The 89892-nt window shown below is 62.6% G+C and carries 84 protein-coding genes, 5 tRNA genes and 2 pseudogenes; 30 read left to right on the top strand and 61 right to left on the bottom strand.

Going from position 1 to position 89892, the window contains the following annotated elements:
- The 3 genes from rpsB to ABD928_RS00445 all read right to left on the bottom strand — a co-directional run.
- Nucleotides 1–694: 30S ribosomal protein S2 (gene rpsB / locus ABD928_RS00455; RefSeq protein WP_345165026.1), on the bottom strand; the 694-nt coding region annotated here is incomplete at its 3' end.
- 408 nt (nucleotides 695–1102) lie between these two features.
- Nucleotides 1103–1873, bottom strand: a complete 771-nt coding sequence (locus ABD928_RS00450) for a CDP-alcohol phosphatidyltransferase family protein (protein ID WP_345170112.1) — start codon at nucleotides 1871–1873, stop codon at nucleotides 1103–1105.
- 47 nt (nucleotides 1874–1920) lie between these two features.
- Entirely contained in the window at nucleotides 1921–2664 is a 744-nt protein-coding gene (locus tag ABD928_RS00445) for a phosphatidylserine decarboxylase (protein WP_345165023.1), read from the bottom strand.
- A 101-nt stretch (nucleotides 2665–2765) separates the two neighbouring features.
- Here ABD928_RS00445 and ABD928_RS00440 point away from each other — a divergent pair, with 101 nt between their 5' ends.
- Complete coding sequence (locus ABD928_RS00440) at nucleotides 2766–4019, top strand: NADP-dependent isocitrate dehydrogenase (protein WP_187714015.1); 1254 nt, start codon at nucleotides 2766–2768, stop codon at nucleotides 4017–4019.
- Here the strand turns inward: ABD928_RS00440 and ABD928_RS00435 are convergent.
- Both ABD928_RS00435 and ABD928_RS00430 read right to left on the bottom strand, forming a co-directional pair.
- Nucleotides 3949–5187 carry an FAD-dependent oxidoreductase gene (locus tag ABD928_RS00435; RefSeq protein ID WP_345165018.1) on the bottom strand — a complete coding sequence of 413 codons (1239 nt, stop codon included), beginning with the start codon at nucleotides 5185–5187 and terminating at the stop codon, nucleotides 3949–3951. The two genes, ABD928_RS00440 and ABD928_RS00435, sit on opposite strands and share 71 nt — an antisense overlap.
- 31 nt (nucleotides 5188–5218) lie before the next feature.
- Nucleotides 5219–5425 (bottom strand): hypervirulence associated TUDOR domain-containing protein, encoded by a 207-nt coding sequence (locus ABD928_RS00430; protein WP_187714014.1) that lies wholly within the window; start codon nucleotides 5423–5425, stop codon nucleotides 5219–5221.
- Between the two features lie 83 nt (nucleotides 5426–5508).
- On the opposite strand from ABD928_RS00430, the gene ABD928_RS00425 reads away from it, so the two are divergent.
- On the top strand, nucleotides 5509–7299 hold the full coding sequence (locus ABD928_RS00425) for a cation:proton antiporter domain-containing protein (RefSeq protein WP_345165014.1): 1791 nt from the start codon (nucleotides 5509–5511) through the stop codon (nucleotides 7297–7299).
- On the opposite strand, the gene ABD928_RS00420 is transcribed toward ABD928_RS00425, so the two are convergent.
- Complete coding sequence (locus ABD928_RS00420; RefSeq protein ID WP_223276154.1) at nucleotides 7257–7700, bottom strand: GFA family protein; 444 nt, start codon at nucleotides 7698–7700, stop codon at nucleotides 7257–7259. The genes ABD928_RS00425 and ABD928_RS00420 overlap by 43 nt on opposite strands.
- Nucleotides 7697–10354, bottom strand: a complete 2658-nt coding sequence (alaS, locus tag ABD928_RS00415; RefSeq protein WP_187715873.1) for an alanine--tRNA ligase — start codon at nucleotides 10352–10354, stop codon at nucleotides 7697–7699. The genes ABD928_RS00420 and alaS overlap by 4 nt, the downstream gene beginning before the upstream one ends.
- A gap of 94 nt (nucleotides 10355–10448) precedes the next feature.
- On the opposite strand from alaS, the gene ABD928_RS00410 reads away from it, so the two are divergent.
- The 3 genes and pseudogenes from ABD928_RS00410 to ABD928_RS00400 all read left to right on the top strand — a co-directional run bounded on the left by ABD928_RS00410 (nucleotide 10449) and on the right by ABD928_RS00400 (nucleotide 13787).
- Nucleotides 10449–12011: a hypothetical protein gene (locus tag ABD928_RS00410; RefSeq protein ID WP_187714013.1), complete on the top strand. Its 1563-nt coding sequence runs from the start codon at nucleotides 10449–10451 to the stop codon at nucleotides 12009–12011.
- 9 nt (nucleotides 12012–12020) lie between these two features.
- Nucleotides 12021–12755 (top strand): annotated as a pseudogene (gene mtgA, locus ABD928_RS00405) (monofunctional biosynthetic peptidoglycan transglycosylase); the annotation flags it as partial.
- Nucleotides 12756–13112: 357 nt separating this feature from the next.
- Nucleotides 13113–13787, top strand: a complete 675-nt coding sequence (locus ABD928_RS00400) for a hemerythrin domain-containing protein (protein ID WP_187714011.1) — start codon at nucleotides 13113–13115, stop codon at nucleotides 13785–13787.
- 3 nt (nucleotides 13788–13790) lie between these two features.
- Here the strand turns inward: ABD928_RS00400 and dnaE are convergent, their stop codons facing one another.
- The 5 genes from dnaE to proS form a co-directional block, all read right to left on the bottom strand.
- Entirely contained in the window at nucleotides 13791–17228 is a 3438-nt protein-coding gene (dnaE, locus tag ABD928_RS00395; RefSeq protein WP_345165005.1) for a DNA polymerase III subunit alpha, read from the bottom strand.
- A 91-nt stretch (nucleotides 17229–17319) separates the two neighbouring features.
- Nucleotides 17320–18216, bottom strand: a complete 897-nt coding sequence (locus ABD928_RS00390; RefSeq protein WP_187714010.1) for a lysozyme inhibitor LprI family protein — start codon at nucleotides 18214–18216, stop codon at nucleotides 17320–17322.
- Nucleotides 18216–18890, bottom strand: coding sequence for an ABC transporter ATP-binding protein (locus tag ABD928_RS00385; protein ID WP_345165001.1), 675 nt, complete (start codon nucleotides 18888–18890; stop codon nucleotides 18216–18218). The genes ABD928_RS00390 and ABD928_RS00385 overlap by 1 nt, the downstream gene beginning before the upstream one ends.
- Nucleotides 18883–20133, bottom strand: coding sequence for a lipoprotein-releasing ABC transporter permease subunit (locus ABD928_RS00380; protein ID WP_187714009.1), 1251 nt, complete (start codon nucleotides 20131–20133; stop codon nucleotides 18883–18885). The genes ABD928_RS00385 and ABD928_RS00380 overlap by 8 nt, the downstream gene beginning before the upstream one ends.
- The gene (proS, locus tag ABD928_RS00375) at nucleotides 20130–21452 is read right to left on the bottom strand and encodes a proline--tRNA ligase (protein WP_345164996.1); all 1323 of its coding nucleotides are present in this window, start codon (nucleotides 21450–21452) and stop codon (nucleotides 20130–20132) included. The genes ABD928_RS00380 and proS overlap by 4 nt, the downstream gene beginning before the upstream one ends.
- A gap of 408 nt (nucleotides 21453–21860) precedes the next feature.
- Here proS and ABD928_RS00370 point away from each other — a divergent pair, with 408 nt between their 5' ends.
- Both ABD928_RS00370 and ABD928_RS00365 read left to right on the top strand, forming a co-directional pair.
- Nucleotides 21861–22094, top strand: a complete 234-nt coding sequence (locus tag ABD928_RS00370; protein ID WP_187714008.1) for a hypothetical protein — start codon at nucleotides 21861–21863, stop codon at nucleotides 22092–22094.
- A 22-nt stretch (nucleotides 22095–22116) separates the two neighbouring features.
- Nucleotides 22117–22410: a WGxxGxxG family protein gene (locus tag ABD928_RS00365; RefSeq protein ID WP_187714007.1), complete on the top strand. Its 294-nt coding sequence runs from the start codon at nucleotides 22117–22119 to the stop codon at nucleotides 22408–22410.
- 13 nt (nucleotides 22411–22423) lie between these two features.
- On the opposite strand, the gene ABD928_RS00360 is transcribed toward ABD928_RS00365, so the two are convergent.
- Nucleotides 22424–22500 (bottom strand) — tRNA-Met (locus ABD928_RS00360).
- A 135-nt stretch (nucleotides 22501–22635) separates the two neighbouring features.
- On the opposite strand from ABD928_RS00360, the gene ABD928_RS00355 reads away from it, so the two are divergent.
- A complete protein-coding gene (locus ABD928_RS00355; protein WP_187714006.1) occupies nucleotides 22636–23061 on the top strand; it encodes a DUF3775 domain-containing protein in 426 nt (141 codons plus the stop codon).
- Here ABD928_RS00355 and ABD928_RS00350 read toward each other — a convergent pair.
- Genes ABD928_RS00350 through ABD928_RS00340 form a run of 3 tightly spaced genes read right to left on the bottom strand, consistent with a single transcriptional unit; the run spans nucleotide 23058 to nucleotide 26078 of the window.
- Complete coding sequence (locus tag ABD928_RS00350) at nucleotides 23058–23561, bottom strand: 2'-5' RNA ligase family protein (RefSeq protein ID WP_345164989.1); 504 nt, start codon at nucleotides 23559–23561, stop codon at nucleotides 23058–23060. The two genes, ABD928_RS00355 and ABD928_RS00350, sit on opposite strands and share 4 nt — an antisense overlap.
- Nucleotides 23546–24103, bottom strand: coding sequence for a PRC-barrel domain-containing protein (locus ABD928_RS00345; RefSeq protein WP_187714005.1), 558 nt, complete (start codon nucleotides 24101–24103; stop codon nucleotides 23546–23548). The genes ABD928_RS00350 and ABD928_RS00345 overlap by 16 nt, the downstream gene beginning before the upstream one ends.
- A 31-nt stretch (nucleotides 24104–24134) precedes the next feature.
- The gene (locus ABD928_RS00340) at nucleotides 24135–26078 is read right to left on the bottom strand and encodes a potassium transporter Kup (protein WP_345164984.1); all 1944 of its coding nucleotides are present in this window, start codon (nucleotides 26076–26078) and stop codon (nucleotides 24135–24137) included.
- Nucleotides 26079–26266: 188 nt separating this feature from the next.
- Between ABD928_RS00340 and ald the strand changes: the two genes are divergently transcribed.
- A complete protein-coding gene (gene ald / locus ABD928_RS00335) occupies nucleotides 26267–27373 on the top strand; it encodes an alanine dehydrogenase (RefSeq protein WP_345164981.1) in 1107 nt (368 codons plus the stop codon).
- Here the strand turns inward: ald and ABD928_RS00330 are convergent.
- From ABD928_RS00330 to ABD928_RS00290, 9 genes are all read right to left on the bottom strand, one after another.
- On the bottom strand, nucleotides 27352–27984 hold the full coding sequence (locus ABD928_RS00330) for a tetratricopeptide repeat protein (protein WP_187714004.1): 633 nt from the start codon (nucleotides 27982–27984) through the stop codon (nucleotides 27352–27354). The two genes, ald and ABD928_RS00330, sit on opposite strands and share 22 nt — an antisense overlap.
- Nucleotides 27981–28388 carry a cytochrome c-type biogenesis protein gene (locus tag ABD928_RS00325; RefSeq protein WP_187714003.1) on the bottom strand — a complete coding sequence of 136 codons (408 nt, stop codon included), beginning with the start codon at nucleotides 28386–28388 and terminating at the stop codon, nucleotides 27981–27983. The genes ABD928_RS00330 and ABD928_RS00325 overlap by 4 nt, the downstream gene beginning before the upstream one ends.
- The gene (locus ABD928_RS00320) at nucleotides 28385–28912 is read right to left on the bottom strand and encodes a DsbE family thiol:disulfide interchange protein (RefSeq protein ID WP_187714002.1); all 528 of its coding nucleotides are present in this window, start codon (nucleotides 28910–28912) and stop codon (nucleotides 28385–28387) included. Before ABD928_RS00320 ends, ABD928_RS00325 begins: the two co-directional genes overlap by 4 nt.
- On the bottom strand, nucleotides 28909–30816 hold the full coding sequence (locus ABD928_RS00315; RefSeq protein ID WP_345164975.1) for a heme lyase CcmF/NrfE family subunit: 1908 nt from the start codon (nucleotides 30814–30816) through the stop codon (nucleotides 28909–28911). Before ABD928_RS00315 ends, ABD928_RS00320 begins: the two co-directional genes overlap by 4 nt.
- Nucleotides 30813–31262: a cytochrome c maturation protein CcmE gene (ccmE, locus tag ABD928_RS00310; RefSeq protein WP_187714001.1), complete on the bottom strand. Its 450-nt coding sequence runs from the start codon at nucleotides 31260–31262 to the stop codon at nucleotides 30813–30815. The genes ABD928_RS00315 and ccmE overlap by 4 nt, the downstream gene beginning before the upstream one ends.
- Nucleotides 31259–31390, bottom strand: coding sequence for a hypothetical protein (locus tag ABD928_RS00305; protein WP_262984779.1), 132 nt, complete (start codon nucleotides 31388–31390; stop codon nucleotides 31259–31261). Before ABD928_RS00305 ends, ccmE begins: the two co-directional genes overlap by 4 nt.
- Nucleotides 31387–32103: a heme ABC transporter permease CcmC gene (gene ccmC / locus ABD928_RS00300; RefSeq protein ID WP_345164968.1), complete on the bottom strand. Its 717-nt coding sequence runs from the start codon at nucleotides 32101–32103 to the stop codon at nucleotides 31387–31389. Before ccmC ends, ABD928_RS00305 begins: the two co-directional genes overlap by 4 nt.
- A gap of 9 nt (nucleotides 32104–32112) precedes the next feature.
- Nucleotides 32113–33162, bottom strand: a complete 1050-nt coding sequence (locus tag ABD928_RS00295) for a Glu/Leu/Phe/Val family dehydrogenase (RefSeq protein WP_345164965.1) — start codon at nucleotides 33160–33162, stop codon at nucleotides 32113–32115.
- A gap of 32 nt (nucleotides 33163–33194) precedes the next feature.
- Nucleotides 33195–33271 (bottom strand) — tRNA-His (locus tag ABD928_RS00290).
- A gap of 199 nt (nucleotides 33272–33470) precedes the next feature.
- Between ABD928_RS00290 and ABD928_RS00285 the strand changes: the two genes are divergently transcribed.
- The gene (locus ABD928_RS00285; protein WP_345164962.1) at nucleotides 33471–34190 is read left to right on the top strand and encodes a Crp/Fnr family transcriptional regulator; all 720 of its coding nucleotides are present in this window, start codon (nucleotides 33471–33473) and stop codon (nucleotides 34188–34190) included.
- A gap of 17 nt (nucleotides 34191–34207) precedes the next feature.
- Here ABD928_RS00285 and ABD928_RS00280 read toward each other — a convergent pair.
- The 3 genes from ABD928_RS00280 to lon all read right to left on the bottom strand — a co-directional run bounded on the left by ABD928_RS00280 (nucleotide 34208) and on the right by lon (nucleotide 37088).
- Nucleotides 34208–34282 (bottom strand) — tRNA-Val (locus ABD928_RS00280).
- A gap of 50 nt (nucleotides 34283–34332) precedes the next feature.
- The gene (locus ABD928_RS00275; protein WP_345164959.1) at nucleotides 34333–34605 is read right to left on the bottom strand and encodes an HU family DNA-binding protein; all 273 of its coding nucleotides are present in this window, start codon (nucleotides 34603–34605) and stop codon (nucleotides 34333–34335) included.
- An 83-nt stretch (nucleotides 34606–34688) separates the two neighbouring features.
- A complete protein-coding gene (gene lon / locus ABD928_RS00270; protein WP_345164956.1) occupies nucleotides 34689–37088 on the bottom strand; it encodes an endopeptidase La in 2400 nt (799 codons plus the stop codon).
- A 101-nt stretch (nucleotides 37089–37189) separates the two neighbouring features.
- Between lon and ABD928_RS00265 the strand changes: the two genes are divergently transcribed.
- A complete protein-coding gene (locus ABD928_RS00265; RefSeq protein WP_187715951.1) occupies nucleotides 37190–37396 on the top strand; it encodes a hypothetical protein in 207 nt (68 codons plus the stop codon).
- On the opposite strand, the gene ABD928_RS00260 is transcribed toward ABD928_RS00265, so the two are convergent.
- From ABD928_RS00260 to clpX, 3 genes are all read right to left on the bottom strand, one after another.
- Complete coding sequence (locus tag ABD928_RS00260) at nucleotides 37397–37828, bottom strand: CPBP family glutamic-type intramembrane protease (RefSeq protein ID WP_187713999.1); 432 nt, start codon at nucleotides 37826–37828, stop codon at nucleotides 37397–37399.
- Between the two features lie 85 nt (nucleotides 37829–37913).
- The gene (locus tag ABD928_RS00255; protein WP_345164950.1) at nucleotides 37914–38339 is read right to left on the bottom strand and encodes a hypothetical protein; all 426 of its coding nucleotides are present in this window, start codon (nucleotides 38337–38339) and stop codon (nucleotides 37914–37916) included.
- A gap of 194 nt (nucleotides 38340–38533) precedes the next feature.
- Nucleotides 38534–39799, bottom strand: a complete 1266-nt coding sequence (gene clpX, locus ABD928_RS00250) for an ATP-dependent Clp protease ATP-binding subunit ClpX (RefSeq protein ID WP_187713998.1) — start codon at nucleotides 39797–39799, stop codon at nucleotides 38534–38536.
- 262 nt (nucleotides 39800–40061) lie between these two features.
- On the opposite strand from clpX, the gene ABD928_RS00245 reads away from it, so the two are divergent.
- Entirely contained in the window at nucleotides 40062–43328 is a 3267-nt protein-coding gene (locus ABD928_RS00245) for a DUF3857 domain-containing protein (RefSeq protein ID WP_345164947.1), read from the top strand.
- Here the strand turns inward: ABD928_RS00245 and ABD928_RS00240 are convergent.
- The 13 genes from ABD928_RS00240 to gatC form a co-directional block, all read right to left on the bottom strand.
- Complete coding sequence (locus ABD928_RS00240; protein ID WP_187713994.1) at nucleotides 43325–44602, bottom strand: Xaa-Pro dipeptidase; 1278 nt, start codon at nucleotides 44600–44602, stop codon at nucleotides 43325–43327. The genes ABD928_RS00245 and ABD928_RS00240 overlap by 4 nt on opposite strands.
- Nucleotides 44603–44621: 19 nt before the next feature.
- Complete coding sequence (clpP, locus tag ABD928_RS00235) at nucleotides 44622–45275, bottom strand: ATP-dependent Clp endopeptidase proteolytic subunit ClpP (protein ID WP_345164944.1); 654 nt, start codon at nucleotides 45273–45275, stop codon at nucleotides 44622–44624.
- 137 nt (nucleotides 45276–45412) lie between these two features.
- Complete coding sequence (locus tag ABD928_RS00230; RefSeq protein WP_187713993.1) at nucleotides 45413–48406, bottom strand: TonB-dependent receptor domain-containing protein; 2994 nt, start codon at nucleotides 48404–48406, stop codon at nucleotides 45413–45415.
- 124 nt (nucleotides 48407–48530) lie between these two features.
- Nucleotides 48531–49475: a glycosyltransferase gene (locus ABD928_RS00225; RefSeq protein WP_345164939.1), complete on the bottom strand. Its 945-nt coding sequence runs from the start codon at nucleotides 49473–49475 to the stop codon at nucleotides 48531–48533.
- 103 nt (nucleotides 49476–49578) lie between these two features.
- Entirely contained in the window at nucleotides 49579–51165 is a 1587-nt protein-coding gene (gene tig, locus ABD928_RS00220; RefSeq protein WP_345170110.1) for a trigger factor, read from the bottom strand.
- Nucleotides 51166–51261: 96 nt separating this feature from the next.
- Nucleotides 51262–51346: transfer RNA gene (locus tag ABD928_RS00215), tRNA-Leu, on the bottom strand.
- A gap of 288 nt (nucleotides 51347–51634) precedes the next feature.
- Nucleotides 51635–52267, bottom strand: coding sequence for a hypothetical protein (locus tag ABD928_RS00210; protein ID WP_345164937.1), 633 nt, complete (start codon nucleotides 52265–52267; stop codon nucleotides 51635–51637).
- 5 nt (nucleotides 52268–52272) lie between these two features.
- Nucleotides 52273–53496, bottom strand: coding sequence for a M48 family metallopeptidase (locus ABD928_RS00205; protein WP_187713991.1), 1224 nt, complete (start codon nucleotides 53494–53496; stop codon nucleotides 52273–52275).
- Nucleotides 53496–54275, bottom strand: coding sequence for a hypothetical protein (locus tag ABD928_RS00200; protein ID WP_345164932.1), 780 nt, complete (start codon nucleotides 54273–54275; stop codon nucleotides 53496–53498). The genes ABD928_RS00205 and ABD928_RS00200 overlap by 1 nt, the downstream gene beginning before the upstream one ends.
- A 105-nt stretch (nucleotides 54276–54380) precedes the next feature.
- On the bottom strand, nucleotides 54381–56009 hold the full coding sequence (locus ABD928_RS00195) for an alkaline phosphatase family protein (protein ID WP_345164929.1): 1629 nt from the start codon (nucleotides 56007–56009) through the stop codon (nucleotides 54381–54383).
- Between the two features lie 23 nt (nucleotides 56010–56032).
- Nucleotides 56033–57511, bottom strand: a complete 1479-nt coding sequence (gatB, locus tag ABD928_RS00190; RefSeq protein WP_187713989.1) for an Asp-tRNA(Asn)/Glu-tRNA(Gln) amidotransferase subunit GatB — start codon at nucleotides 57509–57511, stop codon at nucleotides 56033–56035.
- Entirely contained in the window at nucleotides 57511–58989 is a 1479-nt protein-coding gene (gene gatA, locus ABD928_RS00185) for an Asp-tRNA(Asn)/Glu-tRNA(Gln) amidotransferase subunit GatA (RefSeq protein WP_345164924.1), read from the bottom strand. Before gatA ends, gatB begins: the two co-directional genes overlap by 1 nt.
- Nucleotides 58986–59273, bottom strand: a complete 288-nt coding sequence (gene gatC / locus ABD928_RS00180) for an Asp-tRNA(Asn)/Glu-tRNA(Gln) amidotransferase subunit GatC (RefSeq protein WP_187713988.1) — start codon at nucleotides 59271–59273, stop codon at nucleotides 58986–58988. The genes gatA and gatC overlap by 4 nt, the downstream gene beginning before the upstream one ends.
- 128 nt (nucleotides 59274–59401) lie before the next feature.
- Between gatC and ABD928_RS00175 the strand changes: the two genes are divergently transcribed.
- Nucleotides 59402–60010, top strand: coding sequence for a DUF6445 family protein (locus ABD928_RS00175; RefSeq protein WP_187713987.1), 609 nt, complete (start codon nucleotides 59402–59404; stop codon nucleotides 60008–60010).
- A gap of 4 nt (nucleotides 60011–60014) precedes the next feature.
- Here ABD928_RS00175 and ABD928_RS00170 read toward each other — a convergent pair whose 3' ends face one another.
- From ABD928_RS00170 to ABD928_RS00150, 5 genes are all read right to left on the bottom strand, one after another.
- A complete protein-coding gene (locus tag ABD928_RS00170) occupies nucleotides 60015–61097 on the bottom strand; it encodes an endonuclease/exonuclease/phosphatase family protein (RefSeq protein WP_345164919.1) in 1083 nt (360 codons plus the stop codon).
- Nucleotides 61098–61235: 138 nt separating this feature from the next.
- Complete coding sequence (locus ABD928_RS00165) at nucleotides 61236–61913, bottom strand: glutathione S-transferase family protein (protein ID WP_187713986.1); 678 nt, start codon at nucleotides 61911–61913, stop codon at nucleotides 61236–61238.
- Nucleotides 61914–62028: 115 nt separating this feature from the next.
- The gene (locus ABD928_RS00160; protein ID WP_345164914.1) at nucleotides 62029–62361 is read right to left on the bottom strand and encodes a hypothetical protein; all 333 of its coding nucleotides are present in this window, start codon (nucleotides 62359–62361) and stop codon (nucleotides 62029–62031) included.
- Between the two features lie 83 nt (nucleotides 62362–62444).
- Nucleotides 62445–62972: a DUF2939 domain-containing protein gene (locus tag ABD928_RS00155; protein ID WP_187713984.1), complete on the bottom strand. Its 528-nt coding sequence runs from the start codon at nucleotides 62970–62972 to the stop codon at nucleotides 62445–62447.
- A 136-nt stretch (nucleotides 62973–63108) separates the two neighbouring features.
- Nucleotides 63109–63573, bottom strand: a complete 465-nt coding sequence (locus tag ABD928_RS00150; RefSeq protein WP_187713983.1) for a hypothetical protein — start codon at nucleotides 63571–63573, stop codon at nucleotides 63109–63111.
- 532 nt (nucleotides 63574–64105) lie between these two features.
- Between ABD928_RS00150 and ABD928_RS00145 the strand changes: the two genes are divergently transcribed.
- Genes ABD928_RS00145 through ABD928_RS00135 form a run of 3 tightly spaced genes read left to right on the top strand, consistent with a single transcriptional unit; the run spans nucleotide 64106 to nucleotide 66582 of the window.
- Nucleotides 64106–65212, top strand: coding sequence for a DUF3089 domain-containing protein (locus tag ABD928_RS00145; protein ID WP_187713982.1), 1107 nt, complete (start codon nucleotides 64106–64108; stop codon nucleotides 65210–65212).
- On the top strand, nucleotides 65209–65679 hold the full coding sequence (ruvX, locus tag ABD928_RS00140) for a Holliday junction resolvase RuvX (protein WP_345170109.1): 471 nt from the start codon (nucleotides 65209–65211) through the stop codon (nucleotides 65677–65679). Before ABD928_RS00145 ends, ruvX begins: the two co-directional genes overlap by 4 nt.
- Nucleotides 65680–65691: 12 nt before the next feature.
- Nucleotides 65692–66582, top strand: a complete 891-nt coding sequence (locus tag ABD928_RS00135; RefSeq protein ID WP_187713980.1) for an aspartate carbamoyltransferase catalytic subunit — start codon at nucleotides 65692–65694, stop codon at nucleotides 66580–66582.
- Here ABD928_RS00135 and ABD928_RS00130 read toward each other — a convergent pair whose 3' ends face one another.
- From ABD928_RS00130 to ABD928_RS00120, 3 genes are read right to left on the bottom strand one after another with little or no spacing between them, the layout of a single operon-like run.
- Complete coding sequence (locus ABD928_RS00130) at nucleotides 66583–67902, bottom strand: SPOR domain-containing protein (RefSeq protein ID WP_345164905.1); 1320 nt, start codon at nucleotides 67900–67902, stop codon at nucleotides 66583–66585.
- Nucleotides 67903–67941: 39 nt separating this feature from the next.
- Nucleotides 67942–68592 (bottom strand): hypothetical protein, encoded by a 651-nt coding sequence (locus ABD928_RS00125; RefSeq protein WP_187713978.1) that lies wholly within the window; start codon nucleotides 68590–68592, stop codon nucleotides 67942–67944.
- Nucleotides 68593–68608: 16 nt separating this feature from the next.
- Nucleotides 68609–69328, bottom strand: coding sequence for an AAA family ATPase (locus tag ABD928_RS00120; RefSeq protein WP_345164900.1), 720 nt, complete (start codon nucleotides 69326–69328; stop codon nucleotides 68609–68611).
- Between the two features lie 137 nt (nucleotides 69329–69465).
- Here ABD928_RS00120 and ABD928_RS00115 point away from each other — a divergent pair, with 137 nt between their 5' ends.
- Nucleotides 69466–70356, top strand: a complete 891-nt coding sequence (locus tag ABD928_RS00115; RefSeq protein ID WP_187713977.1) for an SPOR domain-containing protein — start codon at nucleotides 69466–69468, stop codon at nucleotides 70354–70356.
- A gap of 4 nt (nucleotides 70357–70360) precedes the next feature.
- On the opposite strand, the gene serB is transcribed toward ABD928_RS00115, so the two are convergent.
- Entirely contained in the window at nucleotides 70361–71239 is an 879-nt protein-coding gene (gene serB, locus ABD928_RS00110) for a phosphoserine phosphatase SerB (protein ID WP_187713976.1), read from the bottom strand.
- On the opposite strand from serB, the gene miaA reads away from it, so the two are divergent.
- Both miaA and ilvC read left to right on the top strand, forming a co-directional pair.
- Complete coding sequence (miaA, locus tag ABD928_RS00105; protein WP_425569642.1) at nucleotides 71232–72167, top strand: tRNA (adenosine(37)-N6)-dimethylallyltransferase MiaA; 936 nt, start codon at nucleotides 71232–71234, stop codon at nucleotides 72165–72167. The genes serB and miaA overlap by 8 nt on opposite strands.
- A gap of 11 nt (nucleotides 72168–72178) precedes the next feature.
- Nucleotides 72179–73156: a ketol-acid reductoisomerase gene (ilvC, locus tag ABD928_RS00100; protein ID WP_187713975.1), complete on the top strand. Its 978-nt coding sequence runs from the start codon at nucleotides 72179–72181 to the stop codon at nucleotides 73154–73156.
- Here the strand turns inward: ilvC and ABD928_RS00095 are convergent.
- Together ABD928_RS00095 and mutL are read right to left on the bottom strand one after the other, a co-directional pair.
- On the bottom strand, nucleotides 73153–73341 hold the full coding sequence (locus ABD928_RS00095) for a hypothetical protein (RefSeq protein WP_187713974.1): 189 nt from the start codon (nucleotides 73339–73341) through the stop codon (nucleotides 73153–73155). The two genes, ilvC and ABD928_RS00095, sit on opposite strands and share 4 nt — an antisense overlap.
- Before the next feature lie 70 nt (nucleotides 73342–73411).
- On the bottom strand, nucleotides 73412–75169 hold the full coding sequence (mutL, locus tag ABD928_RS00090) for a DNA mismatch repair endonuclease MutL (protein ID WP_345164892.1): 1758 nt from the start codon (nucleotides 75167–75169) through the stop codon (nucleotides 73412–73414).
- Between the two features lie 154 nt (nucleotides 75170–75323).
- Here mutL and ABD928_RS00085 point away from each other — a divergent pair, with 154 nt between their 5' ends.
- The 6 genes from ABD928_RS00085 (at nucleotide 75324) to ABD928_RS00060 (ending at nucleotide 80948) form a co-directional block, all read left to right on the top strand.
- Nucleotides 75324–76367, top strand: a complete 1044-nt coding sequence (locus ABD928_RS00085) for a rod shape-determining protein (protein WP_345164889.1) — start codon at nucleotides 75324–75326, stop codon at nucleotides 76365–76367.
- Between the two features lie 152 nt (nucleotides 76368–76519).
- The gene (locus tag ABD928_RS00080) at nucleotides 76520–77257 is read left to right on the top strand and encodes a rod shape-determining protein MreC (protein ID WP_345164886.1); all 738 of its coding nucleotides are present in this window, start codon (nucleotides 76520–76522) and stop codon (nucleotides 77255–77257) included.
- Complete coding sequence (mreD, locus tag ABD928_RS00075) at nucleotides 77257–77778, top strand: rod shape-determining protein MreD (RefSeq protein WP_345164883.1); 522 nt, start codon at nucleotides 77257–77259, stop codon at nucleotides 77776–77778. The genes ABD928_RS00080 and mreD overlap by 1 nt, the downstream gene beginning before the upstream one ends.
- 2 nt (nucleotides 77779–77780) lie before the next feature.
- The gene (gene mrdA, locus ABD928_RS00070) at nucleotides 77781–79664 is read left to right on the top strand and encodes a penicillin-binding protein 2 (RefSeq protein ID WP_345164880.1); all 1884 of its coding nucleotides are present in this window, start codon (nucleotides 77781–77783) and stop codon (nucleotides 79662–79664) included.
- Nucleotides 79661–80776, top strand: coding sequence for a rod shape-determining protein RodA (gene rodA / locus ABD928_RS00065; protein ID WP_345164878.1), 1116 nt, complete (start codon nucleotides 79661–79663; stop codon nucleotides 80774–80776). The genes mrdA and rodA overlap by 4 nt, the downstream gene beginning before the upstream one ends.
- A gap of 96 nt (nucleotides 80777–80872) precedes the next feature.
- A tRNA-Lys gene (locus ABD928_RS00060) sits at nucleotides 80873–80948 on the top strand.
- 12 nt (nucleotides 80949–80960) lie between these two features.
- Here ABD928_RS00060 and ABD928_RS00055 read toward each other — a convergent pair.
- Entirely contained in the window at nucleotides 80961–81728 is a 768-nt protein-coding gene (locus ABD928_RS00055) for an enoyl-CoA hydratase/isomerase family protein (protein ID WP_345164875.1), read from the bottom strand.
- Between the two features lie 59 nt (nucleotides 81729–81787).
- Here ABD928_RS00055 and ABD928_RS00050 point away from each other — a divergent pair, with 59 nt between their 5' ends.
- Nucleotides 81788–82327 (top strand): nuclear transport factor 2 family protein, encoded by a 540-nt coding sequence (locus tag ABD928_RS00050; RefSeq protein WP_187715870.1) that lies wholly within the window; start codon nucleotides 81788–81790, stop codon nucleotides 82325–82327.
- Nucleotides 82327–82785, top strand: coding sequence for a MaoC/PaaZ C-terminal domain-containing protein (locus tag ABD928_RS00045; RefSeq protein ID WP_187713970.1), 459 nt, complete (start codon nucleotides 82327–82329; stop codon nucleotides 82783–82785). The genes ABD928_RS00050 and ABD928_RS00045 overlap by 1 nt, the downstream gene beginning before the upstream one ends.
- Here the strand turns inward: ABD928_RS00045 and ABD928_RS00040 are convergent.
- Genes ABD928_RS00040 through ABD928_RS00030 form a run of 3 tightly spaced genes read right to left on the bottom strand, consistent with a single transcriptional unit; the run spans nucleotide 82751 to nucleotide 84868 of the window.
- Nucleotides 82751–83395 (bottom strand): FMN-dependent NADH-azoreductase, encoded by a 645-nt coding sequence (locus ABD928_RS00040; RefSeq protein WP_345164865.1) that lies wholly within the window; start codon nucleotides 83393–83395, stop codon nucleotides 82751–82753. The genes ABD928_RS00045 and ABD928_RS00040 overlap by 35 nt on opposite strands.
- Before the next feature lie 2 nt (nucleotides 83396–83397).
- Complete coding sequence (locus ABD928_RS00035; RefSeq protein ID WP_187713967.1) at nucleotides 83398–83706, bottom strand: Rieske (2Fe-2S) protein; 309 nt, start codon at nucleotides 83704–83706, stop codon at nucleotides 83398–83400.
- Between the two features lies 1 nt (nucleotide 83707).
- Entirely contained in the window at nucleotides 83708–84868 is a 1161-nt protein-coding gene (locus ABD928_RS00030; RefSeq protein WP_345164860.1) for an acyl-CoA dehydrogenase family protein, read from the bottom strand.
- A 125-nt stretch (nucleotides 84869–84993) separates the two neighbouring features.
- Here ABD928_RS00030 and ABD928_RS00025 point away from each other — a divergent pair, with 125 nt between their 5' ends.
- The 3 genes from ABD928_RS00025 to ABD928_RS00015 are packed head-to-tail and all read left to right on the top strand — an operon-like array spanning nucleotide 84994 to nucleotide 87687.
- Nucleotides 84994–86211, top strand: coding sequence for an aromatic ring-hydroxylating oxygenase subunit alpha (locus tag ABD928_RS00025; protein ID WP_345164857.1), 1218 nt, complete (start codon nucleotides 84994–84996; stop codon nucleotides 86209–86211).
- The gene (locus ABD928_RS00020) at nucleotides 86208–87113 is read left to right on the top strand and encodes an SDR family oxidoreductase (RefSeq protein WP_345164854.1); all 906 of its coding nucleotides are present in this window, start codon (nucleotides 86208–86210) and stop codon (nucleotides 87111–87113) included. Before ABD928_RS00025 ends, ABD928_RS00020 begins: the two co-directional genes overlap by 4 nt.
- A gap of 13 nt (nucleotides 87114–87126) precedes the next feature.
- The gene (locus ABD928_RS00015; protein ID WP_187713966.1) at nucleotides 87127–87687 is read left to right on the top strand and encodes a carboxymuconolactone decarboxylase family protein; all 561 of its coding nucleotides are present in this window, start codon (nucleotides 87127–87129) and stop codon (nucleotides 87685–87687) included.
- Here ABD928_RS00015 and ABD928_RS00010 read toward each other — a convergent pair.
- Both ABD928_RS00010 and ABD928_RS00005 read right to left on the bottom strand, forming a co-directional pair.
- Nucleotides 87684–89579, bottom strand: a complete 1896-nt coding sequence (locus ABD928_RS00010; RefSeq protein ID WP_345164840.1) for an outer membrane protein assembly factor BamB family protein — start codon at nucleotides 89577–89579, stop codon at nucleotides 87684–87686. The two genes, ABD928_RS00015 and ABD928_RS00010, sit on opposite strands and share 4 nt — an antisense overlap.
- A gap of 34 nt (nucleotides 89580–89613) precedes the next feature.
- Nucleotides 89614–89892 (bottom strand): annotated as a pseudogene (locus ABD928_RS00005) (hypothetical protein); the annotation flags it as partial.

The raw sequence follows: 89892 nt of genomic DNA, 5'->3' as shown, positions 1-89892 counted from the left end.
CAGCAGCATTGCCGGTGCGGCCGTTGCTGACGGCTTCGGCAACCGCGTCCGTGTAGAGGCGGATCGCGCGGCTGGCGTCGTCATTGCCCGGGACCGGGAATGCGATGCCGCTCGGGTCGCTGTTCGAATCAAGGATCGCGACGACGGGAATGCCAAGGACGTTGGCTTCCTTGATCGCCAGCTCTTCCTTGTTGGTGTCGACGACGAACATGATGTCCGGCAGGCCGCCCATGTCGCGGATGCCGCCCAGCGACTTCTCAAGCTTGTCGCGCTCGCGGGTCAGCTGAAGGACTTCCTTCTTGGTGAGGCCGGCGGTGTCGCCCGACAGCTGCTCTTCAAGCGTCTTGAGGCGCTTGATCGAGTTGGAGATCGTCTTCCAATTGGTCAGCATGCCGCCGAGCCAACGATGGTTGACGAAGTGCTGGCCCGAAACGCGAGCAGCTTCAGCGACCGCGTCCTGAGCCTGGCGCTTGGTGCCGACGAACAGGACCTTGCCGCCGCGCTGGACGGTCTGGGTGACGAAGTCGAGCGCGCGCGAGAAAAGCGGCACGGTCTGCGACAGGTCGATGATGTGAACGCCGTTGCGGTCGCCGAAAATGTACGGCTTCATCCGCGGGTTCCAACGGTGGGTCTGGTGGCCGAAGTGCGCTCCGGCTTCGAGCAATTGCTGCATGGTGACGACGTTGGTCGCCATAGGTAGTCTCCTTCCGGTTTTGCCTCAGCGGAGCCGTGTCACCAATCTTTCGACTGGCACCGGTATGTAAGCTCCGCCTGTGGGATGGCGCGCCAATTAGCGGAAGGTGCCAGTAGTTTCAAGGGCAGTGGAGCTTCAAACTTTGCCACTTGACGAATAAGAACAAATTAGGAACATTGGTCCGTCCCAGCAGCTTCGGCGCAGACCAAGGCGGAACAAAGCAAGTCCGTTACGGTTGTGCCGTCAAACAAAGGGACGTCGTCATGATCGCACCGATCGTTACCCTGGTCTTCCTGTCGGTCCTGTGGGCCGCAACCGTCGTCTTCACCGAGATTTTCGCACGCTCCGGGCCGCGCATTGCCGCGGCCCTGCGTGGCGAAGTGCCCGCAACAACCGGCGTTTCTCTGGTTATTCGGTTCCGGCCGTCTCGCGCACGGATGGCGCGACGTCAGCCCCTGCGGGCCAAGCCCCAGTTGCGCGCCGCTGCTTGACCTTTTGATAGGACGCGAAGGCGAACGGCAGCATTAGGAGGTAAAGCAGCGCCACCGCCAAGAGTGTAATCCACGGCGCCCGGATCAGTGACGCTCCAAGAAGCGCCACGCCGGCCAAGGCGAAGAGGCGCATTCCACTTCGGATGCGAATTGAGGACCAGCTGAAGGTTGGAAGGCTCGAGATCATCAGCGCGGCGATGAACAACGTCCACGCCATCACCAGTTCCCACCGCCTAAAAACGTCTTCGCCGGTAATCAGCCACAGGAAGATCGGCACGAAGGCGAGCCCCGCCCCCGCAGGTGCGGGAACACCGGTGTTGAAGCCGGCCGACTTGTGGGGCTGATCGTCGGCATCGATGCGCGCGTTGAAGCGAGCGAGTCGAAGAGCGCAGCAAACAGCGAGCGCTAGCGCTGCGATCCATCCGAACCGCGGCGCGGTTTGGAGCGACCACAGGAAAAGGATCAGGGCCGGAGCAGTCCCGAACGCGATATTGTCGCTGAGAGAGTCGAGTTCTGCCCCGAATCTGCTCTGCGCGCGCAACAAGCGAGCGATCCGTCCGTCGAAGCCGTCCAGCACGCCTGCGAACACGACTGCAGCCAATGCCTTTTCCCATTCGGCGCCGATGGCCAGGCTCACGCCAGTCAGGCCAAAGCACAGCGCGAGAAGAGTGATCGCATTCGGGACCATCGCCCGGAACGGAATTCCATGCCGCCCGCGAAGGTCGTGCTCTTCGGTCACTGGCTGATCCCGACCAGCTCCGGCTGCACCCCAAGTTCGGCGATTACCGTCTCGCCGGCGATCGCGCGTTGGCCAAGAAGGACGCGAGGTCCGGTCCCTGCCGGCAGATAGACGTCGACGCGGCTCCCGAAGCGGATGAGGCCGACGCGTTCGCCCGCCTCCACAATATCGCCTTCCTGCACGAACGTCAGGATTCGGCGCGCGACGAGGCCCGCGATCTGCGTGAAGCCGATCCGGACGCCCGCGCCTGTCTCGACGACGATGTGTTGCCGCTCATTGTCCTCACTCGCTTTGTCGAGATCGGCGTTCAGGAATTTGCCTGGCATGTAGGCCACCTTCCGCACACGCCCGGTCACAGGCGACCGATTGATGTGGACGTCGAACACGCTCATGAAAATCGAAACGCGTGTGTACTCAGTCGCATCCAGCCCTTCCGCTCCGGCCAGTTCAGGCGGCGGAGCGACTTTCGAAATCATCGTGATCAGCCCGTCTGCCGGGGCAATGATCAGATTGTCGCCGCGCGGTGTGGTTCGGATCGGGTCGCGAAAGAACGCGAAGATCCAGATCGTCAGTCCGACCAGGATCCAGCCGACGAACTGCCAGCCAAGAAGGAACGCGAACAATGTGACGGCGGCAGAACCGGCTGCGAACTTGCGGCCTTCCGGGTGGGTTGAGGGGAAACGCCATTTGACGGTGGTGGTCGGGGCGAGCGCGCCGCCGGGCTTGTCCAGTGAGGGCATGGGCGCCTCCTTAAAGAGGCTGTCGGCAGCGCACAACGCTGCGGTTGCCTGAAGCGGGTCCGCGTCCTAATGCCCCGCCAAATCCGAAAAGCAGGAAGTCTATGTCCAAGATCAAGGTGAAAAACCCGGTCGTCGAGCTCGACGGCGACGAAATGACCCGCATCATCTGGCAGTGGATCCGAGAGCGCCTGATCCTGCCATTCCTCGATGTGGACCTGCTTTACTACGACCTCGGCATCGAGAAGCGCGACGAGACCGAGGACAGGATTACGGTCGAGGCCGCCGAAGCGATCAAGAAGCACGGCGTAGGCGTGAAGTGCGCAACGATCACGCCTGACGAAGCCCGAGTTGAAGAATTTAGCCTTAAGAAGATGTGGAAATCGCCCAACGGCACCATCCGCAACATTCTTGGCGGCGTCGTGTTTCGCGAGCCCATCGTCATCGCCAACGTGCCGAGGATCATCCCTGGCTGGACGGATCCGATCGTGATCGGTCGTCACGCGTTCGGCGACCAGTACAAGGCGACCGATTTCAAGGTCCCCGGTCCCGGCAAGCTGACAATTAAGTTCGTCGGAGAGGACGGCCAGGAGATCGAGCATGAAGTGTTCGATTTCCCGAGCGCCGGCGTCGCCATGGGGATGTACAACCTGGACGAGTCTATTCGCGACTTTGCCCGCGCCAGCTTCAACTACGGAATCAACCGCAAGTGGCCGGTCTACCTGTCGACGAAGAATACGATCCTCAAGGCTTACGATGGTCGCTTCAAGGATATCTTCCAGGAAACCTTCGACAACGAATTCAAGGCGAAGTTCGACGAACTGGGTATCGAATATCAGCATCGCCTGATCGACGACATGGTCGCCAGCGCTCTCAAATGGAGCGGCAAGTTCATCTGGGCCTGCAAGAACTACGACGGAGACGTTCAGTCGGACCAGGTTGCTCAAGGCTTTGGTTCGTTGGGCCTGATGACCTCGATCCTGATGACCCCGGACGGCAAGACGGTCGAAGCGGAGGCTGCTCACGGCACCGTCACCCGCCACTACCGTATGCACCAGCAGGGCAAGGCGACCTCGACCAATCCAATCGCGTCCATCTTCGCGTGGACCGGCGGCCTGAAGTTCCGCGGCAAGATCGACGAGACGCCCGACGTCGTCCGATTTGCGGAAACGCTCGAGCAGGTTTGCATCGACACGGTCGAGGCCGGTCACATGACGAAGGACCTCGCAATCCTCGTCGGCCCGGATCAGCCCTGGATGACCACCGAGCAGTTCTTCGACACGATCGTCAAGAACCTCGAAACGACGATGAAATCCTGGGAAGAGGCGCCAGCGGAGAGCGAACCCGCTCGCGCCTGACGCCGAGCCCGACAAGGCGTCCTGGAATCCTGCGCAGAAGCGGGAAGCGATCGAACAGGCGCACGATGAACGGCGCCCGCCGGATTGGCTCCCGAGACTGAATGACGCGACCGATGACGCGTTCCTGCGCGGCCTTTTGTGCGCCTTGGATCACGCGTGTCGGGAACAGGCGGCGCTCCTCGACCTTGCGGAGGTACGGATCGACATCCTCGCCTCGTGCCAGCGGCGCCGCGAGAATGTTGGCCGCGGCAACTGCATCTTGAACCGCGAGGTTGATGCCAATGCCTCCGATTGGTGACATTGCATGAGCTGCGTCACCAATCGCCAGCAAGCCGTTCTGGTGCCAGGTCGTGAGCCGGTCGAGCTTCACGCTCAAAAGGTGCAAATCCGTAATCTCGTCGAGCTCGGTTAGGTTCAGCCCTTCAGGTGCCGCCGCCGCCACTTCCTCGCGGATCGCTTCGATCCCCCGCTGCTGGTAGGCTTCAGCGGCTCCTTTCGGGATGACGAACGCACATTGCCAGTAATCGCCGCGATCGATCATTACCAGAATGCGGCCGCTCTCGACATTACCCCGCAGCCCGCCGACCTCCTTCTCCGGCTTGGCGAGGCGAAACCAGAAGACGTCGATCGGCGCGCCGAGGTCCTCAACGGGCAAGGTTTGCCGAACGATCGATGCTCGGCCGTCAGCGGCGATTGTGAGCGGTGCTCGAACATCGCGACCATTCTTCAGTCGGACGCCAACCACCCTGCCCTGCTCCTCAGCAAAGCTTTCGACCGGCGTCTCCATCTCGAGGTGAAAGCCGGGGAAGGCTTTGGCCTCGACGCGAAGGAAATCGAGAAATTCCCACTGCGGCATCATCGCAATGAATGGCGCGGGCGTGTGAAGGTGTGACAAGTCGCCGATCGTCCATTCACGCCCGGCCAGCCGTAGTTCCGCCTTATCGACCTTGTTATGCGGGCGCTGGAGGAAGCGCTCCAGCATCCCGAGCTGATCGAGGATCTCCATCGTTGAGGGATGAACCGTGTCGCCGCGGAAATCGCGGAAGAAATCAGCATGCTTCTCGAAGATGCGAACTTCGCAGCCGGCGCGCGCGAAAAGCAGGCCGGCCATGACGCCCGCCGGCCCTCCGCCAACGACGATGAGGTCTGCGTCTTGCTCTGACGTCATGCCGTCGGCTTACAGCCGTTACGGCCGGAAGTCAGCGCCTAGTGAGCGCCTCCGCTTTGTGGGCTGCTTGCTTCCCGTCATCCGTCTCCACGAGGTATTCGGGATTATCCTTCGACGCGGCGACCTTGTGACCCTTGATGTGGGTTGGCTCCGTGAGCTTTTTCACGACCTTTCCTTCGGCCGTACCGCCATGCGATTTCCAACTAACGCTGTCGCCAGCCTTCAACTGCTTGCTCATGATCATTTTCTCCAGACGCTGGAGGAAACGTTCGAGCAAGCCGCGAGGGTGACAGATTTTCGGGCACCTGCTCTAAAGCCGGTATGCACGGCGAATTCGGAACATCTGGCTTCAGCGATGCCCTGGTGATCCTCGGGGCAGCAGGGATCGTCATCCCGGCCTTTGCCCGCCTGCGCATCTCGCCGGTGATCGGCTTTATCCTGGTCGGGATGATCGTCGGTCCTTCCGGCCTCGGTGGCCTGACACATGAGTTCTCGTGGCTGAACTACCTGACCATTTCCAACCGTGAGGCGATCGACCCATTCGCCGAGTTCGGCATTATCCTTCTCCTCTTTGCGATCGGGCTCGAACTAAGTTTTCGACGCCTCGTCGCGATGCGGAAGATGGTATTCGGGATTGGGGCAGCTGAGCTCATTTTGAGCGCGGCTCTGATCGGCGGTGCGCTGGCGCTTTTTGGTCACACGGCTTCGAGCGCTGCGGTCCTCGGTTTCGCCCTTGCAATGTCGTCCACTGCACTGGTGCTGCCGATCGCCGGTACGACGAGCCCCGTCGGAAAGGCGGCGCTTGCCATGCTGCTGTTCGAGGACCTTGCACTCGTGCCGCTGCTCTTCGTTTTCGGCACCGCCGCCGCAGCTGCCGCGTCCGGCCTCATTGAGGTGGCGTGGAAAGGGGCGATCGTCATCGGCGGACTGTTGCTCATCGGCAGGCTTTTCCTTCCCGCGCTGTTTGCCCAGGCGGCGCGGACCAAGAGCCCAGAGATTTTCTTGGCCGTCAGCCTGCTGGTGGTGATCCTTGCAAGCATTGCCACCGGCGCGGTTGGACTATCACCGATCCTGGGAGCGCTGATCGCTGGCGTCCTGATCGCCGAGACCGAATATCATAGCGAAGTCGAAGTGGTGACGGCGCCGTTCCGCGGCCTCGCACTCGGAATTTTCCTGATCACGATCGGCATGCGAATTGATTTCCGGTTGCTGACCAGCATCTGGCCGCAGCTGCTCCTGGCATTGGTGGGCATTCTCGTCGTCAAAGCATTCGTAACGGGTGGGCTGTTGCGGTTGAGCGGCTCGCGTGTCGGCGTAGCCGCCGAAACCGGTCTGCTGATGGCCTCGCCCTCGGAGACGACTTTGATCCTACTTGGCGCTGCTGCGGCAACGGGTGCAATCGCGCAAAGCACCGCGACTTTCTGGCAGGCAGCGACGGCGATCGGCCTCACCATTACGCCCCTGCTGGCAATGCTCGGCCGGCTGGCTGCAAGGCGTGTCGACCCGCACGCCCTCGAAGCCGCGGAAGGCGGTGCCGAAGGACGTACAATTGTGTTCGGCTTCGGCCGGGTCGGGCGGATGGTTGCCGACATGCTCGAGGAACACGGCCGCCCCTATCTCGCCGTCGACAGCGACATCGACAACGTTATGTCTGCGCGAGAGGCCGGTTACAGCATTCTGTTCGGAGATGTCGCGCGCACCGAACTGATCGAGAAATTGAACTTGGGAAGCTCCTCCGCCCTGGTCCTGACGATGGACGATCCCGTGCTCGTCGCGCGCCTGACAAGACGGCTGCGGAGCAGTTTTCCGGAGCTCGCCATCATCGCCCGAGCTCGTGACACCGACCATGCGGCCAAGCTTTACGAAGCCGGCGTGACCGACGCCGTGCCGGAGACGCTCGAAGCATCCCTTCAGCTGTCCGAAGCTGTCCTGGTCGACATTGGCGTGGCGATGGGACCCGTCATCGCCAGCATCCACGAGAAGAGGTCGGAACTGCGATCAGAGATCATGGCGCAGGCGGAAATGGAGGCTGAGCCGCGACTTGGACGGCGCAGAGCAAGGGACTCGCGTCAGTCGGTTGCGGGTTCGAACCGAAGCACGCCCGCGGCGTAAGTCTTGTGCTCCGCATTATCCGCCGGGTGACGGTCGCCGTCGAAGACGACGATTTCTCTGAAGTCGAACGGTGAGAGGCCCTCGAGACAGGCAACATTGACGCCGAGCTGATCGGGGTTCGACCGGCGCTTGTGGTGAGTGTAGATGCCGCAGACGGTGCAGAAGTGATGCTCGGCCGACCTCGTATTGAAGCGATAGGTTCCGAGCTGCTCCTCGCCTTGAAGCAGATGGAATCCCTGAGGCGTCGACGTGACCGCCACCGCACCACGCATCCGGCAGATGCTGCAGGTACAGCGCCGCGCGGACGAAAGGCCGAGTGGCAGCTCGGCCGTAAACCTGACCGCACCGCAATGGCATGAGCCGTTCAGTGTAACTGGCTCAGTGCCAGCCGTATCGATCACGCAGCGACCTTTTCCAGCGCGTCCTTGACCGCCGCAAGCGCTTCCTCCGCCTTGGACCCGTCAGGTCCGCCGCCTTGCGCCATATCGGGCCGTCCTCCGCCGCCCTGCCCGCCGAGCGCGCTGACCGCCGCCTTGAGAAGGTCGACGGCATTGACCTGTCCCGTCAGATCGTCGGTTACGCCGACGGCGACGCTCGCGCGCCCATCGTTGACCGCGATGAGCGCTGCAATTCCCGAACCGACGCGCTGCTTCATGGTGTCAACGGTGGACCGCAAGTCTTTGGGATTCAAGCCTTCTACGACCTGACCGAGGAAGCTGTGACCGCCGACCTGCTCTGGCGCCGTCGCATCCGCCTTCGCCGAGCCTCCGCCCATGGCCAACGCCTTCTTTGCGTCGGCGAGCTCGCGCTCCAAGCGCCGCCGCTCTTCGACCAGCGATGCGATCCGCGCGGGCACTTCATCCGGCGATGACTTGAGTGTCGCGGCCGCCTCCCGCAGCTTGGTGTCGCGATCGCCGAGCCATTTGCGAGCGGCCTCGCCAGTAAACGCCTCGATCCTGCGCACTCCGGAAGACACCGCACTTTCGCCGATGATCTTCAGCAGCTGGATATCCCCCAGCGCCCGAACGTGAGTCCCGCCGCACAGCTCGACGGAATAGTCCGCCTCCGAGGTTCGTCCCATCGAGAGAACGCGAACTTCATCGCCATATTTCTCGCCGAACAGGGCCATGGCTCCGGCGGCGATCGCTTCGTCGGGCGTCATTAACCGGGTCTGCACGGTCTCATTGCCCCGAATCTGCGCGTTCACATCCGCTTCGACCTGATCGATCTCCTCGCGCGTCAGCGCCTTGGGATGCGAGAAATCGAAACGGAAGTAGTCGGGAGCAACCAGGCTCCCTTTCTGGGTGACGTGCGTACCCAAACGATGGCGAAGGGCCGCATGCAGCAGGTGGGTTGCGCTATGGTTGGCGCGGACGCGGTCCCTGCGCTCGGCATCGACGGCTTGGTGGACGGTCTCGCCGACCGTCAGCTCGCCCGCGACGACCTTGGTGCGGAGGACGTGCAGCCGCCCAAGCGGCTTCATCGTGTCCTGGACATCGCCCTGGAAGCCTTTGAGCGTAGTCAATTTTCCTGTGTCGCCGATCTGGCCGCCACTTTCGCCGTAGAAAGGCGTCTGGTTGGGCACGATGTCGACGATCTCGCCAATCTCAGCCCGCTCGACACGCTTCCCATCCTTGACGATCGCAAGGGCGACGCCCTCCCCTTCATCCCCAGAATATCCAGTGAATTCGGTGCTCCCGAACTCCTCGGCGATGTCGAACCACAGTTCGTCGGAGGCGCGCTCGCCCGAACCTTTCCAGGCAGCCCGCGCCGCCGCCCTCTGCTGCGCCATTGCGGCATCGAAGCCTTCGCGATCGACACCAAGCCCGCGAACGCGCAGCGCATCTTCGGTCAGGTCGTAAGGAAAGCCGAACGTGTCGTAGAGCTTGAAGGCCGTTTCGCCGGGTAAAGTACCGCCGGCCGCTAGAGAGACAGTCGCTTCGTCGAGTAGCTTGAGGCCGTTCGCCAGCGTCTGGCGGAAGCGCACCTCTTCTTGTTGCAATGTAGCCTCGATCAGCGGCTGCGCTCGTACCAGCTCGGGGAAAGCCGCGCCCATCTCCGCGACCAGCGCCGGCACAAGGCGGTACATCAAGGGCTCCTTGGCGCCGAGCAGATGGGCGTGCCGCATCGCGCGCCGCATGATCCGGCGGAGGACATAGCCCCTGCCCTCGTTCGCCGGCAGGACGCCATCCGCCACAAGGAAGCCCGATGCGCGCAGGTGGTCGGCGATCACGCGATGGCTTGCCTGCTTGTCGCCTTCCGCCTTGGTCTTGGTCAGCGCTTCGCTGGCTTCGATCAACGCACGAAACATGTCCGTGTCGTAATTGTCGTGCACGCCCTGCAGGACCGCCGAGAGGCGCTCGAGGCCCATGCCCGTATCGATGCTCTTCTTCGGCAATTCGGAGACGATCTCACCGGCCGCCTGCTCGTATTGCATGAAGACCAGGTTCCAGATCTCGACGAAGCGATCGCCGTCTTCGTCAGGCGAGCCCGGAGGACCGCCCGGAATATGATCGCCATGGTCGTAGAAAATCTCGGAACACGGACCGCATGGGCCGTCGTCGCCCATCGCCCAGAAATTGTCCTTGGTCGGGATGCGGATGATCCGGCTGTCGGGAAGCCCGGAGATCTTCTTCCAAAGATCGAATGCCTCGTCGTCAGTATGATAAACGGTGGCGGTCAGCCGGTCTGGACTGATCCCCCATTCCTTCGTAATGAGGTTCCACGCAAGTTCGATCGCTCGATCCTTGAAGTAATCGCCGAACGAGAAATTCCCGAGCATTTCGAAGAAGGTATGGTGCCGCGCGGTATAGCCGACGTTGTCGAGATCGTTGTGCTTGCCGCCGGCGCGGACGCATTTCTGGGAGCTGGTCGCGGTCGAGTAAGGCTTGCTCTCGAGTCCCGTGAACACGTTCTTGAACGGCACCATGCCCGCGTTCACGAACATCAGGGTCGGATCGTTCTGCGGCACCAAGGGTGCGGATTGGACGCGCGCATGCCCGTTCGTCTCGAAGTAATCGAGGAAGGAGCGGCGGATATCGTTCGTCGAGGTCATCGCAGGCGGCATGTAAATGCGCTGCTGCACTGCGGCAAGGAGCGCCGTTGACGGCCAGTGTTCGAATGCTAGCGTCTTCGCCAGGGGGGATAGCATGAAACGCATCGCTTTTGCCTTGCTGGCCTGCGCTGCAGCGCCGGTCATGGCCCAGTCCAGCGAACACCAAGGCCACCTGATGAAGGAGGCCACCCCACCGAAGGCCCTCATCCTTGACGGCTATGGTAACGGCGGGTTCACGATCACGACTGCCAATCCGAAGGCGCAGGCCTTCTTCAACAACGGGATGCAGCTCGCTCATGCCTTCGCCCACAAGGCCGCAGTCGAAGCGATGGAGGAGTCCGTCCGGCTCGATCCCCAATGTGCGATGTGCCTATGGGGACAGGCCTGGGCCGATGGCCCGACGATCAACTACGGCAAGAGCGAGGACGAGGTCGCGAAGCTTGCCGAACTGGCGGACAAAGCCGCGGACCTTGCCAAGGCCAAAGGCTCCGAGCGCGAACGCCAGCTCATTCATGCTCTTCAGTTGCGCTACAAGGACGGTGGCGGAGGCAAGGACGGCGATTTGAAATTCGCGAAGGCGATGGCCGCTCTCGCTTCGAGATATCCTGACGATGACGAGATCGCCGTCATGGCCGCGGACGCATGGCTGATGACGAAGGCCGATACCGCAGAGGACTGGAAGTTGAATGCCGAGCTGTCGATCCCGCTGCTCGAGCGCGTACTTCGGCGCAATCCGAACGATACACCGGCAATCCATTTCTACATCCACGCAACGGAGATCGCCGAGCGACCGGCGCTCGCGGAGCCCTACGCGGACCGGCTTGGGACGCTGGCTCCAAGGGCGAGCCATCTCGTCCACATGCCAAGCCACACCTATTACTGGGTCGGCCGCTATGAGGATGCGGCAAAGGCGAACATGCGGGCCGTCGAAATCGGTATCGACAACGCGAAGAAGCTGGGCCTTCCCGCACCGAACGGCGTGTGGGGACTGCCGTATCACGCGCACAACGTAACCTTCGGACTTGGGGGCGCGCTTCAGGCAGGCGATGCCGACATCGCACTCCGGCTCGGCCGTCCGCTTGTCGAGATGTCGCAATCGGACGGCAAGGCCGGACCCTATCGGCAGATGATTGCCGCGAACGGCTATTACGCCATGGCCCTATTCTCGGACCCAAAGGACGTGCTGGCTCTTCCGCAACCGAAATTGCCGTTCCTCGAGGCCGCATGGCATTACGCGCGCGGCGAAGCCTTTGCGAAGCTTGGGAATGAGGAAGCGGTCCGCAAGGAAGCAGCCGCGATTCATGGCGTCACCGGCGAACTCAGCAAGGACGACGGCTCGCTGCAGGCCCAGACCATGACTTACATCGCGCGCAACGTGCTTGTGGGCCGCGCTGACATGATGGCGCATCGGCCGAAGGAGGCTGCCCAGGCCTTCGCGGAAGCCGCGGAGCACGAGGAGAGCGACGACTTCCGGTCCGTCTCGGATCCTCCCGCATGGCACTATCCGGTGCGCCGTGACCTCGCCCTCGCGTTGGAGGCGCAGGGTGATTTGGCGGGAGCACGCCGAGAGGCGGCCGCCGCTCTGGCGTTCCGCAAGAATGATCCCGGCACGCTGGCGTTGATGGCCAAGCTCGACGGCGCGTCGGCCGCTCGCTAGTCGAATTGCATGGCGAAGCGACCCAAGTCCACCATTCCCCAGTACAAGCGCCGTAGGCCGAACAAGCGCGGTCCGATCGTCCGACTGATCGTGTTTTTGATGAAGCTGGCGCTCATTTTCCTGGTCGGCTCATTCCTGTGGGTGCTGGCTTATCGCTTCGTAAACCCGCCGATCACAGCGACCATGCTTGGAGACATCGTCGCCGGACGCGGTGCGACGAAGGACTGGATGAGCATCGAGGACATCGATCGCGACATGGTCCGCGCCGCGATCGGCGCCGAAGACAGCAAGTTCTGTTCCCATAGTGGCTTCGATGTGGAAGCCATTGAAGATGCAATGAAACGCAACGCTTCCGGAGGTCGAATCCGCGGCGGATCAACGATCAGTCAGCAGACCGCCAAGAACGTCTTCCTGTGGCAGGGAGGCGGCTATTTCCGTAAGGGCCTGGAAGCCTGGTTCACGTTCCTTATCGAGCATGTCTGGGGCAAGCGCCGGATCATGGAGGTCTATCTCAACGTCGCTGAAACCGGGATCGGCACATATGGCGTCAACGCGGGATCGCAGCGCTATTTCGATCACGACGCGAGCGCGATGAGTCCGACGGAAGCTGCGCGTATCGCCGCGGTCCTCCCTCTTCCAAAGAAGCGCGGAGCGGTCACACCGAAGGGGTTCACGCGCCGCTATGGCAATTCAATCAGCTCGAGGATCGGCATCGTTGCCCGCGACGGTCTCGACGCCTGCGTCTACCGCGACGTCGTTCCTCCGAAGAACAAGGATGCGCCGAAGACCGCAAGGCCATCCACGGGTCTCCCAGGTGAAGAATATGAAAGCGCGAAACCCCTGCCTCCGCTAAATGAGGCCGTCGAAGAGCTGCCGCCTGAGTCGCCGGAGCCGGTTGTCATCAACGCCCCCGCGCCGGCTCCTCAGCAGCAACCCGCGACGAATGAGGCGAGCCCTCCCGTCAGATCAGAGGAAAGTCCGCCGCCTCCGCCGGTCGGTCAGTAGCTAAACCGTTCATCGCCCGGCCTTTTTGCGTTCGGTTGAGGAACGACGGGTGCTTGCCCGCCGTTCAGGCCGCAAACCCAAAATGGAGGACAAGTGATGGCTACACGTACTCAGAGTCGATCCTCATCCAGCAGCCGCTCGAACAATCGCGGCTCGTCACGATCAGGTAACGGCAACAGCGACCGCAGCCAGACCCGAAGCGGTGGTGACCGGAGCGCCTTTACCTGGGGCGAGAACGCCGGGCCGCTTCTCGGAGCAGCGCTGGCCGGCGCAGCAATCGGCTTTGCGGCGAACTACGGCCGCAAATTCCTGATGCAGGGAATGGAATCCCTAGCGGGCGACTGGGATGACATCCTCGCCGCTGAGCACGAGCTGGCCTTGGGCATCTTCGACAAGATGCTGGCAACCGACGAGACGCAGACCTGGAAGCGCAGCATGCTGCTGATGAAGCTGACCCATGCGCTCGACAAGCATGCGCACCAGGAGGAAATGGTCGTTTATCCCGCACTTCGCGAAGCCAACATGGCCGTCAACGCCGACGAGCTCGAAGGCGAGCACGGTTACGTCAAGACCTACCTCTACGAACTCAAGAACATGGGCCCGGAGGCCCCGAACTGGCTCGAGAAAGTCCGGGAGTTCCGCTCTTTGGTGTCGAAGCACGCGCACATGGAAGAGGAAGAAGTCTTCCCCGCCTTCAAGCGCGATCTTAGCGACGAACAGAATGCCAAGATCACGGGCCTTGTGAACGCAGACGGCTTCTGGATGGCTTAGCCGCTAGCTGACGAGGGCGAGTCTCGGCGGTTCCTGCACGGAAAGGTCGACACTCCCCTCGCCGGCAATCCGCTCGATGCGAGCCTGGAGCTCTGCATCGAGCGCGAAGTCGCGACCCGCCACGACAATTGCTTCGCCGCCGGTCGACAAGGGGAGGAACAGGCGCACAAGCCCGCCGCCACCGCCAACGTTGGACAGCTCTCGGGCAATTGCTGGCACAAGCGTCGCGGATGGCACGCGTACTTCCATCTGCAGCCTTGTCCGCTTCGCCAACGTCTCCAGCGGTTGGAAACGTTTGATCGCCACGCGCGGAAGTTCGTCGCCCGGACGCTTGTCGAGTTCGACGGTCAGCAGGCCGCAAGTCTGAGCCTTCGCGGCAGCTTCCACAGCCGCACTGGCGTCATCGTCGAAAATGCTGGCTTGGAATTGCCCGGAGGAATCGCTGAGCGTCGCCATCAGATAGCGGCGCCCCTTGGCCGACGTTCTCCAGCGCACATCTTCCACCAGCGCCGCCATCACGGCACCCGCCCTGCCCTCTGCGGGCATCGGCAAATCGGCAAGCTGCGCAAAGGTCTTTGCCTTGTTCGCTTCCAGGATGTGCCGGTGGGAATCCACCGGATGGGCGGAGAAATAGAAGCCGAACGAGTCACGCTCGGCCGCCATCCGCTGAGCGAGCGACCATGCCTCGGCCTTGGTCAGCCGGATTGGAGCCATCGCAGAGCTGCCGCCGCCGAACAGCCCACCCTGCCCGCTGTTGCGCTGATCGGCCGCGCTGGCCGCGTGGGCAAGGATGGTTTCGGCCGACGCATGGACTGCTGCCCGGTCGGGAGCGATCGCGTCGAAAGCGCCCGAAGCGGCGAGGCTCTCGATCTGGCGCCGGTTGAGCAGGCGCGGGTCGATCCGCTCGGCGAAGTCATCGAGGGACTTGAACGGGCCGTTCATCTCACGTTCCGTAACGAGCGCTTCCATCGCCTTCTCGCCAACCCCTTTGAGGGCGCCAAGGGCATAACGGACCTTGCCGTTTTCAACGGAGAAGGCCGCCTCGCTCGCGTTGATGCAGGGCGGCAGGCATTCGATCTCGCCGCGCCGCATGTCCTCCACGAACAAGGCCAGCTTGTCGGTCAGCGCGATGTCGAAGCTCATCGACGCGGCATAGAATTCGGGGCGGTGATGCGCCTTCAGCCAACCCGTGTGATAAGCGACCAGCGCGTAAGCGGCTGCGTGCGACTTGTTGAAGCCGTACCCGGCGAACTTGTCGATCAAATCGAACAACTCTGACGCCTTGGCCGGAGTGATATTATGCGCCTTGCAGCCCTCGACGAAGCGCGCCCGCTGCGCATCCATCTCCGACTTGATCTTCTTGCCCATGGCACGGCGGAGAAGGTCGGCTTCGCCCAGTGAATAGCCAGCGAGCACCTGCGCCGCCTGCATCACCTGCTCCTGGTAGACGAAGATCCCGTAAGTCTCCTTGAGCACTTCCTCCAGCATCGGATGCGGATAAGCGAGTTCGGCGCGTCCGTTCTTGCGGTCGCCGAACATCGGAATGTTGTCCATCGGACCCGGCCGGTACAGCGAGACGAGCGCGATGATGTCGCCGAAGTTGGTCGGGCGGACGGCCGCAAGTGTTCGCCGCATACCCTCGGATTCCAGCTGGAACACGCCGACCGTGTCGCCGCGCTGGAGAAGTTCGTAGACGTCCGGATCGTCCCAGGTCAGGGTCGAGAACTCGACTTCGATGCCCTGCTCGGCCAGCAGCCGCTCGGCTTCCTTGAGCACCGAGAGTGTCTTCAGGCCGAGAAAGTCGAATTTCACCAGACCCGCGGCCTCGACATATTTCATGTCGAACTGAGTGACCGGCATGTCGGATCGCGGATCGCGATACAGCGGCACCAGGTCGTCAAGGCTGCGGTCGCCGATGACAACGCCCGCAGCGTGAGTCGACGCGTGGCGAGGAAGCCCCTCGAGCTTCATCGCCAGGTCGAACAGCCGGCGAACCTCGGAATCGCCTTTGTACTCGGCCGCTAGCTCCGACACGCCATTCAGCGAGCGCTCGAGAGTCCACGGATCGGTCGGATGGTTGGGGATCAGCTTGGCGAGGCGGTCGACCTGCCCATAGCTCATCTGCAGGACGCGCCCGGTGTCCTTCAGCACCGCGCGCGCCTTCAGGCGCCCGAAGGTAATGATTTGCGCAACGCGATCGCGCCCGTACTTCTGCTGGACGTAGGAAATGACCTCGTCGCGACGGGTTTCGCAGAAGTCGATGTCGAAGTCGGGCATCGACACACGTTCCGGGTTCAAGAAGCGCTCGAAGAGCAGATTGAGGGCAAGCGGATCGAGGTCGGTGATCGTCAGTGCCCAGGCGACGACGGATCCTGCCCCGGAGCCGCGACCCGGCCCGACCGGAATATCGTGCGCTTTCGCCCATTTGATGAAGTCGGCGACGATCAGGAAGTAGCCGGCAAACCCCATGCGGGTAATGACGTCAATCTCGAACTCGAGCCGCTCTCGATAGGCGGCCTTTTCCTCCTCGTTGCGGCCCACGAGACGCGCATCCAGGCCGGCGAAGGCATCGGTGCGTAGCTGCTCATCTTCATGGTCGGAAAGCCTTGGAAGGATGGGCCGACGGCTCGGCGCCCCGACGGCGCAGCGCATGGCGATGACGCCTGTATTGGCCAATGCTTCCGGAAGATCGATGAACAGTTCCGCCATCGCCGCCGAGTCCTTCAGCCATGCTTCGGGCGAAGACGTCTTCCGGTCGGAGCTTTCGACGTAAGCGGATTGCGCGATGCAAAGCATGGCATCGTGCGCGGCATGGAAGCTTGGATCGGAGTAGGCTGCCGGATTGGTCGCCACGAGCGGAAGATCGCGTTCGTATGCAAGTTCGATCAGCCGGTCTTCCGACGCTTCTTCAACGGGATCTCCGCGGCGGATAATTTCGACGTACAGGCGGTCCGGGAACGCGGCCTGCAGGTGGTCCAGATAGGCCTTAGATTTGTCCAGCTGCCCTTCTGACACGAGACGGGCGAGCGCCCCCTCTGAGCCGGCTGTCAGAGCGATGAGGCCCTCGCTCTTCGCCTCAAGGGCGCTGAATTCCACGTGAGGATCGAACTCGACCGGACGGTCGAGGTGCGCAGAGGAGACGAGGTGGCACAGGTTCGAATAGCCCTGCTCGTCTTTAGCGAGCAGGACGATCCAATCGACTCCAATGCCCAGCTCTGGAGGTCGCGCAACAGCGAGCATAGCCCCAACGATTGGCTGAACGCCCTTTGCGGAGCACCCATCCGTGAAAGCCATCGCGGCGTAGAGTCCATTGCGGTCGGTCAGGGCGACGGCCGGGAAACCGAGCTTGGCCGCGCGCTCCGCAATCGCTTTCGGCTCCATCGCCCCTTCTAGCATCGTGAAGGAAGAGAAGACGCGAAGCGAAACGTAGGGCTGAGTCACTCGCCGAATATGGCGCCGTAAGCGACAAAACGCATCTGCACGCCCGCGCTTTTCCACATGTTTTTGAGGTGCCGCCCGAACGCTATGGCAACTATCTTTGGGGGTGCCAGTCGCCAGTCATGATGTCGCGAATTTCGCGCATGCGTCCACGGTACGTGTCGGCGATGCAGGCATTTTCCGTACACTGATCGCGATAGCCGAGGAATTCGTTGCGGGTACGGATGAGGAGCTCGCGCTGTTCCGGGCTCGCTTGGGCCAATGCGCCGGCGAATTGCGCGGACATCCTGCGGTCGAGGGCGGCGAGATTTGGGTCGTCGCAGACCGCAGCTTCTCCCGCCGTGCGTGCATTTGCGCAGTTGAAGCTTGGCCCGCCCGCAGCTTCCGGCTGGGGAGCCAGCGGATCGGGCGGTGTTATGACGTCAACTCCATTGATCGTTGTGTTCGACAACGGATCCGTATTGTCCGGCGCTGTCGTCGCAATTGACGAGAGTGGCCCGACGATCGCCGAGGCATCCGTCAACGTGACCGTCCGCGCATCCGATCCCGCACCCTGTTGGACGGTATAGAGAACATCGGCACTGAGCGAGCTCTTACCACCGGCAGCAACGCCGGGAGGAAGGTCGAGCGTCAAGGTCCCGTTGCAAGTGACACTGCCATCCGTGCCTTCATCGCGAAGCACCGCGGCTTCCATGCGGACGGAGGCGGCCGAGGCGATCTTGGCGAGAGCCGCCTGATCGCTACCGCGAAGCTCCGCTGCCTGCTGGAAGATCGCGGTCCGAATGGCCGCGGAGGTCGCTTCTCCTGAACAGAGTGACGACGGATCGCCCGCTGACGCGCTAACCTCGTCACCGGTCAGGCGATCGTTCTCGCTGGAGCGGCTGCCCCACAGCATCATACCGACCAGGATCAGGATAAGGACGCCAAGCGCGACGGAAGCAATCACGGTCGCATTGATGCGCTGACCGCCGCCTTCGCCTTGCGGGTCCACTACTGCAGCTGACCTTCGTGGAGACGCACCACGCGGTCCATCTTCGCCGCAAGCCGTTCGTTGTGAGTGGCGACAAGGGCCGCACTCCCCTCCCCGCGTACCAGCGAGAGGAACTCGGCCAGCACCGTATCGGCGGTTGCTTCGTCAAGATTGCCGGTCGGCTCATCCGCGAGGACCAGCGGCGGCTTGTTGGCAAGGGCCCGCGCGACCGCAACGCGCTGCTGCTCGCCGCCGGAAAGTTTCGAAGGACGGTGATCGAGCCGCGATCCGAGCCCAAGCGCCCCGAGAAGCTGCTCCGCACGCCCTCGCGCGGCATCGGTCTCCGCGCCATGGATCAGCTGCGGAAGCACTACATTTTCGCGCGCGTTGAATTCCGGAAGGAGGTGGTGAAACTGGTAAACGAACCCGAGCGCATTGCGGCGCAGGTCGGTCCTCCCGTTGTCGTCGAGCGTGGATGCCTCGCGGCCCGCAATCCGGATCGACCCTTCGAACCCGCCTTCGAGCAGGCCAACCGCTTGAAGCAATGTGGATTTGCCCGATCCCGAAGGACCGAGCAACGCAACGATCTCGCCGGGCATGACATCCAGGTCCACACCTCGGAGGACATGAATTGTGACGTCGCCCTGCGTGAAGCTCCGCTTGAGGCCACGCGTCGAAAGGACTGCGTCACTCATAGCGAAGGACCTGGACCGGATCGGTGCTCGCGGCCTTCCACGCCGGGTACAGTGTCGCGAGGAAGGACAGGATCAGGGCGATCAGGATAATCGCGGTGACTTCGACCGGATCGGATTTGGACGGCAGCTCCGAAAGGAAGCGCACCGATGGATCCCACAGGTTCTGGCCCGTCACGAACTGAATCCCGTCCACTACCGACTGCCGGAAGAAGAGGAAGATCGCGCCAAGAATGATGCCCAATACGATCCCGAGCGATCCGATGGTCACACCAACCGTCACGAAGACCTTCATCATGCTCCGCCGGCTGGCGCCCATGGTCCGCAGGATCGCGATGTCGCGGGTCTTCGCCCGGACGAGCATGATCAGCGACGACAGGATGTTGAACACCGCGACCAGCACGATCAGCGACAGGACGACGAACATTGCGACGCGCTCGATCTCCAGCGCCTCGAACAGCGCCGAGTTCATCTGCTGCCAGTCGACGAGAATCCCCTTGCCCTGAACCGTTGGAGCGAGGGGTTCGAGGATCTGACGAGCCTTGTCCGGATTGCTGGTCTGGATTTCGACCATCCCCACCTGGTCGCCCATCATCAATAAGGTCTGGGCGTCCTGCATCGGCATGACGACAAACGACTTGTCGTAATCGTAGACGCCGACCTCGAAGATGGCTCCCACCTGGTAGGAGACGATCCGTGGAACCGTCCCGACCGGGGTGGAGCGGCCGTCCGGACTGATCAGGCTGATTTCGCTCCCGACGTAGGCGCCAAGCGTCTCCGCGAGCCGCGACCCAATTGCGACCCGCCCGCTGCCCGGTGTGATCGAATTGATGTTTCCGGACAGGACGTTGCTTGTGATCACTTTGTTGCCGCGGATGTCTTCCAGGCGGAGGCCGCGGACGATCACGCCTTCGACGCGGCCATTGGCCGAGGCCATCAGTGGCTGCTCGATCAGCGGAGTCGCCGACGTGACGCCGGGAAGCTTGCGCGCGGTGTCGGCAATGTTTTGCCAGTCGGCCAGGCGCCCCTCATAACCCTGAACGATCGCGTGCCCGTTGAGTCCGACAATCTTGTCGAACAGCTCGGCGCGAAAGCCGTTCATTACGCTCATCACGATGATCAGCGCGGCAACCCCAAGAGCAACCGCAAACAGGCTGATCGAGGCGACGAGGAAGATGAATCCCTCACCCTTGCCGGGAAGAAGATAGCGTCGAGCGACCGCGCGCTCGTACCTGTTCAGGATCATTCGGACAGCCTCGCGAGAGCGGATTCCACGCTCAGCTCATGGCGCTCACCAGATGAACGGCGCTTGAGTTCCACCGTTCCTGCCGCGATCCCGCGCGGTCCGACCACGACCTGCCAAGGCAGTCCGATCAAATCCATCGTCGCCAGCTTCGCCCCGCCGCGCTCGTCGCGATCGTCGTAGGCGACTTCAATGCCGGCAAGCTGCAGATTGCCGTACAGCTCCTCGGCTGCCGCCACGCTCGGCTCGTCGTCCTGCCGCATGGTAACGATGCCAACCTTCCAAGGCGCCACGCTCTCGGGCCAGATGATGCCGGCGTCGTCATGGCTCGCCTCGATGATTGCGCCCACCAGCCGGGAAACACCGACGCCGTAGCTTCCCATCATCGGAGTGACCGGCTTCCCGTCCGAGCCCGAGACCTTGAGACCCATGGCCGCGGAATATTTGTCGCCGAAGTAGAAGATGTGACCGACTTCGATCCCTCGACCGGTCCGCTTGCGGTCTTCGGAAAGCGTTGCCCAGCGGGCCTCGTCGTGCGTCTCGTCGGTCGCGGAGTAGGTAGAACTCACCCGCTCAAACAGCGCCTTCAGGCCCTCGGCGTCGCCATACTGGAGATCTGACTGTTGCCAGTCGAATTCCTCGAATGCTGCGTCATAGAACACCTCGCTCTCGCCGGTGGGCGCGAGGACGATGAATTCGTGACTGAGGTCGCCGCCGATCGGGCCAGACGCAGCCTTCATCGGCACTGCCTGAATTCCGAGGCGCTGAAACGTTCGCAGATAAGCCAGCAACTGCGTGTAATAGCTCTGCCGCGCACCCTCTTCGTCGAGATCGAAGCTGTAGGCGTCCTTCATCAGGAATTCGCGCCCGCGCATCACGCCGAAGCGAGGGCGCACTTCGTCGCGGAACTTCCATTGGATGTGGTAGAGCGTACGCGGAAGTTCGCGATAGCTCTTCAGCTCGTCGCGAACGATCGCGGTGAGCATTTCCTCATTCGTCGGACCGTAGAGCATCTCGCGATCATGCCGGTCCCGGATGCGCAGCATTTCCGGGCCGTACGCGTCGTATCGTCCGCTCTCGCGCCACAGGTCGGCCGACTGGATCGTCGGCATCAGCATCTCGATCGCTCCAGCGCGATCCTGTTCCTCGCGAACGATCTGCTCGATCTTCTGCAGGACTCGGAAGCCTATTGGCAGCCAGGAGTAGATTCCCGCAGCGGTCTGACGAACGAGCCCGGCCCGCAGCATCAGCTTGTGGCTGACGATCTGGGCGTCCGTCGGGCTTTCCTTAAGGACTGGCAGAAAATAGCGGGAAACGCGCAATTTCAATTGCCTCCAAGCGTGGCGAGAGCCGGTGCCCTAAGGCGCTATTCCAACAAGCGCAATGCGACGAGCCACGTCTGCCGATGTGGCAGACTCGACACAGGCGATGCGCAAAAACCCGGGCAGGTTCGATATGCAAGTGACAAGCCGGGGAGATGCGGCCTAGCTTGAGGCTCTTCCGTCGGGCTGCCCCTTGGGGCCGATGTCGGAAGCCTGCAGCGACGCGCTAAAGGCGGGACGCAGCAGGACACCAAGGGGGCTGACGAGCAATCGTCACGCAGGACGCCCGGGTCGCTCAGCGGTCCGGGCGTTTGCTTTTTGGCGGAAATCCAAGCCCTCTTCCAACCGTTGCGCATAAGGTGGTATGCGACTCCTGCGCAACGACTGGCGCAAATACAGGAGGGCACCATGCGAACTCGATGGATGCTCGGCATGCTCGTGGCGGCCGCACTGGCCGCCCCCGCTGCGCAAGCGCAGGACACCAACGAAAGCGGTATCCGGACCGAAACGCAGGAACGCCTGCGGAGCGGCCCGCCCAAGATCGACTGGCTGAACCTGCTCGGCGCTTTGGGACTGCTAGGCCTGCTGGGTCTGAAAAAGGAACACGGCGAGGACAGCTATCACCCCGCCTCCGTCGAATAGCGACGGCGCAAGGAGACCAGAAATGCGCAAAGTGATTGTGTTTGCTTTGGCGGCCGCAATTTCCGCGGCGCCGGCAGCTGCTCAAAACGATACGAACGCGGCGGTCGATGCGAATGCCGCAATGACCGCGGCTCCCGCCGATAATGTGGTTGCGCCGACAGACCTCAACGCGGCTCCTGCCGAAACGATGACAACGGAAGTCACCGAACCTGCTCCGGCGCCGACTCACGAGCGGAAGTCGGGTGGCGGATTTCCGTGGGGCATCGTCGGGCTGGTAGGGCTCGTCGGGCTGCTGGGACGCAAGCGCCGCGACTGATCTGCTTGCGGGGTGGTAGCGGAGGAGGGACTTGAACCCCCGACACGCGGATTATGATTCCGCTGCTCTAACCAGCTGAGCTACTCCGCCCCGATAAGGCATGATATTCGCATTCCCGCCGGGCGGGTAGCGCCGCGGCCATATAGGTGTGCACATTGTGTCGGTCAACGCGAGGAACCGCTTACGGCTGCTCTCGTTCAACCGGCATAATCGAAAGGCACGTTGATGGACCCTTTGACCCCGCTCGAGACCCTTTGCCGGATCATCCTTCGGGCGCGTGAATATGAGGCCCAGACGCCGACCGACTATGACGGTGGCGAGGCTGCGGACAATGTCGACGATGAGGAAGAAGGCACCCTCTCGGTCCTCGACGACTCGATCAATGACAGTGTCGAGGAAGAGTTGAAGGCAGTTTTCGAAGACCTTGGAGAGGATCAGCTGGCCGAAGTCGTCGCGTTCTGCTGGGTCGGACAAGGCACCTATGACGTTGGCGACTGGGACGAGGCCGTCGAGGAAGCGAGCGACCTCACTCGCGGCGGAAGCGATGCTGCGATCGCGGAGCTGATGGACATGCCAATGCTGGCGTCTGTGCTGGAAGCCGGGATGGCGGCCTTCGATCTGAGTTGCGACGGGATCGGCGACCTCAGCTAACCCCTGAAGGAATACGTCCTTAGCGTTTCCCAAGGCCCGCCCATGTAGCGATGGAGTCCTAGACCGGAGATCGAGACCGGGCGCCGGTCGTACGTCTCACCTAGCGCTTCGATCAGTGCCCGTGCAACCTTCGGGGCGACTTTGTTCTGGATGGTTACGTGGGCGGACCATCCTGCCGAGTCCTGAGCGGTCAGGAGCCCGTGAAGGCGCGTCGCGATCTCCGACCGCATGGCGTCGAGTTCATCCGAAGCAATCCGCAGCGCCACTCCGCCACCAAGGTTCATGACACCCGCGATCCAAGCTCGTGGAGCGGCGTATTCAGCAAGCCGCCGCAGGATTCCGCGAACCTCATCCTCCGCCGACGGAGGGATCGCATGGAACATGGTGAGATGAGCCGGAAGTTGGTTCCGCTCTGGCGGAAAGTGCTGGCACCGCAGCCCGTTCAGCCATGCAAAATCAGGCTCCGCAAGCTCTGCCGTCACGATCAGCGGGCCGGCCATCGATCCTTCTCGATCTGCTGAAAGTCGTCCATCGCCCCCATTTCGACGACGAGACGATCCGAATCCACTCGCGCATTTCTCCAAGGAATTTTGCGGAGTGTTTCACCGACACCGGCCACGCCGCCTTCGGAGGCAACGACATAGCGAAGACGTCCACTTTGGCAGCCCGCCATCGCGTCTACAGACGTTCCGATGGAGCCATCTCCAGCCTCGATCGGCGCTTTCAGGAGGAGCGAGACAGGAAAGAGGCTTTCCTCCGGCTCTTGCGCACTCGCGGAGGCCGCGACGGAAGCGCCCTTCTCGATCCCTGCCTGCCGGCCTAGCCACCGCCAGATGCCGAAGATGTTCAGGACCGTCAGAACGACGTTGGTCCAGGTCAAAGCCGGCTGGTTCGTCATCAGGCCCGCGGCAAGCCATGACAGGGACCCGACGAGGAAGACACAGAACCCGTATCCCGTAACTCGCGATCCGAGGTTTGCTGCCGTCATCGAGGCGGCGATGATTGTCGCGACTGTCGCGATCCAGGAAATGGTATCAGCCATTGCGCGGAAATGCGCGGGGCGGGCCGATGGTTCAGATCTCGACCTGGCTGCCCAGCTCGACGACGCGATTGGTCGGCAGCTTGAAGAATTCCATCGCGCTTTCTGCATTGCGCAACATCCAGGCGAACAGCTTTTCACGCCAGATTGCCATTCCCGGGCGTGAAGACGCGATCAAGGTCTGGCGTGCGAGGAAGAAGCTGGTGTCCATCATCTTGCACGCGGGACCGGTGCCCCTGAGCTTGGTCAGCGCCGCAGGAACGTTCACTTCTTCCATGAAGCCGTAGTTTAGGATCACGCGGTAGAAACCGGCGGTATAATCGACGGTCTCCGACCTTTTTTCCTCCGGTACGTAAGGCACGTCCTGGATCTTCACGGTAAGCAGGATCACGCGCTCATGAAGCACCTTGTTGTGCTTCAGGTTGTGAAGCAGCGCATGCGGCACGCCAGCGGCGGAGCTGGTCATGAACACGGCCGTGCCAGGCACACGCGCCGCACTGGTCGCCGCCGACTTGATAAAGATCTCCATCGGCAGGCTGGCTTCGTCCATGCGGGCAATAAGCAGCTGGCGGCCCTTCGCCCAAGTCGTAAGCAGAGTGAAGGCGATGGCTCCGATCAGCAGCGGGAACCACCCACCCGCGGGGATCTTCAGCAGGTTGGCGCCAAGATAGAGACCGTCGACCGTAAAGAAGAGCGCAAGCAGGCCGATCGCCAGGAAGCGATTCCAGTTCCACAGCTGCAGCAACACGACCGAGATCAGAACCGCGTCGATCAGCATCGCGCCGGTCACCGCGATACCGTAAGCCGCGGCCAGGTTCGAAGAGCTGCCGAACATGATCACGAGCAGGATCACCATGATCATCAGCGCCCAATTCACGACCGGAATGTAGATCTGGCCGGCAGCGCTTTCGCTGGTGTGCGCGATGCGGAGGCGCGGGACGAAGCCCAGCTGGATCGCCTGCTGCGTGACCGAGAAGGCTCCTGAAATCACGGCTTGGCTCGCGATGATCGTCGCCATGGTGGCGAGCAGGACCAGCGGCAGACGCAGCGCATCCGGCGCGAGATAGAAGAACGGATTCTTGACCGTTTCGAGAGCCTGGGCTTCCTCCATCGAGAGAAGCATCGCCCCCTGTCCCATGTAATTCAGGAGCAGGGCAGGCATAACGAAATAGATCCACGACACGCGGATCGGCCTTCGTCCGAAATGCCCCATGTCCGCGTAGAGCGCTTCTGCGCCGGTCACGGCGAGAACGACGGAGCCAAGCGCGATGAACGCGCGCGTCGGCTCTTGCACGAAGAAGTGGACCGCGTGCCAGGGATTGAGGGTGTTCAGGATGACCTGCGGGCGATCCATGATGTGGATCACGCCGAGCACCGCGATGGTCACGAAATAGAACAGCATCACTGGCCCGAACAGCGCCCCGACCCGAGCCGTGCCGTGCGACTGGATGGCGAAAAGCCCGACAAGAATGGCGACCGCAATCGGGATGACATAGGGCTCGAGCCCGACGTTGACCGTCGTTAAGCCCTCCACTGCCGAGAGGACCGAGATGGCGGGCGTGATCATCGAGTCGCCGTAGAAGAGCGCCGTCGCAAACACGCCGAGGAGGACGATCCCGGTGGTCCATCGTTTCTTGCCGCCGATCTGGCGATTGATCAGGGCCAAAAGCGCCAGGCTCCCGCCCTCGCCCTTGTTATCGGCCCTCATGATGATCGTGACGTACTTTAGGGTCACGATAATGAGCATGGACCAGAAGATCAGGCTCAGCACGCCATGCACGTGAAGCTGATCGACCGTCAGTGTGTGGTGGCCGGCGAAGGTCTCGCGAAATGCGTAGATCGGCGACGTGCCGATATCCCCAAAGACAATCCCAATCGCGCCGACGGCGAGCTTGGCCAATGATCCGCCGTGGCCGTGCCCGGACGAATGATCCTGTGGGGTTTCGGCTTCGGCACCCCCGCTTGCTGTGACGTTCATGAAAGAAGAAACTGCCTGGACCGACCGCGAACCCGCATTCCTGGTGCCCCCGCACCGCCACCCGACCGGCGGCGCGCCGCACTAGCACTCGCGGGGTACAGCCGCAATTCCTGCCGCAATGTGGGAGGACAACCGCAATTCACGCGTCTATAGGCCCGCCCAACCAACATCAGTGGAGCGAACGAACAATGCGCGTCGGTGTGCCCAAGGAAATCAAGGTCCATGAATATCGCGTGGGTCTCACGCCGGCGTCGGTCGCCGAATTGGTCGCTGCGGGACATGAAGTCGTTGTTCAGGCCGGTGCCGGCGACGGCATCGATTGCCCCGACGCAGCTTACAAGAAGGCTGGCGCCGAGATCCTCCCGGATGCGGAGTCGGTGTTCAAGGCCGCGGACATGATCGTGAAGGTAAAGGAGCCGCAGCAGCAGGAAATCGCGCTGCTGGAGCCGCGCCATATCCTCTTCACTTACCTCCACCTCGCCGCGGACAAGCCGCAGGCGGAGGGCCTGATGAAATCGGGCGCAACCTGCATCGCTTATGAGACCGTCACCTCGCGCACAGGTGCACTGCCCCTCTTAAAGCCGATGAGCGAAGTCGCGGGTCGCATGTCGGTTCAGGTCGGCGCTCACTATCTTGAAAAAGAACAAGGCGGGCGAGGCGTGCTCCTCGGGGGCGTTCCAGGCGTAGCTCCGGCGAAGGTCGCGATCCTCGGTGGCGGCGTTTCGGGCGTGAACGCAGCGCAAATGGCTACCGGCATGCGGGCAGACGTTACCATCTACGACATCAATAACGACCGTCTGGCCGAACTGGACATGTTCTTCTCCAGCCAGATCAAGACGGCTTATGCGTCGAAGAGGGCGATCGAGAATGCGGTCGCGGAGTCGGAACTCGTGATCGGCGCCGTGCTTGTCCCGGGTGCCGCTGCACCAAAGCTTGTCACCCGCGAGATGCTCAAGACGATGAAGCGGGGTTCGGTTCTGGTCGACATTGCGATTGATCAGGGCGGCTGCTTCGAGACCTCGCATGCGACCACGCACGCCGATCCTGTCTACGAGGTCGACGGAATCATTCACTATTGCGTTGCAAACATGCCGGGCGCAGTCGCGCGGACCAGCGCCTTCGCGCTCAACAATGCCACCCTGCCCTTCGCGCTAAAGATCGCGAACCTCGGTGCTGAGGAAGCGATGCGGCAGGATCCGCACCTTGCGGCGGGCCTGAACGTGTCCGGCGGGAAGATTCGGCACGAGGCGGTCGCCGAAGCTCTTGACCTGCCTTACGAGCCCGTCGCGTCCTGAGGCTTCTGCTGCGGCCGATCGAGCGCGGCCACAGCATCTTCGACGAAGGGGCGCCAGCTGGCATTGGCTGGCGCTTCTGCAAGGATTTCTCGCCAGATCGCCACTGCATCCTTGGAATCGCCCGATCGCGCCAGCGCGAGACCGTAGAAGAACCGCGGTGCAGGGTATCCTGGAGCCAGTTCATTCGCGCGCCGGAACGCGAGCTCGCTTGCAGGTGTGATCGTATTGGCGTGATCGGCCAGAGCATTCCCCAACCCGACCCACAGCGCGGGGTCACCGGGATGCTCCCGCACCGCGGACTGCAGAACGCCCGCCGCCTCCTCCGTCTTGCCGCGGCGCGCGAGGGACTCTGAAATCAACAACCAATGCTCTGTGGGCCCGAAGTTCCCGTAGAAGGCGTGGCGGAGGTTGGTGAGCGGGATCGGCGGGGTCCGCTGTTCCGCGCTCCTGGGAGACGACGGCACCTGCGGACTTCCGAGCGCGGCATAGCCGGCGGCTCCAAACAGCAAGGCTGTGCCGGCGAGCTGAAGCATGGAACCGCGAACCCGAAACGCCCACAGCAGTCCGAGGCAGGCAAGGATGAGCAGAAGAAGACCCAGCCAGCCGTTCATCGCGCTTTCCTCTTCAGCCGGCCCGCGACCACCGCTCCTCCGAAAATCAGGAGGATGATGGGCGCTGCCCAGAGCGGCCATGCGATCGGCTTGGCAGTCGGTCGATAGCTGATCCAGTCACCATAGCGGTCGATCAGCCAAGCCCGGATCGCGTCCGGCTTTTCGCCGGCCGCAATCCGCCGCCTGACCAGGTCACGCATGTCGCCGGCAAGGTCTGCGTCGGAATCCGCAATCGACTGACCCTGGCAGACGAGACAGCGAAGCTCCTCCATCAAGGCCTGCGCCTGTGCTTCCTGCTCAGGATCGGGCAACTGACGGTAAGCCCAGTAGGACGGCGGCAAGTTGGAATCGGCCAACAACGGCGACGCCAGAACCAGGGCAAGCGAGAAGATGATCCCTCTCATTTCGCTGCCCGGAGCTGTTTGAGGATCGTCGGCGTGTCGGCCGAACCGATCGGTCCGATGAACTGGTAACGGATCACGCCCTTGCCATCGATGACGAACGTTTCCGGAACGCCGGAAGAGCCGAGCGCGAGTTGTACGCCGCTGTTCGGGTCGAGGCCGACGCGTTCGTACGGATTGCCGTTGCGCTCCAGAAAGGCCCCTACAGCGCCTGGCGTGTCCCTCACGGCGATGCCGTCGATCTTGACCCCCTGCGCCTTGAGCCGCTCGAGGATCGGCGCTTCCGCTACGCAAGGCACGCACCAGCTCGCGAAGAAGTTGAGGAGGCGCGGCTCGCCGGTCGCGAGCTCTGCCGAATCGAGGCCCGCCCGCTCGGGGGTCGCGGCCTTCAGTGCAAATTCCGGCACTTCACGATTGACCAGCTGCGATCTGACAGCAGTGTCGCTCGGCTGGATCAGCCGCCAGGCGAAGGTGATCAAGATCCATACGACCAGGATAATTGGGATGAGGCGGAACGCGCGGCTCACCGAAAAGCCCTCCGGCGCCAGGAACGGCGTGCATGGCCAAGCAATGCGAGCAATCCGCCCAGTGCAATTAGGAACCCGCCGAACCAGATCAGGGTCACGAGCGGCTTCCACCACAGTCTTAACTGATAGCGGCCCTCGGCATCGGACTTGCCCAGCACGGTGTAGAGTTGCCCGCTGAGAAGCGTTTGGATCGCGGCCTCGTTGGTCTCCGTCGGCGGATCGGTGAAGTAGCGTGATTGGGGCTTCAACACGTGCACCCCGCCGCCTCGGGAAGCACGCAGTTCCGCTTCAACGGCGGTCCAGTTGGGACCGGCAACCGGCGATACGCTCTCGAACTTCACTAGCCAGGGACCGACATCGACCGTGTCGCCTGGGGCGGCCGCAGTGAGTTTCTCCGTCGTGAAGGCGGTGTCGGCAGCCATCCCTCCGATGGATACGGCCGCTCCGAGGTGCGCAATGGCCATACCCCAAATGGTGAGTGGCGTCCGCAGTGGATTGCGGCCGATAAGTGGAATGATCGTCGCGGGAAGCAATCCCGCCGCCAACGCTAGGCCGGCCTTCGCGAGCAAACTCGCCTGCGGCATGGCAAGCAAGGCTATTACGAGCGCCGTGGCAGCGAACAGGGATGGGATCGCCAGCTTGCGGGCAATGGGCCGACGTTCCTGTCGCCAGCTCAGTAGCGGCCCCACAGCAAGAAGGACGCCCAGCAGGATCGCGAGTGGACCGGCGACCGAATTGAAATAGGGCGCTCCGACCGACATCTTCTCACCTGTCAGCGCCTCGGCGCTCAGCGGATAGAGCGTGCCGATGAAGACGATCCCGAGGATGACCGTCAGGAGCAGGTTGTTGACGACGATGCCCGCTTCCCTGCTGACCGGCTCGAACGGCGCTCCCTCGCGAAGATTGGCCGCGCGCACGGCAAAGATACCGAACGCTGCGGTCACATAGATACCCAGCAGCGCCAGAATAAATGCGCCGCGGGTCGGATCGACGGCAAAGGCGTGGACGGAGGTCAGGATGCCCGATCGGACCAGGAAAGTCCCGACCATCGACATCGAGAAAGCGATGACGGCCAGCATCATCGTCCAGGCCTTGAGCGCGTTGCGCGCACCGAGGACAGCAACGGAGTGCAACAACGCCGTCGCCGCGAGCCACGGCATCAGCGATGCGTTTTCGACAGGGTCCCAGAACCACCATCCGCCCCAGCCGAGCTCGTAGTAAGCCCAGTAGCTGCCGGCGGTGATGCCCAGCGTCAGGAAGATCCAGGCGCCGAGCACCCAGGGGCGCATCGCTCGCGCCAATTGCCTGTCGACGTCACCTGCGAGCATTGCTCCAACCGCTAGGCTGAAGGCGACCGAAAGTCCGACATAGCCGAGGTAGAGGGTCGGCGGATGGAACGCCAGGCCGGGGTCTTGGAGAAGCGGGTTAAGCCCCCTGCCCTCAATCGGCGCGGGATCGAGTCGGGCAAAAGGATTGGATGCAAACAGCAGGAAAGCGTGAAATCCGAGCGCCAGCGCAGCCTGCGCCCCCAGTGCCGCGATCAACGTCCGGCTTGGAAGTTGGCGTGAGAAGGTCGCCAGAGCCGCGCCGGACAAGCCAAGCACGGTCACCCACAAGAGCATCGAGCCCTCGTGATTTCCCCAGGCTCCGGCGACCTTGTAGATGAACGGCTTGGCGCTGTGACTGTTTTCGGCGACCAGCGCGACCGAAAGATCGGTTCTCGCGAAGACGATCAGCAGTATCACGAACGCGAAGAGACACAGCAGCCCCTGCACGACCGCAAGTCCGCGCACAGGCCGGTCGGCGTCGATCGTTCCCCGCACATGCAACGCACTGAGAAACAGGCCCAGGACGGACAATGAGGCCGCCAGCCACAGCGCCGCGAGGCCGGCCTCTGGGATCATCGCTTGAGCGTCTGGCTGGCCTTATGTTCGGCCGTCTGGCTGCCGAGCTCGGGCGGCATGTACCGCTCGTCATGCTTGGCGAGGATATTGTCGGCAACGAAAGTCCCGCCGGCCACAAGCTGGCCCTCAGCGACTACGCCGCTACCTTCGCGGAACAAGTCGGGAAGGATGCCGCGGTAGGTCACAGGCACGCGCGCTTCTCCGTCCTCCACGACGAAGCGAGTGGTAACCCCATCGGCGTCGCGCTTCACCGATCCGCGCTCCACCATTCCGCCAAGGCGGACTGCCCTGCCCGTGCTGGCTTTCCCGGCGGCAACATCGGCCGGCGTGTAGAAATAGGCTGCCCGGTCGCGAAGGCCCCACATGGCGAGCAGGACGGCGGCGAGCACCGCAATGAGCGCAAGAACAACAAGAACCAGTCGCTGATGCTTCGGACGCGCGATCATTCGGCCCGCTTCAACCCGGCCGCTGCAGCCTCGGCCTTACGCATCGTCAGGTAAGCCCACGAAAGGAGGCCGGCCGTGGCGACGAGCACCACGGCATAGGCGGCGGTGACGAATGCCCAGTGACTCATTCGGACGCCGCCCGGCGCATCCGCGCCTCGACCTTCGCCTCGGCAAGTTCGGCCCGCATTCGCATCAGCACGGCTGCTCCGAACAGTGCCGTGAAGCCGAGTGCCGACAGCGGCAGCGGCCAAAGGATGGATGCATCGATCGACGAGCCCTGAACGCCAATGCTTTGTCCCTGATGCAACGTCCGCCACCACAGGACGGAATAATGAATGATCGGAAGATTGATTGCTCCGACCAGCCCGAACAACGCTGCCAGGCGTCCCTCTCCGCCGCGCTCCTTCTCCGCACCGGCCAACGCGATGTAGCCAAGGTACAGGAAAAACAGGATCAGCATGGACGTTAGTCGCCCATCCCATTCCCACCAGGTTCCCCAGGTCGGACGGCCCCAGATCGAACCCGTCAGCAGGCAGACGGCCGCGAACGTCGCTCCGGCGGGCGCAAGCGCTCGGCCGGCTACCGCCGCGAGCGGATGTCGCCAGACGAGCTGGGCAATCGACGCGGCAGCGATTCCCGCCCAGCCTGCCATACCGAGCCAGGCCGCCGGAACGTGGACGTACATGATGCGGACGGTTTCACCCTGCAGATAATCAGGCGGGGTGAAGGCGAGTCCGCCGACAACGCCGATCATCGCCAAGATCAGACCAACGCCAAGCAGCCAAGCCGTCGCGGGCCGCGCGACCTTCAGGAACCTTGCCGGATTGGCAAAGCGGTGCACGGCCGTTCCTTATGCCCTGCCGATCAGCCGCTGCGCCATCGCATCCGCGACCGAAGCCGGGTCGCGGCCAGTCTCGGCGCTTTCGGCCCAGATCTGCTCCAGGCGATCGGGAATGCCCTCGATTTTCTGCCGGACGACGCTCGCGTCTCCGCTCCGCAGGAACTCGATGCAGACGTTGATGATGCCGCCCGCATTGATCACGTAGTCAGGCGCATAGAGGATACCGCGTGCGTTCATCCGCGCACCGTCCTCAGGAGTGGCAAGCTGATTGTTGGCCCCGCCCGCGACAATCGGCACCTTGAGTTCCGCGATCGACCTCTCGTCGAAGATCGCGCCCAGCGCGCACGGGCTGAGGACGTCCGCCTCAAGACCGAGAATTTCGTCCGCTCCAACGACCTTTCCACCTGCCGCATCGGCGAGCTTCTGTGCCTTGGCCGCATCGACATCGGCAATCGATAGAGTGGCGCCTTCGGCCGCCGCATGCATGGCAACGCCTGTCGCAACGCTTCCCGCACCTTGCAGAGCAATGTGCAAGCCCTGCAGGCTATCCTTGCCGAGCGCGCGGCGGACCGCCGCCTTGATGCCCAGGAATACGCCGAGCGATGTGTGCGGGCCAGGATCGCCGCCGACTGCAGAACCTTCTACCGGAAGTCCGGCTACGAACTTCGTCTGACGCCGAATCTCAATCATGTCGGCAACGCTCATGCCGACATCTTCTGCCGTCACGTACCGTCCGCACAGATTGTCGACGGCCTTGCCGAAGTCATGGAGCATCGCCGGGGTCTTCGTGCGCTTTTCGTCAGCGATGATGACGGCCTTGCCGCCACCGAGCGGCAGCCCAGCCATCGCGTTCTTGTAGCTCATACCGCGTGAGAGACGCAGCGCGTCCTTCAGGCCTTCAGCTGCGTCCGCATAATGCCAGAAGCGGCAACCGCCGGCAGCCGGTCCAAGATGGGTCGAGTGAATGGCGATGATGGCTTTCAGGCCGCTCGCCTCGTTCCAGACGAAGTGCAGGTCCTCATGCGCGTCGAAATCTTCGAAGCCCCAGGGCGTATTCATAGAAAGGGAACAGTCCGATCAAACGTGAAAAATGGGGCGATCGACGGGACTTGAACCCGCGACCCTCGGTACCACAAACCGATGCTCTAACCAGCTGAGCTACGATCGCCACGGTGCGCCGACCGCATTGCTTCGGGACGCGCGCGACCCCTTACGGGTGCAGCCTTTCAAAGGCAAGCAAGCCGCCATCCCATTTCGTTGAGACGAACGGTGGACCTTCCATCCGTCAATGTTGTTTTGAATAGCCTGATTTTAAGTTTGCTAAGATCGTTCCAGAGGCGCAATCTCTATCTAAGGGGAGAAGCAAGATGTTGGCGAGTCGCCGCTCGGGGCCGGTCGCCGAATCTGGCGTGTCGTTGCGCGACACGTTGATTGCGGCCGGCTTGAATGAAGCGCTTGCAGATCAGCTTGATCGCTTGCCGCACAAGGTCTTACGGGTCGACCCTCGACGTCCCTTCAGGGAACCGAATGTCCCGCGCGACGAAGTGATGTTCGTCCGCTCCGGAATCATCTCCAAGTACAAGGTGGACAGCTCGGGACGTCGCCAGATCGTCGCTTTACGTTTCCCCGGTGAGGGCATCCTACCCCGCGACGGATTGTCCGGCTACGGCGTGCAGGCGATCGTCCCTAGCGAGGTGATGGTCGGCAGCGCCAAGGATCTCAACAAGATCGTCGAGCAACACCCCGAAATTCAGCACTTTTTCTGGCGTCTAACGCAACGCGCAGAGGCCATTGGCTACGAATGGCTGGTCAATTGCGGCCGCCGTGACTCTACTGCGCGCGTTGCTCATCTTCTCTGTGAGACGGCAGTGCGCAGCAGAACCAACGTGCCTGACGAGGCGTTGCATAACCCCTTCACGCAGCAGCAGATTGCGGAGATCACGGGCCAGACGTCGGTCAACGTCAATCGGGTTATGTCCGACCTTGAGCGTCAGGGACTGATTGAGCGGTCGGGCCGCGACATCAGGTTCACCGATTGGTCGGAAATTCGCCGCGTAGCAAGCTTCCAATCCAGCTATCTCGACTGAGAATTTCCGCGAAAGCATGGTGGGCGCGACAGGGATTGAACCTGTGACCCCACCCGTGTGAAGGGTGTGCTCTACCGCTGAGCTACGCGCCCATGCCCTCGCAGGAACCGGGCAGATAGGGATGCCGAAGCACCCTGTCCAGCTATTGAACCGCCTCTTTCAGGACCTTGCCTGGGCGGAACTTAGGCTGCGCGCTGGCCTTGATCTGCATGGGCTCGCCGGTCCGCGGGTTGCGCCCCGTCGAGGCCTTGCGTCGAGTCACGGAGAAATTGCCGAAGCCGACCAAACGGACTTCGTCACCACGCTTCAAAGCAGAGGTGACGACCTCGAGCATGGTTTCCACGGCGCGGGCAGCGTCATTCCGGCTGAGGCCGGCACGATCAGCGACATGTCCGATCAGTTCCTGCTTGTTCATCGGTTTGGATCTCCCCGGCAATTACGCGAGACTCAGCCGCCAGCGCCCAATCCTTAAGGCAAGACTCTAAACACAAGTAAAGATCAGTGCCGCAATCGCGTTTCGCTATCCGACGAATGACCCGCTAATGGAGGCTCAGCGGCATGCTCGTCAGCCTCCGACCATTCGATCGGCTGCATCGGCTGTGTCATCGCACGCGCCAGGACCTCATCCACATGCTCCACCGGAATGATCTCAATCTGGTCTTTCACCGTCGCGGGAATGTCGACCAGATCCTTCTCATTCTCCGCGGGAATCAGCACGGTCGTGATACCGCCACGGAGAGCGGCGAGCAGTTTTTCCTTGAGCCCGCCGATGGGAAGCACGCGGCCACGAAGCGTAACCTCGCCCGTCATTGCGACGTCGCGCCGGACGGGAATGCCCGTCAGCGTCGAAATCATTGCCGTGACCATTCCGATGCCGGCTGACGGGCCGTCCTTGGGAACCGCCCCTTCCGGCAAGTGGACGTGAATGTCCTTGCGAGCGAAGATCGACGGCTTCACGCCGTAGGCCGGCGCGCGAGCCTTGACGAAGCTCATCGCCGCCTGGATCGACTCCTGCATGACTTCGCCCAGCTTGCCGGTCGTCTTGATCTGACCCTTGCCCGGAACGGTGACCGCTTCAATCGTCAGCAGCTCGCCGCCGACTTCGGTCCAGGCGAGGCCAGTGACGGCGCCCACCTGATCCTCTTCCTCGCTCACACCGTAGCGGAAGCGACGAACGCCGAGGAAGTCGTTGAGGTTCTCCTCCGTGACGACCACATTCTCGAACTTGCCCTCAAGGATCTTGCGTAAGGCTTTGCGAGCGACCTTGGCCAGTTCTCGCTCAAGCGTGCGGACGCCGGCTTCACGCGTGTAGAAGCGGAGAATTCCTCGCAGTGCTTGATCCGTGAATTCCAGCTCGCTGTCCTTCAGGCCATGCGCTTCCGTCTGCTTCGGGATCAGGTGGCGACGCGCGATTTCGACCTTCTCGTCCTCGGTGTAGCCCTCGAGACGGATGATCTCCATTCGGTCGAGCAATGGCTGCGGCATGTCGAGCGAGTTCGCCGTTGTGACGAACATCACATCCGACAGATCGTAGTCCAGCTCCAGATAATGGTCCTGGAAGCGCGAATTCTGCTCGGGGTCGAGGACCTCGAGAAGCGCGGAAGCCGGATCGCCGCGGAAATCCTGGCCGAGCTTGTCGATCTCATCGAGCAGGAACAGCGGGTTCGACGTTCCTGCCTTCTTCAGGTTCGAGACAATCTTGCCCGGCAGCGATCCGATGTAAGTTCGACGGTGGCCGCGAATCTCGGCTTCGTCGCGCACGCCGCCAAGCGACTGTCGCACGAACTCACGGCCCGTAGCGCGCGCGATCGAGCGGCCGAGCGAGGTCTTGCCGACGCCCGGAGGTCCGACGAGGCACAGGATCGGCCCCTTCAGCTTGTTGGTGCGTGCCTGGACCGCGAGATACTCGACGATCCGGTCCTTCACCTTCTCCAGGCCATAGTGATCCTCGTCGAGGATGCTCTGCGCCTCGGCGATGTCCTTCTTGAGCTTCGACTTCTTGCCCCAGGGCAGGCCGAGCAGGACGTCGAGATAGTTTCGTGCGACCGTCGCTTCAGCCGACATCGGCGCCATCGCACGAAGCTTCTTCAGCTCGGCATTGGCGCGATTGCGGGCTTCCTTGGACAGCCGCGTCTTCCGGATCTTGTTGGCGAGCTCTTGGAGTTCGTCACCGCCCTCCTCGCTCTCGTTGCCAAGCTCGCGCTGGATCGCCTTCAACTGTTCGTTGAGGTAATATTCGCGCTGCGTCTTCTCCATCTGGCGCTTCACGCGGCTGCGGATCTTCTTCTCGACCTGCAATACGCCAAGCTCGCCTTCCATGAAGGCGAACACCATCTCCAGACGGCGTGACGGGTTCATCTCGCCGAGCAATGCCTGCTTGTCGGCGACCTTGATCGACAGGTTGGAGGCCACTGCATCGGCGAGCACCGAGCCATCCTCGATTTCGCCGAGCTGGATACCCGTCTCCGGCGGAAGCCGCTTGTTGAGCTTTGCGTAATGCTCGAACTGATCGACGACGGAGCGCATCAGGGCCTGAATCTCGGGCCCTTCGAACTTTTCGTCGTCGACCTCCTCGACTTCGGCGGACATATAGCCCTCTGAAGGAACGAGGCCGATCAGACGGGCACGTTTCACCCCTTCGACCAGGACCCGAACCGTGCCGTCGGGCAATTTCAGCAGCTGCATCGCCGTCGCGACGACGCCTAGATCGTAGAGCGCGTCCCGATCGGGATCGTCCTCGCCCGGATCAAGCTGGGCCACGAGGAACAGCTCCTTGTCGGCCGACATGGCCGCTTCAAGCGCCGCAACCGACTTCTCGCGGCCGACGAACAGGGGAACGATACGCTGTGGGAAAACGACAATGTCGCGCAGCGGGAGAATGGGGAGCAAACGGGTCATATGTGAGCTATATGGGCGGCGCACCGTTGCGGCGCAACAAAGGCTGCGGAACATTCACGCCCAGCGGTTCGCTTATCGCCTCGATTTCGGGAGATCGAACAATGTCGGACCGAGAGAAGATTAGCGAAGGCCAGAATGACCGTCCGCTCAACGAGACGATCGCGGGCACTGGACCTGGGATAGCGGATGACTCCTTGTTCCCAGGCGAGGACCCGCCTGAGCCGCCGAGCGAGGACGAAGAGCGCCGCATTCGGGAGAAACTTGGCGTGAAGGACGAGGTCGACACCCTCCCGCTTGAAGGCGAGTAGCTAGCCCGCTTTGCCCGATACGATTAGCAGGGCCGGCCCGAGGTTCTGCATCCCATGGGCTACCATGGGCAGCGCGAACGCGAGCCATAACGACCGTTCGCGCCACGCAACGAACAGCGTGGACAGAACCAGGAACGGCCACCAGATTGTCAGTCCCCAGATCGGAAACTGCATCGAGTGGGCTATTCCCCAACCCACGGCGCTGAGCACGATTGCCGTGACCGGCTTCATGAACCTGAGCAGAACAAGCAGCACGGTGCCCATGATCAGGGTCTCGACGACCGGCGCGAAGACGACCAGCCCGAAGATGAGCATGCCCGGCGTGAGTCCATCGAAGTTCGGATGTGGCTGCTCAGGCAATAGCTGAGCGACCACCGCCGAGAGGAGGATGCTTGGGATGAATGCGGTGGCCCAAGCCGTGACGACCGACAAAGGCGCATTTCGTGGCTCGCGAATTGGCCTAGGAAGAAATTTCAGCGGCCCCCAATCTCCGACGGGTAGACTACCTGAAAGCAACCTAAGCTCCCTGCTCGTCGGACTTGTTCTCGCCCCAATCCCATTGAAGGGCAGCAATCGCCTTGAGGGCTCGGTCCATGGCTTCCGGGCCCCCTTTTTTCGGGACGGTAATTCTGGCCTTAAGAAACCATTGCCCCCTCTGTACGAGCATGTAACCAGTCCTTGCGTCGATGTTCTTATACAGGCCCTCGAACCAAGCGACGCGCCCCATTTGAAAGTTCGCGGGCGCCGGAGCGGGCGGGTCGATGCGGCGCCCCTGAAGGATTTGAAGCAGCGACTGTTCGACGCCGGCGCTTTCTTCAGCGAGGGAGATCGTGGCTGGATAAACGTAGAAGGTGATCCACGCGTCCCCGGTCCCCCCGCCACCGAGTGTGTAATACGCTGAGGCGTCCGACGGCCCGTAAACTGTCAGCCCCCGCAGAGGCATATCGACAAGCTGTCGCGGAAAAATGAAGCCTGACGCGCGATGTGAAGCACTTCCGTCAGCCGCAACTTCCACTTCGGACGCGTCACCGCCCTGGATATCTATGCGGGGCTGCGAAGATGCGGCAGCGAACGGGACAATTTGAAACAAGAAAAGGGCCGCGGCGAAACCGATCGCTCTAGCGGCACTTCGAAACATCAGGCGGCGTCGCCCGCCTTACCTTTTTTCGCGTACACTCGGACAGGCTCCTTGGTACCCATGACGACTTCCTTGTCGACATGGACCTCGTCGACTCCGTCCATCGATGGGAGATCGAACATGGTGTCGAGCAGGATGCCCTCCAGGATCGAACGCAGGCCGCGAGCGCCGGTCTTGCGATCGATCGCCTTTCGGGCAACCGCGCCGAGCGCGTCCTCGGTGAACTCCAGTTCGACATCTTCCATGTCGAACAGCTTGGCGTACTGCTTCACCAAAGCATTTTTCGGCTCGACCAGGATCTTGACCAAGGCTTCCTCGTCGAGGTCCTCGAGCGTCGCAATCACGGGCAGTCGCCCGATGAATTCCGGGATGAGACCGAATTTGAGGAGGTCTTCGGGCTCCGTGTGCTTGAGCGTTTGCCCGGTGCGCTTCTCTTCGGGCGCCGCGACATGAGCGCCGAAGCCCATCGACTTGCCCTGCATGCGGTCATCGATGATCTTTTCGAGGCCCGCGAAGGCGCCGCCACAGATGAACAGGATGTTCGTCGTGTCGACCTGCAGGAACTCCTGCTGCGGATGCTTGCGGCCGCCCTGCGGCGGAACCGAAGCGGTCGTGCCTTCCATCAGCTTGAGCAGAGCCTGCTGCACGCCCTCGCCCGACACATCGCGCGTGATCGACGGATTGTCCGACTTGCGCGAAATCTTGTCGATTTCGTCGATGTAGACGATGCCGCGCTGCGCCTTCTCGACGTTGTAATCGGAGGCCTGGAGCAGCTTCAGGATGATATTCTCGACGTCCTCGCCGACGTAACCGGCCTCGGTCAGCGTCGTCGCGTCGGCCATCGTGAACGGAACGTCGAGGATGCGTGCCAGCGTCTGCGCCAGCAGCGTCTTGCCGCAACCGGTCGGGCCGATCAGCAGGATGTTCGACTTGGCGAGCTCGACTTCCTGGCCCGTCTTCGCGCCATGGTTGAGCCGCTTGTAATGGTTGTGCACCGCGACCGAGAGGACGCGCTTCGCACGGTCCTGGCCGATGACGTAATCATCGAGGACCTTGCAGATTTCCGCAGGCGTCGGGACGCCATCGCGGGTCTTCACGAGAGCAGACTTGCTCTCCTCGCGGATGATGTCGTTGCAGAGCTCGACGCACTCATCGCAGATGAAGACGGTCGGGCCGGCGATCAGCTTCCTGACCTCGTGCTGCGACTTTCCGCAGAAGGAGCAGTAAAGGGTGCTCTTGCCGTCGCTGCCTGAAAGCTTGGTCATTCAAATCCTTGTTCAACCGACCGCGCGCGGCCGACGCTATCGAAGGCCATGCTAGCCTTCTTTATTACACAATCAATCTAGCTTCACGGTTAACGTCGGGCCCGATCAATCGCTCCTGTCCCGAATATGGATTGCCCGGCACAACCCCGCAAGAGGCTGAATTCATTCAAGATGCCTCAAACCGACACTGGAGTCCGGAAAACTCCCGGTTGAAAAGCCCCAATGAACCCATAGGATTAAGCGAGTTATAGGGGGTTATCATATGCGTCTTCGTCGCGCTGTCGCGCTGCTCCTGCTTGCGTCCTCCGGGCCCGCGATTGCAGCGGATCAACTCAGCTTCGGTCCTGCCCCCTCCTGGGTTGCGCCGATGGCGATCCCGAAGACCTCCAATGCCCCAGAGGAAGCGCCGGTCGCCATTCTATTGAGCGACCAGCAAATCCGCCTCGAACCTGGAGTCACCACGACGTATGTGGAGAGCGCGCTGAAGATCCAAAATGGGGAGGGCCTTGCGGCCGGCAATCTCTCTCTTCCCTGGGATCCGGCGACCGAGAAGGTTACGGTCCACAAGCTCCTGATCATCCGCGATGGGGAGACGATCGACGTGCTGAAAAGCGGTCAGACCTTCACCACCATGCGCCGCGAACAGAATTTGGACACGGCAATGCTGGATGGCCGCCTGACCGCGAACATCCAGCCGGAGGGACTTCAGCAAGGCGACGTCCTCGTGCTTGCCACCTCCGTGGAGCATCGCGACCCGGTCCTGAAAAACCATGTCCAAAGTCAGTTCGGAATGTGGAACGGAGTACCGGTCCAGGCCGCCCGGGCGCGTCTTCTATGGCCTGACCAGATCAAGCTGAAAGTCCAGCAAACGAACCTGCCGGATATCAAACCGGTTCGTCGTGGCGGCGAAAACCAGGTCGAGATCGCAATGACCGATGCGCAGCCCCTGCTTTTCCCGAGCGGCGCCCCGCTCCGCTTTTCCGTGGGACGCTATGCGGAAGCCAGCGACTTCGGCTCATGGGCCGAGGTGGCCAACCTGATCGCACCCCATTACCAGGCCGCCAGCAAGATCCCCGCCAGCGGACCACTTCGCGATGAGGTCGAGAAGCTTCGTAAGGTCACGGACAAGCGGGCACAGGTCGAACAGGCACTCGCGCTGGTTCAGGACCGCGTGCGCTACGTGGCCCTGCTCATGGGTGAAGGAGGATATGTCCCGGCCTCCGCGGAATCGACGTGGAGCCGACGCTTCGGGGACTGCAAGGGCAAGACGACCTTGCTCCTCGGAATTCTCCACGAGCTGGGCGTGAAGGCCGACGCCGTGCTGGTAAACTCCAGCGCGGGCGATCTCATTTCGGGTCGCCTGCCCATGCTCAACGTGTTCGATCACGTGCTCGTTCGCGCCGAACTTAACGGAAAAACGTACTGGCTAGACGGTACGCGCAGCGGCGATGGCTCGCTGGATGCGATCGATGTCCCGGAATTCTCCTGGGGCCTGCCGATCGTAACGTCTGCGAAGCTCGTTGCCATCAATCCGCCGCCGTTGACCGTGCCAGACACAGAAGTTGCGGTGTCGATCGACGCGACACAGGGCGTGTTCGCGCCTGCTACGTTCAAGGTTGAGCGCATCCTTCGCAGCGACACAGCGCGAGCGACGAATACGGTCCTGGCCAAGCTTTCGCCCGCGCAGCTCCAGCAGACGCAGACTGGCTTCTGGAAGCAGACTTACGACTACGTGACTCCGAAAGAGACCAAGTTCACCTTCGACAGAAAGAAGGCGGAGCTGCGTCTCACTATGAGCGGTGAGGCGAAGCTCGAATGGAAGGACAATTGGTTCTACGTTCCGAACTCCAACCTCGCGTACGAGCCTGATTTCGAGCGGACCTCTGGCATCAACCGGGACGCGCCATTTGCCTTGGCCTACCCCAATTACGAAGTCAGCCACGTCGAAATCCGGTTCCCGCCTGGCTTCAGCCCTTCCCAGCCGAAGATACCGGCTCCGGTGCGCGAGACTTTGGCCGGCGTCGAATATTCTCGCACCGTGAAGCTCGAGAACAACATGCTGACGCTTGATCGGGCCGAGCGCACCATTCTTCCCGAAATTGCCTACAAGGATGCACAGGCGGCCGCCGGTCGGCTGAAGGCACTAGCCAACGACGACGTGTATCTGCGTGTGCCGAGCGGCTATCAGATGACGGAAGGCGACCGGAAGGTGCGCATTTCCGAAAAGCCGGCATCGGCGCAGTCCTTCATCGATCGCGGCCTGCTGTTGCTCGATGCGGGAAAGACGGACGAGGCAATCGCCGACTTCGATGAAGCGGTGAAGCTCGACCCACAGAACTCCTATGCCTGGGCCAATCGCGGGATCGCGCATGCCTGGAAGAACGATGGCAAGGAAGCGCCTGACCTAGCCAAGGCGAGCGAGCTGGACCCCGACAACCCTGTCGTCCCGCGCGGGCGCGCAGTGGCTGCCGAGATGCGCGGCGATTTCCCCACTGCGATCAAGGAATACACGGTCGCAATCGAGAAGGATCCGAGCAACACCTTCGCGTACATGCACCGGGCTTCGTCCTACTACGCGGCCGGTGAACCTCAGAAGGCGCTGGCCGATACCGACGAATTGCTCAAGAAAGGCCAGAAAAGCGCCAATGTCCGACTTCTGCGGGCAAACATTCTTCGGGGCCAGGAGGACGACGTCGGAGCTCTCAGGGAGGCGGAGCTTCTGATTTCCGAGAATCCCGACGCCACCTATCCGCAAGTCGCCGCGGCCCGGATTTTCGCATCGCTCGGAAAGAAGGACCGAGCGATGAAAGCTTTCGATGGCGCGCTTGCAATCAAGCAGGAGTCCTACATTTATGTGAACCGCGCACAGTCGCGACCGCGGTCAGACATGCCCGGCAAGATGGCGGATATCGAAGCCGCGCTGAAGATCGAGCCGACAAACGTCGATGCGTTGCTGGTCAAGGCGGAACTGCTGGTCGACCAGGGGAAATTGCCGGAAGCCTTGGCCGCCTACGAGTCATTGTCCAAGAACGAAGACGCCAACTGGACCTGGACCAAGGCCCAGCGCGGGATCGTGCTCGCGAAACTCGGCCGAACGGACGAAGCGCGCAAACTCTTTGCCGTGGCCCGCTCCGAATCGAAATCGGCGCAACAACTGAATAACCTTTGCTGGGCCAAGGCGACGGCAAACGTCGAAATTGAAACTGCCCTCGACGACTGCCGGGAGGCTGTTCGTAAGGAGCCAGACTCGGGCGCCTATCTCGACAGCCTGGGACTGGCGCTGCTGCGGTCTGGAAAGCTCGATGAGGCGATCGCCGCCTACGACAAAGCCATTGCCGTGCGCACCGGGGCTTCGTCCCTAATGGGACGGGCGATCGTCAAGGACCGCAAGGGCGATGCTGCCGGTGCTGCCTCGGACCGAGCATCTGCAATCAAGCTCTCGGCGGATATCGAAGACGTCTATCGCGGATATGGTCTGGAGATCGGGGTGAAGCCAACGGCAACCCAGGCGAACGCCAGCAGCTCTTAAGGAACCAGCTCGCCACCCTTGATGACCGCGTCGACATGCTCAAGTGCACGGATATCGGTGAGTGGGTCGGCTCGGACCGCAACAAGGTCGCCCCACGCGCCCGGACGTAGAGAACCGACTTCGCCCTCCATACGAAGCGCTTTGGCCGCCTCTGTCGTCGCAGCCTGGATCGCCTGCATGGGCGTCATCCCATACCGTACCATGTAAGCGAACTGGCGGCCGCCAAGACCATAGGGATAAACCGCCGCGTCGGTCCCGAACGTCAGCTTCGCGCCCGCCTTGACCGCGGCAGCAAAGCCCCGCCGCTGGATATCGGTCGTCTCGCGGTTCTTGCGGAGATATTCGGAAGGCCAACCCTGCTTGGTTCCGAACTCCTCGATCCAGTCTCCGTTGTAGATATCCATGTCGAGCCAAACGCCATTTTTCTTGGCCAGCTCAATCCCTTCGGCATCAAGGAAGCTCGCATGTTCGATCGTGCGGGCGCCGGCGCGGATCGCGGCCTTGATGCCTTCCGCGCCATGCGCGTGAGCGATGCAGTAGCTTCCGCGCAGCTCTGCCTCGTCGCAGGCCGCCTTCATCTCCTCCGGGCTCAGCTCGAGCGCGCCGGGCTCGCTACCCAGCGCCAGGACCGCGCCGGTTGCGATCAGCTTGATGAAGTCCGCACCGTGGTCGAGCAGGTAACGCGCCTTGTCGCGGGCTTCGGCGGGATTGTGGACGACACCCACGCGGAACGTCTCCGGAACGGGCATGTCGGGCGCCAGCGCATCGATCTCCCCTCCTCCGCCCGGCGTCGTGATGTAGCCGCCGGCGACGAGCATGCGAGGACCGGCGAGGTCACCAGAGTTGATCGCGTCGCGCAGGGCGACGTCCGTCAGCCCGCGATAGACTCCGACATCACGGACCGTCGTGAACCCGGCGCGGAGCATGATGCGCGCGGCGGGCACGGCCTTGAGAATGGTTGCCGCTTCGCTGTGCTTGAACGGTTCGGCGGGGTCGGCGCTGGACGCTGCGCCGTCGGCGATGTGGGTGTGAAGGTCGATCAGGCCTGGAAGGACCGTCAGTCCCGACCAGTCCACTGTTACCGGGCCATCGGCTGCGGACCACGGCGTTATTGCCGCAATCTTGCCGTCGACGATCCGGATGCGCTGATCGGCGCTGACCTTGCCTGTTTCCGGATCGATCAAGCGTCCTGCGCGAACGTCGACGCTCGCCGCCAATGCGGGAGAGGCCGCGGCGAGGGCGCAGGCAAATGCGATTGCCAGTCGAACGGCCATAGCCCCTCCCCGTTTCAGCTTAGACTGGTGAGACGTCCCCGGCGCCGGTCCCGGCGTCTTCGCCCTGTTCCGGACGCTTTTCGAACACTTCGTCGATCAGCCCGAATTCCTTGGCCTCGTCGGCTTCCAAAAACTTGTCGCGGTCCATCGCCTTCTCGATCTCCTCGATCGCTTGGCCGGTGTACTTCGCGTAAAGCGCGTTGAGGCGTGAGCGCATGCGCAGGATCTCGCGTGCCTGGATCTCGATATCCGCGGCCATGCCCTGCGCACCGCCCGACGGCTGGTGGACCATGATCCGGCTGTTTGAGAGCGCAATGCGCATTCCGGGCTCACCGGCAGCAAGAAGGAAGCTGCCCATCGACGCGGCTTGGCCGATGCACACCGTCGCGACCTTGGGGCGGATGTACTGCATGGTGTCGTGGATCGCGAGGCCCGCCGTGACGACGCCGCCCGGCGAGTTGATGTACATGAAGATGTCCTTCTTCGGGTTCTCTGACTCGAGGAAGAGCAACTGCGCGGTGACGAGCGAGGCCATGTGGTCCTCGATCGGCCCGGTGATGAAGATGATCCGCTCGCGAAGCAGGCGCGAATAGATGTCGAAGCTGCGTTCGCCTCGGTTGGACTGCTCGATGACGATCGGGACGAGCTGCGAAACGATGTCCTGGTGATCCATTAGAAAATGCCGGTCCTACTGTTGGTGCGACCTACATCGGCGCGAAAGGGCAAAGGTTCAAGCGCTGCAACGCGAAGGGGCGGCCCGATTTCGGACCGCCCCTCTCTATTCACGAATTAAGCCTGAACTGCCTTCGGTCAGCCGCGCTCGGGCGCCGGCGGCGGCGGAGGCGGAGGCGGAGGTAGCGGAGCCGGCTCAGCCACTGGCGGCGGAGGCGGCGGCGGCGGCGGTGGCGGAGGAGCAGGCTCGGCCACGGGCGCCGGCTTGCTCTCGCCCAACTTTACGCTGACCCTGGCGTAGTAGTAGCGGCCCGGAAGGTCGTATACGGTCGGGTCAAAGTTGTTGATGTCGCAGGTAAAGCAGCCGGGCGCCTTGGTGTTGAACAGATTGTTCACACCGACTGCGAGGCCGAACCGATCATCCAGGAACCCTGGCGTCCAGCGGCCCTGAATGTCGGTGTAGAAACGCGACTTCAGGACATTGCCGTCGGATTCCTTCAATTTGGACAGGTAACGACCAGTCAGCGACAGGCCGAAATCCGCCAAGTCCCAATCGATCACGCCGACCGACTTGAACTTCGGGAAGCCTTGCGACGGGCTGCCCTGCTCCGTTCCTTCACGACTAATCGTCTGGGTGCCCCCGGTGATCGGAACGATGACATCGAAGTTCTTCAGGATCGTATTGTTCCAGGTGAAACCGAACCGTCCGGCGGAGGTCTCAGGAGTCTGAGTCCTGAAGTTGATGTCCCATCCCTTGGTTTTCACGCCCGCAATGTTGACGAGGAAACCGGAGATCTGGGTCAGCTGTCCACCGCTGCCCGCGCGGGTGACGAGGGCGCAGGCCGCGGGATCGTTGTTGACCACGCAATTGCTCAGCGTGACGTCCGCGGCGACCGTCTGGATCGCGCCATCGATCTTGATGTTATAGTGGTTCACTTCAAGCGACGTGCGCGGCAGGAACGACGGGCTATAGACGCCGCCGAAAACCCAGCTCTTCGACGTTTCAGGCACAAGACCCTGGTTGCCGCCGACGATGACTGAGATCTGCGGATTCGCCTGCTGGTAAGTGCCACCTGCGGGAACCCCAGCCGCAATACAGTTCGCACGAACCGTTGCGTCGTTGAGGAAGTTCTGCGGAGCCGTGCTGTCGTTCGAACAGGGATCGCTGATCGTCTGGTCGAAGCGCGACTGCGTGCCGAACAGCTCGCCGATGGTCGGCGCGCGGAAGCCTTCCGCGTAGGAGCCGCGGAACCTTAGGTCCTTGAACGGCTTCCAGTTCACTTGCCCCTTGAAGGTCGTCGTCGAGCCGGACGTCGAATAATCGGAGAAACGGACCGCACCGTTTACTTCGAGCAGCTCGATCCCAGTGACGCCCGACAGGATCGGCGCGTTAAGCTCGAGATAGGCTTCCTTCACGTCGTAATGGCCACGCGTCGGCTGCGCAGGGATATCCGAGCTAAAGCCGGCGGCGACCACCGGATCTGGGTCGAAGCTACCGCTAAGCTTGCGATATTCGAGACCCGCGGCGACCCCCAGAGGCCCGCCGGGCAGATCGAAGAGCTCGCCTGAGATGTTGCCGGTGAAGTCCCAGATCGACTGCTCGCTCTTGTCGTTCTGGATGAACGTCACATAGTCCATCATCGCCTGGCTGATGGAGCCCGCGCCGCCGAAGAAGTTGAAAGGCACGCAACCGGGCGTAGCGTTGCAGGTCGCGAGCGGCCCGATCGCAATACCCAGCTTCTGCGAGTTGACGTTTCCGAGCATGCGCTGCTTCGCGTTGTTCTGGCCGTAAACGCCGTTGACGTCCCAGTACCAGTCGCGTCCGCCGATATCGAACTTGCCGTCGAAGGTGACGACGCCATAGTAGGTATCGACTTGCTGGCTGAACCGGCGCGGCCCGCCTTCGACGAAGCGCCGATAGATCAAATCCATGTTGGACGAGTCGATGTCGACGCCAAACGGATTGTACGGGTTCGTCGCATCCACATAGAGGGAGTCGAGAACCGGAGTTATGCCGGCCGCCTGGCCGATACCGAACGGAAGTGGAGCCGCCTTGTTCTTTGACTTGCGCTGGTTCCAAAGGAGTTTGAAACTAAAGTTTACGTTTTCAGTGACTTCGGCGTGCAGGTTTCCGAACACTCCGTAGCGTTCCAGCGGAATCTGCAGATAGTTATAGGGCGCGAAGTTGAAGCGATCGGCCGGGCTCACGAAATCCCGAAAATCCGCGGGGGTGGTGGTTCCGTTAAGCACTGGCGCGATCAGGGTGGTGTCTCCACTCCCTCCGAATATGGAGCCAATGTAACGGCCATTGGGCAGGAACCCGGAACAACCGCCATCCGCACAGCTGCTTCCATAAGGTGCCGGCCAACGCGAAATCGCGCGGTCTCCAGAGCTTACGGCGGCCGATTTCACATAATTACCACCGACAACGATCTGCAGAGGAGCATCACCGCCGTTACCCCAGCTAAGCTGGTAGTTCTGGGTGAAACCGTCGCCCTCTTCGAGGTAGCTGCCAAGCTGGGCGGAAGCGACGAAGCCATTCTGGCTCTGCTTGGTGATGATATTCACCACGCCTGCGATCGCGTCGGAGCCGTAGATGGCGGAAGCACCGTCCTGCAGCACTTCGACGCGTTCGATCATGCTTTCCGGGATGGCGTTCAGGTCGACCGAGCCCGGGACGCCTGAGGCCGAGGCACCGTTCACGAAGCGAAGGCTGTCGACAAGGACCAGCGTCCGGCGAGAGCCGAGGTAGCGGAGGTCGATTTCGGCGGAACCGGCGCCCACGCCGCCACCGTCAGGCGGGTTGCCAAGGTTGCCCGAGTTGTTGAACTTCGAGTTCAAACCGCCGCCGGAGCTCGGAAGGCGCTGGAGAACGTCGTTGATCGAGTTCAGGCCCGTCTTCGCAATATCTTGCTGATCAACGAAAGTGACCGGCGCATCCTGCGAAAGGGGGTCGCGACGGATGCGCGAACCGGTGACGACGATATCGCCAACGTCGGACGGCTCGGTGCTGGTGCTTGCGGGCGCTTCCTGCGCGTCGGGCGGCGGAACGTTGTCCTGTGCGTTCGCTGTCGAAGCGATCGCGAGTGCGGCCAAGGCAGAACCAGCCCGTAGTGCGAAAGAAATGCGCATCATCATGCCCCTTTTGTCACGCCCCGGTTGCTGCCGGGTCCAAATGGCATACTTCACTCAAGGAGGCGGCAACAGCAGTAGTCACCCAAACGCGACAGATTTGCTTAGGGGTGATGCAAATCGTCTACAGTTGTAGCGGCGCCCCTGGAGCGGGCTGGCTGAGGTAAGCAAGGCGCCGCATCTCGCGCCGTCCGCGTGTCACCGTGTCGAGGATCAGTCCGGCGAAGAAGGACAGAACAGCGACGATCGTCATCCCTGTGACGAGGATCGCGGTCGGAAAGCGCGGCACAAGGCCGGTCTCGATGTAAGTGAAAACCAGGGGTGCGGCGATGATGAGCGCCGCCAGCAGAAGGAAGGCGCCGATGCCTCCGAAGAAAAGCACCGGACGCTCGATGCGATAAAGCGTGACGATGGTCTTCAGAATGCGCCAGCCGTCACGAAACGTGGACAGCTTCGAATGCGACCCTTCGGGACGGGCGCCGTAGCGGGTTTCAATCTCGTCCACCGGCATCCGCAGCTCGAGCGCATGAACGCTCATCTCCGTCTCGATCTCGAAGCCTTCGGAAAGGACTGGAAAGCTTTTCACGAACCGGCGGGAGAATGCGCGATAGCCCGAGAAGATATCGGTGAAACTACGCCTGAACAGCTTCGACAAGAGGCGAGTGAAGATCCTGTTTCCAAGGACATGACCGCCCCGATAGGCGTCGGTGACGTCATGGCGGCGGATGCCGACGACCATATCAAGTTGCTCGTCGACAATCAGGCGCACCATCCGCGACGCTGCGCCGGCGTCATACGTCAGGTCGCCATCCGCCATCAGGTAGATGTCGGCATCGATGTCCGCGAACATGCGCCGAACGACATGCCCCTTGCCCTGCTGGGTCTCCGAGCGAACAATTGCACCCGCGGCCTTCGCGACCGCCTTTGTCTTGTCGCGACTGTTGTTGTCGTAGACGTAGATAGTCGCGTCCGGCAGGGCCTTGCGAAAACCTTCGACGGTCGCGCCGATCGCCGCTTCCTCATTGTAACAGGGAAGAAGCACGGCAACGCGCGGTTGCTTGGCAGCCAACAATTTCCCCCCGGTCGTTCGGCCTGAGCCTGTCGAAGCCCTGTCTTTCACCTCGGCAGGTTGGAACAAGGACAGGCCTTCGGCAAGCTCAACGCGGATCGTTTTATTTGGTCTTCTTGGCGGGTGCCTTCTTCGCCGCCGGTTTCTTCGCCTCGGCCTTTTCGGCGGGCTTCGCCGCAGCGGCTTCCTTCACGGGCTTGGCTGGCTTCGGCTTATCAGCCTTCACTTCCTCCACCGGGCCCTTGGCTGGCTTCTCAGGCTTGGCCGGAGCTTCGGCCTTCGCCTTGGCGGTCTTGGCCTTGCCCTTGGCAGCCTTCGCCTCGGGAACGTCATGACCGCAACCCGGCCCGTGAACATGGCCTTCCTCGGACTCCAGGTCCGCCTCCAGCTCGGCGCGGGTCGCCTTGCGATCCGTGATGTCGGCCTTCGAGAACAGGAAGTCGACCACCTTGTCCTCATAGAGAGGCGCACGAAGCTGCGCAGCGGCCATGGGCTCCTGCTGGACGTACTGGATAAACCGGTCGCGGTCCTTGCCCTGATACTGCGATGCGGCCTGGCCGATGAGCTGATTCATCTCGCGCTCGCTGACCTCTACGCCATTGGCGGCGCCGATGTCGGACAGCAGCAGGCCAAGGCGCACGCGGCGCTCGGCGATCTTGCGATATTCGCCCGCTTCACTCTCCAGCTCGGCAAGCGCTGCCTTCGGATCGGCTTCATGGCTCGCTTCGTGGCGAAGCTGCTGCATGATGTTCTCGAACTCGGCATCGACCATCGAAACGGGAACGTCGAAAGAGTGACGCGATGCCAGCTCGTCGAGCAGGCGGCGCTTCATGTGCGTGCGAGTCAGGCCGTTCAACTCCTGTTCCTGCTGGTCGCGAAGGATTCCACGCAGCTGATTCAGGTCCTGCAGACCGAGCGTCTTGGCGAAATCGTCGTCGAGCTTCGCTTCGCCCGCGATCTTCACGGCCTTGACGGTCACGTCGAAGACGGCGGCTTTGCCTTTGAGGTTCTCGACCGGATAGTCGGCCGGGAACGTCACGTTGATGTCGCGCTTGTCGCCGACCTTCGCCCCGACCAATTGGTCCTCGAATCCCGGGATCAGTTGGCCAGCGCCGATTTCCACCTGCATGTCGGTCCCGGTTCCGCCATCGAACGCAACGCCGTCGACGCTGCCGGCGAAGTCGATCACCACCGCGTCGCCGTTGGCCGCCGCATGCCCTTTCTTGGCATCGGTGAAATTGCGATTTGCTCCGGCCAGACGCTGGAGCTGCTCGTCGATTGCGCTTTCGTCAGCCTCGACGGTCAGCCGTTCGATCTTCAGCCCCTCGATGTTCGGGGCCGGAACGTCAGGGAGCGCTTCGAGGCGCACGGTCACCTGCGCGTCGCTGCCGGGCTTGTAAGTATCTTCCAGGGCGACCTGCGGCTGCATGGCGGGGCGCAGCTTCTGCTCCTGGAGGAGCTGCTGGACACCGGCCTGGACCGCGCTGTTCAGCGCGTCCGAGTGGATGGCCTCGCCGTGCATCTTGCGAATGAGGTTCGGCGGCACTTTGCCGGGACGGAAGCCGGCCATGCGCACCTGAGGCGCGATCCGCTTCACTTCCTGCTCCACGCGGGCATCGATATCCTTTGCGGGGATCGTCAGCATGAATGCCCGCTTCAGGCCTTCGTTTTCCGTCTCAACCGTCTTGATCACTGTTCAGTCCCGTCAAAAGAATCCCGTTCGTCCTGCGCGTCGGCGCGCGGATCACAGTGCTAGCCTGCCCTTGGGACAAGCTGTGCGCTGTGATGGTGCGCGCGGAGGGACTCGAACCCCCACGTCTTGCGACACTGGAACCTAAATCCAGCGCGTCTACCAGTTCCGCCACGCGCGCGCGGACATTGCTGAGCGCACGTCTGTCGGAGACAGGCGAGCACCGCGACGGCGCTATAGCAAGGAAAAGCGCAGGGGCAACCGCTTAAGGCTCAGCGGCGTTGGACCTTCGAAAGGAATTCTCCGTGCAACAGACACCGCCCCCCGAAACGCCGGTCCCCAGTCCGCCCGAGCCCTCCCAGCCGGGCCAGCCCGAACCTGTGCCGCAGGAAGCTCCCCCGTCCCAGCCGCCGATCGACGTGCCGGCGCCGGGGACGACGCCGACACCCGGGCCCGCCTCACCCGTCGGCTAGCTCCTGATCGCGGCGTTGTTCGCCATTACCTCGAAGTCAGGTAAGGCGTTGGCGTAATAGTGCGAGCGGGTGGCGTCGAACATCATCAGGTACAGCCTGCCATTGATGACCGCGCCTACCGCTCGTCCCTTGCGCCACAACTCATCACCGTCGAGATGCTCGAAGTCGAACTGAAAGCCAGGGTGACCGAGGAACTGTCGCGGCTGCAGGCTCAGCGTCCTGAATTCGACGGCCCCGCCCCTCACCCGGTAAGCCGTCTCCAGCATGGCGGTGATCTCTGGCGCGGTCATGTTGGCCCGGAACTTCGGCACCTGGCGCTCGTCGCTCTTGCGCTGCTGAACGATATACTCCCCGCCTGGCATTCCCGACACGAAGGTGATTCCGTCGAGGTACGGACCATTGAGTGTCCAGTCCTCCACCCAGCGGATGGTGTCGAAGAAGAACAGGAACCGCCGCTGCCTGTTCCACGGGCGCGGCGGCGTGACCTCCAGCGACCCGTCACCAACGCTGGTCGGCTTCGCGCGGACCAGCTGGTACACACCGAGGTCGGTGCTTTCGCCCACGGCGTTGCACCCGGCCAGCGGCATGGCCAGCGCGGCAAGTGCTACTCCGGCTTTTCCCAACCTCACGCCCCTCACCCAACCATCTGCCGAATGAATGGGGCGTCCGGTGCGGCCGGCTTCATCTGGAGATAGCGACCCAAGGCTGCCTTGCCCTCGCCGCTCCGTCCTTCCTTGATCAGCGACAGCCCATGCCAACGCCAGGCTTCCGCCGGAGCATCCGGATAGGCCACTGCGACGGCATAACTCTGGGCCGCCCGCGTATCATCGCCGGCGCGATTGCGGAGCCGCCAAACCTCGCCCTCGTAATAACGAAGCAGCCCGTTCCACCCGTCCAGCGCCAGGGTGTTCAACAGATACTGGCTCGCACCCGGGTCATTGAGCTTGACCTGGTCCTCCAACAGCATCTCCCGGATCGGAGCGATCTTCTCCAGGTATCGCGCGCGACCGCTGTCGTAGGTTCGCCCCGGCACGGTGACCTCGGCCGCCGAGATTTTCAGATCGGCGAGCCGCGAGCCTTCCGACGGATGCGTGTCGAACAAGCTGCCGCGGCGACGACGCTTGCGGCGATAAGCCGCGCTCGCATCTTCTTCGCCGATCAGCTGCTCCCATACGTTCGCCATTTCGATCGGCGGATATCCGGCCTCCGCGATCAGGCGCGCGCCCATGGCATCGGCCTCCGCCTCCATCGCCCGGCTGTAAGCGAACAGCGACAGGATGGTCGCGAGCTGGGCCAGCTGCACATAGTCGCCCATGTAGACGCCGGCCCCAGCACCGGCGACGCCTGCGGCCAAGGCTCCAACCGCGAAGAGATCGCTCTTCCGCTTCTGGTCGCGCCAGGATCGGATCATGTGTCGCCGGAGGAAGTGGCCGGATTCGTGGGCAATCACCCCCGCCAGCTGGGCCTCGTTGCGCATCCTCAAGAGCAATCCGGAAAACACGACCGCGAACCCGGACGGGAACATCATCGCGTTGAAATCCGGAACGTGCGCCAAGTAGATTCGCATGTCCTTCGCCGCCGGTCCGCCGACGGTGCCAATGATGCCCTGAAGGTAAGAGACCAGAGCGGGATCCTTTAGCAGCAGGTTAGATCCGGAGATTTCCTCCTCCGCCCGGTCCATCAGCTGCCAAAGTCCCTTTTCGTCCGTGTCCGTCGGACGGAAGCCTGGACCGATCAGCGGCACCATGTCCGCCGGACTCGTGCGCGCTTGCGCGCTCCCGGTTGCCAGCATCGCGGCCAGTGCGCCTCCTCCGGCAAGCATCGAGCGGCGGCTAAGGGCGGCGCAGCGCGAGCACATCAGCGCTTCTCCGCCGATTGCGCTTCACGCACTTCGCGGCCCGCCTTCATCCGTCCGAGCAGCCGCTCGACCATCTGGCTTGCGCCTTGCTGTGTCCGAATGTCGCCGAACGTGACGCCTGGGAGCTGGCTGCCGGTCTGCAGGATGTTGAACCACACGACTTCGCCGGTCCTGAGGTCGACAAGCGATGCATAAGCGAACTGATTGCTCCCGCCGCTAGGAGCGCAGAAGCCGATGAAACATCCCGCGACCCCCAGGACCTGCAACGCCGTTCGCCCGCTCGAGGCGATGTTATCCTCGGCGTAGAGGAAAAGCGCGTAGTCGTAACCAGTCCGCCGGCCCAGCGAAACAGCATCCTCGCCAAGCGTATACTCCAGCCCCTTGCCCCGCTTCGTCGGAAGCGCGGCGCCTGAGTATTTGTGAAGCGCGATGGAGTTTCCCACCGCGTAATGAAGACGCTCCAGATCCGCGATCTCATCCGCGCTGACGTTCGGGAGTTCATTCCGCTTGGCGATCACCAGGACCTTGCCGCCGCGGCCCGCCTGATCCGCACGGAGCGCTTCGATGATGTTGCTGCGCGCCTGCTCGGTCCAGTCAGCCCGTGGTTGCGGCATTCCGCCGGTTTCAAGGGCGTTCACCGCCACATCCGGACGCATGACGAGCAACCGGTAATCGCCTTGCGGCGGCGTAAACTGCACGTCGGCATATTGGCGCGACTGAACGCACCCAGACCCGGCGAGGCTGGCGGCCAGCGCGAGTGCGGCACCGACTTTCCCCATGACTTCTCCCCCGGCAGGCGCGGTCACACCTGATTGCGGGAAAACTGACTACCATTTCCTGAACGGCAGGTGAAAGTAGCGGAAAAGACTAGGAAAAAGAACGGTCTAGTGCGACGGACAAGCGACTCCTTCGACACCGTCGATGCACCTGCCGTCGAGCGACGCCGGAACCTGCAACCCGATCTCCGCCGCGACGGTCGGCAGGATATTCACGGTCGAAACATGGTCTTGACGATCGGCGGGCGCTGCGCCCCTCCGCCAGAACAGGATGGGTACCCGGCGGTCGTAATCCCAGACGCTGCCGTGGGTCGCTACATATCCAGCGCCCGGCTTCGCAATCGGAGAAACATTTTTCTTCAGTGCGACGTACAGATCGCCCGATCGCTGCTTGTCGAACGACGCCCGTACGCGCTGCTCGATCGTCCACTGGTCAGGCGAAGCCGTCGGAACCGGAAGTCGCTCGATCTCCCGTGACGTGAAAACGGCCTCGACTTGCGGATGCGCTTTAAAGATCGCAATTGCTTCACGCTCTGCTCGTGCGCGGTCTGCCGTCTTGAGCGAGCGGTCGATCCAGACATCTCCGGCCATATCCCCGAGGAGGACCGGTCCGGAGAGCTTGAGCTTGGCCGCGATCGCCTTTCCAACCTCGACCGTTGTCAGGGCAGGATCGGCGCGAGCCGCGTCGGTCACACCCTTCGACCGGAGCCGCTCGGGAATGTCCATGCCGCCATGATCGGCGGTCAGCACGACCGTGTAATCGATGCCGCTTCGGTCGAGCACGTTGAAGAAGTCGCCAAGATTCCGGTCGAGCGAAAGCAGCTGGAGGCACATCTCCCCGCCGCCCGGTCCGAGCCCGTGCCCGATGTAGTCGGTCGCCGACAGGCCGACGGAAATGACGTCGGTCGCCGCGTCCTGGCCAAGCTTCAACTCCTGGATCAGCCCTGCGGCAATCGCCAATACGGCCCCGTCGAATTCCGGAGACGCCCGGAACGCCTTTGCATCGCCGGCAGCGCGGGCAAACCGCCCGGCTCCGACGGACAGTGTCGGCGACACCGCTGCCGGGGTCGATTTCGCCTGACAGAACGGCGGAGGATTCAGACCTGCCTGCGGGACAGCGATGGCGCCCGCGATAGCCACCTTCGCCTTGTTGATGGTCTCCGGGACAGCCGCCGATTTCAGATCAGTCGTGAAAGTCTTTCCGTCCCAGTACCATCTTTGATCGACATTATGGCCGCCCATCATCACCGCAGCGCGGTCTTTGCCAGCTACGGCGACATTCAAGCTCTGCGGAGACTGCTGCTTGAGCAGGTCCCCCAGTGTCGGCACTCGGAGGTGCAGCGGGGACACCGTGTAGCTCGTTGACGAAGTGCCGGGAACGCGCTCGTCCTCGGCGCAATAGACGGTGCGGTCCGAACGCGTGAGCGACTGGTCGACCCAGCTGTTCGCGATGATTCCGGTGTGAGTGGGGTGTGAACCCGTCAGGATCGTCGAATGCCCCGGGCAGGTCTCGGTCGCCGCATGTGCCTGATAGCCGTTCCTGAATGCCGTTCCCCCCGACAGGCGCGCAAGGCCTGCGGTGAACTGCGGACGGTACTCATCGAACAGGTCGGACGAAAATTGGTCGACCGAAATTACAACTACTAGCTTCGGCGCATCGGCCTTCAGGGCAACGGGAGCTGGAGCAACCGGCTGCGCGGCAAACAAACCGACGAGAAATGCCGCAAACATGACCATCAGGCTCCTTTACACCGAGACTCTTACCCGAGCTTTGCCCGCAGCCGCTCGTTGACGACCTGAGGATTGGCCTTGCCCTGCGTCGCTTTCATGGTCTGGCCCACGAAGAAGCCGAACAGCTGCTGTTTGCCGCTTTGGTACTCGGCGACCTTGTCGGCATTCGCGGCGAGGATCTTGTCGATCTCGCTGTCGATGGCGCCCGTATCGGAGGTCTGCTTCAGACCGCGCTTTTCGACAATTTCAGCGGCACCCTCGCCGGTTTCCAGCATGATTTCGAGCACCTGCTTGGCGATCGTGCCGGAAATCGTCCCATCGGCCACAAGACCGAGAAGGCCGCCAGCCTGCTGCGGCGAAACCGGCGACTCCTCGATCCCCTTGCCCAGGCGATTGAGCGCACCGAACAGCTCGGCAACCACCCAGTTGGCCGCCTGCGCCGGCTGCGCATTGGCATCTAGCAGTGCATCGAACCACCGAGCGGTCTCGACTTCGGCCGTCAAAACGCCAGCATTATAGGGCGTTACGCCGAGCGCCTCGTAACGCTTGCGCTTGGCATCCGGCAGCTCCGGAAGCGACGAGCGGCATTCCTCGATGAACGCGTCGTCAAGTTCCAGCGGCAGCAGGTCCGGGTCCGGGAAGTAGCGGTAATCATGTGCATCTTCCTTCGACCGCAGCGTTCGTGTCGTCCCGCGATCCGGGTCGAACAGGCGCGTTTCCTGCGCGACCGTCCCACCTTCCTCGATCAGCTCCACCTGGCGGCGAGCCTCATATTCGATCACCTGCATGACGAAGCGGACGGAGTTGACGTTCTTGGTCTCTGTCCGCGTCCCGAACTCGTCGCCAGGCTTACGCACGCTGACATTCACGTCCGCACGCATGGAGCCTTCCTCCATGTTGCCGTCGCACGATCCGACGTAGCGCAGGATTGCTCGCAACTTCCTGAGGTAAGCCCCTGCTTCTGCTGGAGAACGCATGTCAGGCCGCGATACGATCTCCATCAACGCGACGCCTGCACGATTGAGGTCGACGTAGGACATGGTCGGATGCTGATCGTGCATCAGCTTCCCCGCATCCTGCTCGACGTGGATGCGCTCGATGCCGATGCTCTTGGCACTGGCGTCATCCTTCTCGTCCAGAAGGATTTCGACCTCGCCCTCGCCCACCAGCGGGTGGAATAGCTGGCTAATCTGATATCCCTGCGGAAGATCGGCGTAGAAGTAGTTCTTCCGGTCGAAGCGGCTCCAGCGGTTGATCTTCGCTTCAAGCGCCATACCCGTCCGCACCGCCTGGCGGATGCATTCGCGATTGGGAACCGGGAGCATGCCGGGCATGGCAGCATCGACCAGCGAGACCTGAGTATTCGGTTCCGCGCCGAAGGCGGTGGCAGCACCTGAAAACAGCTTTGAAGCCGTTGCCGTGATCTGAGCATGCACCTCCAGGCCGACCACGACTTCCCAGTCGCCGGTTTCGCCCTTGATGCGGAAGGGTGCGGTTGCGTCAGCCATTACCACCACCTCTTTGGCGTCGCGGTGAAGCCCGCGCGCTCTTCGATCGCCAGACCAGCGTTCAAAACGCCCTGCTCATCGAGTTCGCGGCCGATTAGATGAAGACCGAGCGGCAGCCCCGTCTCGTCGAGCCCGCCCGGAACCGACATCGCCGGCAGTCCCGCAAGGCTTGCAGGCACCGCAAACACGTCGTTCAGGTACATCGAGAGCGGGTCGGCCGTCTTGTCGCCAAGCCCGAAAGCCGCTGACGGAGCTGTCGGCGTCAGGATCAGGTCGCACTGCTCGAACGCTTTCTCAAAATCCTGCTTGATCAAGGTTCGGACCTTCTGCGCCTTGGTGAAGTAGGCGTCGTAGAAGCCCGCGGAGAGCACGTAGGTGCCAATCATGATCCGGCGCCGGACCTCCGCCCCGAATCCTTCGGCCCGGGTCGCGGCGTACATCGCGTCGAGACCGCCCTCGCTTTCGGCGCGCAGGCCATAGCGAACACCGTCGTACCGAGCGAGGTTCGAAGACGCCTCGGCCGGGGCGATGATGTAGTAAGTCGGCAGCGCATATTGGGTGTGCGGCAGGCTGATTTCCACGACCTCTGCACCGGCATCGCGCAACCATTCGATGCCGCGATCCCACAATGCCCCGATCTCGGCAGGAACGCCGTCGATGCGATATTCCTTGGGAATTCCAATCCGCTTGCCTTTGAGATCACTGGATAATCCAGCCTCCCACTTGGGCACGGGCAGGTTGAGCGACGTCGAGTCCTTCGGATCGAACCCAGCCATCGCTTCCAGCATGATCGCACAATCGCGAACCGTCCGGGCCATCGGACCCGCCTGGTCGAGCGAACTCGCGAACGACACGATGCCCCAGCGCGAACAGCGACCATATGTCGGCTTGATCCCGCAGATCCCGGTGAACGCCGCCGGCTGCCGGATCGAGCCGCCGGTATCGGTGCCCGTCGCCGCCGGAGCAATCCGCGCCGCGACAGCCGCGCTCGAACCGCCAGACGACCCGCCCGGTGCAAGCGGGGCGTTTCCGCCATCGCTCCGCCGCCATGGCGAAATCACCGGTCCGTAGGTGCTCGTCTCGTTGGACGAGCCCATCGCGAACTCGTCCATGTTGAGCTTGCCGAGCATTCCCGCCCCCGCCTTGCGCAGGTTGGCGGTGACGGTGCTCTCATACTCCGGTCTGAAATCCTTGAGGATGCGGCTCCCGGCGGTCGTGTTGACGCCGCGTGTCGCAAACAGGTCCTTGATGCCGAGCGGGATACCCGCGAGCGACCCCGGCTCGCCCGCACCGCGCGCCTTGTCCGCCGCATCGGCCGCTGCAAGCGCATCGTCCGGCGTCTCGACGGTATATGCGTTCAGCGCCCGCCCCCCGGCGACCGCTTCATTGTACTGCTCGGCGATCTCGCGCGCCGTGAACTCGCCGGAACGGAACCCGTCGCGAAGCTCGGCAATCGACAGTGACGTCAGGTCGCTCATTCGATCACCTTCGGCACTGCGAAGAAGCCGTGCTCGGCGACCGGCGCATTGGCGAGTACCGCATCGCGGCAATCGCCGTCGGTCACCGCATCCTCGCGCAGCCGCAACGTGTTGGGAATGACCGCGGTCAGCGGCTCCACCCCATTCGTATCCACCTCGCCGAGCTGCTCCACCCAGCCGAGGATATTGTTGAGTTCGGGCACCAGCCGCTCGAGCTCCTCATCGCTCATCGCGATGCGGGCGAGCTTGGCGATGTGCCGCACCTGTTCGATCGTGACTGACATTATGGCGGCGCGATAGCGGCGGTGCCGGAGGGCGGCAAGCGCTGCAGCCCAAACACCCACAAACGGCTTCCAATGCACCCTGACGGCTGTAACCTGTCCTCAGCTGACGGAGGCTGAGGGGGGCGTTGATGGTTCCGGCGTTGTTCGTGATCGACGATTTCCTGCGCAATGCCGAGGAGGTCCGTCGCCAGGCGCTCTCGCTCACTTACGCAGTCGGCGGCCGCTATCCCGGTCTCAACTCCGTCGAGAAGCTTCGCATCGAAGGACTCGACCAGGTCATCTCGACCTTGGTCCGCGAGCCGGTTCGAGCGCCGTGGACAGAGGATTTCTCCCACGGCTCCTGCCGCGTCGCCCTCGCCTCCGATCCGCAGGAGGCCCGCATCCACATCGACCAGAGCCATTGGTCCGGGATCCTCTATCTCAGCCGTCCCGAAGATTGCCACGGCGGTACCGAGTTCTTCCGCCACAAGCGCACCGGCACCGATCGCGTGCCGATGGACGAGGCCGGCCTGCGCCAGATCGGCTACGCCTCCTACACCGACCTCCAGCACGACATCCTCGATCAGGATGCGCTCGACCGGTCGAAGTGGGAGCACACCATGACTGTGCCGATGCGCTTCAACCGGCTCGTGCTCCTCCAGCCGCACTATTGGCACACGGCTGGCCCAGGATTTGGCGATAGCCTGGAAAACGGCCGCTTGATCTACCTGATGTTTTTCCTTCGCGGCCCTGCCTGAGTTCTCAGCCGCAGCCCGCCAGCTCCGGGCTGATCGCCACAGCGCCAACCAGCCACTCGATCCGATAGGTGACCATGTAGCCGTCGTGATCGGACAGTTGCGGGCTGCCGGGGCTTCCGTCGAACAGCGCTTCCACCCGAATGGGCCGGATCGAGGCGCGCTCCCCGGAATGGAAGAACTGGAGGTCCTGCGTGTCCATCCAGGGCGCATCCCCGTCCCACGACATCTTTACCAGGCAACCGGAGGACGGTTCGATGCAAACGCGGTGGACAAGCGTCATCGGCTGGTAGCGGGTGAAATTCTCCCACCGCGGCTCCGAATGACGCATGTTGAAATCGCCGCCGAAGATGACTGGAAAGTCGTCATTGTGGGTGCGGTCGATGAATTCTGACGCTTCCAGTGCCTGCCGGTCATGAGCCGCAAGGTTCCGCGCGGCCGGCGCCTTCGAAGCACCGCGCGAATTCATGTGTGTGTCATAGACGTCGATCGGCGTCGGCAGGCCCGGAACGTAGATCCGCGCCAGCATCACCCCCTTGTTCGCCAGGCAGTCGAGTCCGGCGCAGGACTTCCCCCCGAATGCGCGAAGCTCGGTCATGACGATCGGATAACGCGACGCGATTGCCAGCCCGCTTCCCTGGAAGCGGATGCCGACCTCGCCATGCTTCAGCTTGGACTTTCCGGGCAGCTTTTCGCTGGTGGACTCGAACGGCCTCGTGCTTCGGCTCGGTCCCGGCGAGATCGCGGGATAGCCGCTATTCATGACTGCTGCCTTGGCGGAGCCGCTGAACATTTCCTGGAACAGCACGACGTCCGGCCCCGTCCCGGCCTTGAGCATCTCCGACAGATGCTCACCGATCTGCTTCAACTCAGGCCCGCGCCCGCTCCGCGCCGGGAAGCCCAGGCCCTCGATGTTGTAGGTGAGAACCTTCAGCTCTGCAGTCTTGCTCTTGCCGCCGGCCACTTCCGTGATCTGCGCCGGCACTCCGTTCCCGCAGGCGAGGCTCCGGCTCGGTGGAGCCGTGCTGCACCCGCCAACTAGCAACGCCAGCGCAGTCCCGGCCAGAGCGGGATGGACGCGATTGAACATTCGACCCCCTGTTCGCATCGTTCCCCGAAACGATAACCCAATCGACCGCCACGCGACATTCAATCCTTGGCATGGATCCAGATCAAATCAGTGGAATCGCGTGATCGCCTTACGGCAGGCTTGGCTGGAAAGCTGGCGTTAGCTCCGGGCATCCGCGCCATTTAGACGCTCAAGGAAGGCGGTGATCGTGGCCCGCTTCCTGATACTGGCTCCGGCAACGGGCGTACGGCTCAAATAGTTCAGCTGTCCCCACAGAGCGAAGTCACAGAGATACGGCCTGTCGCCCAGCACGTACGGGCCGGGTGTGAGCAGGCTCTCGGCCGCATCGAGATTGCGTTCCAGGTCTCGTCGTACATGGTCGGGTGATTTGCGCAGCGTGCCCTGCCCCTTCAGCTGCCGCAAGATCAGGCGCAGGTAGTAGCGATAGACCAGTCGCCCTTTTAGCGAGTTGCCGAATACAGCCGCGACGGGCTTACGCCCTTCCACCTCGAACCACCGATAATAGAGACCGAGGAAATACAGGCTTTCGTCCGCCCAGTCTTCGATCGTGTGGCTCAGGCCCCGCTCATGAGTGGCGGGTGGAAAAAGCGGCGGTTCTGGAAAACGATCCTGCAGCGCATAGGCGATGTCCGTGGAGTCCGTAACGAATGCGCCGTCGATCTCCACGGCGGGCACCTTGCCGGTACCCCGACGCCTGAGTTTGCCGCGTGCGTCGAGCGGATTGACGGTCCGGTAAGAGATGGATTTGTAATCAAGAATCGCGCGCACCTTCATGCAGAAGGGCGAATATGGCCAATCGTAAAACACGACCGTCATGGATCGCGGTGATGCCCTGCTGGAAGCCTCAGCGCAATGTCGGCTCTGCGTCGAAAACTGACGCTACTGGTCTAGCGGCGGGTTTGGGTGGAAAGCGGACATTCCGGATCGAGCCCTACCGCTGGTAATACACCTTGCTCATCTCGCCGTTGCACCGATCGATGCGCATCCCCAGACCGCCGCCCCCGAAAGTGACCGTGATACTGCCCTTGGCGTCAGGCGGACTGTCAGGAAGGCCTTGAGAAACCAGCCAACCGGTCTTTCCGTCTTCTTCAACGTGCAGCACATATCGAGCCTGCTGCTCTGGCGTTTGCCTGCTTCGGATGATCACTTCGGCAAGCTCCCGTGCCACCTGCGCGTTTGGCACAAGTTCGCCCACGCGAACGTCGCATGTTGGCGCGTCACCGCTAAGCCCTGCGCTTGCCAGAAGGATCAAACCTAGAATCATCTACCGCACCTCCAGCGGAAACCTGCAGAAACCAGCTAATGTCCGCAATGGGTCGGAAGCAGACGCATGCGTCGCCCTGAACCTCAGTTTGAAGCAGGTGCGGGCAAGTCTACGCCACTAAGCCGCCAGCCGAACCCATGGCGTTTGAAAATCATCTTTCCGTCAGGACGGTTTTTGTTGCTCACTGCGAATTCATCAAAGCTGCGCCTTTCGATCTCCACTTTGTCGCTGACGTCAAAGGCGCCAGTCGCCTTGCTCGTCGGATGCTGCGTGGCCTCGCGATTGCGGTTGGCAATGAAGGCGGCGCGTAGACCAGCCGGCGAGACGAGCCCGTCAATCATCGGGCCAATCATTGCTGTGGCCATTGCTGTCCCCAATTCACCGACGCCCGACTTGTCTTTCTGCGCTTCCACTGCGAACTGCGCCATGATCTCAGATTTCATGTCCTCACGCAGTGCGGGGAAATCGACGTACGCCGCAAGCGCATCGGCGTCATTCTCCTGAGCGGCGTCACGCATCTGTTTCAGCGTGTACCAGGGCGACATGAAGTACCACGCAATAGCTATTACAGCGATCAAGCCGAATGCTGCCAATCCCCAACGCTTGCTCATCATCTTTCCCTTCCGCACCCGAGCAATTGCAGTCTAGGCGAACCGGCGCATGGCCAACGGCTATGAGGCTAGCGGCCGCAATGGGTCAAAAGCTGCCGCGGCGCTTAGGACAGCTTTCGCAATCCTTGCTCTTCGATCAGGGTAAGATCGCAAGCAGCGCTCTGCCGATTGGCGCGCTCCAATGCGTATCGAACAGAGCGACCTCTATCCCCTGTTCGACGAACCAGAATGTCCCGCCGAGCATCCACACTGGGTGAACCGCTCCAAAGCGCAGCCGGTCGCGGAGCATCGCGCCCAGGATCGGCAAATTCGCTACGAACATACCGAGGACGATATCCGGTCGGCTCATGGATGGAAGGATATGGCGCCAGCGGAAGATTGCCGGCCAAAGTAGAACAATGGTCGCCAAGGCCATCCAGCGCTTGTGGGCAGCGGAAGACCGTCGAGATACGTAACCGGCGATCACGAAGGCGAGAAACAGCGAAAGGCCACTTACGGTGCCCATGAACGCTGTCTCCGCGATTGGGCCTTGCGACGGAAGGTCGCGCCGAGCTGCCCATGCGGCCGTAAGAATACCGGACGACCAAATGACAACGGCCATGGGCAAACCCAACTGGCCAATTCGCATGTGCAACTTTGTTCGGTCGCCTCGGACAAGGAAAGCCTGCGTCAAGAGAAGGCAGACCCAAGTGAACGCGCCAACACCGTGGAGATGAACTACAGCAGGTGCGGCAAATGTGCGTCGTGCTATCGGTATGAAGTAGGTAGTGGAAAATCCGGCAGCGATTGCGGCAAGGCCAAACAAAGCGACGCCAGCATAGAATCGCTGCGCGCGGTCCTTGGCCCAGGTGCTCGCCATCGCCCCCTCTCTCCGTAGATCAGCTTAGAGTTCGGCGAAGAGTCCGCAATGGGCCGCAAATTGTCGGGGCTCTGGCTCCAGGACCACCTCGCAACAAACACCTGTCCTACAGGACCCCTCCTGTGCTTGCGTCTCGAACATCGCAATCACGCTCACTGGATCGACGCTTTGAACCCTTTCCTCGCTCTTCGAATAAAGCTCGTCAGTGCGAACATTGGGAACATTCGCGGTCGAACTTGCTCGTTGACGGCCGGCTGAATAGAGCGCCCGGCCAATGTGCGCTCGCCGGTTCCTCATCTTCGTCTTCATCATGATCCTGCTGTTCGTCGCTGGAGCATTCGCGATCTATCAGTTCGGGCAGCAGGTGCTGATCAGCCAGGCGACACCGCAGGGGCATTTCCAGGCGCCGTCGCCCCGCACCGGCCCCGACTATTCGAAGCTCGACAGCTGGGTCGCCCGGCCAGAGCTTACCGGCAACCCGGCGACGACCAGCTTCTCCGGCGGGCGCCCCGCCCCAGTCCCCGCAGGCGACGCGGCCGTTTTCTACGTCCATCCGACGACCTACTTGCGCCGCGATCGCTGGAACGGGCCGATCGACGACCGGGAAAGCCGCCAGCGAACCGACCTGTTCGTGCGCAGCCAGGCCAGCGCCTTCTCACCCTCCGGAGCAGTCTGGGCTCCGCTCTATCGTCAGGCGGCATTCGGCGCGTTCCTGCTCAGGAGCAGCGATGCCGAAAAGGCGCTGGCCCTAGCCTACTCGGACGTCTCCGCCGCATTTGCCGAGTTCCTCGAGCGCAATCCAACCGGTCCGGTCATTCTCGCCGCCCACAGCCAGGGCGCGCTGCACTTGTCGCACCTGCTTCGTGACCATGCCGACGGCCTCAAGGGACGCCTGGTCGCGGCTTATGTCGTCGGCTGGCCGCTGAGCACCAGCGCCGACCTACCGGCGATGAAGCTTGGCGCCTGCACATCGCCTGAGGAGACCGGTTGTGTGCTGTCCTGGCAGAGTTTCGGGTCGCCTGCGAACCCCGACCTGATCATGGACGCGTGGGAAGGCACGCAGGGACCGACAGGGCTGAAGAGGGAGCGGAAGGACATGCTCTGCGTAAACCCGCTGACCGGCACCAGGGACGGCGCGGCCGCACCGACCGCCAATCCCGGCACCTTGATCCCCACTGCCAATTTCGCGTCGGCAACGCTGGAGGCGGACCGTGTCGGCGCGCGCTGCGACAACGGGCTGTTGCTGGTCGACGGCGACATCCCGCCGCTCGGGCCGTTCGTACTGCCCGGCAACAATTATCACGTCTATGACTATGCGCTGTTCTGGGGCGCCATTCGGGACGATGCGGGGCGGAGGCTTGCCGCTTGGCAGAAGCGTTGATCACGTCCGCTCCCGCCGAATTCGCCGAGGCTACCCCGCACGGGAAGCTCGCCGGACTGGATGTCGGCACGAAGACCGTCGGATTGGCCGTGTGCGATGCCGGCTGGAGCTTTGCCGGACCGTCCGAAACTCTCCGGCGGACCAAATTCACCGCCGACCTCGAACACCTCAGAAAGTTCGTTGAACGGGAACAGGTAAAGGGTCTTGTCCTTGGACTTCCTCTCAACATGGACGGCACGGATTCGCCGCGGACGCAGTCGGTCCGCGCCTTCGCCCGCAATCTCGCTCCATTGGGCCTGCCCATCCTCCTATGGGACGAGCGCTGGTCCACCCAGGCAGTTGAGCGGGCGATGATCGAGGCCGACGTCAGCCGCTCGAAGCGCGCGGAGAAGGTCGATGCCCTCGCCGCCGCCCACATCCTGCAGGGCGCGATCGATGCGCTGGCCAACCTGCCGCAGCAGCATTAGTCGGTCTGCTTCGTGAACCTCATCTCAATCGATTCGCTGAGCGACGCCCAGATCGAGCGCATTCTCGACCGCGGCCAGCGGTGGTTCGAGTATAATCGCTCGGGCTCGCGGGGGCAGGACAAGAGCCTGCACGACAAGCTCGTCTTCAACCTGTTCTACGAAAACTCGACCCGCACCGCGATGTCCTTCGCGGCCGCTGCGCACCGTCTGGGCGCCTCGCCCGTGTTCCTCCCGGTCGAACAGTCTTCGATCAAGAAGGGCGAAACCTTCGAGGACACGGCGCGGACGCTCAACGCCATGCGCCCCGACGTCGTCGTGATCCGCCACCGCGAGAACGGCGCTCCGGCGGCCATGACCGAATTGATGGATTGTGCCGTGATCAATGCCGGAGACGGTACCAACGAGCATCCGACGCAGGCGCTCCTGGATGCGCTGGCGCTTCAGATCCGCTTCGGTGACTTGAGTGGCCTGAAGGTCGCAATTTGCGGCGACATTCGCCACAGCCGCGTCGCCCGGTCCAACGCCAAGCTCCTCCCCCGTCTCGGGGCCGAGGTCAGGCTGGCGGGCCCGCCGTCCCTGCTTCCAGGCGACATCCCTGCCCTTTCGATCGATGAGGCCATCGACGGCGCGGATGTAGTGATGATGCTCCGGGTCCAGCGCGAACGCTTGGAAGAGGACCTCGGGGATGGCCCAGGAGAATATCTTGAGCGCTACGGCCTGACAGCGGAACGCCTTGGCAGGGCCGCTCCGGACGCTGTGGTCATGCATCCTGGGCCGATGAACAGGAACGTCGAGATCGCCGACGATGTCGCCGACGATCCCGAACGTTCCTTGATCTTGCTTCAGGTCGAGGCTGGCGTGGCCACGCGAATGGCCTGCCTCGAGCTCGTTACCGGCGGCTGATCACCGCGACGCGAATTGCACCGGCGAGTCGCCGGCCACACCGCGAACGAAGCAGGTCCCGCCCTTGCCGCGCAGTGCGGAGCAGCTCGACGCCGCTTCAGACTGGCTTCCGAAGCCACGGATCGACAGGCGCCACACGGTACCCTTCGGTCCATCGAAGCGGGCGACCATCGGCGAGTATTTCCGCAAGCCCGGGTACTTCTTCGAAAGCTGCGCCCAAGCCGCCGAAACGCGAGCTTCGGAGCTGTAGGCGCCGATCTGAACCACGGCCTTCGACTTGCCGGACGCAGAAGCAAGCGCCGGACGCGCCGGAGCCGCCGCCTTCTTGGCCTTCGCTGGCTTTGCCTTCGGAGCAAAGTTCGAAGACATCATCGCGAATGCAGCCGGGGCTTCGGGCGAAACCGCAGCAGCTACGGCAATTGCCTCACGCTGCTCAACGACGGGAGCGGGAGCAGGCGCCGGAGCCAGCTCGTCCGGTTGCGACACCGGGGTGGAATAATAAGGCGCGTTCGGCACTGGAGCCGCTTCCGCGACCTGCACAGGCGCCGGAGCAGCGGCCGCTTGAGCAACCCGAGTGTTCGAGCTGCCGTTCAGCGCCAGGCGGACCGGCTGACCGGGATCGCCGACTACCGACGGCGTCACGCCAGTCAGCGCGGCAACCTGGTCGTAGGCGTGCGCCGGCTTGGCAAGCGACATCCACTGCTGGACGCGAGCGTCGACCTGATCAGCCGGAAGATCCTGCGAAGCGACGATTCGGGCATTGTTCCAGTCGCCGCTGAGGCCCAGCGCGAGCGCCAGGTTCTGGCGGACCCGGGCATCAGCGCCGTTGGCGCGAGCCGCAACGTCGAGGATCTGCACCGCATCGGCCGAACGACCAGCAAGAGCGAGAGCAAGGCCATAATCCGCCGGATCGACGATGCTCTGCGACTGCTGGAGAAGCGAAATCGCTTCGTCATTCTTGCCCTGGGCGATCTGGACCAGTGCGCGCTTCAGGATGACCGACGGCTGCATCGCGGCCAACGACAGCGAGTCGCCATAAGCCGCTTCCGCCGAAGCGAAGCGGCCGGCACCGAAATAAGCGTTGCCGAGCAGGCCGCGAACGTTGGCGTCCTGCGGGCTCGCCTCGACTGCGCTCTCGGCAAGGCCGACGGCGGATGCATAGTCATTGGAGTCGATCGCCATTTGCGCGCGAAGGGCATAGGCCATGTTGGCCTTGCCCTTCGAAACCTGCGCGCTTCGCGACATCGGTGACGCGCATCCGGCGACCATGGTAGCCAGTGCGACAGCGGAAACTGCAGTTCCCAAGCGAAGCGGTTTCATTTGCCTTACCCCTTGCGTTTGGCCTCGTCAGGCCAGTGCTTACCCTTTGCGTTTGGCCTTTTCGGCCATCGCCTCCAGCTCCGGCATTCCGCCGAGAAACTGATCGAGCGCGTCGGTGACGAGAAGCTGAGCCGAACGCCCATTGAGGGCACAGGCCAGACGCAGCTTCAGATGACGCTCCGGATCGAGCCGAAGTGTGAACGCAGCCTTCCCCTTGCTGCCCGGAGCCGAACGCGGCTTCGAGACACGACGAGCGACCGGAGCCGGAGCCGAGGGCACCACGTACATCGGGACCTTGGCTTCGACGGGCTGCACCGGCAGTTCGTCGGATTCATTAACGAGCTCGGCGGTCTCATCGACCTCCTCACCCTCGTCGGAAACGTCTAGCGGTTCCTGGAACGCGTTTTCGATTTCCGCGTGCTGCGAATGCACGGGCGAGTTCACTGGCGTGAGTCCGGCATGGCCGTGAAGCGCAGGATGCTCGGCGATCGGCTCACCAAAAGCGTCATGTTCTGCATCACGCGGCGTTTCCGCAGGCTTGGGAGCCTCGAAACCCATGTCGTTCCAGCCGAGATCTTCTAGATTTCCACCGATCTGGCCAAAACCCTGGGGACGCATCGCCGGGCGAGCGCCACCCTTGCGGGCCAGCAATCCGGAAGAGAGAGAAGCGAAAGGCTTCGGTTCGGACATCACTTAAGTCGCCTCCTTACTGGCCGACCACACGACGGCCGAAGCCGCCAACCGGGCGAGGCGTGGATGGAGCCGCCGAAGAGGCTCCGGGCGCCGCGAAAACCGTGCGGCGAAAATTCTTTTCGAGACGATCCGAGATGTAGTCCCAAAGCTCGGTCACTTCCTGGGCCGAGCGGCCGTTCGGGTCGACTTCCATCACCGTGCGGCCGTCGATCATCGACGCTGCGAAATCCGTGCGGTGGTGAAGCGTGACCGGGGCGACCGTTCCGTGCTGCGAGAGCGCGACGGCGGCTTCGTAGGTGATCTTGGCTTTGGGCGTCGCTGCGTTGACGACGAAAATCAACGGCTTGCCGGCGCGGTCGCAAAGATCGACCGTCGCACCAACAGCGCGAAGATCGTGCGGGCTCGGACGGGTCGGGATAACGATCAGCTCGGCGACGGCGATGACGCTTTGGATCGCCATGGTGATGGCCGGCGGCGTGTCGATGACCGCCAGGCGGAAGCCCTGCTGGCGAAGGACTTCGAGGTCGGAGGCCAAGCGAGCGACGGTGGTTTGGGCAAAGGCCGGCATTTCGGCCTCGCGCTCGTTCCACCAGTCGGCAAGGCTGCCCTGCGGATCGATGTCGATCAGGCAGACCGGGCCTGCCCCCGCCAGCTGCGCCTGCACCGCAAGATGTCCGGACAAGGTCGTCTTTCCCGACCCGCCCTTCTGCGATGCCATTGCCAGAACGCGCATGCTTTTCCCCTCGCCGAAGCTTTCAATTCGACGTCGGGAGTGACACCCAAGGCGCTAAAATCTGGTTAACATCGTCAAGAGACTGTTGCTGTTGAAGCGGCGAGGATTACGGTTGTCGCACAAGGAGTCGGAGCCAAATGCGTACCAGGCCCTGGAGTGCAGCCTTTTTCCTCGCATCGCTCGCCTGGGCGATGCCAGTTGCGGCGCAGGCCGTGAAATCCGGTATCGATGCCTGGCAGCAGGGCGATTACGCCAATGCGATTGCGATCTGGCGTCCCCTCGCCGAGGCCGGCGACGCAGATGCGGCGTTCAACATGGGCCAGGCCTACCGACTTGGGCGCGGCGTGCTTGTCGATCTTGGCGCAGCGCAAGGCTGGTTCGAGAAAGCGGCGCTCAAAGGCCATGTGGACGCGCAGGCCACGCTCGGCCTGCTGCTTTTCCAGAACGGAAATCAGGCGGATGGCCTGAAATGGCTCAAGGCGGCTTCCGAGAAAGGCGATGCACGGGCGATGCTCGTCTATGGAACCGCGCTGTTCAACGGTGACGGCGTCGCGCAGGATCCTGTTCTCGGTTACGCCTACGTCAGCCGGTCCGCGGCCCAGGGTCTTGAGCCGGCAAGGAATACGCTCGCGCAGATGGACGGCATCATGCCGCTTGAGCAACGCAAGAAGGGCGTCGCGCTGGCGATGCAAAAAGCGAAAACGCAAACCGCTGCTCCCAAACCGAAGCCGGCAACTCCGGCAAAGTCGGCTCCGAAGGTCGCGGTTCGAGAGACTGCAGTGACGTCACCCGCCACCGGTACCTGGCGCATCCAGCTCGGCGCGTTTTCGCAACGATCCTCGGCGGAAGCGCTGTACAAGCGGCTTGCAAGCAATGCGCCTGTGGCGGGCCGGCAGCCGTTCTTGGTTCCAGCGGGTGCAGTCACTCGCCTCCAGGTTGGTCCGTATCAAAGCAAGGCGGCTGCCGCGGCAGCTTGCAATACCCTATCTGCAAAGGGTCAGGCCTGCTTCCCGGTGCCTGCGAAATAGGCCGCTAGCCGACGACCCAGTCGCGACGGCGAATGCCCTGCGCCCAGAGCAATGCGTCCAGTCCATGATGATCGAGGCGTGCGTCCGCGACCTCCGCCAGCGCCGGCTTCGCACGAAAGGCCACGCCGAGTCCGGCTTCCTCGACCATCAGCCGGTCGTTGGCGCCGTCGCCTACAGCCAGCACCTGATCGGGCGAAAGACCAAGCTCAGACCGCATCTCGACCAGCGCTTCGACCTTTGATTGCGCGTCGACGATCGGGTCTTCCACGGATCCGCTGAGAAGGCCGCCATCGAACAGCAGCCGGTTGGCCCTGATCGAATTGAAGCCGAGCAACTTGGCAATTGGGTCGGCGAACGACACGAACCCGCCGGTGACGAGCATGCAATAGGCGCCACCGACGCGCATGGTGCGGATGAGCGTTGCTGCCCCGGGGTTCGGGATCACGCGTTCCTTGACACAGCGCTGGATGGACTCCTCATCGAGTCCGGAAAGCATCGCTACCCGCTCACGAAGCGCCGACTTGAAGTCGAGCTTGCCTTGCATGGCGCGCTCGGTGATCTCGGCAATCTCGCGCTTCAGGCCTGCGAAATCCGCGAGCTCGTCGATGCATTCCTGCCCGACAATGGTCGAATCCATGTCCGCGACAAGCAACCGCTTGAAACGGTTCTCCTCCGGCTGAACGAACACGTCGACGCCCTCCATGCCGTCGAGCGCCCAGCGAATGGCCTTGAGATCGCCGCTGACCTTGAGGTCGACCGCGTCGCCCTCGTCGATCCAGGCAGCGAACGCGGCCTTCGGGTCGATCTCGCGCAGCGAGCCGAGGGCGCGGTCGATCAGCCTGTCATCGAGGCATCCGGCTGCTATCAGGGTCACAATGGCCATGCGGGTCGAAAAACCTCCTGTCGCTCTCATTGCCGGGCCGACCGCAAGCGGCAAGTCGGGTCTGGCGTTGCGCCTTGCAGAGCAAATCGGCGGGGTGATCGTCAACGCCGACAGCGCACAGATTTATCGCGACCTTCCGATTCTGAGCGCTGCTCCGAGGCCCGAGGAGACGGCGCGTGCTGAGCATCGCCTCTACGCCGTGCGCGACGGGGCCGACCCATGCTCCGCTGCCGAGTGGGCCCAGATGGCCAAGCGGGAAATCTCTCACATTCATGCAATCTCAAAGGTGCCGATTTTGGTTGGCGGCACGGGACTTTATCTTCGGACGCTGCTGGACGGCATCGCACCCGTTCCCGCAATCGATCCCGAGATTCGCAGGTTGGTCCGAGACGCGTCGGTGGCCAAGAACCGAGAAAAGCTTGCCGCGCTCGACCCGGTCGCCGCCGGGAGGCTAAAGGCAACTGACACCACGCGCATCGCAAGAGCGCTGGAGGTCGTGCTTTCGACCAAGATCACGCTGGCAGAGTGGCAGCAACGACGAGAAGGCGGGATTTCGCATGCCATCTCGCTGGCGCCGATCATTCTTCTTCCGCCCCGTGAGTGGCTTTATCGGCGGTGTGACGAACGGTTCAGCGAAATGGTCGATCGAGGAGCGGCGGCGGAAGTCCGCTCCCTCCTCGCGAGAAATCTGGACCCTGCCCTGCCCGTCATGCGAGCGATCGGCGTCCGAGAAATTGCCGGATGGCTCAAAGGTGACGTCACTCGTGACGAGGCGATTGCCTCGGGCCAGCAGGCTACGCGTCGTTACGCCAAGCGCCAATATACGTGGTTTGCACATCAGCCGCCGGAGGCCTGGCCCAGGTTTCGCGAGCCGTTTGAAGGAAAGTCGATAGAAGCAGCGCTGGCCCTGCTCGGATCGAAGCCGTAAGCGCGAAAGCCATGGACCTGCTTCGCGATCGGGACATCGACATTGGGCCGCTGGCGGGCAAAAGGGTGGCCATCCTCGGCTATGGCAACCAGGGACGCGCGCAGGCGCTCAACCTCAAGGACAGCGGAATCGACGTCGTCGTGGGCCTGCGCGGCGCATCGGGAAGCGCTCGGGCTGCCGAGGAAGCCGGACTGGAGATCGCGCTTGTCGAGGAAGCCACCGCCTCGGCTGACGTCATCATGTTTCTCGCGCCCGACGAAGCGCTTGCCGGGATTTACAGGGAAGTCGAAGCGCGCATCCGCTACGGCGCCGCGATCGGCTTCAGCCACGGCCTGACCGTCCACTTCGGGCAAATTCATCCGAGGCACGACCTCGACGTCTTCATGGTGGCGCCCAAGGGTCCGGGCGTCGCGTTGCGGTCCCTCTACGAGCGCGGCAAGGGCATGGTCGGAGTCTGGGCCGTTGCGCAGGATGCCAGCGGCAAGGCCCGTGATCTGGCACTCGCTTACGGGAAAGCGATTGGATGCGCTCGCGCCGGCCTGATCGCATCGAGCTTCGCCGAGGAATGCGAAGCGGACCTGTTCAACGAGGGCGCGGTTGTCTGGGGTGCGGTTCCCGAGATCCTGGTCGCCGGGTTCGAAACGCTCGTGGAGGCCGGCGTGTCACCCGAGCTCGCCTACCTGGAATGCGTCGGAGAGTTGAAGCTTCTTGCCGATCTCATCGAAGCGCGCGGGATTGCCGGAATGCGCGAGGCGATCTCGAACACGGCGGAGCTTGGCGCGGCGCTTGGCGGGCCGCGTGTGGTGGACGAGCATGTGAGGCAGAATATGCGTCAGGTCCTCGAGGACGTGCGCAGCGGTCGGTTTGCCGAGGCGTTGCGAAGAGAAGCTGCCGACGGCTACCCTGAGTTGGAAGGCGCCCGCGCAAGATCACACAGCCATCAGATGGAACGGGTTTTCCAGGACCTGAAGAGCCTCGGCGGCTCCTAGCCGACTTGCTCGGGAAGATCGGTGACCCTGGCTCCGATCGACGCGCGCTCCGTGTAGACCCGCTGGAGCCGGCGGTGCGCGTCGGCTGCGTCCCTATCTTTGGCAGAAAGCGCCAGTTCGAGCTCCTCGGCAGCGCGTTGGGCGAAATAGACGCGATCGCCGTTGACGTTGCTTGAGTTGTCCATGACCGGTCTCCTTCGGACGGCGTCAAGCTTAGCAGGCGGCAGCCGACTTGTCGCTGGAAAACGCCGGATTTCAGCGCCTTCCGAACAGCTTTTCCATCTCGGCGTGGCCGAGCTTTACCCAGGTCGGCCGCCCATGGTTGCACTGGCCGGAGCGCGGCGTGACCTCCATTTCCCGGAGGAGGGCGTTCATTTCGACAACCGAGAGCACGCGACCGGCCCGTACGGAGCCATGACAGGCGATGGTCGCCGCGACGTGATCGAGCTTCTCCTGGAGTGAAAAGGCGCTGCCAAGCTCGGCAAGTTCGGCTGCCAGATCGGACAGAAGGTCGCGAACGTCCGTTTTGCCGAGCGCAGCCGGCGTCGAGCGAACCAGGATTGCGGTCGGGCCGAAGCGCTCGATTTCCAGGCCGAGCGCTTCGAGGTCGGGCATGGCCGCTTCCAACCGGTCGCAATCGGGCTCGTCGAGGTCGACGACCTCCGGCATGAGCAAGGGCTGGCGTGGAATGGCGCCTCCCTCTCGTGCCGCGCGCATTCGCTCCAGGACCAGGCGTTCGTGCGCGGCATGCTGGTCGACGATCACCAGGCCGTCCTCCGCCTCGGCGACGATGTAGGTCGCTGAAACCTGGCCGCGGGCCACTCCGAGCGGGTGTTTCGGCACTTCGGCAACCGCCGGTTCTGCACGAGCGGCGGGAGCGTGATCGAACAGCGCCCGCGCTTCCTGAAGCCTGCTCTCTCCTAAGGTAGGTGGAGGCGCCCAGGTCTCGGGAACACGGTCTCGCTGTTCGTCGTAGGACACGCTTGTCGTCCACAGCACCGGTGCAGCGGCCTGCTCACGCGTCGCGCTCTTCTGGCTGGCCTCGTCCAGCGCCGCGCGAATTCCCCCGACGATTAGTCCGCGGACGGCGGTCGGATCGCGGAATCGCACTTCGGTCTTCGCCGGATGCACGTTGACGTCGACCTCTTCGAGTGGGACCGAAAGGAACAAAGCGGCGATGGGATGCCGGTCCCGGGCGATCAGATCGCGGTAAGCGCCGCGAAGCGCTCCGACGAGCAGCCGGTCCTTTACCGGGCGCGCATTGACGAAAAGATATTGCTGGTCGGCCATACCGCGGTTGAAGGTCGGCAGGCTGACCACGCCTGTCAGGCCCATGCCGTTCCGCTCGCAGTCGATGCCGATGCCGTTCCTGTCGAGCTCCGCGCTGAGCAGCTCGGCAATTCGCTGCGGCGGCGTTGTCGGCTGGAGCGACAGGATGCGGCGGCCGTCGTGCTCGAGCTGAAAGGCGACGTCGCTTCGTGCCATGGCCAATCGCCTGACGGCATCCAGGCAAGCGGCATATTCGGCTCGCGGGCTTCGCAAAAACTTACGTCTTGCCGGTATCTTGTCGAAAAGAGCTTCGATTCGAACGAAAGTTCCTGGGGGTATCGAGGCCGGACCCTCGCCCACCAGCGATCCATGGTCGATCTGGATCTGCCAGCCATCGCCACCCCTGACCCGGCTCTGGAGCGTGAAGCGCGAGACGCTGGCGATGGATGGGAGCGCCTCGCCCCGGAAGCCGAAGCTGGTCACCCGGTCGAGGACATCGTCAGGAAGTTTGGACGTCGCGTGACGCTCCAGCGCCAGCCGCATCTCATCGGGGACCATCCCGCAGCCATCGTCGGCGACCTCGACCAGTTCCAGACCGCCATTGATCAGGCGGATTCTGACTGTGGTCGCATCGGCGTCTAGGGCGTTTTCAACAAGCTCCTTGAGGGCGCTCGCGGGGCGTTCTACGACCTCGCCAGCGGCGATGCGATTCACGAGCTCGGACGGTAGCCTTCTTATTGACATGTTAACCGTTCCTAGCCGATTACGACCGGGCCAGCGAAGCGCTGATTTCTGCGAAAAATTCAGTTTGCATTCAATGGGATGAGTTTAATGGCCGGTTAATCAGCAGGATAGGGCCTGTTGGGTTGATCGAGCAAAGGGCGAGAGACGGGGAAGAATGTTCTGGACGCGCTGGTTCAAGTGGATGTCGCACGACATGGCGATCGATTTGGGGACCGCCAATACGCTGGTTTACGTTCGTGGCCGCGGCATCGTTCTGAACGAGCCGTCAGTGGTCGCGATTGAGACCATCAACGGCGTCAAGAAGGTCAAGGCTGTTGGCGACGATGCCAAGCTGATGATGGGCAAGACGCCCGACCAGATCGAGGCCATCCGTCCCCTTCGTGACGGCGTCATTGCCGACATCGACGTCGCCGAGCAGATGATCAAGCACTTCATCCACAAGGTGCATGGCGGCAAGATGCGCGCCTGGCGCTTTCCGGAAATCGTGATCTGCGTCCCTTCGGGTTCGACCTCGGTCGAGCGCCGCGCGATCCGCGATGCGGCGTCGAACGCCGGCGCCAGCGCCGTCTACCTGATCGAGGAGCCGATGGCCGCCGCGATCGGCGCCGACATGCCGGTGACGCAGCCGATCGGCTCGATGGTTGTCGATATCGGTGGCGGCACGACCGAAGTCGCGGTGCTCTCCCTCCGCGGCCTGGCCTACACCACCTCGGTGCGCGTCGGCGGCGACAAGATGGACGAGGCCATCAGCTCCTACGTCCGCCGCAACCACAACCTTCTCATCGGTGAAGCCACGGCCGAGCGGATCAAGAAGGAAGTCGGAATCGCCAAGCCGCCGACCGACGGTGTCGGCAAGACGGTCCACATCAAGGGCCGCGACCTCGTGAACGGCGTTCCCAAGGAGATCTCGATCAACCAGGGCCAGATTGCCGAGGCGCTTTCGGAGCCCGTGGGGACGATCGTCGAGGGCGTCCGCATCGCGCTTGAGAATACGGCGCCGGAGCTGGCAGCCGACATCTGCGATCAGGGCATTGTGCTCACCGGTGGCGGAGCGCTCCTCCAGGGACTGGACGAAGTGCTTCGTGACGAAACCGGCCTTCCGGTCACGGTCGCCGAGGATCCGCTGACCTGCGTCGCTCTGGGCACTGGCCGGGCGCTCGAGGAAGAGCAGTTCCGCGGCGTCCTGCAAACCGCGTAAGGGTGCGTTGAGGGGTGGCGGCCACCCGTCCAGGCTGGTCGCGACGCGCTCAGTACGGGCTGTTCTTTAGCTTTCTGGCCGCCATCGCAGGCCTCCTGATCGGCTTGTTTCTCCTTGCTTTATCGTTGGTTGCCCCGAAGAGTTATGCTACGGTGAGAGGGGTTGCTCTCGACGCCACCGCACCGGTGACATCGGGGACGCGCGCCGTCACCGATACGGTCGCCGGCGTTTTCACCGGAGCCGGCAACTATTGGGACGCCGCGCGCCAGAACGCTCAGCTGAAGCGCGAACGCGAACTGATGATGCAGCGAATTGTCGAGGCGCGCGCGATCTCGCTGGAGAATCAGGAACTGAAAAAGGCTCTGGAGCTTCGCGAGCATGCACCTGCCGTCGTCGCGAGCGGCCGCATTGTCGGGTCCTCTTTCAACAGCCCCCGGCGGTACGCCATTCTCTCCGTGGGGTCATCCGACGGCGTCCGCGTTGGCATGCCTGTTCGATCGTCCAACGGGCTGATCGGCCGCATCGTCGACACTGGCGCCCTCGCCTCGCGCATTCTTCTTGTTTCCGACAGGGCCAGCATTGTCCCCGCCAAGATCCTTCGGGATGGCCAACCGGTCATCAGCCAGGGGCGCGGCGACGGGACTATCGACTTGCGTCCTCTCGAAGTCGGGCGAAATCCGTTCAAACCCGGTGATATCGTGATCACCTCCGGGACCGGCGGCCTCTACCCTCCGCTCGTGCCGATCGCCCGGGTAGTGAGACTCGATGACGATGGCGCCATCGCCATCCCCCTCGCCGACCCAAGCTCCACGAGCTTCGCGCTTGTCGAGGCGCCCTATGAGCCTTCGGCCGTGGCCGAGGAGGCAGGCGCCGCGACGGAGGGCGAGTAATGGTTCGTGCCGCTCTCGCCCAAGGCCGGAACATCGGCCAGGGGCCGGTTTCCGGAGCACAATACGTCCCCGCGATCTCGGTCCTCGTGGCAAGCCTGCTAATCACACTTCCCATCGTCTCGGAAAGGGGCTGGTTTCCGGATTTTGGTTTCCTCGTGCTGATTTCATGGCGCCTCCTTCGTTCGGATTGCTGGCCAAGCTGGTGGGCAGCACCGATGGGCTTGTTCAACGATCTGGTTTCAGGCCACCCGATCGGACTCTCGGTTACTGTCTGGACTGCAGCCATGCTCGCGCTCGATCTTGCCGACCGTCGCACCATGTGGCGCGGATACTGGCTGGAGTGGGCTCTCGCCGCGCTCTTATTGCTGGGCAACGAAGCGGCGGAATGGCGCATTGCCCAAGTCATGGGCGCTCCAATGCCATTCCGGACGATCCTCCCCCCGCTGTTGCTTTCGGTGCTGGCTTTCCCGATCGTCGCCTGGATCGTGTCGCGGATCGATCGCTGGAGGTTGGGCCGGTGAAGATGGAGAAACGCTTCTCCTCCGTACACCAGACCATCACCTTTTCCCGGAGGATGATGCTGCTTGCAGGCGGCCAGGCGGCGGTCGGGGCGGTCCTGCTCGGTCGCCTTGGCTGGCTGTCGGTCAGGGAGAACGAGCGGTATCAACTTCTGTCAGAGAGCAACCGGGTCCAGCTGATCCCCGTACCGCCTCGCCGCGGCTGGATCATTGACCGGAACAAGGTTCCGATCGCGATCAATCGCTCGAGCTTCCGCATCGACCTGATCCCGCAGCAGCTCGAGGAGCCGGAGAAGACTCTCAAGACGCTCGTTGAGCTGCTTGACCTCAGCACAGATGACGTGGATCGCATCCTGCGCGAACTGAAGCAGGGTCGTGGGTTCCAGGCGGTGCAGGTCGCCGAAAACGTCTCGTTCGAGCAATATGCAGCGGTCACGGTTCGATTGCCTGACCTGCCCGGGGTACAGGCCACCCGGGGCTTCTCGCGCTACTATCCCGACGGTCCCGCAGTTGCCCATCTCGTGGGGTATGTCGGCACTGCCAACGCGAAGGAATATGAGGCCGAGGACAAGAACCCCTTGCTGATCATCCCAGGTGTGAAGATCGGAAAGCAGGGCCTTGAGAAGTCACTGGAAAAATATCTTCGTGGGACTCCCGGTGGTCAACGTGTCGAGGTCACTGCTCGCGGCAAGCTGGTGAAGGAACTCGATCCCAAGCCCGATCGCAGCGGGCAGACCGTGCAGCTGACAATCGACCAAGGCCTGCAGCTCTACGCGTCGCGGCGAATGGGCGATCAGTCCGGTTCCCTCGTCGCCATGGACGTGGCCAACGGCGACCTTCTCGCGTTCGTATCGATGCCAGCCTTCGACCCGAATAGCTTTAGTGAGGGCATCGGCCGGACCGAATGGAAGATGTTGTCGGAAAACGACCACATCCCTCTGCTGAACAAGGTCGCCCAAGGTCTCTATCCGTCAGGGTCGACGATTAAGCCTGCGATGGCGCTGGCCTTCCTGGAGCAGGGAGTCGATCCGAAGCGACGGGTTCACTGCGCGGGCGGCTACCAGATCGGAAACCGCTATTTTCGCTGTGACGCTGTGCACGGCTCGATGGATATGCACTCGGCCATCGAGCGCAGCTGCAACACCTATTTCTGGGCGACGGGCCTGATCACCGATCCTACGCTGACGACCAAGATGGTGAACGACCTCGGCTACGGCCAGGAGTTCCAATTACCGATACCGTCCCAGCGTTTCGGCACGATGCCGAACCCGAAATGGCTCGAGAAGAAGTATCATCGCAAGTGGCAAGGATACGATTCGGCGAACACGTCGATCGGTCAGGGCTACGTCTTGGTGAACCCATTGCAGCTTGCGGTCATGCCGGCCCGGCTGGCGTCCGGAAAACTGCTCCAGCCGCGTATGCTGATGAGCGACCCTCAGACGCCTCCTGCGCCCGTGAACGCCAGTCTCGAAAATCAGGAAATCATTCGCAATGCGATGGCCGCAGTCGTCAACGGCAGCGGTACCGCGGTGGCATCGAAACTGCCGCTCGATGGGATCCAGATGGCAGGCAAGACGGGCACCGCCCAAGTGTTCAGGCTGGGCGAGCGCGGCCATCAATCCAACTGGGCCCTTCGCGACCACGCCTTGTTCATCGCCTTCGCGCCTGCCGACAAACCTCGCTACGCGATCGGCTGCATCATCGAGCACGGAGGTTTCGGCGCCTCGGCAGCCGCGCCGATCGTGCGTGATTCGATGACCTATTTGTTCGACAAGGAGAAGGCGATGGCGGCCCTCGCCCCCCTCGAAGAGCAATGGGGCGGGACTCTTGCGGAGCGCAATGCGCGCCAGCTCGCTGCCTTCAAGGCCGCTCCAAGGAACGCGACGTGATTTCCTCAGCGATCATCCCGCAGCCTTTGGCGCGCCTGCCCTGGCGGCTGATCTTCGTCATCGTCGGGATCGCCGGAATCGGCTTCCTCACGCAATATTCGGCGGCGGGCGGCTCAGTACGTCCCTGGGCTATGAAGCAGGGCATTACCGTCCTGTTCTTTCTCTCCGTCGCCGTCGGAATGTCGACAATTCGCGAGGCCACGATCAAGCAGCTCGCCTTCCCAGCCTATGGCGCCATCCTCGTCATGCTGATCATCGTCGAGGCAGTCGGTTTCGTTGGCAAGGGCGCACAACGCTGGATCGATCTTGGTTTCATTCGCCTTCAGCCGAGCGAGTTCATGAAACCCGCAATCGTGATCGTGCTGGCGCGCTTCTACGAACTGCTTCCGGCCGGCGATATCCGCAAATGGCGCGCGATCTGGCCCGCCGTGGCATTGATCGGAGTGCCCTGGGCCTTGATCCTGATTCAGCCCGACCTCGGAACCGCGACGATGGTGCTCCTTGGCGGCGTGTCGGTCATGTTCATCGCCGGAGTCCCACTGCGTGTGTTCCTCATCCCAGCAGGTGTGCTCGGGGCAGCGATTCCAATCGTCTACCAGTTCATGCACGGATATCAGCGGAAGCGGATCGATATCTTCCTGAACCCTGAGAGCGATCCACTCGGCGCCGGCTACCACATTACTCAGTCGAAGATCGCGATCGGTTCCGGCGGCATTTTCGGGAAGGGCTTTCTCAACGGCAGCCAGAGTCACCTCGACTACCTTCCCGAAGGCCATACCGATTTCGCCTTCGCGACCTGGGTCGAGGAATGGGGCCTTTTGGGCGGTGCCCTGCTGATCCTGTGCTTCGCGGCGGTGATCGTCTGGGGCCTGCGCGTCGCGTCCAATGCCAAGTCGCGATTTGCACAGCTGACGGCCGCTGGCCTGACCGCGACGATCTTCTTTTATTCGTCGATCAACCTGATGATGGTGATGGGGCTGGCTCCAGTGGTCGGGATTCCCCTTCCCCTGGTCAGCTTCGGTGGATCGGCCGTCATGACCGTCATGATCTGCCTCGGAATCCTGATGTCCCTCGAGCGGCAGCAGAGGACGAAGACGGATCTCACGAGCTAATTGGAGCCAAGACCGGTTGCACACCAAGTTTCAGCGTGCTACCGGCCCCGCCGCTCAAGGCGTGCATCGCCGCCGGAGCATCCGCCGAATGGCAGTGGACGCATAGCTCAGTTGGTAGAGCAGCTGACTCTTAATCAGCGGGTCCTAGGTTCGAGCCCTAGTGCGTCCACCATTCCTTCCAGAACTATTTCCGACGATTGAGGAAGCTGGCAATTCCGGCCTGACCTTCCGGCATGGAAGCGGCCTGCACGATGGATTGCGCCTCAATTGCGAGGTGATCGGCCAGGCTGCGTTCGTAGCTCGTACGCAGAAGCCAGCGCGCCTTTCCCGTCGCCGCCATGGCTCCTCGGTCCAGGGCCGTCGTGATTTCGTCTTCTACCGAGCGCAGGTCTGAGGCCGGCACTACCCGGGAAACCAGACCGATGGCTTCGGCTTCTCGTGCCCCGATCCGGCGGTTCGTCAGCACCATTTCCTGGGCGCGACGGAGCCCGATCAGGCGCGGAAGCAGCCAGCTCGTTCCTCCATCCGGCGTCATGCCAATAGCAGTATAGGCTGAAGTGAAGTGCGCAGCCTCTGAAGCGAGCACGATGTCGCCCAGGATCGCCAGGCCCAAGCCTGCTCCTGCGGCGGGACCGTTGACGACCGTTACCAGCGGCTTCGACATCTCGAACAGTGTGACGATCCCCCGATGAAGGTTGGACGTGATCCGGTCGATCACAGCCGAAGCGCCATCCGGTGCGGCCGCCATCGCGCGCACGTCACCACCTCCGCAAAACAGCGACCCTGCACCCGTCAGAACGACCACGCGGACTTCGCCGTCCGAGGCAACTTGCGCAGCGGCCTCAGCGAAAGCCTCAGCCAAATTCTCGTCGATCGTATTGCCGGCGTCGGATCGATTGAGAACGATCCGCGCGATGGCGCCGAAGCGCTCGATGTCGAGTTGCTCAATCATGCCGCAATCTCCTTCGCGCGGTTCTGGACCTGTGGGAGCCAGTGCGCCATCGTACGCAGATGGCCAACGACGACCTGATGCAACGTGTCGAGCGGCTCGAGGCGGAAAGCGCGATCCGGGCGCTTGCGGCGCGTTACTGCTTTGCCATCGACAACCATGATCTTGCCGCCGTTCGCGAACTCTTCACGGAGGACGCGCGCGTCTACTCCCGCGACGGCGTGATGGAGGCGACAGGGCGCGACGCAATCATCCGTCAGTACGAAGAGCGATTCCGCGTTCTGGGTCCCTCCAACCATGTCAGCCACGACCACTGGATACGGATTGGCGGAGCTGCGGACGGGGCCACGGGCACGTTGTCGGCCCATGCCGAGCTTTGGCGGAACGACCAAATGATGGTGACGGCTCTTCGCTACGAGGACGAATATCGGCGCGAGGATGGCGTCTGGCGGTTCGCGCAGCGAGAGCTTGCATTTCTCTATTACATCCCTGTCGCCGACTACGTGCGCGTGCTCGGCGAGGAGAAAAGGATGCGCGCATATGCGGAGCCCGCGCCGGCAGATTATCCGGAGCGCCTGTCGACCTGGCGCGACTATCGGTGATGGAACGACCCCCACGCAAATTCGAGGATCTCCAGGTCGGCGAAACTCGGCAGTCGCAGACGCGCACCGTGACCGTTGACGAGATCGTTCGCTTTGCTCGCGAATATGACCCGCAGTGGTTCCACTCCGACCCCGATGCCGCGCGAGAATCGCATTTCGGGGAGGTCGTCGCGAGCGGGGTCCACGTCCTCGCGATCTGGCGGCAACTCGACCATACGATGAATAGCGATATCGACTTCGTCTGCGGCATCGGTTTCGACGAGTTTCGGCTGGAGCACGCGCTTCGGCCCGGCGACACGGTGATTGCTCGATCCGAAGTTCTGGAATTGAAGCCATCCTCCAGTCGCAACGACCGCGGAACAGCGATTACGCAATATTTCCTGACGAACCAGCGCGGCGAAACGGTCCTCCGCTTCCGAAGCATCAATCTCGTCTACCGGCGGCATTCTGCAAGTTGAGCGCGAGAGCTTCGACCTCTTCTTCCGCCTTGCGCATCACCGTCTCAACGTCCTCCAGAGAGCCGAATGTCGGTGCGACGCGCACGCAATGAATGGGATCGATGCCGAAATAGAAGCGGAGGCAGTGTTCGAGGTGCGCTAGCTGATAGTCCAAGTGCGCCAATTCGCTCCCGGGGCGGATATCTAGAGCGCCCGCACCGATCAGAACGGCGGTCCGGCCAGTGCCGTGGAAAGTTAGATTACCCGCCGCATCATTGGTGAAGGCCATCGTCGGCTGGATGATGCAATCGACGAAGTGCTTGAGGCGATACGGAAGACCGAAATTCCACATGGGGGTGGAAAACAGCCAGATGTCGAAGCTCAGCAGATGATCGACCATCGCGCGAAGGTCGTCCCAAACCGGCGTGAAACCCGCTTCGACATCGGCGCCGTGAATGAGGCGGTAGCGGCTCTCGATCATCGCGCCATCGAGTTCGGGCAAGTCGATGTCCCAAACGTCGAGCCGGTCGACTTTCATACCACCGAGCTTGCCGATCAGGTGATTGGCGATGGCTTCGGATCGTGAGCGCTCGCCGCGTGGGCTACCGACGATATGGAGCAGCCGCGCCATGGTCAGCCGAGATCGACGAGGACGTCTTCGTCCTGCAGCATGACCGGCCAAGTCGGGATCGGCTGATCGGTCAGTGTCCCCGCCGGCTTCCCATCTCGCAGGTCGAAGCGAACACCGTGAAGCGGGCAGAAAATGAAGCAGGCCTTCAGCTTGCCGCCTTCGAGCGGCGTGTACTGGTGACTGCAAATGGCGCCGACCGCGTAGATTCCCATCGGAGCCCGGGCGATGAGCACCGGCGTCCCGCGGACATCGAAAGCCTTGCTCCCGCTCTCGGGAATCTCGGACAAAGAAGCAACGCGTTCGAAGGCCATCCTATTTGCGCTGGTCGAAACGGCGTCCGAGCATGGCGCTGGCAATGTTGACCTTCTGGATGTCGATCGCGCCGCCCGCGATCCCCCACCCCCAGGCGTCGCGAAGACGCCGCTCCATCGGAAACTCCTTCGAATAACCGTAGGCGCCCATGAGCTGCACAGCATCGCCGGTCACTTCGCGCGCAATCGAGTTGGCGAAGCACTTGGCGACCGAACTGTCGAGGACGCTTGGAAGGCCCTCCTCTGCATTGCCGGCAGCACGCCAGATCAGCAGCCGCGCGGCCTCGACCTTCATCTGCATTTCGGCGAGCTTCATTTGAACGGCCTGGAAATCGACCAGCGGCTTGCCGAACTGCCGGCGTTCCTGGACATATTGAAGAACGTCTTCGAGCGCTCCGCTGGCCTGTCCCAAAGCCATGGTCGCATTGCCGCAGCGTTCCAGGTCGAATGCCTCCATCAGCTGCTTGAAGCCGCCTGCGGGAACGATGATGTTCTCCGCAGGAACAGAACAGTCGTCGAAGTTGAGATCCGCCGAGGGAATGCCCCGGAAACCCATCAACTCCTCGTTCGGACCGAACGTCAGCCCAGGCGCGTCCTTCTCGACCAGCACGGCGCCGATGCCTTTCGCGCCGGGATCGTCGGACAAACGGCAGTAGACGACGTAGGCGTCCGCATGCCCGCCCCCCGAGCACCAGCGCTTGGTGCCGTTCAGGGTCACGACGTCGCCGTCGAGAACGCCCCGAGTCTTGAGGTCGGTCAACGCGCTTCCCGCGTCGGGCTCGGACATGGCGACGGCGACGATCATCTCGCCACTGCAAACTTGGGGTACCACGCGGTCTTTCAACGCCTGGCCAGCAAAATGCTCAACCGCGCGAACCGGGCCGACCATCGATTCGAAGATCGGGAAGGCGACCGCCGAAGAGATCTTGGCAAACTCCTCCAGAACGATCAGGGCGTCGACGCTTCCGAGGCCAAGCCCGCCAAGCTCGGCGGGCGCGTTGATGCCGAGGAAGCCCATCCCGGCGTATCGCCGCACCAAGTCGCGTGACGGAGGCCGGTTGTCGCGTTCCAACTGGGAAGCGATGTCCGGAAGCTCCGCACGGGCGAATTCGCGGGCCGCAGCCTGAAGTTCGCGCTGCTGTTCGGTCAGTCGAAAATCCATCTTGCTATCCGCTTCTCCCGCCTGTTCTCGGCTGTCTCCCGAGTTCAGAAAAAAGTCAAACATGATTGTTTTTTTATTGATGCCAATGTAACGCTTTGGACAAAGGAATAGAGGGATCCCCACGGGTGGACGCAGCAACCACGGAACGCATCCGCGAAGGGATGATCTACGAGGCCAATCGCAAAGGCCCGCCTGAGGGCTTTCCGCGTTTCCCCGACATCCCTGCTGGCCGGTACGTCGATCCGGAGTTCCTGGCCCTGGAGCAAGCCGGGCTGTGGAAGCGAAGCTGGTTATACGCTGGCCACAAGGACCAATTGCCGGAAGCAGGAAGCTGGTTCCTGACCAAGAAGACGGGCTCACCGATCGTCGTCGTACGCGGTCTCGATGATACGATCAGGGCCTTCTACAACACCTGCCGTCACCGGGGGGCACCGCTGGTGAAGGAAGACGACGGCCAAGGTCGTGGTTTCGTCTGCGGCTATCATGGATGGAGCTACACTCTCGATGGCAAGCTGGTCGCCGTTCGCGACAAGCGCGACTTCGTGGACATTGACTTCGCCTGTCACTCGCTGATTCCGGTCGCCTGCGAAACGCTCGGCGGCTGGATCTTCGTGAACGAGGATGAGGACGAGCCACAGCCTTTGCGGGAAGCGCTTGGACCCGTGGCGGCCGAGCTGGACCAATTTCAGCCGGAGACCCTGACCTTAGTCGACTCCCGAAGCTACGACGTCGGCTGCAACGTGAAGGTCCTGCTCGACGCCTTCCTCGAGGTTTATCACCTCAAGTCGATCCATCAGAACACGGTGGACCGCTTTCTCGACTATCGCGGAACGACGATCACGCTTTGGCCGGGCGGTCATTCACGGATGACGACGCCAAACCGGCGGCCCGACTGGGTGGACCCGGGCACCATCGGACTGCCTGAAATCCCGACCGTCACGGAGATTCCGCGCCTTAACAACGTCAGCTACTACATCTTCCCGAACATCGTGATGCCGCCTGCCGCAACCGGAATGCCCATGCTGGTGTTCTGGCCTGTGACAGACAGTACGATGCGGATCGAATGCCACTGGTTCAGCCCGCCTTTCGGACCCGAGGGCCGAAGCGACTTGTGGGACAAGCGCATCAGCAATTTCGAGCGCATTCTCGAGGAGGACACCCAGTTCGCGCCGCAAATCCAAGAGTCGCTTGAAAGCCCCGGGTTCAAGGGCATGACGCTCTGCTATCAGGAGCGCAGGATCTACCATTATCATGAAGAGTTCGACCGCCGGATCGGGCGAAACCGCATCGCCGCCGACTTACGCGTGGAGCCAGTTCTGGATTCGTGGGTAGAGCCTGCGTGAACCGCCAACCTCTGGACATCGATGCGGCCGTGGAAAGTGACGGGCCGGCGTTCGGCTTGACCAACGCCGAGCTGGCCGAGCGGCCTACGGTCTATCGCGACGATTTGCTGGACGGGAAAGTCGTGCTGGTTTCCGGTGGCGGCACCGGGATCGGCAAGGCCATTGCCTTTCTCGCGGCGCGACTTGGCGCCGACGTCGCCATTTGCGGACGGACGGACTCAAAGCTCGAGGAAGCCCGCGATGCGATTGCGGCAAGCACGGGGCGCGAGCCACTGATTGCCGCAATGTCTATTCGCGAACCCGAGGCCGTCGAGCAATTGCTGGACACTGTCCACGACCGCTTCGGGCGGCTGGACACCGTGGTGAACAATGCTGGCGGCCAGTTTCCCCAGGACGCCATCGACTTCAGCCGGAAAGGCTGGAGCGCGGTCATCGATCTCAATCTCAACGGTACCTGGTGGATGATGCAGGAGGCGGCTCGGCGCTGGCGGTATAAGGGCGTCGGCGGCAACATCGTGAATATCGTCGCGCATGTCGAACGCGGCATGCCCCAAGCGGCTCACAGCTGCGCAGCTCGCGCCGGTGTTATCTACCTCTCGAAGACCATCGCGACCGAATGGGCTCCGCTGAACATTCGCGTGAACTGCGTGGCGCCGGGAACGATCGAGACAGAGGGGTTCACCGTTTACCCGCCCCATGCCCTCGCCCGCTTCCACGAGGCCAATCCCATGAAGCGCCTGGGCAATGCCTGGGATGTCGCCGAGGCCTCCGTCTATCTTGCTTCCGATGCGGCCAATTTCGTCACGGGTGAAGTCCTGACGGTCGATGGCGGGATGGCGCAATGGGGCGTCGTCTGGCCTGCGGGCATGCCGGACTATTTCGACGTGGGCGGAGGCGCCTGAACCGGAGGACGTGATGGCCGACACGGTATTGCAGCGCATTCCGCGCGATCAGCTTTCCAGCGAATGGCAAGGCGCATGGGACATGCTCAACGGTCTCACCGGGGAGCCGACGTTCATCGAAGCGATGGCGAACGCACCGGAGCTTCTGCAATTCGCGATGGTCGAATTCTACCAGAAGATCTTCTTCGGAGGACGGGTCGCGGAGAAGTACAAGCAGCTTCTGCGGCTTCGACTGAGCCTCGCCCACGGCTGCCGCAGCTGCAATCTGCAGAATACCGCAGGGCTGAAGAGCATCGGCTACGACCAGGGGCATATCGATGCCATCGAAGGCGACCGGTCTGTCTTCGAGCCCGCTGAGCGCGCAGTTCTGGAGTTCGGGGACGAAATGCTGCTGACCAATCCGGCCGGCCGGCTCGATCGCGATCTCTATGCAAAGCTTCGCGCGCAATTCGACGACGCGCAAATCTGCGAACTCGGGGTCGTTGCAGGCTTTATCGGCGGGATGGCGAAGATGGCCTTCGTCCTCGACCTGGTCGAGAAAGAGCAGACCTGCCCCTTTGTCGCTGCTGCCTAGCGCGCCGAGAAGACCAACAGCAGGTTGCCCGGCATATGGTAGTAGAGCCCGTAGCCTGAGTTCACGACGACATAGCCATCTGCGACAGCTGCGCCTGGACCGCTCATTCCCCCGCCTTTCCCGGTCTCACCCGTGATCGTCTTCACCGGCTGCGTCGTGTCGTAGGCCCAGACAATCTTTCCCGTCCGGGAATCATAAGCCCGGAACTGACCGTCGAGGTGACCCGCGAAAACGATATTCGGGATGGAAGTCACGGCCGAGCTAATGCCGGGATCGCAAAATTGCTTACTGCCGCAATTGTTGGGAGCAAATGCGCGCCAGAGGATCTTGCCATTCGTAGCATCGACGGCGTGGATACCCGCACCTCGAATGCTGGCGTCGTACTTTCGGCCATCACGGGTGTCAGCCATGTCATTGATCGGCACGAGCACACGATTGCCCTCGGCCGACATTCCGAAATGTACTCCGCCCTGAGTGCCGCCATGTCCCAGCCGGGTGCGCCAGAGGATCTTGCCGGTCGTAGGATCGATCCCGTGGACGACGCCAGACTTTTGGCCCGCCACGACAATGTCCTTGCCCCCTAGGGGGATCAGCAACGGAGAGGCTGCGACGTCGAGGTCCGGCCCGTTCTCCTTGGGACAATTGGCATTCTTCATCATGCAGCCGACGTTCCACGCGTCGCCTGTCGTCAGCTGAGCCGTCCACCGGCGCTTTCCGGTCTTCGCATCGACGGCGATGACCGCGTCGCTGTTCCCGTCCGCCGGCGTCGAGTAGTTTTCGCCGCTGCCGAAATAGAGGAGCCCACGCTTGGCGTCGTAGGTCGGACTATTCCATACCGGGGCTCCGGACGGTCCCAGGATATCCGTGCCGCTGCTCGTCTTGCCCACCTTTCTGGCGGGCTGAGGAACGGTGAACGTCCGCCACCGCTCCGCTCCAGTGGCAGGATCAAGCGCAACCACGTTTCCGCGGAAGGTGCAGCACGCGTAGGCGGGATCGGCGGCTGACGTGACCTCAAGCGAAGACACGGGCACGAAGAGCATGCCGGCGGCGAGGCTTGGAGTACCAGTAATCGTCGCGTTCGGGTGATTGTCGACCTTGCGCTGCCAGATCTCGGCGCCGTTCATGGCGTTCACGGCATAGGCGCGGCCAAGAATATCACCGAAGTAGAGACGCTTGGTTGCAGCGTCGGCGACGATTGCAGTCCGAACCTCAGCCGAGATCCGCTTGCTCCAGCGCAAGCAGCCGCTGGCGAGATCGAACGCATAAAGCGTTCCGTCATGACCGCCGACGAAGACAGTGCCCCAGCCGATCGACGGCTGCGAGCGGGCGCGGATCGCTCCCGGATAGGCGAACGCCCATTTCACTTTAAGCTTGGGGACGTCCTGGGCCGACAGGCCGGCAACGGACGCGGGCACGAAACGCCGGTTATCCAGCCCCCACCCCACTGCCGCGGGTGGAGGACCACCAGCCAATTGCGGGGAGCTGCACTGCTTCGGAGGCTCCGGCGGACGGTAATCGGCCAAGCTGATCCGCGACAGATATTCAGCTATCTGCACTCGCTCCTGAGAACTCAGCGACGCAGCCTGCTTGCTCATCAGGCCACCGTTCATTGCGGCGAGGATCGCGTCGGGAGCCATCATCTCCAACCACACCTGGTTGGGAGCCTTAGGCACGGTGCCGTTGTGGCACATCGCGCAATTGTTCTCGAAGAGGTCTTTGCCCGGATGGTTTTCGATGTCGATTGGCTTGCCGGCGCGCGACTGGAATTCATCCGTCGACTGAACCAGCTCACCGGCTTGATTATCGGCCTCGCTCCGCTTCCCACAAGCCGACAGGCCGATCGCCAGCGCAGCGGCGGCAAGGCACACCCCCACGCGCTGGCGGATCGTCATCGAATCATCCGAGGAGCGACCTCTCACCAGTTCGCTATCCGCGCTCGGGCGCCGGAGGTGGCGGCGGTGGCGGAGGCGGCGGCACCGGGCAGGCATCCGTCGCCAGGATCACCGATCCATCGCCGCAGGTCTGAGGGGGCGGCGGCGGAGGGGGTGGCGGCGGCGGCGGCGGAGGCGGCGGCGGCGGCGGAGCAGCGCGCTCGGACGAGAAGTGAATACCGCCCTGGATGCCGAAGTAGCGCGGCGGGCCGTACTGGCTGTTGAGCCAGAGACCAGCGACGTTTTGCGACGCCGTGCGATACCTCTTGTCCGT

It is taken from the genome of Sphingomonas daechungensis, assembly GCF_039543105.1.
Classification (GTDB): domain Bacteria; phylum Pseudomonadota; class Alphaproteobacteria; order Sphingomonadales; family Sphingomonadaceae; genus Sphingomicrobium; species Sphingomicrobium daechungense.
Note: the sequence above shows the minus strand (reverse complement) of the source record. Positions and strands in the feature narration are given on the sequence as shown.

What these genes read in the sequence shown, in the direction of transcription:
- ABD928_RS00035 (WP_187713967.1), bottom strand. Translation starts at nt 83,706, where the DNA reads ATGGCCTTCGAACGCGTTGCTTCTTTGTCCGAGATTCCCGAGAGCGGG.
- ABD928_RS00125 (WP_187713978.1), bottom strand. Translation starts at nt 68,592, where the DNA reads ATGTCCGAACCGAAGCCTTTCGCTTCTCTCTCTTCCGGATTGCTGGCC.
- clpP (WP_345164944.1), bottom strand. Translation starts at nt 45,275, where the DNA reads ATGGATCACCAGGACATCGTTTCGCAGCTCGTCCCGATCGTCATCGAG.
- mutL (WP_345164892.1), bottom strand. Translation starts at nt 75,169, where the DNA reads ATGTCAATAAGAAGGCTACCGTCCGAGCTCGTGAATCGCATCGCCGCT.
- ABD928_RS00440 (WP_187714015.1), top strand. Translation starts at nt 2,766, where the DNA reads ATGTCCAAGATCAAGGTGAAAAACCCGGTCGTCGAGCTCGACGGCGAC.
- lon (WP_345164956.1), bottom strand. Translation starts at nt 37,088, where the DNA reads ATGACCCGTTTGCTCCCCATTCTCCCGCTGCGCGACATTGTCGTTTTC.
- ABD928_RS00425 (WP_345165014.1), top strand. Translation starts at nt 5,509, where the DNA reads ATGCACGGCGAATTCGGAACATCTGGCTTCAGCGATGCCCTGGTGATC.
- ABD928_RS00050 (WP_187715870.1), top strand. Translation starts at nt 81,788, where the DNA reads ATGGCCAACGACGACCTGATGCAACGTGTCGAGCGGCTCGAGGCGGAA.
- ABD928_RS00155 (WP_187713984.1), bottom strand. Translation starts at nt 62,972, where the DNA reads ATGAGCAAGCGTTGGGGATTGGCAGCATTCGGCTTGATCGCTGTAATA.
- ABD928_RS00120 (WP_345164900.1), bottom strand. Translation starts at nt 69,328, where the DNA reads ATGCGCGTTCTGGCAATGGCATCGCAGAAGGGCGGGTCGGGAAAGACG.
- ABD928_RS00160 (WP_345164914.1), bottom strand. Translation starts at nt 62,361, where the DNA reads ATGATTCTAGGTTTGATCCTTCTGGCAAGCGCAGGGCTTAGCGGTGAC.
- ABD928_RS00430 (WP_187714014.1), bottom strand. Translation starts at nt 5,425, where the DNA reads ATGAGCAAGCAGTTGAAGGCTGGCGACAGCGTTAGTTGGAAATCGCAT.
- ABD928_RS00195 (WP_345164929.1), bottom strand. Translation starts at nt 56,009, where the DNA reads ATGGTCATGTTTGCGGCATTTCTCGTCGGTTTGTTTGCCGCGCAGCCG.
- ABD928_RS00315 (WP_345164975.1), bottom strand. Translation starts at nt 30,816, where the DNA reads ATGATCCCAGAGGCCGGCCTCGCGGCGCTGTGGCTGGCGGCCTCATTG.
- ABD928_RS00265 (WP_187715951.1), top strand. Translation starts at nt 37,190, where the DNA reads ATGTCGGACCGAGAGAAGATTAGCGAAGGCCAGAATGACCGTCCGCTC.
- ABD928_RS00115 (WP_187713977.1), top strand. Translation starts at nt 69,466, where the DNA reads ATGCGTACCAGGCCCTGGAGTGCAGCCTTTTTCCTCGCATCGCTCGCC.
- ABD928_RS00045 (WP_187713970.1), top strand. Translation starts at nt 82,327, where the DNA reads ATGGAACGACCCCCACGCAAATTCGAGGATCTCCAGGTCGGCGAAACT.
- ABD928_RS00350 (WP_345164989.1), bottom strand. Translation starts at nt 23,561, where the DNA reads ATGGCCGGCCCGCTGATCGTGACGGCAGAGCTTGCGGAGCCTGATTTT.
- ABD928_RS00295 (WP_345164965.1), bottom strand. Translation starts at nt 33,162, where the DNA reads ATGAATACGCCCTGGGGCTTCGAAGATTTCGACGCGCATGAGGACCTG.
- ilvC (WP_187713975.1), top strand. Translation starts at nt 72,179, where the DNA reads ATGGACCTGCTTCGCGATCGGGACATCGACATTGGGCCGCTGGCGGGC.
- ABD928_RS00145 (WP_187713982.1), top strand. Translation starts at nt 64,106, where the DNA reads ATGTGCGCTCGCCGGTTCCTCATCTTCGTCTTCATCATGATCCTGCTG.
- ABD928_RS00445 (WP_345165023.1), bottom strand. Translation starts at nt 2,664, where the DNA reads ATGCCCTCACTGGACAAGCCCGGCGGCGCGCTCGCCCCGACCACCACC.
- ABD928_RS00410 (WP_187714013.1), top strand. Translation starts at nt 10,449, where the DNA reads ATGAAACGCATCGCTTTTGCCTTGCTGGCCTGCGCTGCAGCGCCGGTC.
- ABD928_RS00330 (WP_187714004.1), bottom strand. Translation starts at nt 27,984, where the DNA reads ATGAACGGCTGGCTGGGTCTTCTTCTGCTCATCCTTGCCTGCCTCGGA.
- ABD928_RS00400 (WP_187714011.1), top strand. Translation starts at nt 13,113, where the DNA reads ATGGCTACACGTACTCAGAGTCGATCCTCATCCAGCAGCCGCTCGAAC.
- ABD928_RS00340 (WP_345164984.1), bottom strand. Translation starts at nt 26,078, where the DNA reads ATGAACGTCACAGCAAGCGGGGGTGCCGAAGCCGAAACCCCACAGGAT.
- ABD928_RS00165 (WP_187713986.1), bottom strand. Translation starts at nt 61,913, where the DNA reads ATGACGGTCGTGTTTTACGATTGGCCATATTCGCCCTTCTGCATGAAG.
- ABD928_RS00305 (WP_262984779.1), bottom strand. Translation starts at nt 31,390, where the DNA reads ATGAGTCACTGGGCATTCGTCACCGCCGCCTATGCCGTGGTGCTCGTC.
- ABD928_RS00245 (WP_345164947.1), top strand. Translation starts at nt 40,062, where the DNA reads ATGCGTCTTCGTCGCGCTGTCGCGCTGCTCCTGCTTGCGTCCTCCGGG.
- alaS (WP_187715873.1), bottom strand. Translation starts at nt 10,354, where the DNA reads ATGACCTCGACGAACGATATCCGCCGCTCCTTCCTCGATTACTTCGAG.
- gatA (WP_345164924.1), bottom strand. Translation starts at nt 58,989, where the DNA reads ATGAGCGACCTGACGTCACTGTCGATTGCCGAGCTTCGCGACGGGTTC.
- ABD928_RS00010 (WP_345164840.1), bottom strand. Translation starts at nt 89,579, where the DNA reads ATGACGATCCGCCAGCGCGTGGGGGTGTGCCTTGCCGCCGCTGCGCTG.
- ABD928_RS00205 (WP_187713991.1), bottom strand. Translation starts at nt 53,496, where the DNA reads ATGTGCTCGCGCTGCGCCGCCCTTAGCCGCCGCTCGATGCTTGCCGGA.
- gatB (WP_187713989.1), bottom strand. Translation starts at nt 57,511, where the DNA reads ATGGCTGACGCAACCGCACCCTTCCGCATCAAGGGCGAAACCGGCGAC.
- ABD928_RS00355 (WP_187714006.1), top strand. Translation starts at nt 22,636, where the DNA reads ATGGACCCTTTGACCCCGCTCGAGACCCTTTGCCGGATCATCCTTCGG.
- ABD928_RS00200 (WP_345164932.1), bottom strand. Translation starts at nt 54,275, where the DNA reads ATGGGGAAAGTCGGTGCCGCACTCGCGCTGGCCGCCAGCCTCGCCGGG.
- gatC (WP_187713988.1), bottom strand. Translation starts at nt 59,273, where the DNA reads ATGTCAGTCACGATCGAACAGGTGCGGCACATCGCCAAGCTCGCCCGC.
- ABD928_RS00085 (WP_345164889.1), top strand. Translation starts at nt 75,324, where the DNA reads ATGTTCTGGACGCGCTGGTTCAAGTGGATGTCGCACGACATGGCGATC.
- ABD928_RS00345 (WP_187714005.1), bottom strand. Translation starts at nt 24,103, where the DNA reads ATGGCTGATACCATTTCCTGGATCGCGACAGTCGCGACAATCATCGCC.
- ABD928_RS00175 (WP_187713987.1), top strand. Translation starts at nt 59,402, where the DNA reads ATGGTTCCGGCGTTGTTCGTGATCGACGATTTCCTGCGCAATGCCGAG.
- ABD928_RS00450 (WP_345170112.1), bottom strand. Translation starts at nt 1,873, where the DNA reads ATGGTCCCGAATGCGATCACTCTTCTCGCGCTGTGCTTTGGCCTGACT.
- ABD928_RS00055 (WP_345164875.1), bottom strand. Translation starts at nt 81,728, where the DNA reads ATGATTGAGCAACTCGACATCGAGCGCTTCGGCGCCATCGCGCGGATC.
- ABD928_RS00275 (WP_345164959.1), bottom strand. Translation starts at nt 34,605, where the DNA reads ATGAACAAGCAGGAACTGATCGGACATGTCGCTGATCGTGCCGGCCTC.
- ABD928_RS00150 (WP_187713983.1), bottom strand. Translation starts at nt 63,573, where the DNA reads ATGGCCGTTGTCATTTGGTCGTCCGGTATTCTTACGGCCGCATGGGCA.
- ABD928_RS00030 (WP_345164860.1), bottom strand. Translation starts at nt 84,868, where the DNA reads ATGGATTTTCGACTGACCGAACAGCAGCGCGAACTTCAGGCTGCGGCC.
- ABD928_RS00325 (WP_187714003.1), bottom strand. Translation starts at nt 28,388, where the DNA reads ATGAGAGGGATCATCTTCTCGCTTGCCCTGGTTCTGGCGTCGCCGTTG.
- ccmE (WP_187714001.1), bottom strand. Translation starts at nt 31,262, where the DNA reads ATGATCGCGCGTCCGAAGCATCAGCGACTGGTTCTTGTTGTTCTTGCG.
- ABD928_RS00255 (WP_345164950.1), bottom strand. Translation starts at nt 38,339, where the DNA reads ATGCCTCTGCGGGGGCTGACAGTTTACGGGCCGTCGGACGCCTCAGCG.
- ald (WP_345164981.1), top strand. Translation starts at nt 26,267, where the DNA reads ATGCGCGTCGGTGTGCCCAAGGAAATCAAGGTCCATGAATATCGCGTG.
- ABD928_RS00380 (WP_187714009.1), bottom strand. Translation starts at nt 20,133, where the DNA reads ATGATCCTGAACAGGTACGAGCGCGCGGTCGCTCGACGCTATCTTCTT.
- ABD928_RS00435 (WP_345165018.1), bottom strand. Translation starts at nt 5,187, where the DNA reads ATGACGTCAGAGCAAGACGCAGACCTCATCGTCGTTGGCGGAGGGCCG.
- clpX (WP_187713998.1), bottom strand. Translation starts at nt 39,799, where the DNA reads ATGACCAAGCTTTCAGGCAGCGACGGCAAGAGCACCCTTTACTGCTCC.
- ABD928_RS00040 (WP_345164865.1), bottom strand. Translation starts at nt 83,395, where the DNA reads ATGGCGCGGCTGCTCCATATCGTCGGTAGCCCACGCGGCGAGCGCTCA.
- ABD928_RS00385 (WP_345165001.1), bottom strand. Translation starts at nt 18,890, where the DNA reads ATGAGTGACGCAGTCCTTTCGACGCGTGGCCTCAAGCGGAGCTTCACG.
- ABD928_RS00240 (WP_187713994.1), bottom strand. Translation starts at nt 44,602, where the DNA reads ATGGCCGTTCGACTGGCAATCGCATTTGCCTGCGCCCTCGCCGCGGCC.
- ABD928_RS00130 (WP_345164905.1), bottom strand. Translation starts at nt 67,902, where the DNA reads ATGAAACCGCTTCGCTTGGGAACTGCAGTTTCCGCTGTCGCACTGGCT.
- ABD928_RS00170 (WP_345164919.1), bottom strand. Translation starts at nt 61,097, where the DNA reads ATGTTCAATCGCGTCCATCCCGCTCTGGCCGGGACTGCGCTGGCGTTG.
- mrdA (WP_345164880.1), top strand. Translation starts at nt 77,781, where the DNA reads ATGGAGAAACGCTTCTCCTCCGTACACCAGACCATCACCTTTTCCCGG.
- serB (WP_187713976.1), bottom strand. Translation starts at nt 71,239, where the DNA reads ATGGCCATTGTGACCCTGATAGCAGCCGGATGCCTCGATGACAGGCTG.
- ABD928_RS00015 (WP_187713966.1), top strand. Translation starts at nt 87,127, where the DNA reads ATGGCCGACACGGTATTGCAGCGCATTCCGCGCGATCAGCTTTCCAGC.
- ABD928_RS00370 (WP_187714008.1), top strand. Translation starts at nt 21,861, where the DNA reads ATGCGAACTCGATGGATGCTCGGCATGCTCGTGGCGGCCGCACTGGCC.
- ABD928_RS00095 (WP_187713974.1), bottom strand. Translation starts at nt 73,341, where the DNA reads ATGGACAACTCAAGCAACGTCAACGGCGATCGCGTCTATTTCGCCCAA.
- ABD928_RS00285 (WP_345164962.1), top strand. Translation starts at nt 33,471, where the DNA reads ATGTTGGCGAGTCGCCGCTCGGGGCCGGTCGCCGAATCTGGCGTGTCG.
- miaA (WP_425569642.1), top strand. Translation starts at nt 71,232, where the DNA reads ATGGCCATGCGGGTCGAAAAACCTCCTGTCGCTCTCATTGCCGGGCCG.
- ABD928_RS00365 (WP_187714007.1), top strand. Translation starts at nt 22,117, where the DNA reads ATGCGCAAAGTGATTGTGTTTGCTTTGGCGGCCGCAATTTCCGCGGCG.
- ABD928_RS00230 (WP_187713993.1), bottom strand. Translation starts at nt 48,406, where the DNA reads ATGCGCATTTCTTTCGCACTACGGGCTGGTTCTGCCTTGGCCGCACTC.
- mreD (WP_345164883.1), top strand. Translation starts at nt 77,257, where the DNA reads ATGGTTCGTGCCGCTCTCGCCCAAGGCCGGAACATCGGCCAGGGGCCG.